Genomic DNA, 112,145 nt, shown 5'->3' with positions numbered 1-112,145 from the left:
CCCGCGGGGATCTCGACCGGTGTCCATTGTGGAACCGGGGAGCCGTCGACGGCCACCGGTGACGGCGATCCCGTGACGCAAACGATTGCGTCCTCGGTGAACCTCAGTGAGACACCGTCCACAGTGCACTCCAGGCCCGCCGCGCCTTCGGGATTGCCGAGGGCGCGGTTGCCCAGCCGCAGGGACAGATCGTCCATCGGCCCGTTCGGCGGGACACCCACGTGCCAGAACCCCAGCCGCCCCGGCCAGTCCTGGACGGTGGTCATCGTGCCGCCCCGCAGGACTTCGATCCGCGGTTCGGGGTCGGTGATCGTGTCGAGCGTCGCGGTGTCGTGCGTGACCTCGCGCAGCCGCAGGTCGGCGGCGACCGCGCGCAGCTGACCGAGATTCGTCCGGACACCGTCCACCCGGCACTCACCGAGCGCCTCGCCCAACGCCGTCAGTGCTTCGTCCCGGTCCGCGCCGACGGTGATCACCTTGGCGAGCAGCGGGTCGTAATGCGTCGTCACGTTCGCCCCGGCCTCGACCCAGGTGTCGACCCGGACACCGGCGGGGAAGTCGGCGCGGGTCAGCAGACCCGCGCTCGGCCGGTGCCCGGCGGCCGGATCCTCCGCGTAGACGCGGGCTTCGATCGCGTGCCCGCGTGGCGACGGCGTGGTGGCGAACATCCCGGTGTCGCCGTCGGCGAGCCGGAGCATCCACGAGACCAGGTCGACGCCGTACACCGCCTCGGTGACCGGATGTTCGACCTGCAGCCTCGTGTTGACTTCGAGGAAGGCCGCCTCTTCGCGGACCGGGTCGTAGATGAACTCGACCGTCCCGGCCGACCGGTAGCGCACCGAAGCGCAGAGGTCGACGGCCGCCGAGACCAGTTTCTCCCGCGCCGCTTCGGAAAGTCCCGGCGCGGGGCACTCTTCGAGCACCTTCTGATTGCGTCGCTGCAGGGTGCAATCCCGCGTGCCCAGCGCCAGCACCTCACCCGTACCGTCGCCGAACACCTGGACCTCGACGTGCCGCGCGTGCGTCACGAGCCGTTCGAGGAACACGCCCGAAGTCGAGAAACTCTTGGCCGCGATGCTCTGCACCGCCTCCCAGGCGTCGCGGAGTTCCGCGGCGGACGCGCAGGCCCGCATGCCGATCCCGCCGCCGCCGCCGGTGGCCTTGAGCATCACGGGGTAGCCGATCCCCTCCGCCGCCGCTTCGGCGTCGGCCAGGGTGTCCAGCAGTCCGGTGCCCGGCAGCAGCGGGACACCGGCTTCGACGGCCTTCTCCCGTGCGGTGTGCTTGCTGCCGAAGACTTCGAGGTGGTCCGCCGTGGGACCGGCGAACCGGAGCCCTGCCGCCTCCACCGCCCTGGCGAAGGCGGCGTCCTCGGACAGGAAACCGTAGCCGGGGTGGATCGTGTCGGCGCCGGTCTTCAGCGCGGCTTCGATGATGGCGTCGCCGAGGAGATAGCTCTCCCTCGCCGGCGCCGGGCCGAGCCGGACGGCTTCGTCGGAAAGCCGTACGTGCGCGGCCGTACGGTCGGCGTCGGAGTAGACGGCGACCGTCGGAATGCCCATCTCCCTTGCCGTCCGGATGATCCGGACCGCGATTTCCCCCCGGTTGGCGACGAGCAGCTTCACGCGCCACCGCCGGTGACGATCATCCGGACCGGCGTCGGGTCGAAGCCGTTGCACGGATTGTTGATCTGCGGGCAGTTCGACACCAGTACGAGCACGTCGGTCTCGGCGCGCAGCTTGACCTCGAGACCGGGCGCGGAGATGCCGTCGACGATGCCGAGCGTGCCGTCCTGTTCCACCGGCACGTTCATGTACCAGTTGACGTTGCTGACCAGATCCCGTTTGCCGAGGCCCCATTTCGCGCCCTCGGTCAGGAAATTCTCGACGCAGGCGTGCTGGTACCGCGTGTGCTGGCCGTAGCGGAGGCTGTTCGATTCCTTGCTGCAGGCGCCGCCGATCGTGTCGTGCCGCCCGCAGGTGTCCTCGACGACGGTCAGCAGCGGCGCGCCCTCGCCGGTGCGCAGCACGCTGCCGGTGGTGAGGAAGATGTTGCGCTGCGCGGCGATCGTGGCTGCCGCGCTGTACCTCTTCGCCGTGTCGGCGGCGTCGTAGCAGAGGAAGTCGACGGCCTGGTTGCCGCCGAGGTCGATGATCGCGAGCGTCTCGCCCTCGCGCAGCACGGTGGAGTACGGCGCCCGCGCGGCGACCTCGGTGTCGGAGATGATCGTCGTCATGCCAGGCCCCTAGCGGTGAGGTAGTCGGCGGTGTTCTCGAAGGCACGCTGTGCTTCGGGCGACGCTGTCCATTCAGGACTGTCCGGTGTGGACGGCGCGCTCCGCTGGGCGAGGACGCGCAGCGGGGTGACCGTGTGGTCCGGACGCGGGTCGAGCGGGTGCGCGACGTTGGCGATCAGGACGATCACCGGGAGTTCGGTGCGCAGGACCACGGATTTGCCGGGGCCCGCCGAACCGGTGAACGTCAGCCCGCCGTCGGTCTCCACGTGGACGCCCTGGAAGAAGGACAGGCTCGGCGGGAGATCCCGGGGGGTGAGGCCGTGTTTGGCGGCGGCGAGGGTGAACAGCCTGAGTCCGTCCACAGTGGACGTCCCGCAGAGAGCGTCGTGGTTCCCGCTCTCGTCGGTGACGACGGTCGCGAGCACCCGCGCCTGGTCCGAAAGCAGCGCGATCGCCTCGCCGAGATAGGCGTTCCACTGGACCTTCACCGTGTCCGCGACGTTCAGCCGCTCCCAAGGCTGGTCGGCGTTGTACAGCAGCACATGCGCGCAGGCGTCGCCTTCGACGTCGGTGAGCCGCAGTTCGGTGCCGCGGGCGAGGACCTTGTGGGTGTAGCCGCCGCCGGCGACGGTCTCGGCCCAGGTCAGCTTCGCCGGGTCGATCCCGGGCGGCGGGTCCGGCCAGGTGGACGCCGGGATGGCCGGCATCGCTTCGGTGACCGTGCCCGCTTGGGCGCGCGCGTGGTCGCGAGCGCCGTACGTGGTCGATGTCGTGCTCATGGAACCTTCCTTCAGGTCGCGGGGACGGGAACCGTGGTGAGCGCGGAGCGGCGGCGCCAGCAGAGATAGCCGGTGAGCAGCGCGGCGCCGACGAACTCGATCGGGAACAACAGGACCCAGACGGAACCGGTGCCCGCCAGGTCGTAGATTTCGGCTCGTGGCCAGGCGATGTCGACGATCATCATCGCGCCGTACCCTACTGCCGCGACGTTGACCGGAATAGCCCATCGCCCCAAGGAGAAATGGCCGGGTTCGGCGGTGAAACGGCCTTGACGGCGCCGGAGCAGCAGCGGTCCGGTCACCAGCAGATAGGCCAGATAGACCACGACCACCGAAGTGCCGGTGATGGTGCTGAAGATCGTCGGATTCCCCAGATTCAGCAGGAGCAGCCCGATGGCGAGCGTCCCGGAGAGCACCGCGGGCGCGATCGGCGTGCCGGTGCGGGCGTTCACCGCGGAAAGACGTTTGGCGCCGGGGAGCGCGCCGTCGCGGGCCATCGAGTAGATCAACCGGACCGTGCCGGTCTGGATGGTCAGGGTGCAGACGACGACCGCGATCGCGACGTCGGCGAGGAAGACCCGGCCGAGGGTGTCGCCGAAGACGGCCGTGATCACATACGGCAGGCCCTTCCCCGCGAGTTGCCCGTCGGTCAGGCTCGGCGCCGCCATCAGCGCGGTGAGGACGACGGCCAGCCCGCCGATCCCGGAGATCAGGAGGGCGCGGAGCACGGCACGTGGTGCGGTGCGGCGCGCGTCCTTCGTCTCCTCCGCGACGGAGGCGGCGGTATCGAAGCCGTACAGCACATACGCGGCCATCAAGGCCGAAGCGAGGACACCGCCGGCCCCCGGGCTCTCACCCGCGGGCTGGAGCACGACCTGCGGACCGCGGACGGCGAACAGCGCCAGCCCGACGATCAGCACGAGGACGCCGACGAGTTCGGCCGCGACCCCGACGTCGTTGATCCGCGCCATCAGCCGCACGCCGCCCGCGTTGATCACGGTCGTCAGGACGATCAGCAGAGTGCCGAGCAGGACGGCGTTGCTGGCGCCGGTCGGGGAGGTGATCGCCGGATCCCCGCCGACGAGCTGGAACCCGCTCCAGACCGACGGGAGGACGACCTGCAGCGCGATCGCGGCACCGGCGAGCGCCACGACGCAGCCCACCAGCATCATCCAGCCGGCGAGCCACCCCGCGAATCCGGGGGAGAGGTGTTTCGCCCACTGGTAAACCGATCCTGCCAGCGGGAATCGGGCCGCGAGTTCGGCGAAGTTGAGCGCGACGAGCAATTGCCCGGTGATCACCAGCGGCCATGTCCAGAAGAAGAGCGTGTCGCCGAAGGAATAGCCGAAGGCGAACAGCTGGAACACCGTCGTAAGGATGGAAACGAAGGAGAAACCGGCGGCGAAGGCGGAGAAACCGCCCAGTGTCCGGCGAAGTTCTTGGCGGTACCCGAAGGCGGAAAGGTCTTCGGAAGGCATTGCGGAGGCTCCTGTCTCAAGGGCCGAATTTCGATCGGCTGACCGAAATTAAGCGCGTGCGGGATCCTTCCGATCTCCGCCGGGTAAGCGCGGTGTTAACAGATACCGGATTCGGTAACCTGGGCCGACCGCCGGACGTAACAAAGATCTTCGCGGAGAAATGGCAGGATCGGATAGATGACGAAAACGACCGGGGTGGGCAGACCGAGAGCCAGCGGCGCCGCGGCGAGCAAGCGCGAGGCGCGGCTCGCCGTCTTGGACGCCGCGGGGGAGCTGTTCACCGGCGCCGGCTACGCGGCGACGACCACGAGGGCCATCGCCGAACGCGCCGGACTGCGCCAGGCGTCGCTCTACTACCACTTTCCGTCCAAAGAGGACATTCTCGCGGCGCTGCTGGAGGACACCGTCCGGCCGTCACTGGACGTCGCGGGCGGGCTGTCGGCCAAGCTCGCGCCGGTCGGCACACGGCTGTGGGCGCTGGCCTACGCGGACATCCACCTGCTCGGCAGCGCGCGGCAGAACCTCGGCGCCCTGTACCTCCTGCCCGAGATCTCGTCGCCGCGGCTGGCGCGGTTCCGGGCCGAACGGGCGGAGCTCAAACGCGTCTACGGCTCGCTCGTCGCGGCGGCGGGGGTCACGCCCGCCCTCCAGGGGATCCGGACCGACCTCGTGTTCGGGCTCGTCGAGAGCATCGCGATCGTCCGGCGCGACCAGCCGGATCTGGACGTCGAGGCACACGCCGTCGAAGGGGCCGACAGCGTGCTGAGGCTCGTCGGGCTCGGGGAGCCGGACGCCGTTCTGCGCGGCTCCGCGCGAGCGCTGCTGGAGGGCTGAACGCGGGTCAGGCGGCGGCGGAGTGGAGGGCCTTGCTCAGCGCCGCGACCGTCAGCTCGACCTGCCACGGCCGGGCGCCTGCGTCTAGCAGGACCTGGGCGACGGAATCCTCGCTCAGGTCCGACGGCGGACGCCAGCAGGTGCGGCGCACCAGTTCCGGCAGCAGCAGGTTCTCCACCGGCAGCCGCCGGTCCTCCGCGATGGCGGACAGCGCCGCGCGGGCGGCGGAAAGCCGGGCGGCGGCGTCGGGATCCTTGTCCGACCACCGGTTCACCGGCGGCGGTCCGTCGGTCTGCTGCGCGGGGGTGGGCAGTTCGTCGGCGGGGAGCGCGCGGGCGGCCTGCAGATGCCGCAACCAGCTCGCGGTGTACTTGCGCTGCACCCGGCCGCTGAACACCGGCAACGCCTGAAGCTGCTCGACGGTCTTCGGGTCGGCGGTGACGGCGTTGATGATCGCGCTGTCGGGCAGGATCCGGCTCGGCGCGCGGTCGCGTTTGCGGGCGAGCTCGTCGCGCGCCTGCCACAGTTCGCGCACGGCGGCGAGGCCGCGGGCGCTGCGGATCTTGTGCACCCCGGACGTCCGACGCCACGGCTCGGCCCGAGGGGCGGGCGGCGGCGCCGTGCGGACGGCCTCGAATTCCTGCTGGGCCCATTCGAGCTTGCCCTGGGCGGCCAGGTCGGCTTCGAGCTTCTCGCGCAGCTCGATGAGCAGCTCGACGTCGAGGGCGGCATAGTTCAGCCAGTCGACGGGAAGCGGGCGCTTCGACCAGTCGGCGGCGCTGTGCCCCTTCTCCAGCTGGTAGCCGAGGAGGAGTTCGACGAGGGTGCCGAGGGCGACGCGCTCGTACCCGGCGAGCCGTCCGGCGAGTTCGGTGTCGAACAGGCTCTTCGGGTGCAGGTCGAGTTCGGCGAGGCACGGCAGGTCCTGAGAGGCCGCGTGCAACACCCATTCGGCGTTGTTGAGCACTTCCGCGAGGGGTTCGAGCTGCCCTTCGAGCGGAATGGGGTCGATGAGGAAGGAGCCGGCACCTTCGCGGCGCAGCTGCACGAGATAGGCCTTGGGCCAGTATCGGTAGCCGGACGCGCGTTCGGTGTCCACGGCGATGGCCCCGCTGCCGCCCGCGATCTTCACGCAGGCTTCGGCGAGGGCGGTCGCGTCGGCGATCACCGGTGGAGTGCCCTCGGCGGGCTCACGCAGCAGGACCGGTCCACCGGTGTCGTCGGTGCCGGTCTTCGGGTCCGTCTGCGGTGCTCCGGGTCGGTCGCCTTCCATAGGTGAAGACCCTACGGGACGAGCGGACCGCGCCTGGTCCGCCCGCCCCGCAGGGCTGTTCGCCTTTGTCAGCGGATCACGCCGGCACGCATGGCCAGCGCCACCATCTGAGCCCGGTCACCCGTGCCGAGCTTGCGCCCGATGCGGGAGAGGTGAGACTTCACCGTGAGAGCGGAGAGGCTGAGTTCCTCGCCGATCTCCTTGTTGCTCTGGCCGTCGGCCACGAGCTGCAGCACCTCGACCTCGCGCGCGGAAAGCTCGCGCGGGGTGTTGTCGGTGCCGGCGACCCGGGTGCCGGTGGCCAAGACCGGTGCGACGCTCGGGTCCGCGTAGACGCCGCCCTCGAGCACCCTGCGGACGCCGTCGGTCACCACGACCGGCGAAGCCGACTTGAGCAGGTATGCCTGGGCGCCGGCCTGGAACGCCGACCTGACCGCGTACGGGTCGTCTGATGAAGCGAGCACCACTACCCGAGGCCAGCCGTGGCTACGGAGTTCCGTAACCAGCTCGATGCCGCTGCCATCCGGCAGTCCGAGATCGAGGATCGCCAGGTCACAAGGCCCGGTGGCCTGTGCTCGCGCCCTCGCCTCGGCCACCGTGGCGGCCTCGTGGACGGTGCCCGCACCCATCTGTGCGAGTCTTGCTGAGATTGCCTCCCTCAACAGCGGGTGGTCATCGACCACCAACACGGAAAAAAGCTCTTCCCGCGGGTGCGGAACCATGCTCGCCGGCAATGAACCGGCTGGCGTGGATCGGACGGCCTGAGAAATGCCGACGGTAGCCACGTCACTACCTCCCTGGAGTCGGTCGTGCCCCCCGACCGGCACCGGGACTTTCGGCCGTTTAGCCGCGCCAGCTTTAGACCGAAAGTGGTGTCGTCGATGGCACTGTAGCCGCCCTGAGGCCTTCGCGGGGGGATCGAATGGGTATCTATCTCAAACCAGTGGTCACTCAGGGAGTTCGTAGTAACACGATCGGGCTAGTACACAGCCGGTGGCTAACACATCGCCGAAAGAACACGATGCACTGGGGTTACCAGGGTCCAACCGACTGTGCAGATGAGCCGTGCACCTGCCGGTGCCTCTGCCCGGGAGCTTCACGGGGCGGCCGGAATGTGCCTCCGGCGTGGGGCTTGATCAACTTCGCGGAGAGTCATGATCGCTCCGCTCGGTGACCGTGATGGTAACGCTCCGGAAGCGTTTCGGCGTGTTCGTGAGCGGATTCGATCTTGTTGCGGACGGTGACAGCCGGGTTAGCACGAACGGGGTGGTCCAGACCTCTGAGCGACCGGCTTCGCGCTGGTGGGGGCTGGTCTAGTCCAGATGGCCCTGAAGCGACTTTCGGCGTCGTACAGACGGCCTGAGGGGCTCGCGAATGGGGTAAGCGAAGGCGCTTCGGCCCCTTCGTGGCTCGCGGCTGTCCGTGAAGGCCTCCTTGCCTACCTTGAGGGTAGTGAAGGAGGCCTTCACGGATCCGCGGAGGGGAGCAAGGGACCTTTGCTACCGCGCTAGTTTTCCTAGCGGCGCTAGATGGCCGGTGTTCGCAATATAACCCGAATGCCATGTCTCGATTGATGGGAATCCGGCGTGTCGGGACCGTGGCGGACTAGGGGAGGGCGGCTTAGGGACCGGCGCGCCCTGGACGTGAGTCGCTCGAGCCAAGTACATGAAGGCCCCCTTCACTGCGCTAGACGCAAGGAAGGGGGCCTTCATGTACTTGAGGAAGGTGTGATGGTCGAGTTTCCTCGGCTGAGCCGAGGAGGGAAGCCCCTCAGGAGGACTGACGCTGCTCGAACAGCGTCACGCCGACCGGCGGCAGCCCCACGACGCTCGCCATCACCTGACAGAAGGCCTGCCCGTGCGACCGCAACGCGGCGTCCGTCGGCGTCCACGACGCCCGAAGTTCCAGATCGTCGGTGCGCGCGGGCCCGGAGATGTCGCCGAAGCGGGCCGACGAGGTCTCGGTGACCGTGCCGCCCAGCGCCGTCCACTCCGCGCCGGAGGTCTCCAACGCGTCGGTCAGCCACGACCAGCCCACGGCGGGCAGGAAGGGATCGGTCGCCAATTCCCGGTCGAGTTCCGCGCGGACGTACATGACCAGCCGCAGAACCCCGTCCCAGCCCTCCTGGCCGTCCGGATCGTGCAGCAGCACCAGCCGCCCCGACGCCAGGACGTCCGCCGGCCCTTCCACCTCGCAGCTCACCGCGTAGGACCACGGCGCCAGACGCTGCGGCGGGCGCATCGTCTCCAGCTGGACTTCGGGACGGGGCCGGACCGATTGCAACGCCGCGACGGCTTCACGGAAGAGATCGGGTACTGACGTCATCGCGGTCACCAACCGACTGTAAGACGCGATCGTCCGGTTCGGGGCGCAGACGCGCCGAGAGTAAGGCCTCCGAGCGCACATGGCACCATGAACCGTGATGTCTCCTTCAGTTGCTTCTCCCGCGCAGACCGTCCCGGCGGCCCGACGCGCCCTGCCCGGGGCGCCGTTCCTGGCCGCCGCGCGCGGCGAACGCCCGGCTCACACCCCCGTGTGGTTCATGCGCCAGGCAGGCCGGTCGCTGCCCGAGTACCGGGCCCTGCGCGAGGGCACCTCGATGTTCGAGGCGTGCTTCGACCCCGAGATGCTCGCCGAGATCACGCTCCAGCCGATCCGCCGTCACGGCGTCGACGCGGCCATCCTCTTCAGCGACATCGTCGTCCCGCTCAAGGCGGCGGGCCTCGACATCGACATCGTCGCGGGTACCGGGCCGGTCGTCGCCGAGCCGATCCGCGACGCCGCGGGCGTGCGCGCGCTGCCGGTGCTGGAGCCGGAGCAGGTGGAGCGGGTCGCCGAGGGGGTCCGGCTGCTGGTCGGCTCGCTGGGCGAGACGCCGCTGATCGGGTTCGCCGGCGCGCCGTTCACGCTGGCCTCGTACCTCATCGAGGGCGGGCCGAGCCGCAACCACGAGCACACCAAGGCGCTCATGCACTCCGAGCCCGAGCTGTGGCACGAGCTGGCGGGGCGCCTGGCGGACATGGCGATCACCTTCCTCTCCGCGCAGCTCGACGCCGGGGCCGACGCGATCCAGCTGTTCGACTCGTGGGCGGGCGCGCTCTCGGAGCGGGACTACCGCGAGTTCGTCCTGCCGCATTCGGCGAAGGTGCTGTCCGCGGTCGCGGGCTACGGCGTGCCCCGGATCCACTTCGGCGTCGGAACCGGCGAGCTGCTGGTGGCCATGCGTGACGCGGGCGCCGACGTGGTCGGCGTCGACTGGCGCATCCCGCTCGACGAAGCCGTGCGGCGGCTCGGCGGCGGCGTGGTCCAGGGCAACCTCGACCCGGCGCTGCTGCACGCGTCCTGGCCGGTCATCGAGGCCGAAGTGCGGCGCATCCTCGCCGAGGGCCGCGCGGCCGACGGCCACATCTTCAACCTCGGCCACGGCGTGCTGCCCGGCGTCGACCCGGACGTACTGACGCGCGTGGTCGGGCTGGTGCACGAGCTCCGGCCGTGAAGACGGTCGCCGTCGTCGGTGGCGGTATCTCGGGACTGACCGCGGCGTACCGGCTGCGGACCCTGCTCGGCGAGGACGCCCGGATCGTCGTCTTCGAGGCGACCGGGTCGCTCGGCGGGAAACTCCGCACGATCGAACTCGCCGGTGAACGCTACGACGTCGGCGCCGAGGCCTTCCTCGCCCGCCGTCCCGAAGCGCTCGCCCTGGTCCGCGAGATCGGGCTGGGCGAAAGCCTCGTCCATCCCACCAAGGCCCGCGCCAAGATCCACGCGGGCGGCTCCGTGCTCGGCCTGCCGCCGGGCACGGTCATGGGCGTTCCCGCGTCCGCCGACGCGGTCGCCGGGGTGCTGTCGGAGAAGGGCCGTGCCCTGGTCGAGGCCGAGGCGTCGCTGTCTCCGCTGGAACTGCCCGCCGGCGACGTGCCGCTCGGCCCGCTGCTGCGCGAGCGGTTCGGTGACGAACTGGTCGACCGGCTCGTCGATCCGCTGCTCGGCGGGGTGTACGCCGGGGGAGCGGACGGGCTCGGCCTGCGCGCGACGATGCCCGGGCTCGCCTCCGCGGTGGACCGCGGCGCGCGTTCGCTCACCGAAGGCGCGGCGTCGCTCATGCCCGCGTCGCCCAGTACGGCGCCTGTCTTCGGCACCCTGCTGGGCGGCCTCGGGACGCTGATCGCGCGGCTCGCGGAGCTGTCCCGCGCCGAGATCCGCACCGGGACCACGGTGACGGCGCTCGAACGCACCGCCGACGGCTGGAAGGTCGACGACCTCGACGCCGACTCCGTTCTCCTGGCGGTTCCGGCGCCTTCGGCACGGCGGCTCCTCGACGGCGTTGCGGGCGTGGCATCTGCGGCGTTCGCCGAGGTCGAACTCGCGTCGATGGCCGTCGTCGCGCTCGCGCTCCCGCCGGGTACCGCGCTGCCGGAGTCGTCCGGCGTGCTGATCGGCGCCGGCGAGCGGGACGCCGCCGGAAAGCCGTTCGCCGCCAAGGCGTTCACCTTCTCGTCCCGCAAATGGGCGCAGTACGGCGAAGGCCCGGTGCTGGTGCGCGGCTCGGTCGGCCGCTTCGGCGAACCGGGCGCGCTGCACGCCGACGACGACGAACTCGTGCGCGTGGTCCGCGAAGACCTTGCCCGGCTGAGCGGAGTCACCGCCGAGCCGATCGACACCCTGGTGACCCGATGGGGTGGCGGGCTGCCGCAGTACGGCACCGGGCACCTCGAACTCGTCGAGCGGATCGAACGCGCCGTCGCCGACGTCCCGGGGCTCGCCGTGGCGGGGGCGACACTGCACGGCGTCGGGCTCCCGGCCTGCATCGCCACCGCCGACGCCGCCGCCCGCCGCATCGCCGGGATCACACCGCCCCACGAGGGCTCCTGAGCGCGGGCAGTGCCAAGATGGCGGTATGGCGCGGCTGAACTACAACGAGCTCAATGACACCATCCGCTACACCGCCTGGTCGGTCTTCCGGGCCGAGCAGGGCAAGCTCGGCGAAGACCGCACGAAGGCGACCGCGGAGACCACCGAGTACCTCGACGCGCTGGAGGCCAAGGGCGTCGTCGTCCGCGGTGTCTACGACCTCTCCGGGCTGCGCGCCGACGCCGACTACATGATCTGGTGGCACGCCGAGGAGATCGAGCAGGTCCAGGCGGCGTACAGCGGTTTCCGGCACACCCCGCTCGGCCGCGCGTCGGCGCCGGTGTGGAGCCAGGTCGCGCTGCACCGCCCGGCGGAGTTCAACAAGAGCCACATCCCGGCGTTCCTCGCCGGTGAAGAGGCCCGCAAGTTCATCTGCGTCTACCCGTTCGTGCGCTCCTACGAGTGGTACCTGCTGCCGGACGACGAGCGCCGCAAGATGCTCGCCGACCACGGCAAGGAGGCCCGCGACTACCCGGACGTCCGCGCCAACACGGTCGCGTCGTTCGCGCTGGGCGACTACGAGTGGATCCTGGCCTTCGAGGCCGACGAACTGCACCGCATCGTCGACCTGATGCGTCACCTGCGCGGCACCGAGGCCCGCCTCCACGTGCGTGAGGAGATCCCGTTCTACACCGGGACGAAGGTGGCGCCCGCCGAGCTGATCGCGCTCCTGCCCTAGTGAAGGCCTCCGTGGACACCCGCGTCTGGACCACGCTCACCGGCGACGCCCTCGCCGAAGACGCCGTCGAGATCACCGGCCCCGAGTCGGTGCTGCCCGGGACCTTCCGGGTCGAGGAGGCGGCCACGACGAGTATCGCCGCGGCGACGCTCGCGGCCGGGGAACTGTTGCGGCTGCGGGGAATCGAGCCGGGCAAGGTCTCGGTCGACACCCGGCACGCCGCCGCGTCGTTCCACAGCGAGCACTATGTCCGCGTCGACGGGGAGCCGGTGCCGTTCAGCGCGCCGCTGTCCGGCGACTACCGCGCGAACGACGGCTGGGTGCGGCTGCACTGCAACTACCCGCGCCACGTGTCCGCCGTGTGCTGGGGGCTCGGCGTTCCCGCGACCCGCGCGGCGTTCGAGAAGGTCGTGGCGGCCAAGTCGAAGTACGAGGTCGAGTCGGCCGTGGTCGGCGCGGGCGGTGCCGCGGCCGTGCTGCGCACGCGTGACGAGTGGCTGGCGCACAAGCAAGGGCAGGCGTCGAGCGCGTTGCCGGTCGCCGACATCCGGCCGCTCGGGACATCGGAACCCGTGCGGCTCTTCGAATCCGACCGGCCGCTGGGCGGGGTGCGGATCCTGGACCTGACCCACGTCATCGCCGGGCCGGTCGCGGGCCGCGTGCTCGCCGCGCACGGGGCGACCGTCATGCACATCGGTTCGGCGCAGCTGCCGACCGTGCCGCCGCTGGCCGTCGACACCGGGATGGGGAAGCTCTCGGCGTACGTCGACCTGGAGACCGAAGCCGGGCGCTCGCGGCTGCGCAAACTGATCGCCCGCGCCGACGTCGTGCTGCAGGGTTTCCGGCCGGGTTCGTTGACCGCCAAGGGTTTCTCCCCGGAAGCGATCGCCGAGCTGCGGCCGGGCATCGTGATCGCGGACCTGTCCGCCTACGGCTGGGAAGGGCCGTGGGCACGCAGGCGCGGGTTCGACAGCCTGGTTCAGATGGCGTCCGGGATCGCGGACGAGGGCGGCAAGGCGGCCGGGCTCGACGGTCCGGGACCGCTTCCGGTGCAGGCACTCGACCACGCGACCGGTTGGCTGACCGCGGCGGCGATCATGACCGCCGTCCGCCGGGCGGCCACCGAGGGGGGCAGCCAGCACGTCCGCACCTCGCTCGCCGGGACGGGGGAGTGGCTGAACTCGTTGGGGCGTAAGGAAGCCGGACCCGCCGGGTTCGACGGCGGCGAGTGGCTCGAAGACGTCGACGGCCAGCTCGGCCGGGTCACCCGGGTGAAGATGGCGGGCACGCTGCCGGGCTCGAATCCACAGTGGACGGAAGCGACGCACGTACCGGGGAGCGACCGCCCAGTCTGGTGAAACCGCATTCAGAGGACTAAATGCGGCGGAGCCAGCTTGTGAACCGGCCTCGGGGCTTCGGGACCTCACCGCGTTCGACGAGCCACGTGCCGAAGGTGTCCGCATAGGCCCGCGCCCGGATCGCGTCGGTCTTCGGATGGCTCGTCGCGTACTCGCGGAAGAGCGCGGCGAACCGGTCACCGAGGGCTTCGGCGAGGTCCGGGCGGAGGTAGGCGGCCAGCCTGCTTTGCTTGTTCCGCAAGACGTTCGCCTCGATGCGGAGCCGGTCCGCGTCGAAGCCCGCCGGGGCGTCGCCTCCGGCGAGAAGCGCCTTGAGCAGCTCCGCCTGCTGCCCGGCGAGCCGCTCCCGGGGCGACGTCACGGCGAGACCGCTTCCCGCAGCGCGGCCAGCTCCGCCGCCAGTTCGGTGTCGGACGGATAGTCGTCGTCGCGTTCCAGCAGGACGCCGGGCGGTTCGGTGCGCCGCCGCAGTTCGCGCAGCAGGTCCAGGACTTCCGGCACCACCGGATGGGCGTGCGTGTCGTGATAGACGCCGTCCCGTTCGACACCGCCCGCCATATGGGTGTACGCCAGGCGCTCCCACGGGATCTCGTCGAGGAACCGCTCGGGATCGGTGCCGAGGTTGCGGGCGTTGGCGTACAGATTGGCCACGTCGACGATCAGCAGGCAGCCGGTCCGGTCGGTGAGCTCCCGCAGGAACTCCGATTCGGTGAACTCGGCGTCCGGCCATTCCAGTACCGCCGCGATGTTCTCCAGCGCGAACGGGACTTCCACGATGGACTGCGTCAGTTTGACGTTGTCCACCAGGACGTCGAGCGCCTCCCGGGTGCGGGGGAGCGGCATCAGATGGCCCGAGTCGAGGCCGCCCGCGCGCACGAAGCACACGTGGTCGCTGGCCAGCGGCGCGCCGAGCTCGCGGGTGACCTCCGCGAGATGCTCGACGCGCGCGGTGTCCAGCGGTTCGGCTCCGCCCAGCGACAGCGAGACGGCGTGCGGAAGGACCGGCATTCCCTTGTCGCGCAAGGCGACCAGGGTCTCCGGCAGATGCCCGGCGTGCAGGTTCTCGGCGACGACCTCGACCCAGTCGACGCCCGGCAGCCGTGCGATCGACAGGTCGAGCTCGTGCCGCCAGCCGATGCCGATCCCGAGCCTGCCTGGCCCGTCAGCCGCCACAGCCGCCGCCTCCACCGCAGGAGCTGCCGCCGCTGCTGCACGAGCTCCCGCCGCTGCTGCAGGAGCTCCCGCCGCTGCTGCACGAAGAACCGCCGCCGGACGAACCGCCGCCGAAACCGCTGGAGACCTGCGGCGGGATCAGGGCCGCGCTCAGCTCCTCGTCGGGGTAGGAGGCGAGGCCGCCGAACGCGACCGCCGCCGCGGCACCACCCAGCACGGCGCCGCCGACGTAGCCCGGTCCGTTCGGGATGCCGCGTTTGCGCTCCCGCCCGTGGGCGGACCTGGCCTTGTGGAGGACACGGTTGCCTTCGGCGGTCGGTCGCGGGCCCGGCCGCTTGTTCTTGAGCGCACGGGCGATCAGTGTCGCGCCCCCGGCCGCGATCAGCATCGGGATCAGGAATCCGACCGGGCGGTCGCCGGCGAGCCCGGCGATCAGGCGCACCACACCGAAGACCAGCACGGCGAGGTACAGGAAGTACACGACCCGGCGGATCCGTGGCCCCTGATCGACGACGACCAGCCCGCGTCCCTCCAGGTCCTTGGCGAGCGCCTGCATCGGCCCCGACAGCCGCAGCCGGTCACGGATGCCGCGGGTCGTGGCGTTGTGCCCCGGCCGCGCGCTCTTGGCGACGGCCTTCTCGATCGGGTCGGCGGGCTCGGGACCGGTGAGCTGGAGCTGCTTCGCGCTGCTGACCCGCAAGGTCCCGCGGTCGACCAGCGCCGCGATGGCCGTGTCGACCACCCGGTCCGAGCCGCCGGCGAGATAGGCGAACTCGTACACCGTCGGCTGCGGCCCGCTCACCTCGGCGCTCGGGGTTCTGGTGCCCAGCTTGGCCGCGATCGTCCACACGAGACCGGCGACCACCGGGAACACCAGCAGGATGGCGTAGATCGTCAGGAACGTGGGTCCGGGGATGCCCCAGGTGTATTCCATCGCACGGGCCTTTCACGAGCAGGTGCACTTACCGTAGTCGGACGCCGCGCGGTCCGATCGTGGTTCCGTGATTCGAGCATCCGGCGCGGAGTCCGGCGACGGCAGTTGGGCCGTCAGCCGCCGCAGCCGCCTCCACCGCCGCCGCAGGAAGAACCTCCACTGCCGCACGAGGAGCCTCCGCCGCCGCACGAGGAACCGGCGACGTACATGCCGCCTCCGCCGCACGTGCTCGCCGTACCGGCGAAGAGCCTGGCCTTCGTGCCGCCGGTCCTGATCAGCGTCAGCGCGACGACCTTGTCCGGGAAGGCCTGCCAGCCGTTGAGCGCCACCCGCCCGGCCGCGGTGCGGGCCAGGCCGCGGTCCCAGTCGCCGTACCGGAGCGCCAGTGTGCCCGCGGCGGTCGCCCGGCCGGATCCGTCCGGCCATTGCCGCCACGCGGCCAGGCCGATCGCGCCGATCACCCCGACGATCAGGACCACGAGGGCGCCGACCGGCCGGTGCAGCGGTACGGCGTTCGCCAGCCGCACGATCCCCAAGGCCAAGACGGCCACGGACAAGGCGATCGCGTACTGCCAGCCCATCCGGCGGTGTTTCTCCGCGACCAGCAGACCCCGTTGCTCGAGATCGGCGCGCAACGCCCGGACGACCTCGTGCCGAACCATCTCCGAGCGCAGCTCACGCAGGCCGGTCCCGTTGCCGTGGACGAGCGAGACGACCGCGCGCTCGAAGGGGTCGGCGGGCGCCGGCTCGACCGGGTGCAGGAGGCCGCGTCCGTCCGGCCGCAGGGAGTGCCTCGCGATCAGGCCCGCGACGGCGGTGTCGGTGACCCGCTCCGCGCCGTCCGCCAACGCGGCCAGGTGATAGAGACCGGGCACCGTCCTGGCACCGGTGTCACGGCGCAGCCACCACTCGTTCGCCACGGCGAGCGCGACCGGCAGTACGGCACAGACTCCGTACAACCACGCGAAAGCCGGTCCGGAGATCCCCCAAGGGTCGTTCATAGGACACCGCCCTCCCCGACGCTGTTCTTGTTCCTCGTGAACGCGTCGAGAAGGGCGGTGGTTCGCTTCGTTCGGTTACGACTCGGGAACGAGCTTCAGCGAGATCGAGTTGATGCAGTACCGCTGATCCGTCGGCGTGGCGTAACCCTCGCCTTCGAAGACGTGCCCGAGGTGGCTGTGGCACGACTTGCACAGCACCTCGATCCGGCGCATCCCCATGGTGGTGTCCTCGCGGAGGAGGACGGCGTCGGTGTCGGCCGGGTCGTAGAACGACGGCCAGCCGCAGTGGCTCTCGAATTTCGTGTCGCTGCGGAACAGCTCGGCGCCACAGGCTCGGCACTGGTAGACACCGGTGGTCTTCTCATCGGTGTACTCACCGGTGAAGGGGCGCTCGGTGCCCGCCTGGCGAAGGACGGCGTACTCGTCGGGGCTGAGCTGCTCCCGCCATTCCTGCTCGGACTTGACCACGCGCGGCGTGGCTCCGACAACGGGTTTCATGCCTTTCACCGGTTCCACGTTACCCCGCGAGCCACGCGATGGCCCGGCCGATGATGTCCCATGCGGTGACCATCACGCCGAGCACGATGAGGACCACGACCAGTGCCGAAACCCACCAGCGCAGGCCGCCGAGCCGGTTGCTGGAGTCGGCGAAATCGGAGACACCGTCGAGGCAGGCCTCCACGGTGAAGTTCGGCCCGCAGCGCTCGATGCGGTCCAGGTGCTCGGCGAAGGCCCGGGCCTCGGGGTCGTGCGGGTCGAGGCCTACCAGGTCTTCCTGGAAGCGAGGATTCTGGCGAGGTCCGAAAGGTCCGCTATCGGCCATACCGGCAACAGTAAGCCACGATCGGCGATTGGCCTACCACCAGCGAGGCGGGTCTCACCCCCGCCACGCTGCGTCAATTGCCGAGTACTCGCGTGTCGGCGTCGATGTAGTACTGCCCGCCGACCTGGACCACGCGCAGCGCCGGCCGCGGGCCGCCGTTGATCGTGATGTTCATGTCGATCGACCCGTCGGGGTTTCCGCCGCCGCTGTCGGCTCGTGCCTTTTCGGAGCCGGTGACCTTGTGCGCGGCCCAGTATTCGGCGAAAGCCTGCTCGGAGCCGTACACGGCCTTCGCCGCGTCAGTGAGCTTGTTCCAGCTCGCGGACGTGCCGATCTTGCCGGTGTCGAAGAAGTCCAGGAGGAAGCTGCCCACGCTGGAGTAGCTGGTGACCTTTTCGCTGGGGGTCTTCCCCAGGCCCGCAGGCGCGGGACGCGACGAGGACGGGGCGCTCGACTTGGGCGCCGAGGTGCCCGGCTGCGGGTTCGCCCCGGCGTTGTTCCCACCCGGGGTGTTGCCCCCGTTGCTCGAGTTCAGGATCAGGAACACGATCACGGCGATCACCACGACCGCGGCACCGGCGCCCGCGAACAGGACGGCCTTGCGCTTCGCGTCGGTCGGCTTGGCGGGCGACGGGCGCATCGGGGCGGCCGCGGACGGCGGCGGGCTCATCGCGGCGACCGGACGCGGCGGGGTGTTCGGCGGGGCGGACGGCGAGCGCATCGGGATGAACGCGGCGGTCGGCGTGTGGGTCTTGGTGGGTTGCGGAGGAGCCGCGGCGGAGGGGACCGGCTTGTCGGTCCGCTGCCACGGCGGGCGGTCTCCGCCGGGGATGCCGTGTCCGGGGGTCTCGGGCACGGCGGGCTGTCTACCGCCGCCCGCTCCGAAAAGCCGCGGCGAGGCGGCCGTACCCGCACCGGATTCGTTCGCCGCCAGCGCGGCGAGGCGCTCCCTGGCCTCGGCCATGGTCGGGCGCTCGGTCGGCTCGGTGCGCAGCAGGCTCATCAGCAGCGCCGTCGCGGCACCCGCCTGCTGCGGCGGGTTGATCTGGCCGTTCGCGGCCGCGTACAGCAGCGCGAGCTGGTTGGAGCTGTTCCCGTACGGCGTCTGGCCCTCGATCGCCTGGTAGAGCGTCGCGCCGAGCGCGAAGACGTCGGAGCTGGGCACCGGGTCCGAACCGCGCGCCAGCTCGGGTGCGAGGTACGCCGGGGTGCCGCCGATCAGGCCGGTCTGGGTGAGCGTCATGTCACCCGCCGCGCGGGAGATGCCGAAGTCGGTGATCTTCGCGGTGCCGGACTCGTCGATCAGGATGTTGCCCGGTTTGACGTCGCGGTGCACGATCCCGGCGCGGTGCGCGGCGACCAGCGCCGACGCGACCTGCTCGCCGATCTTCGCGACGCGCCCCAGCGGCAGCGTGCCTTCGTCGGAGATGATCGCCGAGAGGCTCGGGCCGTTCAGGTACTCCATCACCAGGCAGGGGTCGCCGCCGTGCTCGGCGATGTCGAACACCACGATCGCGTTCGGGTGCTGGAACCGGGCCGCGTTCTTCGCCTCGCGCATGGCGCGCTGGCGCATGTTGTCGCGTTCGGCCTCGGAGACACCCGGCTGCGGGAGGATCTGCTTGACCGCCACCGAGCGCTCGAGGCGGACATCGATGGCACGCCAGACCACCCCCATGGCACCGCTACCAATTTGCTCGACCAGGCGATAGTGCCCAGCGATCAGCTGACCGGTGTCGATGGCGACTGCTCCTGACACATTCTCCGGGTGATGGTGGCGTTACGCGGCCTGACAGGTCCCGCGCACCCGATCGAGTGTAGCGGGCGGCGGTTTCGGCTCCCCGTCAGCTCGCCGGTGCGGAGGCGGGCAATTCTTCCTCGCCGCTCGGTTCGGGTAGCGGAGGGGCCTTGCGCCGGAAGACCTTGACCAGCCCGATGGCCCCCGCGGCGGCGAAGACGGCGTAACAGATCAGCAGGGCGGGAGGTGTTTCCCCGGTCAGCGCGTCGCCGAGGACGACGACGGCGACCGTACCCGGCAGGCTGCCGAGCGCGGTCCCGATCAGATACGGGGCGAAACGAACAGATGACACTCCGCACAGGTAACTGAACGGAGCGAACGGCACCATCGGGATCAGCCGTAAGGAGGTGATCGCCAGGACTCCGCCGTCCGAAAGCCGGTCGTTGACGGCGCGGACCTTGGCCCGGTGCAGGTGCCGGGTGACCAGATCGCGGCCGAGTGCCCGCGAAAGAGCGAACGAGAGCCCCGAGGCGACCGTGGTCGCCAGGATGCCGACGACGATCCCCGTCGTGGCGCCGAGCAGCAGCCCGCCGGCCAGGTTGAACACGGTGCGCGGGATCGGCGCCACCGTCAGCACCGAATAGACCAGGAAGAACACCAGCGGGGTGGCCGGTCCGGTCTCGGCGGCCCAGGCCCGCAACCCGGCCGGACTCGGGATCGGCAGCAGCACCGCCGCCGCCACGAACAGGGCGAGTACGGCGAGCGCGAGGATTAATTTGGTACGCCCGGACACCGCGTCCACCGTACCGTGTCCGCCGTGATCGACACCGAGGCGCTGCGGGCACAGCCCGAACTCACCGGCGAGAACGTCGTGCTCACCCAGCTCGACGAGACCTATTTCGAACCCGCGTGGCAGGCGGTGCACGAACCGGAGGGCACCCGGTTCACCGGAACGCACGCGACGTTCACCGAGGAGCAGATCCGCACCTGGCTCTCGTCCCGGCCGGGCCTCGACGACCGGGCCGACTACGCGATCCTGCGCAAGGACGACCGCGTCTATCTAGGAGACGTCGTGCTCAACGACGTCGACGCGGACAACCGCTCGGCCTCGTTCCGGATCGCCCTGACCGGGCCCGACGTCTTCGGCAAGGGATACGGCACCGAGGCGACGAAGCTCATCCTGGACTTCGCGTTCGACGTCGTCGGCCTCCATCGTGTCTCGCTCGAGGTCTTCGACTTCAACCCCCGTGCGCAGCGGGTCTACGAGAAGTCCGGGTTCGTCCGCGAAGGTCTCCAACGCGACGCGTTGTGGTGGGACGGCGAATGGCACGACGCGATCAGCATGGCAATCCTGGAGACCGATCCCCGGCCCTGATCGGCGATACGGTGGGCGCATGCCCAAGAACGGTGAGCCGATCGAGGTCGAGGCAGGCGGACGCAAGGTCCGGGTGTCCAGCCCGGACAAGGTGTACTTCCCGGCCCGGGGGATCACGAAGCGCCAGGTCGTGGAGCACTACGTCGCGGTCGGAGTGCCGTTGCTGCGCGCGATCGGGGAGCGGCCGACGACGCTGAAGCGCTACGTCGACGGCGTCGAGGGCGAGTGGTTCTACGCCAAGCGCGTGCCGAAGGGCGCCCCGGACTGGGTGGAGACCGCGAAGATCACCTTCCCGTCGGGCCGGACGGCCGAGGAGGTCTGCCCGACCGAACCCGCCGTGTTCGCGTGGGCGGCGAATCTGGGCACCTTCGACTTCCACCCGTGGCCGGTGCGGCGGCCCGACGTCGACCATCCCGACGAACTCCGCATCGACGTGGATCCGCCGGACGAGGCCGGTTTCTCCGACGCGGTCGAGGTCGCGGGCGTGGTCCGCGAGGTCCTCGGCTCGGCGGGCCTGACCGGCTACCCGAAGACCTCGGGCGGCCGCGGGGTGCACGTCCTGGTGCGGATCCGGCCGGAATGGGACTTCATCGACGTCCGGCACGCGGTGATCGCGCTGGGCCGCGAGGTCGAGCGCCGGATCCCGGAGAAGGCCACCATCGCGTGGTGGAAGGAAGAACGCGGCGGCCGGGTCTTCATCGACTACAACCAGGCGGCGCGCGATCGCACGGTCGCGTCGTCCTGGTCGGTCCGCGGCACCCCGCGGGCGACGGTGTCGACGCCGCTGACCTGGGATCTGCTGACCGAAGTCGATCCCGACGACTTCGACGTCCTCACCGCGGGCGCCTTCTACGCCGAGCGCGGCGACCTCCACGCGCCGATGGACGAGCAGGCGTTCGGCATCGAGACGCTGCTGGACTGGTACGCGCGGGACGAACGCGACCACGGCCTCGGCGAGATGCCGTATCCGCCGGATTACCCGAAAATGCCCGGTGAGCCGAAGCGCGTTCAGCCGAGCAAGGCGCGCGACGACACTTAGGCCCGCGTGAACTCACACCCCGCGACCTGGACGTACTCGCCTTTGCGCGCGGTGAATCGCGCGGCGCCCGTGGTCAGCTGGTCGGCCACGATCTTCGACGCGCCTTCGGGCCGGAGCCGCGCCCAGTAGCAGTGCCCGTTTCCGCCCGGTGCCGGTCCGGGGGAGCGGTACGAGCCCGCTCGGATGTCCGTGCCGACCAGATAGGTCCCGTCGGCGAAGCGGTCCGCGAGGGGAGCGACGGCCGTGCGTCCCGAGGTGACCGGCGGTGCCGGGACGGTCACGGTCGGCGCGGGCGCGGCCTCCGCCGTGACGGTCACCGTCGCCGGGGTGGCCGGCGCGGCGACGGGCTCACCCGGCCGGGTGGCCGCCACCACACCGGTGCCGGCGCCCAAAGTGAGCGCGACGGCGAGGCCCGCCACGACGGGGAACGCATTTCGTGACGAGTTGTGCGGTATCGGTGACAAATTCGCGCCCGCCATCCGTGTCTTCTTCGTTTTGCTCGCGGAGTGATTGCGCTTTCGTGTCGATCTAGAAACCTGTTACCGCTCCACCCGTGACCGATACGAGACTGTGTGACGCGTGGGACTCAGCCGTAACGCAGGGCTTCCTGCCAGCGACATTTCCCTCCGAACACTAGGCTGGGGGAGACGAAGGAGTACCCGTGGACGACCTGATCGCCTTCCTCGCCGCGCGTGTGGGGCAACGCCAGGCGTTGATCATGCAGGCGGTCAAGAAAACCGAGATCAACGAATCGCTCAATCGTGGTGAGACCAAGGTCGTCATCGAAAAGAAGATCCGCTCGCTCAACGACATCGAACTCGACGCGGTCAACCAGATGATCAACGAGATCGAGGCGACCCGGCGGCTCCTGCAGGCGCATCGCACCACGGTTTCGGAGAAGGTCCCGGGATTCCCCTTGTACGGCAACGAGTACTGGTGCGAGACGTGCCATGTGCCCGCCGACGAGGCAGGCACGAACTGGTGCCTGACCCTGCGGCTGCTGGCGCTGCCGCACGCCGACCACCCGGACTACAGCGAGCGCTGGCGCCCCTGAGCGGGGAATGCCCGCCGGGCCCGGACGCGTTGACCCGAGGGTGATCACGCTTTCGGTACTGGACCGGTCCCCGACCCGCCGCGGCGGCGACGCGCCCCGCGCCTTGCGGGACACGGTCGCCTTCGCGCGGGACATCGAAGCCTTGGGCTATCACCGGTTCTGGGTGTCGGAACACCACAGCGTGCCCGGTGTCGCCGGTTCGGCGCCCACCGTCCTGGCCGCGGCGGTCGCCTCGGCGACCGAGCGGATCCGGGTCGGCACCGGCGGCGTGATGCTGCCCAACCACCGGCCGCTCGTGGTCGCGGAACAGTTCGGCGTGCTCGAATCGCTCTTCCCCGGCCGGATCGACATGGGGCTGGGGCGTTCCGTCGGGTTCACCGGCGGGGTGCGGCAGGCGCTCGGGCACGAGAAGGACGACGCCGACCGCTTCGGCGAGCAGGTCCGCGAACTGCTGGGCTTCCTCGCGGGCGATCAGACGACGTATCCGGGCGTGCACGCCATCCCGGCGGAAGGTCTGCGCGTGCCCGCGTTCCTGCTGGCCACCGGCGCCGGGGCGCGGCTGGCCGCGGAACTGGGGCTGCCGCTGGTGATCGCGCCGGTCCGGGGCGAGGGTCCGCTGCTCGAAGCGATCGAGGGGTATCGGTCCGGGTTCCGGCCTTCCCCTCAGGCTTCGCGGCCGTACGTCGTGGTGTCCACGGCCATCGCGGTCGCCGAGACGGCCGAACGGGCCCGGCGGTTGCTGATCCCCGAAGCGTGGTCGACCGTTTATTCGCGCACGCACGGCGTCTTCCCGCCCTTGTCACCGGTGGAGGAGATCCTCGCCGGGCCGCTGTCGGACCGCGACCGGGACCGGCTGGACCGGGCGCTCGACGGTCAGCTCGCCGGCACCCCGGACGAGGTGGGCGACCGGCTGGCGGACCTCGTCACCAAGACCGGCGCCGACGAGATCCTGGTGACCACCAGCACTTTCGACCAGGCGGAGCGGCTGGAGTCCTATCGCGCGCTGGCCGAGGTCGCCGACCTTCGCAGCCTGGCGGCCGTGTCGTGACCTTTGCTAGGGTCACGGCCATGACTGCCGGGTCGGCCTCGTGCCGTGAGCGGACGGGTTCCCCGGCCGCCGCTTGATCTCCGCGCGGGCCCGCAGCCCGCCTCCGCGTAGGTGTCCCCCCTGTGGACCATGCGCGGAAAGGAGGTGAATCGCATGTCTCCCACCGAGAATTGGCGCGAGTTCGTCGTCGCGCACGCCGACGGCGGCGTTCTGGACGGAGTCGTCACCCGGGTGCTGCCGTTCGGCGCGTTCGTCGAAGTGGCCCCCGGGATGGAGGGGCTGCTGCCGACCGTCGGCGGAACCGGCCCGTTCGCCGCCGGGGCGGCCGTCGCGGTGCGGCTGGACAAACTGGACGTCCAGAACCGCCGGTTCAGCCTGACCCTGGCCTGACCCCACGCGTTTCGTCCTCTGAATGCGGTACTTGCACACGCAAGGACCGCATCCAGAGGACTGAATGCGGGACGGGAAACCCTAGAGGCGCAAGAGGAGCTGGGTGAGCATGCGCTGAGCGGGGTCGTCCAGGTCGATCCCGGACACCTCGCCGGCGCGGCGCACCCGGTACCGGACCGTGTTCGGATGGATGTTCAGCTCGCGCGCCGCGCGCCGGACGTCCCCGAACGCGTCGAGGTACGCGAGCACGGCGGGCACCAGGATCCCGCCGTGCTCCGCGTCGTGCGCGATCAGTTCGGTCAGCCGAGGATCGCGGATCCTCGGCTGCTCGCCGAGGAACGCGAGTACCTCCGAGAGCAGGACTTCGGCGCGGACGTCGGCCAGCGAGGCGACGTCCGCGGTCTCGTGCCCGCGCGCCATCGTCGCCAGCACGCGGTCCGCGTCGCCGCGCGAGGCCGCCGCGTCCGAGAGCCGGGGCACGGCACCGCCGAGCGCCGCGCGCACCCGGACGTCGAGATGCCGTTGCGCGGTACCGACGATTTCCTTGGCCAGCGCCAGGATCCGCGCTTCCGCGTGCTCGGGGAGGTCGGGAAGGAGCGCGTAGACCCGGCCGCCGATCACGCTCACCAGCGCGCTCCGCCGGTACGCGGCGGTGTGCACGGTGATCAGGTGCACCAGCTCGGCGCGCCGCAGCTGCCGGTCGGTCGCGGCCCGGTCGCGGGGGAGCGAGAACGCCAGCACCATGGCGGGTTTCCCGGGATCCGCGCCGATGTCGTCGGCGACGGACTCGGCGTCGACGCGGCCGTCGAGCAGGCCCGCCAGCAGATCCTCGCGCAGCCGGAGTTCGGGGCTGGGCAGCGTCCGGTGGCGGATCAGCTGCGGCGCCAGCGCCCGGCTCGCCCCGAGCAACGCGACCTCCGCGCTTTCGGTGAGCGGATGCGCGCCCTCCTGGACCCAGATCGTTCCCAGCGGCTGCGATCCGGCGTGGATCCCGGCCGCGATCCGCCGCCGGATGCCGAGATCGGGCCGCTCGTCGATGCGGACGATGCCTTCACCGGCGCGAAGCCGCTGGTAGACGCCCCATTCACGCAACATCGCGAGATACCGTTCCGGGCCTTCGCGCCCGAGGATCGAAAGCCGGCGCAGTTCGTCCACCTCGTCGCCCGCCCGCGAATAGGCCAGCACACGGCTCGCGGTGTCCTCGATGCTGACCAGGCCGCCGGTCAGCGTCGCGATGGTCTGCGCGAGCGAGAACAGATCGCCCAGCACCTCGCCGCTGTCTGCCTCGCCACCCGCGCGCGCCGCGTCGACCACGCCCCTGGCCAGTGCTTCGACCTGCTCCCAGCGCGCCTCGTGACCGACCTCGATCAGCGCGATCCCCGCGTCGGCCGCGACGTTGACGACGGCCGAGCCGGTCTTGACCGCGACGGCGGCCGCGCCGGACCGCCCCGCCGCCCGGATCGCGCCGGAGGCCGAGCGTCCGCGAGCGCCGATCACCAGGACGAGGTCACCCGGATGGGCGTCGGGTGGATCCTCCGGATCGTGGATGACCACGTCCTCCACCTGGACGCCGAGCCCGGCGGGGGCCGCGAGCACTCTGACCAGCGGTTCCCCGAGCGTGGCGAGGACATGCCGGAGTGAGGCGCCTGTGGTCGTATCCGTGGTCAGGTCATCACCGAATTAAGCCGATCGGACAAGATGGTCACCCCGATTCTAGCCAGTCGAACAAGCCGCAGCGAAGCCGTCCGGTCTACCGTTCGGGGTGAGACCTCTATCCGGCGAAGTGAAGTCAGGAGCAGTCAGTGGACGCCGTGACCCAGACCCCCGCCCCGAAGAACGAGCCGGTGCTGAACTACGCGCCGGGCAGCGCTGAGCGCGCTGAACTCGAGGGCGCGCTCAAGTTGCTGGGCAACGCCGACCCCATCGACATCACCGCGACGATCGGTGGTGAGCAGCGCAAGGGCGGCGGCGAGAAGATCGAGGTCGTCCAGCCGCACAACCACAAGGCCGTGCTGGGCGTCATCCACAGTGCGACCGCGCAGGACACCCAGGACGCGATCGCCGCCGCCAAGGCCGCCGCTCCCGGCTGGCGCGCGCTGTCCTTCGACGACCGCGCCGCCATCATCCTGCGCGCCGCCGACTTGCTCGCCGGCCCGTGGCGCGCCAAGCTGAACGCCGCCACCATGCTCGGCCAGTCGAAGACCGCCTTCCAGGCCGAGATCGACTCCGCCTGCGAGCTCATCGACTTCTGGCGCTTCAACGTCGCGTTCGGCCGTCAGATCCTCGCCGAGCAGCCGGTCAGCTCGCCCGGCATCTGGAACCGGATGGAGCACCGCCCGCTCGAGGGCTTCGTGTACGCCATCACCCCGTTCAACTTCACCGCGATCTCCGGCAACCTGCCGACCGCGCCCGCGCTGATGGGCAACGTGGTGCTGTGGAAGCCGTCGCCTACGCAGAGCTACGCCGCGCACATGCTGATGCGGCTGCTCGAAGAAGCCGGTATGCCGCCGGGCGTGATCAACCTGCTGCCGGGTGACGGCAAGGCCGTCTCCGAGGTCGCCCTGACCCACCGCGACCTGGCCGGGATCCACTTCACCGGTTCGACCGCGACCTTCCAGCACCTGTGGGCCACCGTCGGCGCCAACATCTCCGGCTACCGCACGTACCCGCGCCTGGTCGGCGAGACCGGCGGCAAGGACTTCGTGCTCGCGCACGCCTCCGCCGACGTCGACATCCTGCGCACCGCGCTGATCCGCGGCGCCTTCGAGTACCAGGGCCAGAAGTGCTCGGCCGCGTCCCGCGCCTACGTCCCGCGGTCGCTCTGGGCGAGCCTGAAGGACGAGCTGGTCTCCGAGACCGAGGCCATCACCTACGGCGACGTCAACGACCTGACCAACTTCGGTGGCGCCGTGATCGACCGCCGCGCCTTCGACAAGCACGCCGCCGTACTGAAGAACGCGGCCGAGGACCCCGAGATCGAGGTCATCGCCGGTGGCACCGCCGATGACAGCGTCGGCTACTTCGTGCGCCCGACGATCCTGGTGTCGGACAACCCGGACCACGAGATCTTCCGTACCGAGTACTTCGGTCCGATCCTCGCGCTCCACGTGTACGAGGATGAGGACTTCGACAAGGTGCTGAAGCTGGTCGACGAGACCGCCGCCTACGCGCTCACCGGCGCGGTCATCGCGAACGACCGCACCGCCGTCGCGAAGGCGTCCGAGGCGCTGCGCTTCGCCGCCGGCAACTTCTACGTGAACGACAAGCCGACCGGCGCGGTCGTCGGCCAGCAGCCCTTCGGCGGCGGCCGCGCGTCCGGCACCAACGACAAGGCCGGTTCGGTGTTCAACCTGCTCCGCTGGACGAGCCCGCGCTCGGTCAAGGAGACCTTCGTCCCGCCCACCAGCGTCCGTTACCCCCACCAGGGCTGAGAACCAGGAGTTCGTGATGTTGCGTGCCCCGTTGCTCGCCGCCGCTCGATCCCAGCGGATGCGCAAGCTGGTCGAGGTCGTCCCCGCCACCCGATCGGTGGTCAGCCGGTTCGTCGCCGGCGCGAAGACGCCCGACGCCGCCCGGGTGGTCCGCGAACTGGCCGACGACGGCCTCCGGGTCACCCTCGACCACCTCGGCGAGGACACCACCGACGCCGAGCAGGCCGCGACGACCGTCCGCGCCTACGAGGAACTGCTGACCGCGCTGGCGGCCGACGGCCTCGCGTTCGGCGCGGACGTGTCGGTGAAGCTGTCCGCGGTGGGCCAGTTCCTGCCCGCCGACGGCGAGAAGGTCGCGCTGGAGAACGCCCGCAAGATCTGCGCGGCGGCCGAAGCGGTCGGTGCCACGGTGACCCTCGACATGGAGGACCACACCACCACCGACTCGACGCTGGGCATCCTCAGGGAACTGCGCACCGAGTACCCGTGGGTCGGCGCGGTGCTGCAGGCCTACCTGCGGCGCACCGAGCAGGACTGCCGGGACCTGGCTGTCGAAGGATCCCGTGTCCGGCTGTGCAAGGGCGCGTACGCCGAACCCGAGGAGGTCGCGTTCCAGGACAAGTCCGAAGTGGACAAGTCCTACGTGCGCTGCCTGAAGATCCTCATGCAGGGCAAGGGTTATCCGATGGTCGCCTCGCACGACCCGAGGATGATCGCGATCGCCGAGAAGCTCGCGGCGGACGCGGGCCGCAAAGCGGACGACCACGAATTCCAGATGCTGTACGGGATCCGTCCCGAAGAGCAGCGCCGGATCGCGGGCGACGGCGAGACGATGCGCGTCTACGTCCCCTACGGCGACGAATGGTACGGCTATTTCATGCGCAGGCTGGCGGAACGCCCGGCGAACCTGGCGTTCTTCCTGCGCGGACTCGCCACCAAGGGCTGACCCGGTCCCGAGTGGCACTGTTCCGCTGAAGTACAAAGGGGCCCTGTCCGGCGAAATCCGCCGGGCAGGGCCCCTTCTTCGTGCTCGTCAGGCCTCCTGGGCCTCTTCCTTGAGCTTGTCCATGTCGATGTCGCGCGCCTGCTGGATGAGGTCTTCGAGCGTCTTCTCCGGCAGCGCGCCCGGCTGGGCGTAGATCACCGTCTTGTCGCGGATGACCGCGAGGGTGGGGATCGAGCGCACGTCGAAGGCGGCGGCCAGCTGCTGCTCGGCCTCGGTGTCGACACTCGCGAACACGATGTCGTCGTGGTTCTCCGACACCTTCTCGTAGGTCGGCGCGAACTGACGGCACGGCATGCACCAGCCGGCCCAGAAGTCGATGATGACGAAGTCGTTGTCGGACACGACCTGGTCGAAGTTGGCGGCGGTCAGCTCCACAGTGCTCATGCCCGGCGTAACGAATCGGGCGGGACGCGCATTCCCGGGATTGCGCGTAGCGTCTCGGATGGAGCAACCCACGTTTCGCGGGAGGTGCGTATGGCCGACGGGGACATCCTCAGCCGGATCGACGAACTGGTCAGCGAGGAGCACGAACTCCGTTCGCGGGCGATCGGCACCGGGCTCAGCTCGGACGACCGGTCCCGCCTCGCGAGCGTGGAGCAGCAGCTGGACCAGTGCTGGGACCTGCTGCGGCAGCGGCGGGCGCGGGTCGAGTTCGACGAAGACCCGGATCAGGCTTCGGCGCGGCCGGTGTCGGAGGTGGAGTCGTACCGGCAGTAGCCGTTTCGGTCCCGGCTGACGCCATGAAAGGTCCTTTCCTTGCAAATTTTGCAAGGAAAGGACCTTTCATGGCACGCGGGTGGGGAGTGTGGGCGCGGGTGAGGTTGTGAAAGCCACTTTCGCAACCTTCAACGTTGCGAAAGTGGCTTTCGCAACGCGTCATGACACTTCAAGAGGCACGCGGGTGGGGAGTCAGGCCGGGCAGAGGGTCCCGTCGACGGGCACCTTCCCGTCGATCAGGAACGCCCGCGTCGCGTCCGCCACGCACGGCGAGAGGCTCAGCGCGCCGTGCCCGGCGCCCTGCCAGGTGATCGTGACCGCGCTCGGCATCTGGTCGGCGGCCCGGCCGGTGCCCTGTTCCGGGGTGACCGGGTCGGTCGCGGTGCCCGCGACGAGCATCGGCGGCGCACCCGGCGCGCCCGCGGGCGGGAGCGGTTCGCGGCGCACGGGCCACGGGCTGCACCAGGCCAGTTGCTGCGCGGCGAAGACGCCGAACTGCGGGTACTTGTCGCGCAGTGTCGTGGTCACGCGCGTGAGCTCCTCGGCCGAGAGCCGGGTCGCGCTGTCGTTGCACTTGGTCGCGAGCGTGCCGTCCAGCCGTGACGGCCGCGCCCGGGAGTCCTTCAGCACCGGTTCGGCGAACGCGGCCAGCGGGGTGACGTCGCCGGTCTGCGCGGTCTTGAGCGCCTCGGCGAGTTCCACCCAGCGCGAGCGCTGCGCGAGCCCGGAGTAGATGGCGTACAGCGCGATCCCCGGCGTGATCTCCGCACCGTCGGTGGTCGTCGCGGAAGCCGAGCGGAGCCGGTCCGCGACGGCGGACACGGCCGAGCGGGCATCGCCGATCGGGCAGCCTCGCGCGATGCAGTCGGCGCCGAAAGCGTCGAGGGTCGCCTGCGCGCTCGCGGCGACCTGTTCCTGTACCGCGGCCGCGTCCGGGGCGGGGTCGGGCAGTCCGTCGAGCATCACCCGGCCGACCTGCGCCGGGAACCGCACGGCGTATTCGGCGAGGACCTTCGAACCGTCGCCGCGCCCGAGCGCGTGCAGTTTGTCCATGCCCAGTTGCTCGCGGAGTTCTTCGAGGTCGCCCGCGGCCCGCCAGCTGTCCATCGCGACCTGCGAGTCGTCCAGTTCGATGGCGCACTGCTGACCGGCCTTGCGCGCCGCGTCGACGACGCCTTCGAGGTCGGCGGCCGTCGGATCGCCGCCCAGCAGATCGGTGCGGATCTCCGCCGGAATGCACTGCACCGGCGCGGACGCCCCGGTCCCGCGCCGGTCCACCCCGATCAGGGAGAACTTCTGCAGGAACTCGGGCGGTAGCGTCGCGGCCAGCCGCGCGGCGTACAGAGACCCCGGCTCACCGTCGACGTCGTTGACCACGACGAGCGGGATGGGCCCGCCGCCGGTCTTGACCACCGACAGCCGCGAGAGCCCGCGGCCGGGCAGGTCCGGCGCGTCGAGCGTGGTGGGCACCCTGGCGCAGGAGAACTTCAGCGTGTCCGGCACGGACGGCTGACCCAGCCGCTGCCGGGTCGCCTCGTCGCAGTCCTCCCATTTGATCGACGGCGACCGAGGTTCGGCGAGCGGCGGCAGCGGCACTTGCTGCGCAGTCGTCTGGCCGCCGGGATCCGGCTTGCCGTCGTTGTCGATCACCGCGGGCCGGACCGACGGCCCGGCGGTGCAGCCCGCGAGCACGGCCGCCACCACGGTGGTCGTCAGGATCAGCCGTGGCGTGCGGCGGGCGGTGCTCACGGGCTGGTCCTCACTTCCAAGGCATGACAAAGCTCGGAACAGAGCTTCGCAGGTCGGATGTCAGGACACGGTTAGCGGGTGCGTTTCACCTCGCCGCGCAGCACGGCGTCCAGGTCGTAGCGGGCGACCTCTTCGAGCTGGGCGTAGGTGCAGGAGTCCGGTTCGCGGTCGGGGCGCCAGCGTTTGAACTGGGCGGTGTGGCGGAACCGCGACGGATATCCGCCTTCCGTGTGTTCGTAGCCGACCTCGACCACCCTTTCCAGCTTCAGCGGCACCCACGGGGCTTCTTTGGACTTCCATCGGGTGATCCCGCCGGGGATCCGCTGGTGCTTCCGCACGTTGTCGCCCAGCCAGGGGTGATCGGCCCCGTCGGTGATCAGCGGCGCCAGCTCCTCGGCCAGTTCACGCCGCCGGGCGACCGGGAACGAGCCGACGACACCGGGATGGTGCAGCACGCCGTTCTCGTCGTAGAGCCCGAGCAGGAACGAACCGACCAGCTCGCCCGGTTCGCCGTCGACGTGCCAGCGCAGCCCCGCGAGCACGCAGTCGGCGGTGCGCGAGTGCTTGTACTTCAGGAACACGCGTTTACCCGGCGTGTACGGCTCGTCGAGCGGTTTGCCGATGACGCCGTCGAGCCCGGCGCCCTCGAACAGCTCGAACCAGTGCCGTGCGACCGCCGGATCCGCGGTCGCCGGGGTGAGGTGGATGCCGTCGGAGGCCAGTTTCTCCAGCCGTTCCCGCCGTTTCGACGTCGGTTCGTCCAGAAAGGACTCGTCGCCGAGCGCCAGCAGGTCGAACGCGACGAACTCGGCCGGGGTCTGTTCCGCCAGCAGCTTGATACGGCTTTCGGCGGGGTGGACCCGGTCGGTGAGCGCGTCGAAGTCCAGCTTGCCGTCCCGGGCGACCACCAGTTCGCCGTCCAGCACGATCCGCTCGGGCAGCGTCGCCTTCAACCGCTCGACGACCTCGGGGAAGTACCGGTTGAGCGGCTTCTCCGACCGTGACTGCAGGGTCAGCTCGTCGCCGTCGCGGAACACGAGGCAGCGGTAGCCGTCCCATTTGGGCTCGAACAGCAGCCCGCCGGAATCGGGGATCGCCTTCGCCGGTTTGGCGAGCATCGGTTTGATCGGCGACGTCAAGGGAAGCGACATGACGGCCATTCTTGCCGCACCGGCGCGCTCAGCGCACCCGTTGGGGTGCCGTCGTGTCGAGTTCGATCCGGACGGCGGTCGGCAGGACGTCCACCCCGAGCGATTCCCGCGCGCGGGCCAGCACGGTGTGGTCGAGCTGCTCCCAGACCCGTTTCAGGTCGGTGCCCTCGACGAGCCAGAGCGTGATCCGCAGCGCAGGGCTCTCCTTGTCCCCGACCGCGCGGACGCGAGCGCGCCCGACCCCGTCGACCGTCTCGGCGTCGAGGCGAACGGCCTCGGAGATGGCCGAGGAGGTGACCACGAGGTCGTCGTCGAGTTCGAGGTCCGGGCGGCCTTCCGGGCGCAGCGACCGGAAGAACCACCACAGGCCCAGCCACAGCAGGAGGACACCGAGCACGATCGCGCCGACGCGGCCGGCGAGAGCGTGCCGTGACAGCCAGTCGAGGGCGATCGGGTCCACGAGCGGCCGGTCGGCGCGGTACGTGCCGAGCCAGCCCGCGCCGACCACCAGCGCCGCGGCGCCGCCGAGCAGCGCGAGGAGTCCGATGAGGACGGTCAGCGTCCGTTCCGTGCCGGTGGACCGGCCGAGTGCCTTGGCGGAGACCGAACGGGTCATCGGCGATCCTTCGGGGAGTCGACGACGACCGACACCTTCGGCCGCCGCACCAACGGGACGTCGTCGAGCAGACCGGAGACCGTCTCCAGCAGCCGCGGCCGCAGCTCGCCTTCGGTTTCCAGCCTGCTCGTCGCGCGGACGCGGATCTTCTTGGCGGTGGCCGTGACCTTCGCGCCCGCGACGTTGTCCTGCGCGCGCACCGTCACCCCGACCAGCCTGGCCAGAGAACGCGGCGACGTGGTCACGCTGACCTCGTTCGCCGGATCGGTCAGCCGGATGGCGCGCCGCCCGGCCGAGGCGGCCGCCAGGATCAGCAGCAGCCCGGCGACCGCGACGGCGATCGAGACGTAGCGGACGGTCGGATCGCTCCAGGACAGCTCCGCGAGCCTGTCGCGCCAGTCGTCCCACGGGACGAACAGCGGCCCGCGCCCCGGCCGCCACCAGCCCCAGCCGACCTCCAGCGCCAGCAGGACCCCGGCGGCGGCCAGCGCCAGCCCGAGCAGGGCCGACAGCAGGCGGACGAACAAACGCATGCGGGTGCTCCTTCTAGCGGACGCGGGGCGCGATGTCGGGCAGGAGCGCGGAGACCGTCACCGAGATGTCCCGGACCTGGTACGAGGTGATCCGTTCGACCTCCTCGGTGACCCTGGCGCGCAGGTCGCCGACGATCCGCCGCACCGGCGCCGGGTAGTTCAGCGCCACGTCGAGCACGAGATCGACGTCGTTGCCCTCGCCGCCGACCTTCGCGCTCGCGCCGTGTGTCCCCAGCCCGAGCCCGGCGATCCGCCGCTCGGCGCGCGTGGTCCCGTCGACCTGGTCCGCGGCGTGCTGCGCGATCTTGCGGACCACGGACGGCGCGATGGTGAGGGTGCCGCGGTCCTCCGGTTCGGCCGGGAGGGTCATTTGTCGCGGCCCCGGCCGAACAGGTCGCCGAGGTCGAGTTCGCCGTCGAGCACGCGGCCGAGGACGAGGCCGATGACGCCGACGGCCAGCGTCACCAGGAACGCGGTGAAGCCCTGGGTCGCGGCGAGGCCGAGGATGAGGCCGGCGAGCAGGCCGGTCTGGGTCCCGTTCATCACTCCACCCGCGAGGTCTCGGTCTCGCCGCCGTTCTCGTCGGGCAGGTGGATGTCGTTGACCGCGATGTTGACCTCGATCACCTCGAGGCCGGTGATCTGCTCGACCTGGCCGATCACGTTGCGGCGCACCGCGCGCGCGACGTCGACGATGCGGGCGCCGTATTCGACGACCACGTCGAGGTCGATCGCGGCCTGCTTCTCGCCGACCTCGACCGAGACACCGGACGTGGTGACGGTGCCGGAGCCGGGGATGCGTTCGCGGATCGCGCCGAAGGCCCGCGAGACGCCGCCGCCCAGCGCGTGGATCCCGGTCACCTCGCGGGTGGCGAGACCGGCCACCTTCTGCACCACCACCGACGAGATCGTGGTCTTGCCGGCGGCTCCTTCCTCGTTGAGCGACGACCCCGCGACGGGGGTGTCGGGCTTGCTCGCGCTCGGCTGCGCCATGAAGTTCGCTCCTTCTCGGCCTGTACCGCGCGACCTGCGCGCGCGGCGGTCCCTACGCTCTCACCGACCAGGACACGCGCGCATGCCGAGCCGTCACGCGATGTCCCCCGGATGGGGTAATCAGTTGCGGGGGTTCAGTCCGGGTGGACGTCGACGACATGGACGTTGATCGTGGGCGGGGCCGAACCGAGCTGACCGGACAGCGCCGCGCCGACCCGGTGCCGCAACAGTTCCGCGACGCCGGCCTCGACGCCGAACCGGATCGTCACCAGCACCTGGAGCACGTCTTCTTCGAGCGCGACGGCCGAGACGTGGACTCCGCCGAGCTCGCGGCCGATCTCGGCGGCGAGGCTTCTGGTCATCAGCACCAGCGCCCGTTCCGACACCTGGGTCTTGCCGCCCGACGACGGTAAGTCGAGCGGCGCGGTGGTGTGCCCGCCGCGGACGCCGCCGACCGAACGGAGCACCCGTTCGACGAGTCCCGGCGGCGTCGGTACCGGACGGCTCGCGGCGGCGCGCACCTGCTGCCACCGGGGGTCGTCGCGCGGATCCTCGCTCATCACCGTTCCCCGGGTCGGAGGTTGTCGCCGAGTTTCGCCAGCAGCGCCACCCGCGCGCGGTGCAGGCGGGCGCGCAGAGCGGGCACGCTGACTTCCAGCACCTCGGCCACCTCGTCGTAGGTCAACCCTTCGAATTCTCGCAGAATCAGCGGGATCCGCTGGCCGACGTCGAGTTCGGCGATCGCGCGCAGCACCCTCCCGACCTGTTCGGCGCTCACCACGTACCCCTCCGGACCAGGCACGACGCCCGCGTCGCCCTCGTCGAGCGGCACCGTCGGTTTCCGTCGCCGGACCACGCCGAGCGCGCCGTTCGTCGTCACCCGGTAGAGCCAGGTCGACACCGCGGATTCGAACCGGAAGCCGGGCAAGGCGCGCCAGGCGGAGAGCCAGGCCTCCTGGACGACGTCCTCGGCCTCCGACGAACTGCCGGTGATCCGCAGCGCCACCCGGTACATCCTGGCCGTGTGCCGCCGGACCAGGATGTCGAAGGCACCGTGGTCCCCGGCGGCGGCCCGGGCCGCCAGTTCCTCGTCCGGAACCGGCGCGGCCTCGCTCACCCGCCCTCCCGGCGGCGATAACGCAACATGGTGAAGCCGTCTTCGAAGAGCACGGAAGCGAGGTCCATCCGCCGTGGTTCCGGGGACGGGCGGCCGTCGGCGATCCGGCGTTCGCCCGCGCCCGCCAGCAGCGGGGCGACGGTCAGGCACAGCTGGTCGACGAGGTCGGCCGCGATCAGGTCGGCGAACAGCGCCGGCCCGCCCTCGCAGTCGATCCGGCGCAGCCCGCGCTCGTCCAGCAGTGCGAGCGCGCGGTGCAGGTCGACGTCTTCGGTCCCCGCGACGAGCACCTCGGCGCCCGCGCGTTCCAGCGCCGCCCAGGGCGCCTTCTCGGTGGTGATGACGATCGGTGGGACCTTCGTGTCGGTGAACAACGGGCCTTCGGGGTCGAGCTCACCCGAACGGGTCACGACCGCGATCGGCGGTACTTCGGACAGGCCGAGGGAGACGCGGCGGGCGGCGCGTTCGGGAGTGATCCGCGCGCCGCGGTAGCCCTCGGCGCGCGCCGTGCCGGCGCCGACCAGGATCACGTCGGAAAGCAGCCGTCCCATCAGGAAGATCCGCTTGTCGGCGGGGGAGGAGAGCCCCTCGGACAGCTCGTCGACCGCCACCGCGCCGTCCGCGGAGCCGACGAAGTTGACCTGGACCCAGGGACTTGCCAGGTCTTCCGGATATCCGTAGAGCCGTTCGAGGTCGCCGTCGGAGACGGGTTCCGCCGGTGTCGTTGGCCACAAAAGCTGCACACCGCCATCCCAACACGCGCCCGACGGCACCGCTGAGCGGGGGATACGCCCGGTCAGGGAGAGTGAACCCGCGACGACGGTGCCGTTACCCTCGGCGAATGCCCGCCCGCCTGATCGATCGCCGTCCGGAGCTGTCCGCCGACGAGCTGATCACCGCGCTCGTCCCGCCGCCGAGGTTCGACGCGGTCCGGTTCTCCACCTACGTGCCCAATCCGGACGAGCCGAGCCAGGCACAGGCCGTCGTCGACTGCGGCGCGTTCGCGAAGCGCGTGGCGGAGGCCTCGAACCGGAAGCCGAAGCCGAAGTCGAAGCTGCGCGCGTTGTTCGGCGGCGGGGACGAGCCGCCGTCCGGGCCGATGGGGCTCTACCTCGACGGCGGATTCGGCGTCGGCAAGACGCACCTGCTCGCCTCGACGTGGCACGAGACGCCGTCGCCCAAGGCGTACGGGACGTTCGTGGAACTGACGCACCTCGTCGGCGCGCTGGGGTTCGCCGAGGCCGTGCGGCGGCTGTCGGAGCACCGGTTCCTGGCGATCGACGAGTTCGAACTCGACGACCCCGGCGACACCATGCTCGTCACGCGGCTGCTGCAGGAACTGATCTCGGCGGGGGTGTTCGTCGCGGCGACCTCCAACACGCTGCCGGACAAACTCGGCGAGGGCCGGTTCGCCGCCGCGGACTTCCTGCGCGAGATCCAGTCGTTGTCCGCCCGGTTCGGCGTCTGCCGCGTGGACGGTCCCGACTACCGCCACCGCGGCCTGCCGGACGCGCCGCCGCCCGCGAGCGCCGAGGAGCTGGAAGCCTCCGCCGCCGCGCATCCCGAGTCCACAGTGGACGATTTCGACGCGCTGTGCGACCACCTCGGCAAGCTGCACCCTTCGCGCTACGGCAGGCTTCTCGACGGCGTGACCCGGGTGCACCTGCGCGACATCCACCCGGTACCCGACCAGAACGTCGGACTGCGGCTGGTCGCCTTCGCCGACCGGCTTTACGACCGCGCGATCCCGCTGGTGGTCTCGGGCGAGCCGGTGCCTGAGCTGTTCACCGAGGAGATGGTGAACGGCGGCTACCGCAAGAAGTACCTGCGCGCCGTCAGCCGTCTGACGGCACTGGCGCGCGACGCCGTGCAGCCCAGGTGAGCAGGACCCACGTCGCGCACACGGTCGCGACGGCGAACAGCGTGCCGCCCACGACATCGGTCAGGTAGTGGTAGCCGAGGCCGATCATGCCGATCGTCACGCCGCACAGCACCACCGCGCCCACCGTCGCGATGACCGCCTTGGCGACGCCGGGGCGGGCGAGCAGGACGAGCACGGTCAGCACCGCGACCAGCGCGACCGTATGCCCGCTGGGATAGGCGAGGTAGGTGTACTTCCAGCGGTCGAAAAGCGGTTTGAGCACCCAGGTGTTCGCGAGGATCGCGACGAGCGGGCCCACGATGGTCAGCACCGCTTCGAGCCTCCGCCCGCCGATCAGGCACAGGACGGCGGCGAGTACCGCGACCGGGATCAGCACGTAGGCCTCGGTCGGCAGCACCAGTAGCCGCAGCAGGTCGGTGTCGGGGCCGAAGGCGCGCTCCACCCAGCGCACGGCGAGTTCGTCCGGACCGGCGACACCTCCGCCGGAGACCAGCACCCCGAGCACGACCATGATCACGGCACACGTCACCGCGACCAGCCCGTACGGCGCTCTTCCGCTCATCCGGCGAGATTACGTGACGGGCGATCAGTCACCATGCAAGGACGGCTCGCGAGGACGAAGGGGGCTTTCGATGCGGATCAGTGTGGTCGGCGGCGGGGTGATCGGGCTGAGCTGCGCGCACCGGCTGGCGGGGGCCGGGCACGACGTCACGGTGCTCACCGACGCCGGTCCGGGGGAGACGACGTCGGCGGTCGCGGGTGGCGTGCTGTTCCCGCCGCTGGCGGCGAACTCCGACCGGGTCGACCGCTGGACCTCGACGAGCGTCGAGGAGTACCGCACCCTCGGTGCCCCCGGCGTCCGCATGCTCCGGGGGACGTACGTCGTCCCGCGTGAGGCGGCGCTGCCGTCGTGGGCACTGTCCATGCCCGGCCTCGACCACGAACCCGGACGGCTCACCTTCACCACCGCGCTGGTCGACACCCCGGTGTATCTCGCCTGGCTCGCTGGCGAGGTCGCCGCGCTGGGCGTGCGGACCGAGTTCCGCACCGTGTCGCGTTTGGACGACCTCGACGCGGATCTCGTGGTGAACGCCGCCGGGCTCGGCGGGGGACGGCTGGCGGGCGACGGCACGGTGGTGCCGGTCGGCGGCCAGGTCGTCCACCTCGCCGATCCGGGGCTGACCGAATGGATCGTCGACGGCTCGACGGCGGTGCTGCGGCACGTGATCCCGCACGGCCGTCACGTCGTCTGCGGTGGCACGCAGGAGCCCGGCCGCGATTCGGTCGAACCGGACCCCGGCGTGACCGCCGACATCGTGCGCCGGTGCCGGGAACTCGTGCCCGCGCTGGCCGACGCGCCCGTGCTGGGCGCGAAGGTCGGCTTGCGGCCGTTCCGGCCCGAAGTGCGGCTGGAGCGGGACGGCCGCGTCGTGCACTGCTACGGACACGGCGGTGCGGGGATCACCGTCGCCTGGGGCTGCGCCGACGACGTCCTGGCCCTGGTCTAAGCCCCTGCTGGCACACAGAGCGCGGCGTGAGCGGAGGCGTGACTCGCGTGATCAGGGACGTGACTCGCGTGATTGGAGGCCGCACTCGGGTGTTCCGCCGCTGATCACGCGAGTTCCGGCTTCGATCACGCGAGTGCGGCCGATCGGTCCAGGTGGTCGTGAGTGGTAAAGAGGGTTAGAACGACAATCGCCACTCACGACCCCCCGGGCAATACTGCGCAAAGTGCCCAAATTGGACGTCTTGGTCTCGAAAGTGTCCTTTTTGGACAGTCGGATGGGCGTGCCAGGCCTCGGTGGCGAGCCCGCTCGCACCGCCGACTCCATCACGCCACCTTTGACTTACCCCTCAATAACCCGAACCGCCACACACGACCACCGCGAGGAGCTGCGCGAAGGTGCCGGATCGGGCTGCCCCCTTGCCGCATTTAGAGGACTAAACGCGGCAGGGGGGTCAGAGGGCGCGGAAGGCTTCGAAGTCCGCTTCGGTCTGGTCCGCGTACCGCATGGCGTAGGCACCGATGGCCTCGTCGAGGTCTTCGTCGTCCTCGAAGTAGCCTGCCAGCATCCGCGGATGCAGTGACCGCGCGTGCGCCCGCGCCAGCAACGCGCCGGCCAGGCGGCCGTAGTCGTCGAGGTGGTCCTTCTTCAGCTCCGCCGGATCGATGTCGCCCTTGAGGTTCCGGAACTGCCGGACGATGTACGGCACGCCGTCGATGGTCGTCCAGCCGAGCAGGATGTCCGTTTCGGCCTGCACGAGCCGCGCGCCTTCGACGATCCGGCGGCCCTCGTGCTCGGGAGCGGGCAGGCCGAGGAACGGCGCGAGGGCCGACGGGTTGGCCTGTTTCACCTGCAGGACAAGGTCTTCGCCGGAGTTCCCGTGCAGCAGTGCGACGTAACTGCGCAACCCGACACTGCCGGTGCCGACCACCCGGAACGCCACATCGGACACCCGGTACCGCGAGATCAGCGTCCGCCGCGACTCGCGCAGCGTGTCCACATAGGACACCAGCCCGGTCACGACGGCCTCGGCGGTCGCGTCGTCGACGTGCGTGAGCACCGGCGGGTCTTCGACGAAGCGGTGCCGTTCGAGCCCGGTCTCGTGGTCGTCGATCCGCCTGGTCCACTTCGCGGTGACCTTGGCGCTGGTGTTCTTCCGCGCCTTCTCGGCCGCTTCCTCGAAGTCGTCGATCAGGTCGTGCGCGCGCACCTTGCTCAGCACCGACGCGTCCGGCAACGCGTTCCACGACCGCAGGAACGGCAGCTCCGCCAGCCCCCGGATGGTGCGCCGGTACGACTTCACCGCGTCTTCGGCGGCTTCACGGCAGCCCGATTCGCCGATGCCGCCCTCGCGTCCGGCCAGGACGAGGCTCGCGGCGAGCCGTTTGAGATCCCACTCCCACGGGCCCGGCACCGATTCGTCGAAGTCGTTGATGTCCATGACGATCTGGCCTTCGGGCGTGCCGTAGAGCCCGAAGTTCGCGGCGTGCGCGTCGCCGCAGAGCTGCGCCGTCAGCCCGGACGCCGGCGAACCCGCCAGATCGGCGGCCATCAGCCCGGCGGCCCCGCGGTAGAAGGTGAACGGCGACGCGAGCATGCGCTCGCGCCGCAGTTCCACCAGCTCCGGCAGGCGGCCTTCGTTGCTCTGCGCGAAGAACTCCGCCACACTCGGCCGTCCTTCGCCCGCCGCCGCGTGATCGTGCGCGGACGTCGGCGCCTCGGCCCGCAGCGCCTTACCCCTCGCGGACCAGTCCTCCGGCGACACCGTCTCGGTGCCGACCAGTGGCCGCTCCACCCACTCCCGCTCTTCTCCCATGGACAGGCAACGTACAACCCGTCCGAAAGGTTCACCGCGTCTTGACGACCTCCGTGATCGCGTCGATACCGCGGTCGAGCTCTTCACGGCTGATCACCAGCGGCGGCGCGATCCGCAGCGTGTGGTCGTGCGTCTCCTTGCACAGCACGCCGCGTTCGGCGAGCGCCGTCGACGCCTCGCGGCCGGTCGGCCCGCCGGGCGCGATGTCGATGCCCGCCCAGAGCCCGCGCCCGCGGACCTCGGCGAGCCCGTTCCCGACCAGTTCGCCGAGCCGCGAGTGCAGGTGGGCGCCCAGTTCCCGCGAGCGCTCCTGGAACTCGCCGGTCTTCAGCAGGCCCACCACGGCGCGGCCGATCGCGCACGCGACCGGGTTCCCGCCGAAGGTGGAGCCGTGCTCACCCGGCCGCAGCACGCCGAGCACGTCCTTGCTCCCGACGACGGCCGAGACCGGCATGATGCCGCCGCCGAGCGCCTTGCCCAGCGTGTAGACGTCGGCGCGGACGCCCTCGTGGTCGAGCGCGAGGACGGTGCCGGTGCGGGCGAGACCGGACTGGATCTCGTCGGCGATCAGCAGGACGTTGTGCTCGTCGCACAGCCGCCGCGCCTCGGCGAAGTAGCCGGCGGGCGGCACGATCACGCCCGCCTCGCCCTGCACCGGCTCCAGCAGGACCGCGGCGGTGCGCTCGGTGATGGCGTCGCGGAGCGCTTCGGCGTCGCCGTACTTGACCGTGACGAAGCCCGGCGTGAACGGGCCGAAGTCGGCGCGCGCGGTCTCGTCGGTGGAGAAGGACACGATGGTCGTCGTGCGGCCGTGGAAGTTGGAGCCCGCGACGACGATCTCCGCGGTCCCGTCGGGGACGCCCTTGACCCGGTACGCCCATTTCCGGGCGATCTTCACCGCGGATTCGACGGCTTCGGCGCCGGAGTTCATCGGCAGGGTCATCTCGGTACCGGTCAGCTCGGCGAGCTCCCGGCAGAACAGCCCGAGCTGGTCGTGGTGGAAGGCGCGCGAGGTCAGCGTCACCCGGCCGAACTGCTCGACCGCGGCGGCGATGAGCCCGGGGTGGCGGTGCCCGAAGTTCAGCGCCGAGTAGCCGGAGAGGAAGTCGAGGTAGGTCTTGCCCTCGACGTCGGTGACCGAGGCGCCTTCGGCGGTGGCGATCACCACGGGCAGGGGGTGGTAGTTGTGCGTGCTCCACTGCTCGTCGAGCGCGATGAAGTCGGCGGTCGTCATGCGTTCAGGTTAGATGCCCATCCGGCTGCTTTCATCCGGGAAACGTTGCTTTGACCCGTTGTTCGTTGCGTATCGACTCCATCGGGTGGCGAAATCGTGCATGGCGGTACTCGATCACCGGAGGCGCGGGACCCGGACCGCGGTTATCGTCGCCGGATGGCGAAAAAGGACACCGTCTCCGTCCGGGACACGCTGAGGATCGGCAAGGGCGGCGAGCGGCATGATCCGGGCTCGTTCCCGATCGGGCCGACCAAGAAGCCCAAGGGGCTCAAAGACCTCGCGGACGCCGGAAGCAGGCTCGCCGAACTGCAGGAGGCGTTGTACGCGGAGGGCGTCGGCGGCGGGAACCGCAGCCTCCTGCTGGTCCTGCAGGGGATGGACACCTCCGGCAAGGGCGGCACCGTCGGCCACGTCCTCGGCCTCGTCAACCCGATGGGCGTGCGGTACGCCGGGTTCAAGAAGCCGACCGCGGCCGAGGCACGCCACCACTACCTGTGGCGGATCCGCAAACAGCTCCCCGTGCCGGGGCAGGTCGGCGTCTTCGACCGTTCGCACTATGAGGACATCCTGGTGCCGCGCGTCCAGAAGCTCGTCCCCGCCGCGGAGTGGCGCAAGCGCTACGCCGAGATCAACGCGTTCGAGAAGGAGCTGACCGAGGCCGGGACGACCATCGTGAAGGTCTTCCTCGACATCTCGCCGGAGGAGCAGCTGAAGCGGCTCAAGGCGAGGCTGGAGACCCCGGCGAAGTGGTGGAAGTACAACCCCGCCGATCTCGACGCGCGCGCCCAGTGGAACGACTACCAGAAGGCCTACGCCGACATCTTCGCCAAGACCTCCACGGCGGTCGCGCCCTGGTACGCCGTTCCGGCCGACCGCAAGTGGTACCGCAACTGGCTGGTCGCGCGGCTGCTGATCGAGACGATCGAGGAGATGGACCCGAAGTTCCCGCCCGCCGACTTCGACCCCGAGACCGAACTGAAGAAGCTCGAAGGCGTTGGCGTCCGCACTTGATCGTCTGAAAGAGTGCGGACGTGACCGACAACAGCCTCGAAGATCTCCCGTTCCTCCGCCGCCAGGCCCGCACCCAGCGCTTCACCCTCGGCGCGCCCAAAGAGTTCAAGGTCGCCCCGGACGGCTCCCGCATCCTGTTCCTGCGGACCGAGTCCGGGACCGACCCGCGGCACAGCCTGTGGTCGTTCGACGTCGCGTCGGGCGAGGAGACGAAGCTGGTCGACGCGGCCGAGCTGCTGCCCGGTGAAGAGGACCTGCCGCCGGAGGAGCGTGCCCGCCGCGAGCGCAGCCGGGAGACCGGCGGCGGCGTGGTCGGCTACGCGGTCGACGATGCCTTCACCGTCGCCGCGTTCTCGCTCTCGGGCAAGCTCCACACCCTCGACCTGGCCACCGGCGAGGTCGAGGTGCTGGTCGACGGCTCGGTCGTCGACCCGCGGCCCAGCCCGGACGGCACGCACGTCGCCTACGTCCGCGACCGGCGCCTGCGGGTGATCGACCGGGCCACCGGGGAAGACCGCCCGCTTGTCGACGAGGCGGGGGAGGACATCGCCTGGGGCCTCGCCGAGTTCATCGCGGCCGAGGAGATGGGCCGCACCCGCGGCTACTGGTGGTCGCCGGACGGGAAGAGCCTGCTCGCCGAGCGGTCCGACCGGGCGGCCGTGCCGCGCTGGACGATCGCCGACCCGGCCAACCCGCAGTCGGCCGCCAACGTCGTCGCGTATCCGGCCGCGGGCACCACGAACGCGGACGTGACGCTGGCGATCCTCGGCCTCGACGGCTCCCGCGTCGACGTCGAGAAGACCGATTGGGAGTACCTGGCCGCGGTGCATTGGTCCGCCGCGGGCAAGCCGTTGCTGTCGGTCCAGTCGCGTGACCAGCGGGAACTCCAGATCCAAGCGGTCGATCCGGCGACCGGTTCCGTCGAGGTGCTGCACACCGAAACCGACGAGCACTGGGTCGAGCTCGCTGCGGGTGTCCCGGCGTGGACCGCCGACGGCCGTCTGGTGCGCGAGAGCGCCGCCGACGGCGACCACCGGCTGATCGTCGACGGCGTGGCCGTCACCCCGCCGGGACTGCAGGTGCGCTCGATCCTGCACGTCGGCGACGAGGTGCTGTTCAGCGCCTCGGAGGCCGACCCGACGCAGATCCACGTCTTCCGCACCGAGGGCGGCGAGCTCCGTCGTCTGTCCACTGAGGACGGTGTGCACGTCGGTTCCGGCAACGCTTCGCTGACGGTGCTCTCGTCGTGGAGCCTGGAGCGCAGCGGCCCGGTGGTGACCGTGGTGTCCGCCGAGAAGACGGTGGCACGGATCGGTTCCTACACCGTCGACCCCGACGTCGTGCCGAACCTGACCTGGCTGACGCTGGGGGAGCGGGGCCTGCGCGCCGCGCTGGTGCTGCCGACCGGGTACGAGGAGAGCGAGGGCAGGCTCCCGGTGCTGCTCGACCCGTACGGCGGCCCGCACGCCCAGCGTGTCCTGCAGACCCGCAACGCGTTCCTGACCCCGCAGTGGCTGGCGGACCAGGGTTTCGCGGTGCTGGTCGCCGACGGACGCGGGACACCCGGCCGGGGTTCGGCCTGGGAGAAGGAGATCGCGGGCAAACTCGCCGACGTCACCCTCGCCGACCAGGTCGACGCGCTGCACGCGGCAGCCGCGCTCCATCCGGAACTGGACCTGGAGCGGGTCGCGATCCGCGGCTGGTCCTACGGCGGTTACCTGTCCGCGCTGGCCGTGCTGCGGCGTCCCGACGTCTTCCACGCCGGTGTCGCGGGCGCCCCGGTGACCGACTGGTCGCTGTACGACACGCACTACACCGAGCGTTATCTCGGGCTGCCGCAGGAAGAAACGGCTTCGTACGAGCACAACTCGCTGATCGCCGGCGCCGGTGACCTCTCGCGGGCGCTGCTGATCGTGCACGGGCTGGCCGACGACAACGTTTTCGTCGCCCACTCGTTGCGCCTGTCGTCGGCCTTGCTGGCCAAGGGACGCGCGCACGTGTTCCTGCCGCTGGCCGGCGCGACGCATATGACGCCGCAGGCCGAAGAGGTCGCGGAGAACCTGATGCGCACGCAGGTGGACTGGATCGTGCGTGAGCTGTCCGGTGCCGCGGTCAAGAGCGAGGAGAACGCATGAAACGGTGGGGCATCACCATTCCGCTGACCGGGGTGCCGCTCGCGGCGCACGAGGAGATGGTGCGGGAACTGCCGGATCTCGGCTACACCGACGCGTGGTCGGCCGAGACGGCGGGCCACGACGCCTTCACGCCGCTGGTGCTGGCTTCGCAGTGGGCGCCGCAGTTGCGGCTGGGCACCGCGATCGTGCCGGTGTACACGCGCGGGCCCGGGCTGCTGGCGATGAGCGCGGCGACCGTCGCGGAACTGGCGCCCGGCCGGTTCGTGCTCGGCATCGGCGCGTCGTCGCCGGTGATCGTGAAGAACTGGAACGCCGCCGAGTTCGAGGCGCCGTTCGCGCGCTCCCGGGACACCCTGCGGTTCCTGCGTTCCGCGCTGGCGGGGGAGAAGGTCACCGAGCAGTACGAGTCGTTCTCCGTCAGCAAGTTCCGGCTGGAGCGGCCCGCCGACCCGCCGCCGTCGATCATGCTCGCCGCGCTGCGGCCGGGCATGCTGCGGCTGGCGGCGAAGGAGGCCGACGGCGCCATCACCAACTGGCTCGCCGCCTCCGACGTGCCGAAGGTGCGCGCGGAAATCGGGCCGGACGTCGAACTGGCGGCGCGGATCTTCGTCTGCCCCACCGAAGACAAGAACGCCGCTCGCGGGCTCGGCCGGATGCTCATCTCGAGCTACCTGACCGTGCCGGTGTACGCGGCGTTCCACGAATGGCTCGGCCGCGGTGAGGCGCTCGCGCCGATGCACGAGGCGTGGGCGGCGGGCGACCGGCAGAAGGCGAACCAGGTCATCCCGGACGAGGTCGTCGACGACCTGATCGTCCACGGCAGCCTCGAATCCTGCCGCGAGCAGGTGCAGTCCTATGTGGACAACGGGCTGACGACGCCGATCATCGCGCTGTTGCCGACGGGTGAGGATCCGTTCGCGCACGTGCGGGGTCTCGCTCCGCGGTCCTGATCGCGTCACCGGATGCAATGAAGGACGCTTTCATCGCAAAATTTGCTATGAAAGCGTCCTTCATTGCGCGCGCGGGACGGCTCAGGCGACGTTGAACAGCTCGTCGTACCGCGACGCCATCATGTGCGCCCCCTTGATCTCCGACGTCGTCGCCGCGTCCAGGACGCCGACCTCCTCGGCGTAGGTCGCGCCCCCGGAAGGCCCGAGCGGCAACGAGATCATCGGCCCGCCCGGCGTGTGCGTGCGCAGTTCGCCGCCTTCGATCAGCGCCCGGATGTTGGCCACGACGACCTCCGCGTGGTCACCGGCCACCTTCGCCAGCTTCCCCTCCGGCAGCGCGGTGATGTCGCCGAGCGCGAACACGCGGGGCTGCCCCGGCAGACGCAGTTCGGACGTCACCTCGACCTGCCCGTTCGCCTGCCGCGCGGCGGCCAGTTCGCCGTCGAGGTACGCGGTGTGCGGCGCGCCGCCGTAGCACTGGAACCACAGGTCGGCGGTCACCTCGCCGCCGCCGCTGAGTCCCGAGGTGAACGTCTTGGCCTGCCCCGGTTCCGAGACGGGGGCCTCGGTCAGTGAAGTGCCGAGCAGGAGTTCGATGCCCAGATCGTCGAGCTGACGGCGGATCTCGGCGCGGAACTCGTCCGGGAAACCGGCCAGGATCTCCGTCGCCGGGTCGACGATCGTCACCGTCTTCTCCGGCCACACCGCCTTGATCTCGCCCGCCAGTTCGAGGCCCACCGGGCCCGCGCCGAGCAGCAGCACCTTCTCCGCTCCCGCGAGTTCCTCCCGGGTGGCGCGGATCTTCGCCTTCGCCGAAGCGCTGTCGTGGAAATCGATCTTCGCCGGGAACGGGTACGCCGAACCGGTCGCCAGCACGACGAAGTCCGGCACGAGCCGCTCACCCGACGCGAGCGTGACGCCGCCCTGGTCCACGCTCACCGCGCGGTCGCGCAGCACCCGTCCTCGCTCGAGAAGCCCGGAGTACGGGTAGAAGAGCCGATCCGTCCACTCGGGATCGACGAGCCCGCGCAACGCGGCGACGTGGTGGACGAAGTCCTCGCGCGGCTCGACGAGCACGACGTCGGCGAACGAGTCCAGCTCCTTGGCGACGGTCGTGCCGCCGTATCCCCCGCCGATGACGGCCACGGTCGTGGTCATGAGATCCCCTAGTTCGTAGTGCGTAATGTTGGTACTGCGAACTACAGTAGTTCGTACTCCGAACGATCGTCAAGTAGACTTCGGTCATGACCACGGCCGAAGACCTCGGATTCGCGACCGCGCTGGTGCGGCTTTCGCATCTCGTGCAGCGGGCTTTCATCGACGTCGGCCGGTCTCACGACCTCACGCCGCAGCAGGCGCAGCTGCTCTGCGTGCTGGCACAGGGGGAGACGGGGGTCGGGATGACCGACCTCGGCAAGATGCTGAATCTCGAGAAGTCCAGCGTCACCGGTCTGGTGGACCGCGTGCAGCGGCGCGCGCTCGTCGAGCGGGTCGCGGATTCCGGCGACCGCCGCGCGCTGAAGATCACGCTGACCGAAGAAGGGCTCCGGCTCGCGAACGCCGCCCACGAAGGCGTCGTCGAGAAGCTGGAGGAGATGGCCGCCGACCTCCCGGCCGAGCAGCGCGAGGCGATCGCCGCGGCCGCGTGGCGGATGGCGCCCGAAGACTGAGTCAGCGCCAGATCGCGGACGCGATCAGGAGCCCGATCGCCGCGGCGCCGATCCCGGCGGCCATCGTGACGCCGACGTACAGCACGGCGCGTGCTCGCCGCTTTCCGGTGAACAGCAGCAGGGTTTCGTACCCGAACGTCGAGAACGTCGTGAGCCCGCCGCAGAAACCGACGGCCAGCAGTGCGCGGACGGTGTCCGGCTGCCCGCCGTGCAGTGCCCAGCCGGTCAGCGCGCCGAGGATCGCCGAGCCGACGACGTTCACCGTGAGCGTGCCCCACGGGAACGCGGATTTCCGCCAGGCCTGGACGCGCCGGTCGGTCAGGAATCGCAGGATCGCGCCGAGGCCGCCGCCGAGCGCGACGAACAGAACGGTCATTTCCGCACCGCGCGGGTGATCTCGTGTCCGGCGTAGACGGCTACCAGTGCGGCGGCCACCGTGGCGAACGCGTACGCCAACCCGGTGAACGGACGTCCCGCCGTCACAAGATCGAGTGTGTCCGTCGCATAGGTCGAAAACGTGGTGTAGCCGCCCAGGATCCCGACCCCGAGGAACGGCCGTAGCAGTCTGTGCGGTTTCTTCGCCGCGGTCAGCAGCGCCGTCAGGACACCGATCAGCAGACAGCCGGAAACGTTGGTGGCAAAGGTGGAAAGCGGGAACCGGCCGGGAGAGTGGGGGACCGCGACGGAGAGGCCGTAGCGGGCGAGACTGCCGAGCGCGCCACCCGCTCCGATGGCCGCGAACGCGTCCCATCGCGGGCGGGGGACGGATGCCGGTTCAGCCATGAATGCCAGCTTAGAACCGCTGTCCGGGTGAACCGGCGCCACGGTGTCGAAGATCGCTCACAAGGCCGTTTTTCCCTGCTGGACAGTGAATTTTCCCGAAACGTGTCGTAGGCTTGGCGGCGCTCCAGGCCGATTTTCGGTCCGTCCGCTCGTCTAGAAAAAGGTGGCAGGATGGCACAGGAACAGTCAGGTACGCAGGCTCCCGACAGCGGTTTGCTGCTGGAGGTCGAGAAGATCCCGACCGCGGTCGACCGCGGGAAGGCCAACGGCGCGGCCGCCGACAACGACGGCAACGACGGCTGAGTGCCCGAAACGCCGACGCTGGCTGACCTCGTGGCTCCGCTCGGGGTCAGCCAGTTCTTCCAAGACGTCCAGGGCGAGACCTACCGCCGTTTCGAAGGCCGCGCGGGCCGGTTCGCCGACCTGCTGCCGTGGCCGGCGCTGAACGCGATCCTCCGGCAGCACCGCCTGGAGTTCCCGCGGCTGCGCCTCGCGCTCGATGGCACCCCGGTGCCCATGGAGAGCTACACCGATCTCGTCCCCACCCGCCGCAGTGGCACCGTCCCCCGCCTGCAGGCCGCTCCCTTCACGGAGCATCTCCGCGGCGGCGCGACGATGGTGCTCGACGCCATCCAGGAACTCAGCGACCCGATCGGCGATCTCGCCAGAAGCCTCGAACACGACCTCCGCGAGAGCGTCCAGGTCAACCTGTACGCCGGCTGGGGCGTGACCCACGGTTTCGACGTGCACTGGGACGACCACGACGCGTTCATCATCCAGGTCGCCGGCCGCAAACGCTGGCGGATGCACGGCCCGACCAGGCCCGCCCCGCTGCATCGCGACGTCGAACAGCCCGAGCGGCCGGGGGAGCCGATCGACGACTTCGTCCTCGAAGACGGCGACGTCCTCTACGTCCCGCGCGGGCACTGGCACGACGTCACCGCGGTGGGGGAGATGTCGCTGCATCTCACGCTCGGCTTCAGCCCGGCGACGGGGATCGACCTCGTCTCGTGGCTCGCCGACAAGCTGCGGGCGAGCACCGCGTTCCGGCAGGACCTCCCGCGGTTCGGGACGGCCGAGGAGCGTGCGGCCCGCGCCGCGGCCCTGCGCGCGGAACTGGAAGCCGCGCTGACCACCGACGTCGTCGACAGATTCCTCGCCGAACGCGACTCGGCGGCACCTGCGCATCCGCGTGTCGGCCTGCCCTGGGCGGCGACCCCCGGCCTGCTGCCGGACGGCGACGAGACCGAGGTCCGGTTCCTCGTCCCGAGGGCGGTGCTCGAAGAAGGTGACGGCCGGGTGACCCTGCTCGCGGACGGGAAACGGTTCGTCTTCGCGAGCGCCGCGACCCCGCTGCTGAAGGCGCTGCTCGACGGCTCGCCGCAGGCGGTCAAGCGACTCGCCGAGCTGTCCGAACTCGATCGGGGGACGGTGCGGGCCTTCCTCGGCGAGCTCACCACGCAGGGATTGCTCTCGATCGGCTGAAGGTCACAGGAGGCGAGAAGTGTGAAGGGAGCCCGGACGGGGTAAGCTAAGGCATGCCTAAGGTGAGGTCCGGAGGGGTCAGCCGATGACCGCTCAGCTCTCGGACACGGAAGCGCCGCCCGCCGCGTTGCCGGGCTGCGCGACCGTCGCGCGCATGCTCGGGGCGAGCCCTGCCGGCACCGCGGCGGACATGCGGTGCTGGCTGCTCATCGAACAGCCGGGCCCCTGGCCCGCGGACGCGCTGGAAAACGTCCTCGACGAGGCCTTCCCCGCCGAGCGGCGTGAGCTGCTCGAGAACTTGAGACGGTCGCACGGGCTCCGTCCGCTGCTCATCCGCCGTCCCGGCAAACATCAGCGTGACCCGGATCGCCCCCGTTCCGTGTACGTCGGCGGGGGCGAACCGGGCAACCGCTGGCTGGAACGCCTCGAAATCCACGACCTCGGTGAACTGGCCACGCTGGACCTCGAAGCCGTCGCGGAAGGCGCCGGCGGGCTCGGCACCCGCGTGGACGGGCCGCTGTTCCTGGTCTGCACCCACGGCACCAAGGACATGTGCTGCGCGGTGCTCGGCCGCCCGCTGGCCTCGGCGCTCAACACCAACCATCCCGGCCGGTCCTGGGAGGTCAGCCACGTCGGCGGCGATCGCTGGGCGGGCAACCTGCTGGTGGTCCCCGACGGTTTCCTGCACGGCCAGCTCAACCCGGCCGAAGCGGGGCTGGTCGCCAAGGCCGCGCTGCGCGGTCAGGTCGAACCGGAGCAGCTTCGCGGCCGGACGTCCGCCCGGACGGCGTGGGCGCAGTTCGCGGAGATCGCGCTCCGGCGGCGGCTGGATCTCCCCGGCCTGGACGACGTGCTCGCCGTCCAGGAGGAGCCGCTGCTCGAATCCGACGCGCGGGTCGTGACCGTGCGCGGCGGCGAGGACTTCTACTCGGTGACCGTGCGGCGGCGTTCGGCCGCGCCGCGCGGGGAAAGCCGGTGCGCGGGGTTGATCCAGCCCGCCGGATACGTGGCCGACGAGATCACGAAGCTCTAGCTCGCATTTAGTCCTCTGGATGCGGTCCTTGCGCGTGCAACTACCGCATCCAGAGGACGAAATGCCGCGAAGATCACCCTCGTTCGAACATACGTTTGACACCTGTCTAGAACATGTGTTCGACTGGCCGGGTGCGATGGGATCGACAGCGGGCGGACGGCGGCGAGCCGGTACTGCCCGGATTGGACGGGCTGCTGCGTTCGGTGCGCACGCCCGAGTTCGACAGCGTCACCTTTCACGAGGTGCACGCCAAATCCGTGCTGAACAAGGTGCCCGAGGGCTCGGGTGTCCCGTTCGGATGGACGGTGAACCCGTATCGCGGTTGTTCTCACGCGTGTACGTACTGCCTCGAGGGCGGCACGCCGGTCCTGATGGCCGACGGCCGGACGAAGCCGCTCGCGGAACTGGCGCCCGGCGACGCGATCTACGGGACGCGCGGGCGTGGCGCGGGGCGCCGTCTGGTGCCGACGAAGGTCCTCGCGCACTGGTCGACGCTGAAACCGGCGTACCGCCTGTCCCTCGACGACGGAACGTCCATCGTGGCCAGTGGCGATCACCGGTTCCTGACCGGTCGCGGCTGGAAACACGTCACCGGCACCCGGTTCGGCGCGGCGCAGCGGCCGCATCTGGTCGGCGGCACCGAACTCGTCGGCTTCGGGCGGCTCGCGCGCACCCCGGACGACACCCTCGGCTACCGCGCCGGATACCTGTGCGGAATGTTGCGCTCCGGCGGGTTCTCGGCCGAGAAGGACGCCGCGGGCCGCGCGCTTCGTTACCTGCCGGATTTCGGTGCGTCGGTCGGTTTCGTGCAGGTGCCGCCGTCGCCGGATTCCCATTGGCTGCGCGGATTCCTGGCCGGATTGTTCGATCTCGCCGGGAGCTACCGGCATGGCGCGTTGCGCGTCACCCATGACGAACAGGACATCGTCTCGACCTTCTGTTCCGCGCTGGGGAACTTCGGCTTCCGTTACGTCAGAAGTGAAAACGCCAAGTTTCGTCCGCTGTGGACGGTGCAGATCCTCGGCGGGCCTTCGGAGGAGGTGCGGTTCTTCCATCTCGCCGACCCCGCCGTCGGCTGGAAACGATCGCTCGACGGTCTCCCCATCGGCCGGACGAGACGGAAGGTGACGTCCATCGAGCCACTGGGCATCGAGTTGCCGTTGTTCGACATCACCACCGGCACCGGCGACTTCATCGCCGACGGCATGGTCACGCACAACTGTTTCGCCAGGAACACCCACACGTACCTCGACTTCGACGCCGGACGCGATTTCGACACGCAGGTGATCGTGAAGGTCAACGCGCCCGAGGTGCTGGCCGCGCAGCTGCGGCGGCCGAGCTGGACACGCGAGCACGTCGCGATGGGCACGAACACCGACCCCTACCAACGCGCCGAAGGCCGGTACAAGCTGATGCCGCGCATCATCACCGCGCTGGCCGATTCGGGCACGCCGCTGTCGATCCTGACCAAGGGGACCGTGCTGGCGAGGGATCTCCCATTGCTGGAATCGGTGTCGAAGGACGTGCCGGCCGGGCTGGCGATCTCGCTCGCGCTGCTGGACGAGGAGCTCCAACATCGTCTGGAGCCGGGGACGCCGAGCCCGCGGGCGAGGCTCGACCTGATCCGCAAAGCACGCGACGCCGGGTTGCCGTGTTCGGTGCTCGTCGCCCCCGTGCTCCCGTACCTGACCGACTCGGTGGCCGCGCTCGACGCCCTGTTCTCGCGGCTGGCCGAGGCGGGCGCCACGCGGGTCACCGTCCTTCCGTTGCATCTGCGGCCCGGCGCGCGGGAATGGTTCGCGCGCTGGCTCGGCCGGGAACATCCGGAGCTGGTGCCGAAATACCGCGAGCTGTACTCGCGCGGCGCGTATCTCCCGAAGTCCTATCGGGAGCGGCTCGGCGCCAGGGTCGGTCCGTTGTTGCGCCGTCACGGCTTCGGTTCCCGTGCGGACGACGGGGAACGGATGCAGGTGACGATGCCCGTGCAGCGGGCGGGGGAGGCGGTGGTGCCTCCGGCCGAGCAGCTCAAACTGCTGTAGCACCACTTTCGCCTCGGGTGGCCGAAAGTCTTACCGCACAACGGATTCGGCCGTTCGGCGCAGTGGCTTGGCGGAAATCCTTTTCGTGCCTAATCTCAAGGGGACGAAGGCGAGGAGGTGCCTGTTGACCACCCGTACTGATCGCACCGCCGCTGTCCGCATCGCCTGGGCCGCGACCAAGCTGACCAGAGCGGGCAGACACCCCATCGCCATCGGAAGACTCGCCGCCACCGTCGGCATGGACCCGGCCGAAGCCCACCGTTTGATGGACCTGATGGGCTTCGTCATCCGCGACGGGCTGGTCGTGATGGACCGGGGTTCGCGCCCGGCCGGACGGGCGGGCTCCGACCGGTACCGGGTCGACCTGTTCCTCCTGGCCGTCGCCACCGGTGAACCCGTGCACGCGGACGCGGTCTGCCCGGCGACCGGAGCGCGCGTCCGTGTCCACTTCACCCGCGAGAGGGTCTTGAGCGTCGACCCGCCGCACGCCGTGGTCGCCGCGTCACGTCTGTCCGGGATCGACCTCGCCCTCGGCCAGGACTACGTCGAGGCGCTGGTCTGCACGGAGTTCTTCGCGTCGCAGGAGGCGGCCTCGGGCTGGCTGCTGGAGAACATCGACGGCCGGGTCCTGTCCGTGCCCGGCTATCTGGCGCATACGCGGCGGATGGTCGCCGCGCTGGAGGCCTGGCCGACGATCTGAGGAACCGTCGGGTTTGTACCTGGTCGCGAGGCATTCGGGGTCTTTCGATAGCCTGTCGAGTCGTCGGCGATAGGCCGTCGAATCGCAGAATCGTGATGCCGAAGGAGAGCACCCGCAGTGCTTCGCACCCACAAAGCCGGCACCTTGCGTGCCGAGCACGCCGGTCAGACGGTCACCCTCACCGGATGGGTGGCCCGGCGGCGCGATCACGGCGGCGTCATCTTCATCGATCTGCGCGACGCCAGCGGCGTGAGCCAGGTCGTCTTCCGCGAGGGCGAGATGGCCGAGCGTGCCCACCAGCTGCGCTCCGAGTACTGCGTCCGCATCGTCGGCGAGGTCTCGAAGCGCCCGGAGGGCAACGCCAACGCCGAGATCCCCACCGGCGAGATCGAGGTGCTGGTCACCGAGCTCGAGGTGCTGTCCGAGGCCGCCGTGCTGCCGTTCCCGATCGACGACCGCGTCGACGTCGGCGAAGAGGTGCGTCTCAAGCACCGCTACCTCGACCTGCGCCGCAGCGGCCCCGCGGCCGCGATGCGCCTGCGCAGCGAGGTCAACCGCGCCGCCCGCGAGGTGCTGCACGCCCAGGAGTTCGTCGAGGTCGAGACCCCGACCATGACCCGCTCCACCCCCGAGGGCGCCCGCGACTTCGTCGTCCCGGCCCGCCTCAAGCCCGGCTCCTGGTACGCGCTCCCGCAGTCGCCGCAGCTGTTCAAGCAGCTGCTCATGGTCGGCGGCCTCGAGCGGTACTACCAGATCGCGCGCTGCTACCGGGACGAGGACTTCCGCGCCGACCGGCAGCCGGAGTTCACCCAGCTCGACATCGAGATGAGCTTCGTCGAGCAGGACGACGTCATCGCGCTCGGCGAGGACATCGTGACGGCGCTGTGGAAGCTGATCGGCGCCGAGATCCCGAAGCCCTTCCGCCGCATCAGCTACGCCGAGGCGATGGAGAAGTACGGCTCGGACAAGCCGGACCTGCGCTTCGACCTCGAACTCACCGACATGACGGCGTTCTTCGCCGACACCCCGTTCCGCGTGTTCCAGGCGCCGTACGTCGGCGCCGTCGTGATGGCGGGCGGGGCCGACCAGCCGCGCCGCACCCTCGACGCCTGGCAGGACTTCGCCAAGCAGCGCGGCCACCGCGGGCTCGCCTACATCCTGGTCAACGAGGACGGCACGCTCGGCGGGCCGGTCGCGAAGAACCTGTCGGAGAAGGAGCGCGAGACGGTCGCCGAGGCCGTCGGCGCCAAGCCCGGCGACTGCGTCTTCTTCGCCGCCGGCAAGCCCGCCGACGCGCGTGCGCTGCTGGGTGCCACCCGGCTGGAGATCGGCAGCCGTCTCGGCCTGATCGACGAGAACGCCTGGTCGTTCGTCTGGGTCGTCGACTTCCCGATGTTCATCTCGGCCGAGGAGTCCGACGACGTCGCCGTCGGCGGCGGCAAGTGGAAGGCACTGCACCACGCCTTCACCTCGCCGACCCCGGAGTGGATCGGCAAACTCGCCGACGACCCCGGCAACGCGCTGGCCTACGCCTACGACATCGTCTGCAACGGCAACGAGATCGGCGGCGGCTCGATCCGTATCCACCAGCAGGAGCTGCAGAAGCAGGTCTTCGAGCTGATGGGCCTGTCCGAGGAGGAGGCGCAGGAGAAGTTCGGCTTCCTGCTCGACGCTTTCGCCTTCGGCCCGCCGCCGCACGGCGGGATCGCGTTCGGCTGGGACCGGATCGTCATGCTGCTGGCCAAGGCCGAGTCGCTGCGTGACGTGATCGCGTTCCCGAAGACCGGTGGCGGGTTCGACCCGCTGACCGCCGCTCCCGCGCCGATCACCGCGGAGCAGCGCAAGGAGGCGGGCATCGACGCCAAGCCCGCGCCGCCCGTCAAGAACTGATGCTCCACCTCAGGGCCGTGTGCCCGCCGGACCGGACCGACGAAGCGATCCGGATCCTGCGGGCGCACACCGGGACCGCGCACCTCGTGGTACATCACGGGGTGGCGGTCGCGCCCGAGGGCGACCTGATCGAGGCGGACATCGCCCGTGAGGCGGCCGACGAGATCATCGAGTCGCTGTGCGGGCTCGACCTCGACCACACCGGCGGCATCACGTTGGAAGCGCTGGACACCGCGGTGTCCGACGCCGCCGACAAGGCCGAGGAGGCCGCGCCGGGCGAAGGCGCCGACGCGGTGGTGTGGCAGGAACTCGTCGGCCGTTCCGGCGAGGAGTCCCGGCTCACCTGGACATTTCAGGCATTCCTGACCATCGCGTGCCTGCTGGCGGCGGTCGGTGTCATCACGAACTCGGCCGTCACCATCGTCGGCGCCATGGTCGTAGGGCCGGAATTCGGGCCGCTGGCCGCGATGGCGGTCGGCCTGGTGCTGCGCCGCGGCGATCTCGTGCGGCAGGGCGGGGTCGCGCTGCTCGGCGGTTTCCCGATCGCGATGGTGATCACCCTCGGCGTGGTGCTGGTCGGCAACGCCACCGGCGTGCTCGAGGTCAGCAAGCTCGCGGACAACCACGAGGTCGATTTCGTTTACCAGGTGGGAATCGCGTCGCTGATCGTCGCGCTCCTCGCCGGCGCCGCGGGCATGCTTTCCATGACGTCGGCCAAATCCGCCGCGCTCGTGGGCGTCTTCATCTCGGTGACGACGGTGCCCGCCGCCGGTTACGCGGTGGTCGCGGCCGTTGCCGGTCAGTGGGAACGGTGCCTTTATTCGGCCGGTCAGCTGCTGGTCAATCTCATCGGAATCGTTGCAGCTGCGGCCATTGTGCTGACATTGCGCCGTCGTGGGCAACGATCGAGGGTGACGGAACGTCCGCTTTCACGCGGATGAGTCCTCGATCGCGCCAGTGCGCGCGATTGCCCGGATCTCAGTGGTCATGGTTGCTCAGTCACGAGTAGGGTCGGTGGCAATGACAGTCGATACCTCCTCTGCCGACGATTCGACCGTCGGAGCTGGAGCCGAAACCCTCGCCGTGGCGGCCGCGGTCGCCGCCGGCGAGTCGGTCCTCACGCGCCGATTCGGCAGCGCGATCACCCTCGTCGCCCCCGAAGACCTCGCCGGCAGCGGCCCGGCCACGGTCGTGCGGGCGCGGGTGGCGTCGTCGCCGTTCGCGCTGCCGCGCACCCTGGTCATCAAGCACTACCCCGATCCACCCGAACCGGGACGGCCCGATCCGTTCGCGCAGGAGGCGGTCAGCTACCAGCTGTTCACCGCGCTCGCGCCGGAGGACCGGATGTGCCCGGAGCTGCTGGCGCACGACGGCCGGGACCGTGTCCTGGTGATCGAAGACCTCGGCGGCGTCCCGACACTGCACGACAAGCTCCACGCCCGTGACGCCCGCGGCGCCGAACGTGCCTTGCTGTCCTGGGCCCGGTCGCTGGGCAGGTTGCACGCGACCACGGCGAGCCGTGAGCCCGATTTCAACGCGCTGCTGCGCCGTCTGGGCGGCCCGGTCAAGAACGAGGACGCTCCGCTGCCCGCGGTCTGCGCGCAACTGCCGGGCCTGCTGGAGGAACTGCTCGACGTCGAGACGCCGGAGCCGGTGCAACAGCGGGTCATGGAGGTCGCCGAGCGGGCGGGCGCGCCGTCGTACCGCGCGTTCAGCCCCGTCGATCTCAGCCCGGACAACAACCTCGTGACCAGCGGCGGAGTGCGGTTCCTCGACTTCGAACGCGGCCGGGTGCGCAGCACCCTGATGGACGTGGCGTACCTGCGGCTCCCGTTCGCGTCGAGCGCGGACGCGCTGGCCCTGCCGCCGGGTATGAGCGAGGCGATGATCGCGGCCTGGCGGTCCGAGGTCGTCTCGGTCTGGCCCGGGCTCGCGGATGAGGACGCGCTGGCCGAGCATCTGATGGACGGTCAGCTGCTCCTGCTGTGGGTCCTCACCTGGGAGATCCTCCCGGAGCTGGACCTGGACCGGCACGCGACGCCGATCAGCCGGGAGGCCGCGCTCGTCACCTGGTGGCGGGAGCTGGCCAAACACTCGCTGCGTGCGCGGCTGACGCATATCTCCGAGCACGCCACCAGGGTCGCCGCGGCCCTCGGCGCCCGGCTCGGGCCGCACGCCGATCTCGCGTTCTATCCCGCGTTCCGGTGACCGCCGCACGGACTTTTCGCTCGACCGTCCTCGCCGCGTTACCCAGGCATCACCACGGGTGAGTCTGCGTGGCCGATGGTGGCTACCGTGACCGTGATCAGTGTCGAAGTCACTCCGAGTCCCGAACCCCTTCTTCCTCCCGCAACGGCGGTCCCGCGGTCCGCTCGCAGACTGGTCGTGCTCGGCGATTCCACGGCCGTGGGCCTGGGCGACCCGCTGCCGGGCCGAGGTGGCTGGCGCGGGGTCGGCCCGCTCGTCGCCGACGCGCTCGGCGTCGAGCCGGACGGCTACCTGAACCCGTCGTTCACCGGGGCGCGCATGGGCTGCGTGCTGACCGAGCAGCTTCCGGAGGCCGTCGCGCATCGGCCGGACGTCGCGCTGGTGGTGGCGGGCATGAACGACACGCTGCGTCCCGATTTCAGCGCCGAGAAGATCGCCGCGGACCTCACCGAGGTGATCCGTTCGCTGGCCGCCGTCGGCACCGTCGTGATCCCGGTGCGCTACCACGACCACGGGAAGGTGTTCCGCCTCCCACGGTCGCTGCGGCGCGCGTTGAGCGAGCGGGTGGCCGAGCTGAACGCCGCCATCGACGGGGTCGTCGAGCGCGAGGGCGTGCCGTGTCTCGACCTCGAACTGCTGCCCGGCGCCTACGACCTCACCGCGTGGAGCGTCGACCGGCTGCACCCGTCGGAACTCGGGCACCGGATGCTGGCGACCGGGTTCACCGAACGGCTCGCCGAGGCCGGGTTCGCGGTGCCGCGGCCGGTGAGCCTGACCTGCTCGGGAGGCGTGGAGCCGAGTACCGCCGGGCACGTCGGCTGGCTGGTGCTCAAGGGCATCCCGTGGGTGTGGCGGCGGGGGCGTGAGTTCGTGCCGTACGCGGCCGTGATCATGTGGCAGGCGTTCCGGGAGCGGCTGCGCTGACCTGTGGCCGGAACCGTCGGTGGGTACGGCTACCGTCGACACCGTGGCACAGGACGAACTCTTCACCGTGAACCCCGACCTCGGTCCGCCGCCGGAGCCGGCCGAGCCGAGGGAGGTCGCCGTTCCGGCGGGCTCGCCGCTGGCGGTGCGGATGCGGCCGCGGTCGCTCGACGAGGTCGTCGGCCAGCAGCATCTGCTGCGTGAGGGTGCGCCGCTGCGGCGGCTCGTCGAAGGCGCGGCCCCCGCTTCCGTGCTGCTCTACGGCCCGCCGGGTACCGGCAAGACCACCCTGGCGAATCTCGTCTCCGCGGCGACCGGCCGCCGGTTCGTGGCGATGTCTGCGCTGTCGGCCGGGGTGAAGGAGGTGCGCGGGGTCATCGAAGAAGCGCGCCGCCGCCGGAACTACAACGCCGAGAACACGGTGCTGTTCATCGACGAGGTCCACCGGTTCTCCAAGACCCAGCAGGACGCCCTGCTCGGCGCGGTGGAGGACCGGACGGTGCTGCTGGTGGCCGCCACCACGGAGAACCCGTCGTTCTCGGTGGTCTCGCCGCTGCTGTCGCGGTCTTTGGTGCTGCAGCTGCGGCCACTGACCGACGCCGACATCGTCGCGCTGATCGAGCGCGCGCTGGCCGACGAACGCGGTCTCGGCGGCGAACTCACCCTGACCGAGGACTCGCGAGACCATCTGGTGCGGCTGGCCTCCGGCGACGCGCGGCGCGCGCTCACCGCGCTCGAAGCGGCCGCCGACGCGGCGAGCGCGACCGAGGCCAAGACGATCGATCTCGCCATCGTCGAGTCCACAGTGGACAAGGCGGCGGTGCGTTACGACCGCGACGGCGACCAGCACTACGACGTCATCAGCGCGTTCATCAAATCGATCCGAGGGTCGGACGTGGACGCCGCGTTGCACTATCTGGCGCGGATGATCGAGGCGGGGGAGGACCCGCGGTTCCTGGCCCGGCGCCTGGTCGTGCACGCGAGCGAGGACATCGGCATGGCCGACCCGACGGCACTGCAATCGGCCGTCGCGGCTGCGCACGCCGTGCAGTTCATCGGTATGCCGGAAGGCCGTCTCGCGCTGGCGCAGGCGACCGTGCACCTGGCGACGGCGCCGAAGTCGAACGCCGTCATCACCGGCATCGACGCCGCGCTGAGCGATGTCCGGTCCGGGCGCATCGGGACGGTGCCGCCGCATCTGCGCGACGGGCATTACGCGGGCGCGGAGAAACTCGGCAACGCGAAGGGCTACCGGTATCCGCACAACGTGCCGGAAGGTGTTCTGGCGCAACAGTATCCGCCGGACGAGCTGGTGGGGCGGGACTACTACGAGCCGACGCAGCGCGGGGCGGAGCGGACGTTGCACGAGCGGGTGCCGAAGCTGCGGCGGACCATTCGGGGGGAGCGTTAGCCCGCGTTCGGCGGGGTTGTCGGCGGTGAGGAGCGCCGTGAGCCAGGGTATGCGCTGGGAGCGGTTGTGATCGGTCCGGTGACGACGGACTGTGTGGATTTTGGGGCGTTGGATGACCCGAAATCCACACAGTCGTGCGTGATAGGACCGGTCACGGTGGTCGTCCGTTAGGGCGTGCTTCGGTCACCGGCGCTGGGCATGACGAGAGGCCCGTCGACGGCGTGGCCGACGGGCTCCTCGGGGTTCAGACGTGATGCAGGGTGTTACGCCGGGGTTTTCGGAGCGGATCTCGGTATTGGGGTGGGATGAACTCCGGTAGGCCGTCGGCCGCCATGCGTACTTCCCAGTCACCGTGGTGGATCAGGCGATGGTGGAAACCGCACAATAGGACCAGATTCCGGAGATCGGTGGGCCCGCCGTCTGCCCAGTGATGAATGTGATGGGCGTGGCAATTCTTGGGTTTCCGATGACACCCGGGGAACGCACAGCCACCGTCTCGAATGTTCAACGCCCGTCGCTGCCCTGGGGTGACGAACCGTCTCAGCCGCCCCATATCCAGTGGTTCACCCGAGGAACCCATGACCACCGGCAGCATCAGGCAGTCGCAGGCGGCGAGCCGGGCTTCCCGTGCCGTCATCGTCCCCACGAAGTCGAGACACGCGGTGCCGAGTCCGGACTTCAGTTCCTCGAGTCCGATGGTGACATGCACCAAGGTGCGGTAACCACTGGTCCCCGGTTGGTCCGGGCACGCGATGGCCAGATCGAGCAGCTCGGCCCAGGCATCTCCCATGCGCTCGCACTTCATCCGCAGATCCGCCTGCCCGAACTCATCCACCGGCCGCGGCTGGGCGTGTGCTTCCAGGGCGACGGCCGTGCGTGCGCCGGTCTCGTCGTCGAGGAGGCCGGTGAGTTTCCAGAAGCCGTCTTTGCGGCGTTCCAGGGTGATCTCGCGGCGTGGTTCTTTGGGTTCGGGGTCTTTGGGTTCGTTGCCGTTGGGGTTGAGCAAGCCCTGCAGGTTCGCTTCGGCCTTGGCGAGTTGGCGGGGTCCGGCGTTCGGGGCGAGGTTGGCGAGGATCTGCTCCGCACCGGCCCGCTCCTCGGCCGAAATGTCGGTGGGGAGGTTTTTCAGGATCTCCAGGATCTGATCGATCCGTTCGTCCCCGACCAGTCCCTGAGCGGCGACCGCGGCGGTCGCGGGCGCGACCGGCGGGACTTCGGTGCCGTCCAACGCGCGGGTGGGGTTCAAGGCGATCGCGCGCTTCACGATCGCACCGGCCTCACCCCGTGACAACCCCGCGATCTCGGCGAGCCAGCTGGCCGTGCTGCCATGCCCGTACAAGTCTTTGACGCCACGAGACTCGATCTCCGCCAGAAACCGCCCCAGACAGGCGGTCGCGATCCGGATCACCTGCAAAGCGTGCTGCACACCATGGGCAAGCTCCAGCTTGCCGGCACGCCACAGCTCCTGCGGCAACTCGGGGAAGAAGGTCTCGGACACCCCTTCATAATACCCGAAGAAATCGAACACGTGTTCGTAATTTTAAGCAACGAAGGATACCGCGCAAACAACACTGAAGAGTGATGCAGCCTCGTGTAAAGGTCGCGCAAGGAGAACGTGCCGCATTTAGTCGACTAAATGCGGAACAAAGGTAAAGCCCGCTTGAAAACCCCTTGATCCCACCCTGGGCAGCTAGACCACTCCCGTTGGTCTCGACGTCGCGAGCCGAACATGTCCGTCGGCGAGTATCCGCGCATGGAAATCCCCAGGGTCGGTGTTCCCGACGCGCTGGCCTCGCGTCTCACGATGGCCGAACAGCACGAATTCCTCAGCCGCCGCACGATTCTGAAGGGCGCCGTCCTCGCGGCCGGTCCGCTTCTGTTGCAGGGCACCGCGTACGCCGATGGCGACAAGGTCGTCCCGGCGGGGCGGCATCTCGCGTTCGGCCGGAATCCGCGGACGTCGATGCGGGTCGCGTGGCAGGTGCCGGCGCCGGTGCGCAAGCCGTTCCTGCGTATCGCCGACGGCGACGGCGGCTGGAGTCATCGCATCCCGGCCGAGGTCCGCGCGCTGCATTCCGAGGTCGCCGGGGTCATCGCGCCGTACGACCAGTATTACCTCCACGCCGAGGCCGACCATCTCTGGCCCGGCCACACTTATCGGTACGCCGTCGGGCACGAGGGTTTCGACCCGGCTTCGGGGGACGGCGGGCCCGCCGCAATCTCAACGTTCACGACCGCGCCCGCGCGGGGGATCCCGGCGGGCAAGTTCACCTTCACCGCGTTCGGCGACCAAGGCGTCTCGACAACGGCGCTTGCACAGGACGGTGCCGTCGCGCGCCAGAACCCGCGTTTCCACCTGCTGGCGGGCGACATCGCGTACGCCGACCCGAGTGGCGCGGGCAAACCGCCCGGGTCCAAGCCCGACGCGGACCACGATCTCTTCGACCCCAAGGTCTGGGATGCCTACTACCGCCAGATCGAGGGCGTCGCGGCCTCGGTGCCGTGGATGGTCACCACCGGCAACCACGACATGGAGGCCCTCTACTCGCCCGACGGGTACGGCGGCCAGGTCAAACGCTGGGACTTCCCCGGTACCGGCCCGCACGACTGCCCCAGCGTCTACTCCTTCATCTACGGCAACGTCGGCGTGATCTCGCTCGACGCCAACGACGTCTCCTACGAGATCCCCGCCAACCTCGGCTATTCGCACGGCTCCCAGACGGCGTGGCTCAAGCGGCGCCTGCGGTATCTGCGGTCGCAGCCGGACGTCGACTTCATCGTGGTCTTCTTCCACCATTGCGCCTATTCGACGACCAATCAGCACGCGTCGGAGGGTGGCGTCCGCGAGCAGTGGGTCCCGTTGTTCGACGAGTACCGGGTCGACCTCGTCATCAACGGGCACAACCACATCTACGAACGCACCGACGCCCTGCGCGGCGGCAAGGTGACCCGCGAGGTCGAGATCGGCGACACCGTCGAGCCGGATCGCGACGGCACCGTGTACGCGACCTGTGGCGGCGGCGGGAAGAGTCTCTACAGCTTCCCGGTGCCCGACACGTTCGCGGGCGAGTTCCAGTCGTATCACTGGGTCAAGGGCGGTGAGAAGGTGACCGAAACCGTCTCGTGGTCCCGCGTGCGCTACACCGGGTACTCGTTCCTCGCGATCGACGTCGAGCCCGCCTGGCCCGGCCGCCGGACGACGCTGACCGTGCGGACCCTGCGCAACGACGGCGCCGAGATCGACCGGTTCACCCTGCGCCGCACCGCCGGTCTCCCTCGGTCACGGCACGCTGTCCTCGGCGCCGACCCGGGGGACGTATAACGTCCTACACGGTTCCGCATGGTGGGACTCGGTGCCATATCGTGGACCGGAGACATACAGTCCGGGACATGTCGCCGAGAACCCTCCTGCGGGCCGTCATGGCCGTTTCCGCCGTCACGCTCCTCGCCGCGTGCAACGCCTCGGCCAAGGATCCGGCCGCGCAGAACGCCGCCGGACCCGCGCTGGTCCTGATCACGCCGAGCCCGGTCGGCGTCAACGACTTCCTCAAGCTCGCCGTCCAGGGCATCGAGGACTCGGCCAAGAAGCACAACGGGACGCAGAAGGTCTACCAGAGCACCGATCCGGCCTCGATCCAGCAGAACCTCGCGGCCGCGGTGCGGGAGAAGCCCGCCGTGATCGTCGCCGTCGGCTTCAACTTCGCCGACGCGATCGCGGCCGAGGCCGAACGCAACCCCGGGCAGAAGTTCCTGTTCGTGGACTCCTGCACCACCAAACCGTTCCCGAACGTGACCTGCGCGGTGTTCCGCGAGCACGAGGGCAGCTATCTCGCCGGCGCCGAAGCCGGCCTGCTGAGCAAGAGCGGCAAGGTCGGCGCGGTCGTCGTCCTCGACGCGCCCCAGTTCCGCCGGTACTCGATCCCGTTCGGGCAGGGCGCCGAGAAGGCCAAGCCCGGCACCACGCTCGCCCCGCTGTTCATCGGCGGCGCGAACCCGTTCAACGATCCCGCCCGGGCGAAGGCGCTGGCCACCACGCTCGCCGGTCAGGGCGTCGACCACGTCATGGGCGCGGCCTCCGCGGCGGGCAACCTCGGCGTGTTCGAGGCGGCCAAACAGGGTGGTTTCTTCGCGTTCGGCGTCGACGCCAACCAGTGCCCGGCCAGCCCGGGCCAGGTCGTGGACAACGTCATCAAGCGCACCAACGTCGTCATCGGCGACGGGGTCGACGCGATCCTCGGCGGCAAGACCGGCGAGACGAAGTCCTACGGTGTCAAGGAGAAGGGCATCTCCCTGACCGGGCTGGAGCCCGACGCCGCGACGTCGCAGTGCGTCGTCGCGACCCACCCCGACGTGCTGGCCAAGGTCGGCGAACTGCGGGACCAGATCATCTCGGGCGCGATCGTCGTCGATGACCCCGCCAAATCCTGACGCCGTCTCACTCCGGGGGATCGTCAAGCGGTTCCCCGGAGTGCTCGCGAACGACCACGTCGACCTCGACGTCGGCAGAGGCGAAATCCACGCCCTGATGGGCGAGAACGGCGCGGGCAAGTCGACGCTCATGTCCGTGCTCTACGGCCTTCATCGGCCCGACGAGGGCACGATCTCCTTGCACGGCAAGGAAGTCTCCTTCGGTTCGCCCGCGCAGGCCATCGACGCCGGTGTCGGCATGGTGCAGCAGGGATTCGCGTTGTTCGGCGAACTCACCGTCACCGAGAACGTCGTGTTCGGCAGCGAACCGACCCGCCGCGGCCTGCTGGACCGCAAGGCGGCGACGGCCCGCGTCACCGAACTGATCGAACGGCACGAACTGCGGCTGCGGCCCGGTGACCGGGTCCGTGACCTGCCGGTCGGGCTCCGTCAGCGCGTCGAGATCCTCAAGCTGCTGTACCGCGACGCCGGTGTGCTGATCCTCGACGAACCCACCGCCGTGCTGACCCCGCCCGAGACCGAGCGGCTCTTCGGCGTGCTGCGCGCCCTCGCCGCCGAGGACCGCACGATCCTGCTGGTGTCGCACAAACTCCAGGAGGTCCTCGCCGTCAGCGACCATGTCACGGTGCTGCGCGACGGCCGCGTCAGCGCCCGCGGGCGCACGGCGGACCAGACCGCCGCCGGGCTCGCCGCGGCGATGACCGGACGCGAGGTCGACCTCGATCGCGTCCACCCGCCTGGGACGCCTGGCGACATCGTCCTCGAAGCCCGTTCCCTGATCGTTCCCGGCGTGGAAGGAAAACCGTTGCTGGACGACGTTTCCCTGACCGTGCGTGCCGGGGAGATCGTCGGCGTCGCCGGGGTCGCGGGCAACGGGCAGGCCGAGCTTTCCGGCGCCATCACCGGCCTCTTGAAGACCGGTGGCTCCATCGTCCTCAATGGACAGAATCTCGATGGACTGTCGGTACGTGCGCGAAGGGATGTCGGGATCGCCCATGTCCCGGAAGACCGCGCCGAGGTCGGCTCGGCGCCCACGGCGGGACTCCGGGAGAACCTGGCCGTCGGCTTCCACCGCAAACGACCGTTGGTGCGCAAGGGATTCCTGCGCCGCAAGGCGATCGACGACCACGCGGCGGCGATCATCGAGGACTACGACGTCCGCGCGTCCGGGCCCGCCGCAGCGATGGGCACCTTGTCCGGCGGCAACCAGCAGAAAGCGATCTTCGGCCGCGAACTCACCCACGACGCGCCGTTCCTGCTGGTAGAGCAACCCACCCGCGGCGTCGACGTCGGCGCGATCGAGAACATCCACGCGAGGCTCGTCGCCCATCGCGACGCCGGGCACGCCGTCCTGCTGATCTCCGCCGAGCTCAGCGAGATCCTCGCGTTGTCGGACCGGGTGCTGGTGCTGTTCGAAGGCCGGATCGTCGCGGAGTTCACCAAGGACGAGGCCGATCAGCACACGGTGGGTCTCGCGATGGCGGGAGGCGCCGGATGAGCCGCGTCCGTCTCATCGCCGTCCCGGTCGCCGCGGCGCTCGTCCTCGGCGCGATCCTGTTGCTGGCCACCGGAACCGACCCGCTGGCGGCCTATGGCGCGATCGTCTCCGGCGCCTTCGGCCCCGACGGTATCGGCGACACTCTCGCCTACGCCGTCCCCGTCGCGGGGATGGCCACGGCGCTCGCGATCCCGTTGCGCGCGGGCATGGTGAACCTCGGCGGTGAGGGCCAGCTGGTGCTCGGCGCGATCAGCGCGCTCGCCGTCGGCCTGTACGTACCCGGACCCGGACCGGTGAAGGTGATCCTCGCGCTGCTCGCGGGAGTGATCGCCGGAGCCGCGTACGCCGCGCTGGCCGCGGTCTGCGAGAACCGGCTCGGTGTCCCGTTGCTGATCAGCACGCTGCTGCTGAGCTATCCGGCGATGTCACTCGCCGGGTACCTGGTGCGGTTCCCGTTGAAGGACGCCGGTTCCAGCCTGCCGCAGAGCCCGCAACTGACCGAAGGCGCGCGGTTGCCCGAAATCGACGGCGTGACGACCGGGATCTTCCTGGTGGTGGCGGTGATCGCGGTCTACACGGTGATCGACGCCCGCACTCCCGCCGGTTTCGAGACGAAGGTGACCGGCTGGGCGCCGCGGTTCGCCGCCTACGCCGGGATCGACCGGCCGAAACTCACGCTGCGGCTGCTGGCCGCTTCGGGCGGGACGGCGGGACTGGTCGGCGCGATCGCCGTCCTCGGCTTCCCGTACCGGTTCATCGACGGCGCGCTGATCACGCCGCAGTACACCTGGATCGGTCTGCTCGCGGCGTTGCTCGCCGGGGCCAGCCCGCTCGGGACGCTGCTCGCGGCGGTCTTCTTCGCGGCGCTGACCAGCGGCGGGTTCGCGATGGAACGCGCCACCCAGGTCCCGCGCGAACTCACCGCGGTCCTGCAGGCGGTGCTGATCATCTTCCTGGCGGCGACGTCGGGCGTCTTCAAGCGGAAGGCGAAGCGCGCATGATCGACGCGAGCCTGTTCTCCTCGGCGCTCACCGCGTTGACGCCGATCCTGTTCGCCGCGCTCGCGGGCGCGCTGTGCCAGCGGGCCGGGGTCTTCAACATCTCCCTCGAAGGCTCGCTTCTGGTCGGCTGCTTCGGCGCGGTCGCGGGCAGCTGGTACACCGGCAGCGCGTGGATCGGTGTCGTCGTGGCGGTGCTCGCGGCGACGGCGTATTCGCTGATCCTCGCGATCGGCTCGATCACCTTCGACGGGGACCCGATCGTGCTGGGCGTCGCGAGCAACCTGCTCGCGGTCGGACTGACGAGCTTCCTCATCCGCACCGTCTTCGGCACCGAAGGCTCGTTCAGCGACCCGTCGCTGCGAGGGCTGGGCCAGTTCGGCCCGATTCCGGGGCAGTCGCTGCTGGTCTACCTGTCCTGGCTGGCCGTGCCCGCGCTCGCGGTGCTGCTCTACCGGCATCCGTGGGGACTGCGGCTGCGCGGGGTCGGGGAGCGTCCGGAGGCCGCGTCCAGCCTCGGTGTCGATGTGACCAAATATCGCTATGGCGTGATCCTCGCCGGCGGAGCGCTGTGCGGTCTCGGCGGCGCGCAACTGGCGCTGGGCTCGGTGACGCTCTTCGCCGAGAACATGACCGCCGGCCGCGGCTGGATCGCCGTCGTGGCCGTGATGCTGGGCCGCGCGCATCCGCTCGGGGTGCTGCTCGCGGCGCTGTTGTTCGGCCTGGCCGAGGCGTTCGGCTTCCGGCTCCAGGGCATCGGGTTGCCGCAGCAGGCCACCGACGCCGCCCCGTATGTCGTCACGCTCGTGGCGTTGTTCTTGTCCAACCTCAAACGCAAGAAGGGACAGCCCGCGTGAGCGACGTCCTGCCCATCACCAAGATCCCCCGGCACGGACTGCCACCGCGCGCTCTCGTCGTGGGCGATCCCGACCGTGCGACCGCGGTGGCCGGGTCGCTGACCGACGCCGTCCTCGTCGGCCAGAACCGTGAATACCGCAGCTACACCGGCACCTGGAAAGGCGTCCCGGTCGTCGTGTCGTCACACGGCGTCGGCGGGCCCGGCGCGTTGTGCCAGTTCGGCGAACTGGCCGAAGCGGGGGTCCGCACGTTCCTGCGCCTCGGCACCGCCGGTTCGCTGGCCGACGGGATCACCGATGGCGACCTCGTCATCGCGGAGGCGGCGGTCCGCGACGACGGCGTCACCCAGCAGCTCATCCATCCGGAGTACCCGGCGTTCGCCACTCCGGAGCTCGTCGTGGCGCTGAGCCGCGCGGCACCCGAGGCGCACCGGGGCGTGGTGTGGACTCGGGCCGCGTTCAGCCCGCTGGTGCTCACCCTCCCGATGGCCGAATACCTGGCCGCGCGGGTGATCGCCATTGAGATGGAACTCTCCACGTTGCTGGTGTTCGCGGCATTGCGCGGCCTGCGGGCCGGTGGTGTGCTCGTGATCGACGGCGACGCGCGGCCCGACCACCCCGACCCGTCGGCCTACGACCCGCATCGCGACGTCGTGGCCGAGGGAGTGGCGAGGGCTACGCGCGTGGCGCTCGACGCGCTCATCGATGTGGAAGGGGCGGAATGACCGAAGTGTGGCGAAAAGCGGCTCACGAGCTGGCGAGCACGCTGGCGGCGGACGCTGCCGAGCGTGATCTGGCCGGACATCTCCCCGTCCACGAAGTCGGCCTGCTGCGCGAGTCCGGGCTGCTGTCCTTGCTCGACACCGCCGGCTGGGCGGCCGCGAACGAGGCCACCCGCGTCGTCTCCGCCGCGGACGCGTCGGTCGGCCATCTGCTCGGCTACCACTACCTGCAACTGTGGCGCACCGGCCTGTTCGGGCCGCGTGCGGCGAGCGAGCCCGGCTGGTTCTGGGCGGGCGTGAGCAATCCGCTCGACGCCGCCCTGCTCCTGACCCCGGCCGACGGCGGGTTCACCGTCGAGGGCACCAAGACCTTCGCGACCGGCGCGGCCGTCGCCGACCGCCTCGTGGTCAGCGCGACCAGGACCGACAACGGCGAGAAGCTGACCTTCGTCGTCGACGCGCGGACCGACGGGATCACCTTCCCCGGTGACTGGGACAACATCGGCCAGCGGCTCACCGCGAGCGGCGCGGTGCGGTTCGAAGCCGTCCGCGTCGCGCACGACGACGTGCTCGGTGCCCAGCCGGAGGACCAGTCCGATCCGAAGGTGCCCCGGATCTCCCTGGCGGCGATCGGGTTCCAGCTCATGCTGGCGCAGGTGTACGTCGGGCTCGCGTTCGGCGCGCTCGACGCGGCGGCCGTCTACACGCGGGAGAGCGCCCGGCCGTGGACACTGTCCGATGTGGACAAAGCGACGCAGGATCCGTACACCCTGGCGGGCTACGGCGAGCTGGTCGCGACGGCGCGAGCGGCCGGATTCGCCGTCGACGCGGCGGTTTCCGCGCTCGGCGAGGCCGACGAGCGCGGCTTCGACCTGACCCCGGCCGAGCGTGCCGAAGCGGCGATCGCCATTTCGTCGGCGAAGATCGTGGCGAGCCGGGTGGCCGTCGAAACCACGAGCAAGGTCTTCGAGTTCACCGGCGCGCGGGCCACGGCGACCAAGTACGGCTTCGACCGCTTCTGGCGCAACGCCCGCACGCTGACCCTGCACGATCCCGTGACGTACAAGGCACGCGAGGTCGGCGACCACTTCCTCAACGGCATCCCGCCGTGCCTCTCGGGGTACAGCTGATGACGCTGCCGATCCTCGCCGACAGCGTCCGCCTCGACGACGAAGGCGTGCACATCCTCGACCGCCGGGTCTTCCCGTTCGAGCGGGAATGGGTGCTCTGCCGGACCTCGGAAGAGGTCGCGGTCGCCATCGAAGACATGGTCACGCAGTCGTCCGGGCCGTATTTCGCCGCGCTGGGCGCGATGGTGCTCGCCGCGCGCGAGGCGTCCGGGCTCCCGGATCCCCGGGCCTACCTGCGGCGGGCGGGGCAGCGGATCGTCGCGACCCGCAAGACCAACAACCATCTGCGCAAGGCCGTCGCCGCCGTTCTGTCCGAAGTGGACAAAGCGACGGGCGACCTCGTCGAGGCCGCGGCGGCCGGGGCACGAGCGGGTGACGAGTTGTACCGGTCGCGCAGCCGCGCGCTCGGCGAACACACCGCCGCGTTGGTGCCGGACGGGGCGACCGTGCTGACCCACTGCTGGGCGGATCTGTACCTCGTCGACTTCGTGCTCGCCGCACGACGGCGGAGCAAGGAGTTCTCCTTCTTCTGCACGGAAACCCGGCCGTACCTGCAGGGCGCGCGGCTGACCGCCGAGACGCTCACCGAGATGGGCGCAGACACTCGGCTGATCACCGACGGCATGGGTGCCGCGGTGCTGGCCTCAGGTGAGGTCGGAGCGCTGGTGACCGCGGCCGACCGCGTCACCATGGACGGCCACGTCGTCAACAAGATCGGCACGCTGGGGCTCGCGGTGGCGGCGGAGGCGTTCGGCGTGCCGTTCCACGCCATGGTCCAAGCGCCCGACCAGGCCGCGCCGACCGGCGCCGACGTGCCGATCGAATACCGCGACGGCGACGAGGTGCTGAGCGCGCTCGGCCACCGCGTCGCCGGTGAACGCGCCCGGGGGCACTATCCGGCTTTCGACGTGACACCACCGCGTTTCGTGACCACGGTGGTGACCGACCGCGGGGCCTTCGAACCAGGACTGCTCCGCGAGTACTACGCAGAAGGGGAAGCGAACCAGTGACCGCAACGCTGACCGCCCGTTGGGTGGTCCTCGACATCGAGGGCACGCTGACCGCGACCAGCTACGTGCACGTGACCCTCTACGACTACGCGCGCCCGCGGCTGGGCCCGTGGATCGACGAGCACCCGGAAGATCCGGAGGTCGCCGCCGCCGTCGCCGAGATCAAGGAACTCGGCGGGCTCCCGGCGGACGCGTCCACTGTGGACGTCGTGCGGGTGCTGCACGGCTGGATGGACGCGGATCGGAAGATCGCGCCGCTGAAGACGTTGCAGGGCCTCATCTGGCAGCGCGGGTACGCCGAGGGCGACCTCACGACGGAGTTCTTCGGCGACGTCGCCCCGGCGCTGCGGTCGTGGCACGAGTCCGGGCTGCGGCTAGCGGTGTTCTCGTCCGGTTCGGTCGCGGGGCAGATCGCGTCGTTCTCGCGGACCACCGACGGCGACGTCACCGGCTTGTTCGAGCGGCATTTCGACACCGTCAACGCCGGGCCGAAACGCGAGGCGCCGTCGTACCGCGCGATCGCCTCCGCGCTGGAGGCCGAACCGGGTGACATCGTGTTCTTCTCCGACGTCCCGGCCGAACTCGACGGGGCTGCCGCCGACGGCTGGCAGACCGTCGGGCTCGCCCGCGAGGGTGAACCGTTCGGCGACGCGGATTTCGGGACACACCGGACGATCCGGACGTTCGACGAGATCAAGGTCGTCCCTCGATGAGTGTGCTGGAACTCGCGGGACGCGCGCTCGCCGAGGAGTCCGCCCGGTTCGCCGGGCTGGGCTGGATGCGGGGCACGTCCGGCAACCTCTCGGTGGTGCTCGGCCGTGACCCGCTGCGAGTCGCGGTCACCGTCAGCGGACGGGACAAAGGCGAGCTGACCAGCGACGACGTCGTGTTGGTCGGGGAGGACGGGCTGGCCGTCGCGGACCAGCCGCATCCGGACAAGGTGCCCTCGGCCGAGGCGGGACTGCACGCCCGGATCGCGGCCGTGTCGGGCGCGGGCGCGGTGATCCACGTGCACGCGCTCGCGCCGGTGGTGGCCGCCGAGCACTGGCCGGACGGCGTGGAACTGCGCGATCTGGAGATGCTCAAGGGTTTCGGCCGCGCCGCGCACGACGATCTGGTGACCATCCCGGTGATCGCCAACGGCCAGGACATGCGCGTCCTCGGCGACGCGTTCGAGGCCGGGTTCCGGGCGGACACGCCGGCGGTGATCGTCGCGCGGCACGGGATCTACGTCTGGGGCGATGACCTGCGCCACGCGCGTCATCGCCTGGAATGTTTGGAGTGGTTGCTCCGGTTCCGGGTAGAGACAAGACTCGTGGGAGAGGAAAGGGGAGTGCGATGACCCTGCTGACCGTATGGCCGGACGACCGGCCCGGCGAGATCGCGCTCAGGACCGAGGATCCGGCCGTGATCACCGGGGAACTGGGGCGGCTCGGCGTCCGGTTCGAACGGTGGGACCTCGTCGAGGACCTGCCGCGCGAAGTGACGCCCGAGCAGGTGCTGGCCGCCTACGAGGAGCCGATCGCCAAGGTCTCGGCGGCCGAGGGCTACACGTTCGTGGACGCCGTCCGCATGACCCCGTCCGACGAACCCGGCTGGGCGGACACAGCCGCCGAAGCCCGGCAGAAGTTCCTCGCCGAGCACACCCACGACGACGACGAAGACCGCTTCTTCGCGCGCGGGTCCGGGGTGTTCTATCTGCACGTCGGGGGCAAGGTGTACGCGGTGCTGTGCGAGGCGGGGGACCTGCTGAGCGTGCCCGCGAACACCACGCACTGGTTCGACATGGGGACGCGGCCCGACTACGTGTCCATCCGGTTCTTCCACGACGACGGCGGGTGGGTCGGTGACTTCACCGGCGCGACGCTGGCGGGGGACTTCCCGGGGTTCGACGAGCTGACCGCCGGGCGTTACTGAGGACCGCGTGTCATGAAAGGGTCGTTCAGGACGTTTTGTGTCCTGAACGACCCTTTCATGACATATCCGGATGCCAGGAACGGTCCTTTCCTGGCAAAATTCGCAAGGAAAGGACCGTTCCTAGCGCGCGCCGCCGGGGTCGATCAGGCCGGTGCCCAGAGGGCGGGCACGTTCGGCGGCTCCCAGCCGGCCAGCGACCGGTGGCCCTGCCGGCACACGTACGCCGTGCCGTTGTAGGTCACCCTGGCGCCGGTGGCGTAGTCGACACCGGGCTTCCAGGCGTCCGACGGCACCGAGGTGGTCGTCGTCGGCGTGGTGGTGGTCGTCCGGGTCGTGGTCGTCGGACTGGTGGTCGTGGTCGTGGTTCCCGTCGTCGGTGTGGTCGTGGTCGTCGGCGGGGTGCCACCGCCACGTGGGTTGTCCGACGCGATCGCGTACGTCGTCCCGCCGAAGGTGAAGGTGAAGTTCGACGGCGACGCGATCGGCATGTAGTAGTTCAGCCGGATCTCGATCGTGGCGCCCGGGGCGATGGTCTGCCAGCTGGGCACGGTCACCGCGACGTGCTGGAAGTCTCCCTTCATTCCGCCGACGTTGGGCCCGCTGTGGCCCTTGCTCGTGACCGTCAGGCCGAAGCCGGACTGGTCGGACATGCTGCCGGGCGCGCTCGTGCCGTAGTCGAACTCGATCTTCGTCCCACCGGGGATGGTGGTGGTCGAATTGTTGGTGATGCGCATCCGCGGGGTGATCGGGTAGTTCGCGTCGCCCAGTGCGAATCCGGTCAGGTTGATGTGCGCGTTCAGCACCGACGAGGGCGCGGGACGCGGCGACTTGGCGTTGCCGTACGGGGCGGCGCCGCGCAGGCCGTCGTTGATCTTGGTGATCAGCGTGTCGCCCATGAAGTACTGACCCTTGGCGCTGTCGAAGGCGTAGTCGCCCGCCAGCTCCCAGATCATGATGCCGCCGATACCCTTGTCGGCCACGTACTTGGCCTTCGTGGCGAGCGACTCTTCGTCCTCAGTGGACAGGAACACCTTCTTGTCGTTGTTCCACAGCCACGGCGTCACCATCGTGTTGTCGTAGAACCTGTTGTAGGAGCCGGAGAGCCGGTCCTTCGGGTTGTTCTTCGGGTCCAGCCCGTACTTCTCCAGGTAGTCCGGGGTGATCTCGTTCTCGAGGTTCTTCGCGTGCCACATGGGGTTCGCGCCCGCCGGCACCTCGGCGCCAGTCAGGCTCATGTCGTGCCAGAGGTTGTCGATGCCGATCGCGCCGTTGCCGCACGGCACCGTCGAGCCGACCTGGGATCCGGTTCCCGGTGGACACTGCTTCTGGTCCGGTAGTGGAGCGGTACCCCACAAACCGTTCGTCCCGCCGGAAACGCCTTGCCAGCCGCGGGTGTAGAACCCGACGCCGATGTTGATCCGGCCTGCCTGCATGGCACCGCGGAAGTAGTGATACGCCCAGTCGGTGTTGAGATAACCCTGCCCGTCGTACTGCGGGGTCGTGTACACCTGCCAGTGCGCGAGTTCCGCGTCCTTGCCGTTGTCGTAGAGCGCGGCGTTCGGCCCGGCGAACTGGTTCCACGCGCCGTGCAGGTCGTAGCTCATCATGTTGGCGTAGTCGAGATACTGCGTGACGCCGTAGACCTCCTGGCCGCGCAGCAGCCAGCCGGACGCGGGGACGGCCGCGGTCAGCAGGTAGTGCTTGCCGTCGGCGGCGCCGGCCTGGTCGATCTTCTGACGCAACGTGCGCATCAGGTTCTCGTAGCCCGCCCAGAGGGTGCCCCGGTTGGACTGCGCGATCCAGTAGTCGTCCGGGTTGCCGGCGTAGTTCGCCGACGTCGCGTACTCGTAGTCGATGTCCGCGCCGTTGAATCCGTAGTCGCGCAAGAACTTCACGACGGAATCCGCGAAGGTGTCGATGCTGGCCTGGCTTTGCGTCATCTTGTAGAACCCGCCCGACGCGTTACGCGTGCCGTCCGGGTTCAGGAAGCCGCCGGTCTCGGCCCAGCCGCCGATCGAAACGAGCGTCTTCACGTTCGGGTACTGCTTCTTGTACTTGTTCAGCAGATTGAAATGTCCCTTGTAGGGCAACGAGGGATCCATCTCGGCGCCGGGTACGCCCGGCCATTCCATGCCGATGGACTCGTTGTTCGGGCCCGGGGCGCCGACCGACACCTTGTTCTGCGCGTCGACATGCGCGAACGCGTAGTTGAGGTGGGTGACCTTGGTCCACGGGATGTTGTTCGCCAGATACGCGGGCGCGCCGTTCTTTCCGGTGCGCCAGCTGGTGAAGTAGCCGATCACGCGGCGGGAATGCCCTTCTCCCAGGGATTCCCGGCCGTTCGTGTCGTAGACGGTGCAGTAGGGGGTGTCGACGCCGGGTGTCCGGTACAGCCCGTCGGGACGACAGTCCTCGTGGCCTGCCGCGCTCGACGTGGACGGGGTGATGACGACGATCATGAGTCCGGCCAGCGTGATGAGCGACGCCAGCAGGGGGAGTAGTTTCCTGGTTCTCCTTGGCACGCCGAACCTCCGACAGTGGAAGATGGCCCTCGGTCACAGCAGCTTGAGCCGCGGACCTGGCGCGCGTCAATAGGTGTAGACCAATTTCCATCCTGTGCCGTACGGCGGAGCGTACCTGTGGTTCGTCAGGTCCGGCTTTGCCGGGACGGACCATAGTCCCGGCTACATCAGGATCGTGTTATGCCGCCGTTTCCCGTATCAGGAAGGAAAACTCGTTCCCGTCGGGATCCGCCATCTCCACCTGCCCGTCATCCCCGGCGCCGAGCCGGGCAGCGCCGAGCGAAACCAGCCGCTCCACTTCGGAAAGCGGTCCGGTCAGAACGAAACGCAGCCGGTTCGGTCCGGTCTTCGGGGTGAACGGCGGGCCGCCCCAGGTGATCTTCGGACCACCGTGCGGCGAGCGGATCGCGGTCTCCTGGTCCTGGTCCCACACCAGCGGCCAGCCGAGCGCCTTGCTCCAGAAGTATCCGACCTCCTGGGAACCGTCGCTCGCGATGGCGCCGACGAAACCGCATTCGGCGAGGAAGTCGTTGCCCGGCTCGATGACGCAGAACTCGTTGCCCTCGGGGTCGGCGAGCACGACGTGCGTCTCTTCCGGGAGCTGGCCGATGTCGATGTGCCGTCCGCCGAGTTCGAGCGCCTTCGCGACCGTCCGGCGTTGGTCTTCCAGCGACTCGCTCGTCAGGTCGAAATGCATCTGGTTCTGGCGGGTCTTCGGTTCGTCGCTGCGTACGAAACTCAGCCGGAAACCGGTGTCCTCGATCGCCGGGCCGAGCAGTCCGGTCCAGAACCGTTCGAGAGCGCGCGGATCGTGCGCGGCGATCCGGAGCGCGTGCAGGGTGGCGGCCATAAGCGACGCTAAGAGCGACGACGACCGGCACGCAACCCGATTAACGCGTGATCAGAGACGGAACTCGCGTGATCAGAGACGGAACGACTCCAATCACGCGAGTCACGCCTTCAATCACGCGAGTCACGTCTTCGGAACGGTCAGCAGGAGACGCCGGGCCGTCCGTTCTCCACCCGCGCGGTCAGCGTCCGCAGGAACGACGGATCCCCGTCCGCCGTCACGCGAACGTCGTACCAGCCGCCGGAAACCGGCCAGTCCACCGTGACCGAACGCCCCGCCCCGACGCGCACGACCCGCGTGAAGCGAGAAGACGACAGGCGCAGCGTCAGCGCCGAAGTGCCCGAGTTGGACAGCTTGAACTCGACGCCCGAACGCCACGTCAGGAACCGTGTCCGGACATCGACGCCGGCGGCGGCCCCGGACCGGCTCCCGCGCAGTTCCCACCACGCCCGGTTCGGCCCCTGGACGACGACGCGGTACTCGTCACCGGCGAGCTTCACGAGCTCCGGCGCCTCGCCGCGCACGTCGCGATGCGCGGGCTCGGCGAACTCGCCCTTGTACGGGTACAGCGCGAAATGCGCCGAAGACGAACCGCTGTTCGCCAGCGACAGTGCCAGATTCCCCGACTTGTCCACCGCGCCCGACACCGAAACCTGGTACGGCAGCGGACGGGACGGCCGGTTGCCGGGTTCGGCCACGGGCAGGCTCTGCTCCGCCGGGGCGGACGGCCGCCAGCGGCTGATCGGCGCGGGCACCGGGCCGGGCCGGTTCACCCGCGGCTGACGTCCGGCGCGCGAGAAGTCGAAGGCGCCGGTGAGGTCGCCCGCGACGGTCCGCCGCCACTTGCTGATGTTCGGCTCGGCGATCCCGGTCCAGCGCTCGAGGAACCGCAGCACCGAGGTGTGGTCGTACACGGTGGAATCGACGTGGCCGCCGATCGACCACGGCGAGACGACCGTCATCGGCACCCGCGGGCCGAAGCCGAGCGGCTGGCCGTTGAAGTGGTCCGCGTCGTTCGCCGCGTTCCCGGGCGGCATCGGTGGCGGGACGTGGTCGAAATACCCGTCGTTCTCGTCGAAGTTGATCAGCAGCACCGTTTTCGACCATGTCTCGCGGTCGGACGCCAGCGCGTCGAGCACGCGGTAGATCAGGTTCGCGCTGCCGACCGGAGTGGACGCGCCAGGGTGCTCGGAGTCCTTCGCGGACGGCACCAGCCAGCTCACCGCGGGCAGGCGCCGCGCCTGGATGTCCGCCTTGAGGCGGGTCACCAGTGTCTCCGGCTCGCTGCGGTACATGGCCTTCTCGAACAGATTCCGCTCGGCGGGCGTCAGCGTGGCGACTCCGGCGTCGAACTGCGCCAGCAGTTTCGCGCGCTCCTCGGCGGTCTTCTTGGGCAGCGCGTCGTAGAACTCCTCGGTGGTGCGGAACTTCTCTTCGACCGAGGCGAGGATCTTCGTGCCGACCTTCTTGAACGGCACGAAGTACTCGACCGCGTTGTCGGTGAAGTTGTCCCACTCCTGGTAGATCTGCCACGGCACCCCGGCGGCTTCGAGGCGCTCCGGGTACGTCGTCCAGTCGTAGCCCTTGTGGTCGTAGGAGTACGCCGCGTTCGTGACCGCGCGGTTGGTCGTGCTGCCCGGTTCGAAGCCCGTCGTCCCCGTCCACAGGAAGTTCCGGTTCGGGTTCGTGGAGCCGAAGATCGAGCAGTGGTAGGCGTCGCAGATGGTGAACGTGTCCGCGAGTTCGTACTGCAGCGCGATGTCGCGGCGCTCGTAGTAGGTCATCGTGGCGGGCGTCTTCGCCGCGATCCAGCCGTTGTTCCAGCCGCGCGCCCACGCCTTGCCGCTGCCGTTCCAGCTGTGGTCGAGGTCGCCGAGGTACTGGATGTCGTCCGCGTTCCGGCCGGCGAGTTCGGCCGCCTTGCGCACCGAGAACGGCAGCACCGTGCCGCCGGCGGGATTCGGCTGCTCGAACACCGATCTCCCCGACGGCAGTTCGAGCGGACGCGGGTCGGAGAAGCCGCGGACACCGCGCAGGCTGCCGTAGTAGTGATCGAACGACCGGTTCTCCTGCATGAGCACGATCACGTGCTCGATGGCGTCGAGCCCGCCCCGCCGCATGGGTTCGGCCATGGCGGCGTGCACGGACGGCGGGAGAAGCGTGGTGGCGGCCGCGGCGCCGGTGGCGCCCAGCAACGTACGGCGTGACAGTTCAGGCATGCCGGAACCTTGTCCCAGGAACATGAACGTCACAAGAACCGAACAGGTCGACTCGGCGTCGTAGCCGGGTGGTGACACCGCGTCGATCCGCCGTTCCGGGCTTGGTCCCGGGCCGTCACTGTGTTTAGAGTATGCCGCCCGTACGAACCCCTGGATGGCCGTGTTTCCTGATCATCACAACGAAAACGAGAGTGGGGGAGACCCCGCCAGACCGGTGTTCGTCGACCCCAGCGGCCGTCGCCGCACCGTCATCCGGCGGATCGCGATCGGTGCCTGCGCGGTCGTCGTCGGTTATGGGATCCTTCTCACGGCGGCGCTTTTCGGGGCGCCGACCCTGCCTTCCGCGTTGATCCCCGCTCCGCCGCCCGCGCCGTCGGCGACCACCGAGGCGCCGTCCGAGACGACTTCGTCCGGCCCCAGGCCCACGTCTTCGCGAACCGGATCGACCGATTCGCCCGCCACCGAGCGTGCGCCGGCGGACACGAGCGCCGGCCGGACCCCGCCGGTGAACCCGGTCTCGACCGGGGCGACGCCGCCGGGGCTCACGAGCACCTCCTCGCCGGGGATCGACCGCCGCAACAGCCGCGCGCCCGACGTCCCGCCAGGACAGACGAAGACCGCGCCTCCCGGCAACGGGCACTGACCCCGGAGGAAACCCCTTGTCCCACCATCGGCGGTTGCCGCCGCCCAAGGCGCATTGGGCGCTGCTGGCGACCCTGCTGTTCGCCGTCACCGTCCTGCTGGGATTGACCGCCCTGGTCGGCGGCGGGTTCGCCGCCGACGGGACACCCAGGACCGTGGCCGCGACGCAGGTCCCGGCCGCGGTACGCGACGGCGGCCCGATCATCGACCCTCGTGGAGCCGAGCCCGTCACCTCCCGGCTCCAGCCCAAGACCGTGGCGCTCACCTTCGACGACGGTCCCGATCCGGAATGGACGCCGCGGGTCCTCGACGTCCTCGCGCGGCACGGGATCCACGCCACGTTCTTCGTGACGGGCGGACAGGTGACGCGTCATCCCGGGCTGACCGCGGACATCGTCCACCGTGGTCACGAACTCGGGAACCACACCGCCACCCACACCGACCTCGGCGCGGCGGGCGACGTCCGGGCGCAGATCGAACTCCGGGCCACCGACCTCGCCATCGCCGGTGCCGCCGGGACGGGGACCTCCCTGGTCCGGCCGCCCTATTCCTCGACCGCCGACGCCGTCGACGACGCGGGCTGGCGCGCGGCGAGCCGCCTCGGCGGCGAGGGCAGGCTGATCGTGCTGTCCGAACTCGACTCCCAGGACTGGCGGCGGCCCGGTGTCGACGCCATCTCCGCCGCGATCACCCCTCGGACGGACGACGGCGCCGTCGTCCTCCTGCACGACGCGGGCGGAGACCGTTCGGAGACCCTCGCCGCACTCGACCGCGTGATCCCCGAGCTCAAGGCCAAGGGCTGGCGGTTCGACACCGTCAGCGGGGCCGCCGGGCTCACCGGGACCACGGCCGGAGTGGACGGGCTCACCCGCTTCGGCGGCTGGCTCCTGATCGCCGCCGTCCAGACGGGCGAAGCCCTCTCGACGGCACTGGGCTGGCTGCTCGTCGCGGCGAGTGTGCTCGCCCTCCTGCGCACCGTCCTGGTCCTTCTCACCACGGCGATCCACGTCAGACGGGGCAGGGCCGCGCCCTCGCGCCCGCCGGTGCGGGAGCCGGTGACCGTGATCGTCCCCGCCTACAACGAAGAGGCCGGGATCGAGGCGACCATCCGCTCGATCCTCGCCTCCGACCACCATCCGACCTGGGTGATCGTGGTCGACGACGGGTCCACCGACGGCACCGCCGACGTCGTCGAGCGGCTCGCCCTGCGCCGCGTCACGCTGATCCGGCAACAGAACGCGGGCAAACCGGCCGCGCTCAACACCGGTCTCGCCGCCGCCCGCACCGAACTGGTGGTCATGGTCGACGGCGACACCGTGCTCGAACCCGGCACCGTGGGCGCGGTGATCCAGCCGTTCGCTGACCCTTCCGTCGGCGCGGTCTCGGGCAACGCCAAGGTCGCCAACCGCGGCGGCCTGCTCGGCCGCTGGCAGCACATCGAATACGTCATCGGCTTCAACCTCGACCGGCGGATGTACGACGTCGGCGAGTGCATGCCGACGGTGCCCGGCGCGGTCGGGGCCTTCCGCCGGTCGGCGGTGCTCGCGCTAGGCGGCGTCCCCGAGGACACCCTCGCCGAGGACACCGACCTCACGATGGCGCTGGAACGCGACGGCTGGCGGGTGGTCTACGAACAGGAGGCCCGCGCCTGGACCGAAGCACCAGCGACGCTGGGGCAGCTGTGGAAACAGCGCTACCGCTGGTGCTACGGCACGCTGCAGGCGATCTGGAAGCACCGGGGCGCGGTCGTCGCCAAGGGCGCGGCGGGCAGGCTCGGCCGCCGTGGCATCCCTTATCTGCTGCTGTTCCAGGTGGCGTTGCCCGTGCTCGCGCCGTTCGTCGACGTGGCCGCCCTTTTCGGCGTGCTGACCGGGGACTGGAAGACGGCCTTGCTGTACTGGTCGGTGTTCCTGCTGCTGCAACTCGTCCCGGGCGTGATCGCCTTCCGGCTCGACCGGGAATCGCTGCGCCCGCTGCTTTTCCTTCCGCTGCAACAGTTCGTCTACCGCCAGCTGATGTACCTCGTGGTCATCCAGTCGGTGATGACGGCGCTGGCCGGCGCCCGGCTGCCGTGGCACAAACTCGATCGCCTCGGCCAGAGCGCTCCACCGAGGTCACTTGTGGACGCTGAGTGACCGTCCGGCGGGGTGGCACCGCCGGAAGGCCGCCTGCGCGGTAACCTCACGAGCACCAAGACCGCAGACCCTTGAGGAGGGCCCGTGTCGGCAGGGCAGATCGCCGCGCTGATCGCCGCAGGAGCATTCGTCGTACTCGTCGTGCTGCTGGCGATCGTGCTGTTCAAGCTCGGCCGGACCCTGGACGAGGCCACGATCGCCATCCGCAAGGCGCACGAGAACACCGACCCGCTGCTGATCGGCGCGAACGAGACGATCACGCACGTCAACACGCAGCTGGAGCGGGTCGACGGCATCACGGCCAACGCGCAGGCCGTCTCCGGCAACGTGTCCGCGCTGTCGTCGGTGTTCACCGCGACGCTCGGTGGTCCGCTGGTGAAGACGGCCGCGCTGTCCTACGGCCTCAGCAAGGCCATCAAGGCCCGCCGGAAGAAGGCGGAAGCGAAAGCCTCCCGTCCGGCGAGGAAGCGGGGCCGCAAATGAAGCGCCTGTTCTGGCTCGGCGTCGGCGTGGTCGCCGGGGTCGCCCTGTCACGCAAAGCGACGGAAACCGCTCGCCAGGCCACGCCCGCGGGGTTAGCCTCGAACCTGGGCGACGCCGTGCGGGAACTCGCGGGCGCCGTCGGTTCGTTCGGCGCGGAGGTCCGCGCCGGGATGAGCGAGCGGGAACAGGAGTTGCACGACATGGTGTCCGAACGGACCGGCTTGAGCACGGCCCCCGTGACCGAGGGCAGGCACGCGGCACAGTCGCGGCGCCCGGTCCGGCGAGCTCGCCGGGCGGAGGGCTGATCGGGTCGCGCCCGCGACCGGAAGATCCCCAGCCCTTCGCCGTTCCCGCCTGTCCGCATTCCCAGCGCCTTCGCGCGAGCCCGTATACAAGGACGATCCCGTGGAAACACACGAAATCACGAAGCGTTTTCTGAGCCATTTCGAGAACAAGGGACATACGCGCGTCCCGAGCGCGCCGCTGATCCTCGACGACCCGAACCTGCTCTTCGTCAACGCCGGCATGGTCCAGTTCAAGCCGTACTTCCTCGGCGAGGCCCCGCCGCCGTACCCGCGCGCGACCAGCGTCCAGAAATGCGTCCGCACGCCGGACATCGACGAGGTCGGCAAGACGACCCGGCACAACACCTTCTTCCAGATGGCCGGGAACTTCTCCTTCGGCGACTACTTCAAGGAAGGCGCCATCGAGGCGGCCTGGGAGCTGATCACCAAGCCCCAGAGCGAAGGCGGCTACGGCCTCGACCCGGCGCGCATCTGGGCGACCGTCTACGAGGACGACGCCGAGGCGGCGGGTCTGTGGAAGAAGCTCACCGGCCTGCCCGGCGAGCGCATCCAGTCCCGTGACGGCAAGGACAACTACTGGGACATGGGCGTGCCCGGTCCCGGCGGTCCGTGCTCGGAGATCTACTACGACCGCGGCCCGGACTACGGCCGCGAGGGCGGCCCGGTCGCCGACGAGGACCGCTACATCGAGATCTGGAACCTCGTCTTCATGCAGGACGTGCGGGGCGACAAGAGCCCGAAGCACGGCCACAAGCCGATCGGTGAGCTGCCGAAGAAGAACATCGACACCGGGATGGGTGTCGAGCGGGTCGCGACGATCCTGCAGGGCGTCGAGAACGTCTACGAGACCGACCTCGTCCGCCCGGTGATCGGCCGCGCCGAGGAGTTCTCCGGCCGCCGTTACGGCTCCGACCACACCGACGACGTCCGCTTCCGCGTCATCGCCGATCACGCCCGCACCGGTGTGCTGCTCATCGGCGACGGCGTCACCCCGGGCAACGACGGCCGCGGCTACGTGCTGCGCCGTCTGCTGCGCCGCATCATCCGTTCCGCGCGCCTGCTCGGCGTGCACGAGCCGGTGCTGCCCGCCTTCGCCGCGGTCGTCCGCGACACGATGGGCCCGACGTACCCCGAGCTGGTGTCCGGTTTCGACCGCATCGAGGACGTCGTGCGCGTCGAGGAGGAGGCCTTCCTCTCCACGCTCACCAGCGGTTCGCGCATCTTCGACCTCGCGGCCGAGGAGACCAAGCGCTCCGGTGGCTCGCTGCTGGCCGGCGACAAGGCGTTCCAGCTGCACGACACCTACGGCTTCCCGATCGACCTGACCCTGGAGATGGCGTCCGAGCAGGGCCTGACCGTCGACGAAGAGGGCTTCCGCACGCTCATGAACGAGCAGCGGCAGCGCGCGAAGGCCGACGCGGCGTCGCGCAAGACCGGTCACGGCGACCTGTCCGAGTACCGCAAGGTGCTGGAGCAGCACGGCGAGACCGAATTCCTCGGTTACACCGACCTGCAGGCCGAGGCGAAGGTCGTCGCGCTGCTGGAAGACGGCGTGCCGGTCTCCCGCGTCGGCGCGGGCAAGAAGGCGGAGCTGGTCCTGGACCGCACGCCGTTCTACGCCGAGAGCGGTGGCCAGGTCGCCGACACCGGGGTGCTGCTCGGCGACGGCGTCGAGCTCAAGGTCCACGACGTGCAGAAGATCGTGCCGGGCCTGTTCGTGCACCGGGTCGAGGTGCTCGACGGCGAGATCGGCATCGGCGGCGCGCTGACCGGTTCGGTCGACCAGCACCGACGCCTGTCGATCGAGCGGTCGCACTCCGCGACGCACCTGGTGCACGCCGCCGTGCGCGGCGCGTACGGCAAGCGCGCGGCGCAGGCCGGTTCGCTGAACTCGCCGGGCCGGATGCGCTTCGACTTCACCACCTCCGGCGGGGTGTCGGCCGACGTGCTGACCGAGGTCGAGGAGGAGGTCAACGACTACCTCCAGACCAACGTCGAGGTGAACACCTTCGTCACCACGAAGGACAAGGCCCTCGAACTGGGCGCGGTCGCGCTGTTCGGTGAGAAGTACGGCAACGACGTCCGCGTCGTCGACATGGGCGAATACTCCCGCGAACTCTGCGGTGGCACCCACGTCGACCGCATCGGGCAGCTCGGCCTGGTGAAGCTCGTGGGCGACTCGTCCATCGGTTCCGGCGTGCACCGCGTCGAGGCGCTCGTCGGCACGGACGCGCTCAAGTACGTCCGCAAGGAGCAGCTGCTCGTCTCGCAGCTCGCGAGCACCTTCAAGGTGCCCTCGGAGCAGCTGCCGTCGCGGATCGACGACGTGCTCACCCGCCTCAAGAACGCCGAGAAGGAGATCGAGCAGCTGCGCACCCAGCAGGTGCTCGGCTCGGCGGGATCGCTCGCGGACAAGGCCGAGGACATCGGCGGGATCGCGGTCGTCGCGGAGAAGCTCGGCGAAGGCGTCGACTCGAACGGTCTGCGTGCGCTGGCTTCGGACATCCGCGGCAGGCTCGGCGACCGGCCCGGCATCGTCGCGCTGTTCGCCCCGCAAGGCGAGAAGGTCGCCTTCGTCGTCGCCACCACGAAGGCGGCGCAGGCGAAGGGCGTCGCGGCGGGCAAGCTCGTCCCGTCGTTCGCCGAGGCGATCGGCGGCCGTGGCGGCGGCAAGCCGGACATGGCCCAAGGCGGGGGTACCAACCCGGCCGGGGCCGACCAGGCCATCGCCTCCCTCCGCGCGGCGGTCGCCCAAGTTGGCTGACGACGCCCCTCAGCGGCGCCCGGATCGGCCTGGGGAGTCCGATCCGGGGCGCGGCAGGCGGCTCGGGGTGGATGTCGGATCCGTCCGGGTCGGGATCGCGCTCAGCGATCCCGACCCCATCCTCGCGAGCCCGCTCGTTACCCTCACTCGCGACGCTGCGGCCGACAAGGACGTCGACCAGCTCGTCGAACTCGTCACGGAACACGACGTGGTCGAAGTCGTCGTCGGCCTGCCGAGGACGCTCAAGGACCGTCACGGCCCGGCGGCCGAAGCGGCACTCGACTACGCCGGAAAGCTCGCCGCCAGGATCGCCCCGGTACCGGTGCGACTGGCCGACGAGCGGTTGACCACGGTGACGGCATCCAGGATGCTGTCGCAGCGTGGGGTGAAGGGACGTAAGCAACGTGCCGTCGTCGATCAGGCGGCCGCGGTCGAGATCCTGCAGGCGTGGATCGACGCGGTAGCGGCACATCGCGCACGGAAGGGCGACACATGACCGAGCCCCACGGCCGGCCCGAACGCCGTCAGGGCGGAAGACGACGGTTGCGGGAGCCTGAAGAGGCCATCCAGCCACCGGCCCCGCCACGTCGACGGCCCGAGCCCCAGCCGACGGGACGACGGCACATCCGCGAGGAGCCGCCCGTACGGCGTCCGGCGGAAGAACCGCCGCGGGCCCGCCGGTCACCGGAAGAGCCACCGCCGCGGGCCCGGCGCGCCGCCGACGAGCCGCCGCCCCGGGCACCGCGTCCGGCCCCGGCCAGGCGGGCTCCGGAACAGGCGGTCCCTCCGCCGCCTCCCGCGCCGCAGCGGCGGTCCCCCCAGCCGGGTGACCGGGGTATCGGCATGCCCGCCTACGCCGAGGACGAGACCCCCCGCCCCGGCCGCCGCAGGCGCCGCGAGGACGACGGTCCGCTCCCGGACGAGCGGCCGACCGACATCCTCCCCGCGATCCAGGAGGCGCCGCTGGCCCGGCGCCCCGGCGCGGCTCCTTCTTCGCCGCCTCAAGGCAGCGAAGAGGAATACAACGAGATCTTCGGCGACGACGCGTACGACGACTATGACGAGTACGACGACTACGAGGATTACGAGGAATACGACGACGAGGACCGTGCCGAACCGGAACGCATCGAGGACGAGCGCCCGGAACGTCAGGGGCCGCCGCCCAAGAAGCGCAAGAAGAAGCGCGCGCTGGGCTGGATCGCCGCGCTGACGGTGCTCGTCCTGCTCGCCGGCGGCGCCTACTACGGCTTCACCGAGATCTTCGGCTACGACGACTACGAGGGCGCCGGCGAGAGCGACGTCCTCGTCCAGGTGGAGAAGGGCGACTCGACGTCGGCGATCGGCAACCGGCTGCAGGCGGCCGGTGTGGTCGCCAGCGGCAAGGCGTTCGTGAAGGCGGGCGAGGACAACACCGCCGTCTCGCGGCTCCAGCAGGGCTACTACGTCATGAAGACGAAGATGTCCGGGGCCAGCGCGGTCGAGAAGATGATCGCCCCCGCGTCGAAGGTCGGCCAGGTCGAAATCCGGCCGTACACCCAGTTCCACGACATCACCCAGCCCGACGGCAAGGTGACGCCCGGGGTGTACACGTTGCTGTCCAAGGCTTCCTGCGCCGACCTGAACGGCACGAGCACCTGTGTGCCGGTCGAGGAACTGCGCAAGACGATCGAGACCGCGGATCTGGCGAAACTGGGCGTCCCGGCGTGGGCCATCGAGCCCGCGACGAAGGCCGAGCACAAGGACCGCCGCCTCGAAGGACTGATCGCCCCGGGTATCTACGACATCAAGCCCGGCTGGACGGCCGAAGAACTGCTCACCTACGTCGTGAAGACGTCGGCGGACCGCATCCTCAACGCCGGGCTGAGCGAGCAGTCGAAGGGCGAGGGGAAAACGCCGTACGAGACGCTCGTCATCGCGTCGATCATCGAACGCGAGGCGGTGAAGGCCGACTTCGGGAAGATCTCGCGGGTCATCTACAACCGGATCGACGAGAAGATGCGGCTCGAAATGGACTCGACGGTCAACTACGTCCTCGACCGGCCGACCCTGCTCACCAAACCCGAAGAACGGGAAAAAGCGGGCGCCTACAACACCTACAAGTCGGTCGGCCTGACCCCGACACCGATCGCGGTCCCGAGTGCGGAGGCCATCCAAGCCGCGCTGAAGCCGACGGCGGGGGAGTGGCTGTTCTTCGTCAAATGCGAGAAGAACGGGCTTTCCTGCTTCGCGGTGACCTTCGACGACCACCGGAAGAACCGGGATGACGCGGTGAGGCGCGGTGTCATCTGACCGCAAGGCCGCGATCCTCGGGAAACCGGTCGAACACTCGCTCTCGCCCGTGCTGCACGGTGCCGCGTTCCGCGCGCTGGGCCTGGACGGCTGGACCTATGAGCGGGTCGAGATGGACGGTCCCGGGCTGCCCGCGTTCGTCGACGGCCTCGGTCCGGAGTGGACCGGGCTCTCGGTGACGATGCCCGGGAAACGGGCCGCACTGGACCACGCCGACGAGGTCACGCCACGCGCGGCGGCGGTCGGCGCGGCGAACACGCTGGTGCGCCGGGAATCCGGCTGGCTGGCGGACTGCACCGACGTCGACGGCGTCACCGAGGCGCTGCGGATCGCGGGGGAGTACTCGCCCGGCCCGGACGACGCCGCCGTCGTTCTCGGTGCGGGCGGGACGGCAGCCGCGGCCGTCGTCGGGCTGGCCTCGCTCGGCGTGCGGACGGTCCGGCTCGTCGTGCGGGATCCGGCGCGGGCGACGGAAACGGTCGAGGCGGCTCAGCGGGCCGGGCTCGACGTCGAGGTCCTGCGCTGGGCCGAGGCCGACTTCGCGAAGCTCGCGGCGGATTCGGCGGTGCTGGTGAACACCGTGCCCCCGGACGCCGTGCGGTCGCATCTGGCGGAGCTGTCCGGGATCGGATGCGTCCTCGACGTCATCTACCACCCGTGGCCGACCGCGCTCGCCGAAGCCGTCGCCGAGCGGGGCGGGCGGCTCGCGACCGGGCTGGACATGTTGCTGCATCAGGCTTTCGGGCAGTCCGAGTACTTCACCGGGCAGCCGGCGCCGCGGGCGGAGATGCGGGACGCGCTGCGTGAGGCGACCGGCGGGATCCTTTCCCTGCCGATCGGCTGAGGTACATGAAGGCCCCCTTCCTTGCGTCTAGCGCAAGGAAGGGGGCCTTCATGTACCCAGAACAGGACCGGTGAGCGGAACCTTCTTCGGTGAAAGCGCCTGACAAGATCGCCTGGGTTCGATAATCTGGCCGACTGCCTTGAGGAAGGAACAAGGGGTCGATGCCTAAACCAGATCGAGACCACTACACCGAAGAAGACATCAACAACTCGTGGGTCGATGAGGCTCCGGTCATGAATTCCACCGTCACCCTGGCCGAATACGACCCGGCGTGGCCTGAGCTGTTCGACCGGGAAGCCAAGCGCATCAGGGGGATCCTGGGGGAACGCGCGCTGGTCCTGGAGCATGTCGGCTCCACGTCGGTGCCGGGACTGTGCGCGAAACCGATCATCGACATCATGCTGATCGTCGCGGATTCGGACGACGAGGACACCTACGTGCCGCAGCTGGAGGCCGAGGGCTACAAACTCGTCATCCGCGAGCCGGAGTGGGAGAAGCACCGCTGCTTCAAAGGGCCGGACACGAACATCAACCTGCATGTCTACTCGCCGGACAACGGCCAGACCGAGCGCTACCGCCTCTTCCGCGACCGGCTCATCGCGCACGAGGACGAGCGGAAGCTCTACGAGGCCAAGAAACGCGAACTGGCGTCGCGCACCTGGAAGTACATCCAGCATTACGCCGACGCCAAGAACGACGTGGTCGACGAGATCATCGAGCGGGCGCGCGCGGCCCAGTACGACGGGTTCGCGCGGCTCTACGCGGCGCACGCCGAGACCAGTAGCACCAACGCCCACTACGACCGTCCCGCCATCGTGGAACTGGCCGGGGACGTGGCGGGCAAGCGGGTGCTGGACGTCGGCAGCGCGGCGGGACATCTCAGCGCCCTGCTCGCCGAGAAGGGTGCGGACGTCCTCGGTGTCGACGCCAGCTCGGGCATGGTCGCCGTCGCCAGGGAGAAGTTCGGGCACGTCGCGAAATTCGAGGTGGCGGACGTTTCGCGGCCGATGCCCTTCGTGGAGGACGCCTCGATCGACGTCATCACGGCGTCGCTGGTGCTGCACTACCTGAAGGAGTGGGCGCCGGCGCTGGCGGAGTTCCGGCGGGTGCTCAAACCGGGCGGGCTCCTGGTGTTCTCGGTGCATCATCCGGGCGAGGACTGGCGGTGGTTCGAAAAGCGGAACTACTTCCAGCTCGAACTCCTGGAGGACGAGTTCCCGCCGGGGCAACAAGTCCGCTTCTACCGGCGGCCGTTGAGCTGGACGTTCGGCGCGGTGCGGGACGCCGGGTTCGCCGTCGACAGGCTCGTCGAGCCGATGCCGGACGAGGCGATCGCCGAATCGGACCCGCGGTGGTACGCGAAACTGCGGACCGAACCGCGGTTCCTGTACTTCCGGACCGTCCGGGAGCCCTGACCCCACGCCGCGTTTAGTCCTCTGGATGCGGTTTTTCCCTATCGCATTCAGAGGACTAAATGCGTGTCAGGCGACGTCGTCCCGCTTCGACAGGTCCCGGATCAGCGAAACGATCTCCCGGCTGACCGGCCGCAGCACCCGCAACCGTGAAAGCCCCACCAGCCGCGCGATCAGCGGCACCGTCCGTTCCACCAGGATCCGGCTGCGTTTCTGCCCGGCGGACCGGTCGTGGACCCAGAACAGCACGACCCCCATCTGGTACAGCCACAGCAGATCGGGCAGGTCGTCGCGCAGATCCGGGTCGAGTTTGACGTCGGAGTCGGCGATGACGTCGCGCATCAGGCCGACGGAGGCGTCCCGCGCCGGCGAAGACTCCTCGCTGAACGGGCTCAGCGGCGAGTCCGGGTCGGCGGCGTTGACGAAGAACTGGGTGCCGAAGCGGTGGTACGGCTCGGCGACGTCGAGCCAGGTGAGCAGGACGGTCTTGAGGCGGGCGCTGAAGTCCCGCTCACCTTCGATCGCCTGGCGCGCGTCCGTCAGGTGCGCCTTCGCGATCTCGTCGTAGAAACCCTGGATCAGCTGGTCTTTCGAGGCGAAGTAGTAGTAGGCGTTCCCGACCGACACGCCCGCTTCGGCGGCGATGGCCCGCATGGTCGTGCGGTCGTAGCCGTTCTCCGCGAACAGCCGCAACGCGGTCGCCACGATCAGTGACCTGGTTTCCTCACTCTTCGCCACCACTGCACGTTATCCGGTCAGGGCGCGGGGTGCGGAGCGGGCGCCGGGTAGCCGGGGTAGGGCGGCGGCACCGGCGCGGGCCGTTCGGTGGCGTGGCTGAGGTGCTTGCGCCGGATCCCGTTGAACACCAGCACGTTCCCGACGTGCATCACGCCGAGCACGAGTGCCACGGTGCCGACCTTGACCGACAGCATCTCGAAGACGTCGCGTGCGTCGAGGACGGTGTCGTCGCTGGTCAGGAACAGGGTCACGAAACCCAGGCTGACCAGGTAGAACCCGACGACGAGCAGCTGGTTCACCGAATGCGCCAGCGCTTGTTTGTCCTGGAAGACGTCTTCCAGGAACGTCTTGCCGTGCCTGCTCAGCGTACGCGCGACCAGCACGGTCAACGGCACGGTGATGACCAGGTAGAGCGCGTAGGCCATGACTACGGGTTGCATGGGGACCTCCTTTTGAACGTGTTCAAGAAGAACCGTAGCCCAGATTTTGAACGCGTTCAAGAGATGCTGTTCACCTGAACCTCACCCCAGCGGCTACGAGGGATGCGTAAGGTCGCCTCGAACTCTGGGAGGTAAGGAACGTGAAACGCATCGCCGCCGTGCTCACTTCGGGCGCCTTGCTCGCCGGGACGCTGCTGGCCGCCACACCGGCGGAAGCCGCCGCCGGGCGGAACGTCCGCTTCGCGACGTACAACGCTTCGCTCAACCGCGGGGCCGCCGGTCAGCTCGTGACCGACCTGTCGCAGCCGGGCAACGCGCAGGCGAACGAGGTCGCCGAGGTGATCCAGCGCAACCGGCCCGACGTGCTGCTGATCAACGAATTCGACTACGTGCCCGGCAACCGCGCCGCGGACCTGTTCCGCGAGAACTACCTGAAGCGCGGCCAGAACGGCGCCGCCCCGATCGATTACCCGTACGCCTTCACAGCGCCCTCGAACACCGGCGTCGTGACCGGTTTCGACCTCGACCGCGACGGCAAGGTCGGCGGCGGCAACGACGCGCACGGCTTCGGCCTCTTCGAGGGCCAGTACGGCATGCTCGTGCTGTCGAAGTACCCGATCGACACCAAGGGTGTGCGGACCTTCCAGAAGTTCCTCTGGAAGGACATGCCGGGCGCTCTGCTGCCCGACGACCCGGCCACCCCCGCGCCGAACGACTGGTACTCGCCGCAGGCGCTCGACGTGCTGCGCCTGTCGTCGAAGTCCCATTGGGACGTTCCGATCCGGGTCGGCCGCTCGACCGTGCACTTCCTTGCCGCGCATCCGACGCCGCCCACCTTCGACGGTCCCGAAGACCGCAACGGCACCCGCAACAACGACGAGATCCGCTTCTGGGCGGACTACGTGACCCCGGGCAAGGGCCGCTACATCCACGACGACCGCGGCCGCCGCGGCGGGCTCGGCGCGCACGAGAAGTTCGTCATCGCCGGCGACCACAACTCCGACCCGCTCGACGGCGACAGCGTCCCAGGCGCCATCTCACGCCTGCTGAACGCGCCGCGCGTCATCGAGACCCGGCCGGGGAGCGAAGGCGGCGTACGGGCCGCTCAGGACCAGGCGGGCGCCAACATCGGGCAGAAGGGCGACCCGTACTTCGACACCGGCGACTTCAACGACAAGGCGCCGGGGAATCTGCGGATCGACTACGTCCTGCCGTCGAAGGGCCTGTTCCCCTGGCACGCCGAGGTCTTCTGGCCGCTGCCCGATTCGCCGCTGGCCCGGCTCAACGACGCCTCGGACCACCACCTGGTGCGCGTCGACGTGTTCGTCCCGCGCCGGTAGGGCTCAGCGGGCGCCGAGCAGCGCCGCGCCCGGGCCGGTCAAGGTGGCCAGCCCGGTGCTCCGGCCGCTCACGGACAGGAGCAGGTCGACGAGCGGGCCCCGGACTTCCTCGGGGCCCGTTCCGCCGGTCCAGTCGGCGTCCGTGGCGATCAGCCGGAGATCCTTGCAACGTTTCTTCGCGCCCCAGAACGGGCTGACGAGCAGGTGCTCCAGCGCCGCGATGGCGGGCTTCTCCGGCATCGGGCGCGCGATACCGAGCGGGCGGGCGACGTCCTGGCCGTGGATGAGCACGTCGGCGAGCGGGTCGATCGGTTTGGCGCCGGGCGAACGGCGGGCCGATCCGGCGTCCTCGCGGATCTGGGCGACGAGTTCGGCGGGGGAGAACCGGGCGGCGTAGGCGATGGCCTGGTCGGTGTTCATCCGGTCCCAGTTCCCCTTGGCCTTCACGATGCCGGTGAGAGTGTCCTTGAGCCGGTTCCTGGTGGTCTGCGCGAGATGTCCCGCCATCGCGTGGACAGTCCACTCCGGACAGAGTGTCTTGGTGGACCAGTCCTCGTCCTCGAGCCCCTCCAGCAGTTCGGCGAAGCTCAGCCGCTCCGCTTCGGTCCAGGCCAGGATCCCGCCCTCGTGCATCCCGTTCCTCCGGTCACCGTTGTCCGAGCGCCTTGACCGCCTCTTCGGAGGCCTCCATGACGATCGTGTGGTAGCTCTCGATCCGCGAGACGATCGCCTCGCGCGGGCCCGTCAGCCAGGCCTCACTGCCATAGAACTCGCGTTCCTGCCGTTCGTGTTCTTCGAGAGAGCCGAATGCGCGGATCAGGTAGGCCTCTTCGTGTCCGTCCTCGGCGACCAGCGACCGTCCGAAGTCGACGACCCGCAGCCCCGCGCGCTCCAGCAGGGGAACGGACTCTTCGCGCATCACGCGGAGGAATTCCCCGCTCGTCCCGGGTTTCAACCGGTAGGTGCGGACTTCCAGGATCATGGTGGCCTCCCCGGGCATGGTTCCGGCGCCGACTCTAGCCTGGGGAGCATGAAGATCGCGATTCTCGACGACTACCAGGAAGTGGCGCTCGGTTTCGGGGACTGGGACTCCCTCGGTGCCGAGATCGAGGTGTTCACGAAGCCGTTCGCGGATCCCGCCGACGTGGTGGGCCGTCTGCGTGACTTCGAGGTCGTGGTGGCGATGCGCGAACGCACCCGCTTCCCCGCCGAAGTCCTCGACCGGCTGCCCGCGCTCAGGCTGCTGGTGAGCACCGGTCACCGCAACGCCGCGATCGACGTGGCCGCCGCCCGGCGCAACGGCGTGGTCGTCTCGTCCACCGGGTATATCGCGGCCCCCGCGGCCGAGCACACCTGGGCGCTGATCCTCGCCGCCGCGCGGAACGTGCCGGTGGAGTCGCGGAACATGCGCGACGGCGGCTGGCAGACCACCGTCGGCACGATCCTGGCCGGCAAGACGCTCGGGCTGCTCGGGCTCGGCAGGCTCGGCGCCGGCGCGGCCAAGATCGGCCAGGCGTTCGGCATGGAGACCATCGCGTGGAGCCAGAACCTCACCCAGGAGAAGGCCGACCCGCACGGGGTGACCGCGGTGTCGAAGGACGAACTGTTCGCCCGCGCGGACGTCCTGTCGGTCCATCTGGTGCTCAGCGGCCGCAGCCGCGGGCTGGTCGGCGCGCCCGAACTCGCCGCCATGAAGCCGACGGCGATGCTGGTCAACACCTCGCGCGGACCGATCGTGGACGAGGCCGCACTGGTGGACGCCTTGCGCCGCAAGGAGATCGCGGTCGCCGCGCTGGACGTCTACGACGTGGAGCCGTTGCCGTCGGAGCATCCGTTGCGGACGCTGGACAACGTCGTGCTCACCCCGCACATCGGCTACGTCACCCGGGAGGCCTACGAGATCTTCTACCGCGACGCGGTCGAGGACATCGCGGCCTTCCAGGCGGGTTCGCCGATCCGTGTCATGGAGTAGAGCCGCGCAGCTCCGCCAGCACGGCGTCGGTGTAGGGCGGCCAGACCTCGGCCGCCCACGGGCCGAAGGCGCGGTCGGTGAGCGCGACGCAGGCGGCGCCGGCGTCGGGGTCGACCCAGAGGAAGGTGCCGGACTGCCCGAAGTGGCCGAAGGTCCGCGGCGAGCTCGACGAACCGGTCCAATGTGGACTCTTGTGGTCGCGGATCTCGAAGCCGAGGCCCCAGTCGTTCGGCTTCTGGTGGCCGAAGCCGGGCAGGACACCGGAAAGGCCGGGGAAGACCACGGAAGTCGCCTCGCGCGCCGTTTCGGCGGCGATGAGCTTCGGGGCCTGCAGTTCGGCGGCGAACGCGACCAGGTCGTCCACAGTGGACTCCGCGCCCGAAGCGGGGGAGCCGGTCAGCTTGGTCGCCTTCATGCCCAGCGGCTGGAAGAGCGCCTCCGCCTGATAGTCGGCGAAGGGGATGCCGGAATGCTCGGTGAGCGCGTCGGCGAGCTGTTCGAAGCCGGCGTTGGAGTACAGGCGCCGGTTGCCGGGCGCGGCCATCGCCTTGTGCTCGTTGAAGGCCAGGCCCGAGGTGTGCGCGAGCAGATGCCGGATCGTGGAGCCCTCCGGCCCCGCGGGGGTGTCGAGTTCGACGACGCCCTCTTCGATGGCGATCAGCGCGGCGTAGGCCGTGAGCGGTTTGGTCACCGACGCCAGCCGGTACACCTTCGTCGGGTCGCCGTGCGTGCCCAGCACGTCACCGGCGGCGGTCACCACGGCCGTGGCGGCGTTGTCCACCGGCCACTGTTCGATCCTGCGCACGCTTTCCATGCCAACACCCTACGAAGCCCGGGCCGGTCGGGGCGGCCCGGGCTTCGCAGGGATGGGGATCAGGCGTCGAGGTCGGTCGCCACCAGCTCGGCGATGGCGTCGACGGCCGCCTCGGCCCCCTCACCCTCGGCACTGATGATGACCTCGTCGCCGTAACCGGCGGCGAGCGTCATCAGGTTCAGCACGCTGCCGGCCGCGACCGGGTCACCGCCCGCCTTGGCGATGTGCACCGCGACGGGCTGCGCCGCGGCCGCCTTGGCGACCGTCGCCGCGGGCCTGGCGTGCAGGCCCACCTTGCTGGCCACGGTGACGCGTTTCTCCGGCATGTTCTTTCCCTTTCGTGCCTTTGGTTCTGCTGAGCTGAAACTACTTGACGGGCTTCGCCGCGGTGGCTTCGAGATCCGCCTCGATGGCGTCGTCCTCGCGGCCGGGGGTCCGCAGGTTCCACTTCTTGATCACGAACCGGAAGATCACGTAGTAGACGACCGCGTAGGCGAGACCGATCGGGATGAGCAGCCAGACGTTGCCGCTCGCCGCCGGGAGGCCGCTGTTGAGCGCGAAGTCGATCGCACCGGCCGAGAAACCGAAGCCGAGGTGGATGTCGAGCGCGTTCACCAGTGCCAGCGACGTACCGGTCAGGACCGCGTGGATCAGGTACAGCGGCCACGCGACGAACATGAACGAGAACTCGATCGGCTCGGTGATACCGGTCAGGAACGAGGTCAGCGCACCGGCGATCATCACACCGCCGACGATCTTCTTCTGGCTGGGCTTGGCGCTCTGCCAGATCGCCAGCGCCGCGGCGGGGATGGCGAACATGAAGATCGGGAAGAACCCGGTCATGAAGGTGCCGCGGGTCGGGTCGCCCTCGAAGAACTTCGTGAGGTCACCGCCGTCGAAGATGAACCACACCGGCACGTTCAGCAGCTGGTGCAGACCGACCGGGATCAGCAGGCGGTTGAGCACACCGTAGATACCGCCACCGACCACCGGGGCGCCGGTGACCGCTTCGCCCGCGGCCTGGATGCCGTCGTTGACCCAGTGGAAGACCAGGCCCAGCGGCACCGCGAGGACCATCAGGGTCACCGCCGTGATGATCGGAACGAACCGGCGGCCGCCGAAGAAGGCCAGGTACGGCGGCAGCTTGATGCGGTAGAACTTCTGCCACAGCAGGGCGGTGACCAGGCCGACGATCACACCGGCCAGCACGCTGTAAGGCCACTTCATCGGGTTGAGCATCAGGCCTGCGGGCTTCTCGGGGTTCCAGCCGGGCAGCTCGGAGAACGGCGCGAAGACCTGGAGGACGCTGGTGAACACGAAGAAGCCGACCACGGCGGCCAGCCCGGTCGCGCCGTCGCTCTTCCGGGCGAAGCCGACGGCGATACCCACCGCGAACAGGAGCGGGAGCCAGCTGAACAGCGAGTTGCCCGCCGCGCCGAGCACTTCGGCGACCTTGTCCCAGCCGAGGCCGTCCTTGCCGAGGAGGTCGGGTTGGCCGAACCTGTTGAGGAGCGCGGCGGCGGGCAGGGCGGCGATGGGGAGCATGAGGCTACGGCCGAAGCGCTGAAGCCCGGCCAGTCCCTTGCCTTTGCCCTTCGCCCCCTCCGCGGTGGTGGAGCTCATCGGGTACCTCCGTAGTGAGGATGTTGACCGGAATCCGGGGTGTTCCGGTCCAGCTGCATGGTGACCTGGTAGTGATCGCCCCGGTACCAGGAAGTCATGTCTTCGATCGGTTCCCCGTTGACGCTGGAGACCCGGCGGAAGACAAGAAGCGGACTGCCGGCGCGCATGCCGAGCAGGCGTGCCGTTTCGCGGTCCGCGGATTCGGCCCAGACCGTCTGCCACGCGTGATCCGGGCGCAGGTCGTACGACTGGGCGAGTTGGACGTACAACGATCGGGTGAGATCGAGGTCGAGCAGACCGGGCATCCGGCCCGCGTGATACCAGCCGCGTTCGACCGCCAGCGGCACCCCGTCGGCACGGCGGAGCCGGACCAGGTGGTGCGCCGGGGTCCCGGCGGCCAGGCCGAGGGCGTGCGCCGAGGGGGCGGGCGGGACCTCGGTGGCGGTCTTGACGACCTCCGTGGTCGGCGTCATCCCGCGACGGCGCATGTCCTCGGTGAAGGACATCAGGTAGAGCTGCAGTTCCATCCGCCTCGCGGCGGTGAACGTCCCCTTGCCGCGCACCCGCGACAAGAGCCCTTCTTCGACCAGCTTGCCGATCGCCGAACGGACCGTGAGCCTCGACACCTGATAGGTCTCGGCGAGGTCACGTTCCGAGGGGATCGGCGAGCCGGGGGGTAGCTCACGCTCCACCGTGCGGCGCAGAATCTCCCGCAGCTGGGCGTGCTTGGGCGTCGGTCCGTTGATCACACGGTCGGACGGCGGCAGCTGCGCCGAAGCGCTCATGACGGTCACCGTCCTTTCGGGCCGGTCTGTTCGGGTAACCCGTACTCGCATCTGGTCCGGAAGATTGGTACGTTCCGGTCTAGACCAATGATCCGATGGGGCAGGATGCTCCGTCGCACGAGCGGGTGTCAACCACCGTTACGCGTTCGTGGCCAGGGATCGGGTGCGAGTCGGCGAACGGCGTAGTACAGCTGGTTCGCATGTGGGAAACCGACAGGGAACAGGGAGACCGCGATGGCGGATGACAGGGCGGAAAAGATCCTCGCGGGGCTCGGCGGTGCCGAGAACGTCATCGAGGTCGAGGGGTGCATCACCCGGCTCCGGTGTGAGCTCGAAGACATGAGCCTGCTCGACGAAGCGGCGCTGAAGGCCGCCGGCGCGATGGGCGTCGTGCGCATGGGGGCCGGTGTCCAGGTCATCGTGGGCCCCGAGGCCGACAACATCGCCAGTGAGATCGAGGATCTGCTGTGAGTCTCGAGATCCTCAGCCCGGTGAGCGGCAAGACGACCGCTATGACCGAAGTGCCCGATCCGGTCTTCGCGCAGGCGATGGTCGGCCCCGGCATCGCGGTCCTGCCCTCGGGCGGGCGCCAGGACGCGGTCGCCCCGGTGGACGGGACGGTCGTCACGCTGCATCCGCACGCGTTCGTGGTGGCCACCGAGGACGGCCGCGGCGTGCTGGTCCACCTGGGGATCGACACGGTGAAGCAGAAGGGCGAGGGGTTCACCCTCCACGTCGTCAAGGGTGAGGTCGTCCGCGCCGGGCAGCCGGTCGTCGGCTGGGACCCCGACGCGGTCAAGGCCGCGGGCTACTCGCCGATCGTGCCCGTGGTGGCGCTCGACGCGAAGGCGGAAGTCCTTTCCGGACTGCTCACCGGCGGCGACGTCGAGGCGGGTGACCCGATTTTCACCTGGGACAGCTGAAAGCTCACGAAAAGGGTCCCTTTAGGACGGTGACAACGTCCTAAAGGGACCCTTTTCTTGTTTAGGCCGTGTCCTGTAAGTCTGTTCGATGGGCTTCGTGATCCAGGTGGTTCCTGGCGGTGCGGGCGGATCGGCCTCGTACCGGGTTGTACTCGGCCGCATCCGCCCGTGCCGTCAGGGGCCGCCTGGGCGCGAAGACCGCGAACAAGACTTGCAGGACACGGCCTAGGCCGTGACGACCTGGCCGTTGGTGACCTTGACCGCGATCGAGGGCAGCGGCTGGTCCGCAGGTCCCTTTTTGACCGCGCCGGTCGCGGCGTCGAAGATCGAGTTGTGGCAGGGACATTTCAGCTCCGCGCCCTCGGGGACGACCGCGCACCCCTGGTGCGTGCAGATCGCGCTGAACGCGGCCGCCGTGCCTTCGGCGGTCCTGGTGACGATGACGTCCTTGCCGTCGGCGGTCTTGGCGGCCTTCGCCTGGCCGACCTGGATGTCGGAGAGCGCGGTCAAGGTCTCGCCCGGCGCCGCGGCGGGCGGGGCGGCGGTCGAACCGGACGGCGTGCTGTCGCTTCCGCAGGCCGTGAGGACCACGGCCCCGGCGGCGGCACCGGCGACGGCGGCGCCGGTGGTCAGGACCTTGCGGCGGGAGTGGAGTTCGGCAGTCATGCCCATACACACGGTCCGGGCACCCATCCGGTTCAATTTCGTCGGCCATCGGGTGCCGGATTGAACCGCGAGGCCCTCTTTTCCGTGTTCAAAGGCATAGGGGAACCGAACACGCGGGAAAGAGATACGGACATGATCCGGTGGTTGTTACGGGCGGTGGTGGCGGCCGGCCTCCTCGGCTCGGCGTGGGTGCATTACGTCGTATGGCAGGACTGGGCCTCGGAAACGGCTGTGGTCGGCCCGCTCTTCCTGGTGAACGTCGTGGCGGGCGTGGTCATCGCGATCGCCGTCCTGGTCTGGCACCACTGGCTTCCCGCGCTCGCGGCGGTCGGCTTCGGCCTGGCCACGCTGGGCGCGTACGTGCTCTCGCTGACCACAGGGTTCTTCGGCGTCTCGGAACGCTTCACCACCCAGGCCGAGCTCTGGGGCCTGATCACCGAAGTGGCTTGTGTGGTCTTCGCCCTCCCGCTGCTCCTCAACCGCGAAAGCACGGATCGGTGAAGGAATTCGCGGAGGACCGGCTGATGCGGGCTCTGCACGACGAGCACGCGGCGGCACTCTGGTCCTACGCGCTGCACCTCACCAGCGGCGACCGGGTCCGCGCGGAGGACGTCGTCCAGGAGACCCTGCTGCGGGCCTGGCGCAACGCCAAGGTGCTCGACCAGACCGAGGGCTCGGCGCGAGGCTGGCTGTTCACCGTGGCGAGACGGATCGCCATCGACGACTGGCGGGCCGCCGAGGCGCATCCGGAGGTGGTGACCGGTCAGCCGCCCGAAACGGCGGTCACGGACGGCACGGAACGGGCGGTCCAGGGCTGGCTGGTCGCCGAAGCGCTCGGTGAGCTCTCGCCGAGGCACCGGGACGTCCTGGTCCTGTGCTATTTCCAGGGTTACTCCGTCGCCGACGCTGCGAAGCGGCTGGGTGTGGCCGAAGGGACGATCAAGTCGCGGACGCATTACGCGTTGCGGGCGCTGCGGCTGATATTGGAGGAAAGAGGGGTGACTCAATGACCGACCCCTTCGCCACCTACGACGCGGCCTACGTGCTCGGTGCGTTGTCCCCGGAAGACCGGTTCGCCTACGAGAAACACCTTCGCGTCTGTGACCGGTGCGCGGCGTCCGTGCGCGACCTGGCCGGGATCCCCGGGCTACTCGCCCAGGCGGGCGCTCCCGCCCTGCTGGAGGACGAACCGGCGCCCTCGCCGGAGCTGCTGCCGACCGTGCTCAAACGGGTCCGCCGGGGAAGGCGGATCCAACGGGCGATCACCACCACCGCGGCCGGGTTGGCCGTGGCCGCCGGCGTCGCGCTCGTGGTCGTCCTGACCGGGCCGATGGCGGCGGCGGGCGACCCGATGACCCCGCTCGGCGACTATCCGGTGACCGCCGAAGTCGCCATGTCTGCCACGGACACCGGCACGAAGGTCGACATGACGTGCAGCTACGGCGGCAACCGCACCGGGGACTACATCCTGGTCGCCGTCGGCGCCGACGGCGGTACCAGCGAACTCGCGTCCTGGCGCGCGATGCCCAAGGACACCGCGCATATCGTCGTCGGCACCGCGATGCGGACCGGGGACATCAAGGCGCTCGAGATCCGCACGCCCTCGGGGCTCCCGCTGCTGCGGATGAACCCCTGATCCCGGTGTCATGACAGGTCTTCGGTGCCGGGGGCGAGGCGGATTGCCGCTCGCGCGGAAACTTCGGGCGCCCGGTACCGCTTCGGTCTCCCAAGTACATGAAGGCCCCCATCCTTGCGCCTGGGTACATGAAGGGGGCCTTCACGTACCCAGGCGAACGGCCGCTCCGCGCGCTGCCGTCGGCCGGGCTGAAGGACGCTTCCCCGCATCCCATGCGACGAAAGCTCCCTTCACCGCGTGAGACGCCGTGAAAGCTCCCTTCGGCCCACCACCCCCTGTATCCGTGCGTGAACGGTCCGTTCACGACTTCCGCACCCTCGCCCCACCTGCCGAAAGTGCGTGAAAGTCCCTGTCACGAAAAGAAAGTCTTGCCGCCCGGCCGCCACCGGACGCACTCTTGATCTCGTGTTCACGCCGATCGCCTTCGCGGTGGCGGGCGCCGGATCGGCGCTCGCCACACGCTCCTGCCTGCGCCGGGCCGGAGCGCCGATCACGGCGTGGGCCGCCGCCCTCACCGCGGCGGCGCTCGTCGCGGTCTGCCTCAGGTACCAGTCGGGAGCCTGGCCGTCGTGGTGGCTCACGGTCCCCGCCGTGCTGACCGTCTTCGCGGTCCCGCTCGCGCTCGCCGACCTCAAGTACCGCCGCCTGCCCGACATCCTCACCCTGCCCGCGTACCCGGCGCTGGCCGTCGCGCTGGCGATCGCCGCGTACGGGGGAGGGGCCGCCATCGCGTGGCGGGCGGTGCTGGGCGCGCTGGTCTTCGGCGGGGCGCACGCGCTCGTGCACGCGGTGTCGCCGCGCTCGCTCGGCGCCGGGGATGTGAAGCTAGCCGGCAGTCTCGGCGCGGTCCTCGCCGCGACGGGCTGGCCGTCGATCGTGCTCGGCGCCGTCGCCGCTGCGTTACTGAGCGTGGCGCTCGCGGTGGGCGGACCCCGGCATCCCACGGTGCCGCACGGGCCCGGTCTCCTGGTCGCGGCGTGGGCGCTCGCCGTCTTCGCCGGACCCGGTCCTGGATAGCCCGGCCTGTACCGGGACTTCAGAGGAGGTTGTGACAGGATCTGTCAGGTGTTGCGCTGGATAACCGCAGGGGAATCGCACGGACCCGCCCTCGCCGCCATCCTGGAAGGGATGCCCGCCGGGGTCGAGGTCACCACCGCCGAAGTGGGCGAGCAGCTCGCGCGCCGGAGGCTCGGCTTCGGCCGCAGCCCCCGGATGGGCTTCGAGACCGACCACATCGAGTTCACCGGCGGCGTCCGGCACGGGCTCACCCAGGGCGGCCCCGTCGCGGTCCAGATCGAGAACGCCGAGTGGCCCAAATGGGAAAAGGTCATGTCGGCCGATCCCGTGCCCGCCGAGGAGCTGGAAGGCCTCGCGCGCAACGAGCCGCTGACGCGTCCCCGGCCCGGCCACGCCGATCTGCCCGGCATGCAGAAGTACGGTTTCCCCGAGGCCCGTCCGGTGCTGGAGCGCGCGAGCGCCCGCGAGACGGCGTCCCGCACGGCGCTCGGCACGGTGGCCCGCGCGTACCTCAAGCAGCTGCTCGGGGTCGAGATCCTCAGCCACGTCGTGTCCATCGGCGGCGCCTCGGCGCCCGAGGGGCCGCTCCCGGTGCCGTCGGACCTCCCGGCCATCGACGAGAGCCCGGTCCGCGCCTTCGGCCAGGAGGGGACCGACGCGATGGTCGCCGAGGTCGACGCCGTGCGGAAGGCGGGTGACACCGTCGGCGGCGTGATCGAGGTGATCGCCTACGGTCTGCCGCCGGGCCTCGGCTCGCACGTCCACTGGGACCGCAGGCTCGACGCCCGCCTCGCCGGCGCGCTCATGGGCGTCCAGGCGATGAAGGGCGTGGAGGTCGGCGACGGCTTCACCACGGCCAAGCGCTGGGGTAGCCAGGCCCACGACGAGATCGACCGCGGCACCGGCCCGGTCGGGGTGACCCGCCGGTCCAACCGCGCGGGCGGGCTCGAAGGCGGCATCACCAACGGCGAGCCGCTGCGCGTGCGGGTCGCCATGAAGCCGATCTCGACCGTCCCCAAAGCACTGTCCACTGTGGATGTCACCACCGGCGAACCCGCGGTGGCCATCCACCAGCGTTCCGACGTCTGCGCGGTACCCCGCGCCGGGGTCGTGCTGGAGTCGGTGGTCGCGCTCGTGCTCGCGGACGCCGCGCTGGAGAAGTTCGGCGGCGACTCGCTGATCGAGGGCAAGCGCAACGTCGAGGCCTACCTGAAGGCGCTCGAGGAGCGCTGGTGACCCCTCGCGCGGTGATCATCGGGCCGCCGGGCTCAGGCAAGAGCACGGTCGGCCCGGCGCTCGCCGCCCGGCTCGGTCTCGCCTTCCGCGACAGCGACGACGACATCGTCGCGAGCGCGGGCAAGCCCATCACCGACATCTTCGCCGAGGAGGGCGAGCCCGCCTTCCGCGCGCTGGAGGAGGAGATGGTCGCGAAAGCGCTGGCCGAACACGAAGGCGTCCTCTCCCTGGGCGGGGGAGCACCGATCACGCCGGGCACCCGCGAACGGCTGGCCGGGCACACCGTGATCTTCCTGAACGTCGGGATGGCCGCGGGTGTCCAGCGCGCCGGGCTTTCGACCGCGCGCCCGCTGCTGGCCGGGGTGAACCCCCGCGCCACCTACAAGGCGCTCCTCGACGCGCGCCTGCCGGTGTACCGCGAGGTGGCCACGTTCGAGATCGAGACCGACCGGCTGACCGCCGACGAGGTCGTCGAGGCCGCCCTCATCGGGTTGACCGAGATCAGCAAGGAACGAGCATGAAACGCACCACCGCCGGCGTCCTTCTCGCCGTCATGGCCTTGAGCCTGACCGCGTGCGGCGAGGAGAAGCAGCCTCCCGGCGCGGACGTCGTCCAGACCGGTGCGGCCACCAGCCCCGCGCCGGAGGCCGATGTCGCCGCCGACGTCAAGGTCACCAAATGCGACAGTGACAGCTACACCCCGAAGATCACCATCGAGGTCACCAACAGCACGGGTGAGGACGCGCGGTACGCCGTCACCATTGCGATCAAGGACGCCGAGGGCAAGGCCGCCGGTGAGGCGCTGTTCGCGAAGAACCGGATGACGCCCGGCCAGAAGGTGACCGAAGAGATCCCGGGGGACACCCCGGTCAAGGGCAAGATCACCTGCGAGGTCGCGAGGGCCAAGCGGCTTCCGCCGAAGTGAGGGGAACGATGACCGAGCCGGTCCGCATCACCGTCAACACCGCCAAGCCCTACGACGTCGTCATCGGCCGCGGCCTGCTCGGCGAGCTCACCGAGCAGCTCGCCGACGCCTCCAAGGTCGCGCTGATCCACCCGCCGACGCTGACGACCACCGCCGAGGCCATCCGCGACGAACTGGCCGAGGCCGGGATCGACGCGCACCGGGTCGAGATCCCCGACGCCGAGGACGGCAAGGCGCTCACCGTCGCCAGCTTCTGCTGGGAGGTCCTCGGCCGCATCGGCCTCGACCGCCAGGGCGTGGTCGTCGGGCTCGGCGGCGGCGCCGTGACCGACCTGGCCGGATTCGTCGCCGCCACCTGGATGCGCGGCGTCCGGCTGGTCAACGTGCCCACCACGCTGCTGGGCATGGTCGACGCGTCCCTCGGCGGGAAGACCGGCATCAACACCGAGGCAGGCAAGAACCTGGTCGGCGTCTTCCACGAGCCGAGCGCGGTCCTCGTCGACCTCGCGACGCTGGAAACGTTGCCCCCCAACGAACTCGTCGCCGGAATGGCCGAGGTGGTCAAGGCAGGGTTCATCGCCGACCCGCGGATCGTCGAACTCGTCGAGCAGGATCCCGCCGCGGCGCTGGACACCACCGGCGAGGTCCTCGGCGAGCTGGTCCGCCGCTCGATCCAGGTCAAGGCCGACGTCGTCGCCGCGGATCTGCGCGAATCGGATCTGCGCGAGATCCTGAACTACGGTCACACGCTCGCCCACGCCATCGAACGCCGTGAGCGGTACCGGTGGCGTCACGGCGCGGCGGTCAGCGTCGGCCTGGTGTTCGCCGCCGAGCTCGCGCGACTGGCCGGCCGTCTCGACGACGCCACCGCCGAGCGGCACTCCAGGGTGCTCAAGCTGCTGGGCCTGCCGACCACCTACGACCCCGACGCGCTCCCTCAGCTGCTGGAGACGATGAAGGGCGACAAGAAGACCCGTTCGGGCGTGCTGCGGTTCGTCGTCCTCGACGGGCTCGCGAAGCCCGGCAGGCTGGAAGGCCCGGACCCGTCGCTGCTCGCCGCGGCGTACTCGGTGGTGGCGGGCGACGCCCCCAAGCCCGGCGGGAGTGTGCTGCTGTGAAGGTGCTCGTCCTCAACGGCCCCAACCTCGGCAGGCTCGGCCTGCGCGAACCCGGCATCTACGGTTCGGCCACGCACGCGGATCTGGCCGCCACCTGCGTCGAAACCGGCAAGGAACTGGGGATCGACGTCGAGGTCCGGCAGACCGACCACGAGGGCGAGATGGTCGGCTGGCTGCACGAAGCCGCCGACGCTGGCTGGCCGGTGGTGCTCAACGCCGCCGCGTGGACGCACTACTCGATCGCCGTCCGCGACGCCGCCGCTCAGCTGAAGGCGCCGCTGATCGAACTGCACATCTCCAACGTGCACAAACGCGAGGCGTTCCGGCACCACAGCGTGCTGTCGGACATCGCCACCGCGGTGATCGCCGGGCTCGGGGTCGACGGCTACCCGCTGGCCCTGCGCTGGATGGCCGCGAACGCGGCGTGAACAACCCTCCCGAGCTCAAGACCACGAGGCTGCGGCTGCGCGCGCTGACCGAGGCCGACACCGGCGCGATCATCGGGCTTTTCGCCGACCCGGCGATGAGCGCGCATTTCGCGGTGCCGCTCACCGAGCCGGACCGCGTTCGCGAAATGGTCGGCCGCAGGCTGTCCTACGACGGCCCGGCGGGCATGGGGCACTGGGCGATCGAACGCGACGGCGAAGTGATCGGGCTCGCGCATCTGCGGCCGTCGCAAGAGCTTCCCGGCGACGTTCCGGAGCTCGGCTACTACCTGTCGCGGGCGCACGGCGGGCAAGGTCTGGCGACCGAGGCCGCCAAGGCGCTGCTGGAGCACGGACTCGTCGGGCTCGGCCTGTCGTCGGTGTGGGCGCTGGTCGGCGAGTCCAATGTGGCCAGTCAGAACCTGGTGCGGCGTTTGGGTTTCCTCGATGTCGGCGGCGGTGACCACTACGGCAGCGGGCCGCATCGCGTCTTCGTCGCGCTGCCTTCGGACCACGGCCGCGCGCACCACATCGAGCTTTGGGTACCCGATCTCGGCCGCGCGGAGGAGAGCTGGGGCTGGCTGCTGGGCGAACTCGGCTGGCGGGAGTTCCAGCGCTGGCCCGCCGGGGTCAGCTGGAAGCACGGCGCGACCTACCTCGTCGTCGAGCGTTCTCCGGCCCTCAGCGGGGAAAAGCACGACCGCACCGCGCCGGGTCTGAACCACCTCGCCCTGCATGTCGAGTCACGCGATCGGGTGGATGAACTGGCTTCGAAAGCCGTCGAACACGGCTGGTCGCCGATGTTCGCGGACCGCTATCCGAATGCGGGCGGTGACCATCACTACGCCGCCTACCTCGAAAACGCCGACGGCTTCGAAGTGGAATTGGTCGCCCTCCCGGGTACTGACGTCACCCGGCTGGGTTAAGCCTCGCTACACTCGGCCATCATGCGCCTTTTTCGTGGGGGTCGGCGACCCGCCCGTGCCGTGGTGGCCGTCGTCGCGGCGGGCGCGGTCCTCGCGGCGTGCAGCGACGGGAACGTGCAGTCCCAGGCCGACGGCAAGGGCGGCGGGATCGGCGGAGCCCAGCAGGCGCCCCAGGAGAAGCCGCGGCCGATGGACGTCGTACTCGCGACGAGCGATCCCCGGGCCAGCGGAGGCGTGGTCGCCGCGGGCGATCAGGACGCGGTCTACAACTACAGCCCGACCGTGATGCGGGACGGCGGCAAGCTCAAGATGTGGTGGTGCAGCCAGTACGGCAGCGCCCAGCCGCCCGGTGACGACGTCCTCTACGCGCAGTCGCCCTCGCTCGACGGCCCCTTCACCGGCCCGTCCGGCGGCGGCCCGGCGGCGGTGTTCTCCGGCGCGCCCGGCGGTTTCGACGGCATGCACACCTGCGACCCGTCGGTGATCAAGGTCGGCTCGACCTACTACATGTATTACACCGGCGCGGCGGGCGATCACGCCCTCGGCAACTCGATCGGCCTCGCGACCAGCCCCGACGGGCTCACCTGGACCCGTGCCGCGGGCGGGCGGCCGATCATCGGACCGGCGCACGACGTCCACCGCGCCAACGTCTACGGCGCGGGCCAGCCCTCGGCGGTGTACCTCGACGGCTGGTTCTACGTGCTCTTCACCGACACCACGGCGAAGGCCGCCGGGTGGAACGGCGCCGGGCAGTTCCTGCTCCGCGCCAAGGACGCGGCGTTCACCCGGGGCGTGGAGACGCTGGGGGAGCAGGGCTTCGTCGCCAAGCCCACCACGATCTCGCCGCGCACCCGCTCGCTGGTCGACGGATTCAGCACCGACCTCATGTGGGTCGGTTCGCTCGACGCCTTCGTGATCGCGCACGAGACCGACGCCGGCACCACGCTCACCTTCTGGACCAGGGACTTCACCGCGCAGCCGTACCGGCCGGCGCTCATCCCTGGCGCCTGGAAGGAGGGTCCCGGCCTGGTCCGGCGGCCCGACGGGCACGCGCCGCTCACGTCGGGCGACGTCTGCGACCGGGTGCCCTTCGACGTCGTCCGCGCCACGATCATCGGCGGCGCGGGGGCGCCGACCGACCTCAAGCATTTCGGCCTGGACGTCCGCGGCTCGCGGGCGTGCGACGGCGACGCCCGGCTCCGGACCTCGTTCGAAGGCGTCGCGATGCCGTCACCGCAGCGGACCATCGACCTGGTCGCCGACGGCAAGCTGGTGCGGGTCGACCGGCGCTCGGTGGCGGCCGCGCTCGCGGGTGAAGTGCTGGACCAACGCCTCAAGGTCGTCGACAGGTTCCCGCAGGCCGCGCGGCTGAGCGCCGGGGCGAAGACGGTGCACGCGCCCGGTCGCGGGTACGGCGTGGTGCTCGACGGCAAGTTGTACGCGGTGCCTGACGCGGGGACGGCGGCGCTGAACGACTCGGCCGTCGAAGAGATCGGCGATCAGGCTTGGGATGGCTTCCCGGCCGGTTTCTCGCTCGCCGGCTGATCCTCGTCGTCGCCGGTCCTGGTGATGCGGCCGCCGACGAACAGGCCGATCCCGGCCGGGATGAGCACCAGCAGGGCCGAGAAGGCGGCGCCGCCGGTGAGCGCGCCGCCGAGCTCCGAAGCGCCGGTCTGGTCGACGAACACCGCGCGGCCGATCACGTACAGCACGCCCGAGACCGGGCCGGCGATGAGCGCCGCGATGAACCAGTTCTTGCCGCGTTCGGGTTTGCCCTGCCAGGCGTCCACGGCGCCCCAGCCCGCCGCCGCGCCGACCAGGACGGCGAGGGCGAGGGAGGTGACGAGGGTCTTGTCGGTGGGGTTGAAGACCTCGTACTTGGCCAGCACGGTGACGGCCGCGCCGTGCAGCAGCGCCATCACGAGTCCACGAGTCAGCCACGGTGCCATTGGAGAAGCTTAACTCGCCAGTAGCGACCTACGCGCCCACGTGCCGGTGGGTGTTCGGTCCTCCGGTCTGTGAAGGCCTCCTTGCCTACCCTGAAGGTAGTGAAGGAGGCCTTCACGCGGCGATGCTGTGACTGGTGGGGTTGTTGGGGCGAACGGCGTTTTCCCGGTCCGTGAAGGCCTCCTTGAGGGACCCAGAGTCCCTCAAGGAGGCCTTCACGGACCACCCCACCCCACAGTGAACGCAAGCAGCAGGCGAAACGCGTGCCACCGGCGGCCCACCCCCTAAACTCCATGACGTGCGTGAATACTTCTCTCGCCGCCGCGCGGCGCTGCGTTCCCTGCTGGCCGACTCCGGAGTGGACGCGCTGCTGGTCACGGACCTGCTCAACATCAGGTACCTGACCGGCTTCACCGGGTCCAACGCCGCTCTCCTCGTCCACGGGAGCGGCGACGACAAGACGATCTTCTGCACCGACGGCCGCTACCAGGTCCAGTCGGCGACGGAGGTGCCCGACCTCGAACGGGTGCTGGACCGCGCGAGCGCGGCGAAGCTGGCCGATCTGGCGGCCGAGAAGAAGCTCGGCAAGACCGGCTTCGAGAGCCAGCACGTGAGCGTCGAGCAGCACGAGGACCTCAAGGTCCGCTTCGACCGTGTCGAGCTGGTCCGGACGCCGGGGCTCGTCGAGCAGTTGCGGCTGGTCAAGGACGAGCAGGAGATCGAGGCGCTGCGCCAGGCGTGCGCGGCGGCCGACCGGGCGCTCGAGGACCTGGTGTCCGCCGGCGGGCTCCGCCCGGGCCGCACCGAGCTCGACGTCGCCCGCGACCTCGAGAATCGCATGCTCGGCCACGGGTCGACCGGGCCTTCGTTCGACACGATCGTCGCGGCGGGCGCGAACTCCGCGATCCCGCACCACCGGCCGACCTCGGCCGTGCTCGCGACCGGCGGGTTCGTCAAGATCGACTTCGGGGCCACGGTCGACGGCTACCACTCCGACATGACGCGCACGTTCGTCATCGGCAAGCCCGCGGCGTGGCAGGAGGAGATCTACGAGCTGGTCCAGCGCGCGCAGGCGGCGGGCTGCGACGCCGTCCTGCCCGGCGCCGAAGTGTCCGAAGTGGACAAAGCGGCCCGTGGCGTGATCGTCGAGGCGGGGCGCGGCGAGGAGTTCGGCCACGGCCTCGGGCACGGCGTCGGACTGCAGGTGCACGAGGCGCCCAGCCTCGCCACCACCGGCGTCGGTACACTGTCCGCCGGTATGGCCGTCACCGTCGAGCCTGGTGTGTATCTGCCCGGACGCGGAGGCGTGCGCATCGAGGACACGCTGGTCGTGCGGGAAGGTACGCCCGAACTCCTCACGCTGAGCACCAAGGAACTCGTGGTCGTCTGACGACGGCCCGGAAGATCGACACAGGAGACTGCACACTCGTGGCCACCACCAACGACCTGAAGAACGGGCTCGTCCTCAACCTCGACGGCCAGCTCTGGACCGTCACCGCGTTCCAGCACGTCAAGCCGGGCAAGGGCGGCGCGTTCGTCCGCACCACGCTCAAGCACGTGCTCACCGGCAAGGTCGTCGACAAGACCTTCAACGCGGGGACGAAGGTCGACACGGCCACCGTCGACCGCCGCAACATGACGTACCTGTACAAGGACGGCGCGGACTTCGTGTTCATGGACGCGGAGACCTACGACCAGATCACCGTCCTGGCCGAGACCGTCGGCGACAACGCGAACTACCTGCTCGAGAACTTCGAGGTCCAGGTCGCGGTGCACGAGGGCACGCCGCTGTACATCGAGCTGCCGACCTCGGTCGAGCTCATCGTCCAGCACACCGACCCCGGCCTGCAGGGCGACCGCTCCACCGGTGGCACCAAGCCCGCCACCCTGGAGACCGGCGCCGAGATCCAGGTGCCGCTGTTCCTCACCACCGGCGAGAAGATCAAGGTCGACACCCGCGACGGCCGCTACCTGGGCCGCGTTTCCAGCTGATGGCCGACTCAGCCAAATCGGGCAAGTCGCCGAACCGCGGCGGGCCGATCAGCCGTCGTCAGGCCCGCAAGCGCGCGGTCGAGATGATGTACGAGGCCGCCCAGCGGGGTGCCGACGCGGTGACGCTGCTGGCGGACCGGGTCGGTTCGGTCGAGGTCGACCCGATCGCGGACTACACGATCTCGCTGGTCGAGGGCGTCACCGGCCGCAAGACCCAGATCGACGAGCTGCTCGCGGAGCACGCTCAGGGCTGGACGCTGGACCGGATGCCGCCGGTGGACCTGGCGGTGCTGCGGGTCGGCGTCTACGAGCTGCTGTGGGCCGAGGACGTGCCGGACCCGGTCGCCATCGACGAGGCCGTCGGGCTGGCGAAGGAACTGTCGACCGACGATTCGCCGCGTTTCGTCAACGGCGTGCTCGGCCGGATCGGCACGATCGCCGACAGGCTCCGCGCGGTCCTCTAGAAGACGTACGACAACGGGCCGTGTCCTCTGCCGAGGGCACGGCCCGTTCTCGTGCTCGGTGGTGCCGGTTGGCGTTTCCGGTCCCCCCGGACCGAAAACGTCGCCATCTCTAGTCCTCTTTGGACGGTCGAGCCTCGGGCGGCAGCACACCCCAGTCGATCAGCTGCTCGGTGAGCTCACCGGGGGTCATGTCGTAGATGATCGCCAGCGAACGCAGGTCCTCGGTGCGGATGGAGAGCACCTTGCCGTTGTAGTCGCCGCGCTGGCTCTGGATGGTGGCGGCGTAGCGGGCGAGCGGCCCGACCTTCTCCGCCGGGAGCTGTTGGAGCCGCTCCAGGTTGATGACGATCTTCGTGGCGGGCTCGGCGCCCGACGGCACCCGGCCCTCCGGCAGCAGCTCGACCACCGGGACGCCGTAGAAATCGGCGAGCTCGGCGAGCTTCTGCACGGTGACGGCGCGGTCGCCGCGCTCGTACGAACCGACGACGACGGCCTTCCAGCGGCCTCCGGACTTCTGCTCGACCCCGTGCAGGGACAGGCCCTGCTGCTGGCGGATCCCGCGGAGCTTGGCCCCGAGCGCCTTGGCGTAATCGCCCATCTGGTGGTTCTCCGTTTCCTCACCCCCAACCGGTCGGGGTGACCGGTCCAGGGGACTCCTAGAGTCGAATACTCAGAGTAATGGTTACGCATAGTTGTCACCAGGTCAAGCGGGTGCTTTCGAGAGGCCTTCGTCACCTGGGGCGCGCCACTCGTAAGAATGAGCCATCGCTCCTGCTAGTGTCGGGGAGATTTCCTCGCTACGCAGGAAGTCGACGTCCTTTAAGGACCCGTCCAGAGAGGCGGGGAAGGAGGTCCGCCTTGTCGTCACGCCCGCGTGGCGCGGCGGAACCGGCGGGAGAGCGCGAGCTGCTCTCGTCCGGCGATGTCGCGCGCACGATCGCCCGAATGGCCCACCAGGTCATCGAGAAGACCGCTCTCGGTGCCGGTGGCTCGACTCCGCCCGTGTTGCTGGGCATCCCCACCAGGGGAACGCCGCTCGCTCTGCGGCTCGCGGACAAGATCGCCGAGTTCTCCGGCATCCGTCCGCCGACCGGCGCGCTGGACATCACGCTCTACCGTGATGATCTCCGCCGTCGCCCGCCCCGCGCGCTCGAACATTCGCAGCTGCCGCCGACCGGTATCGACGACGCGGTGGTGATCCTGGTCGACGACGTGCTGTTCTCCGGCCGCACCATCCGCGCCGCCCTCGACGCCCTGCGCGACCACGGCCGCCCGCGCGCGGTCCAGCTGGCCGTGCTGGTCGACCGCGGTCACCGCGAACTGCCGATCCGCGCCGACTACGTGGGCAAGAACGTGCCCACCTCGCGCGCCGAGGGGATCGAGGTCCTGCTGTCCGAAGTGGACGGACGGGACACGGTTCTGCTTCGCGCGCAACCAGAAGGAGATCGATCGTGAAGCACCTGCTCGCCACCGACGGGCTCGACCCGGCGTTCGCGACAGCCGTGCTGGACACCGCCGAAGAGCTCAAGCACACCTTGCTGGGCCGCGAGGTCCGCAAACTGCCGACGTTGCGCGGCCGCACCGTCATCACGCTGTTCTACGAGAACTCCACCCGCACCCGCGTCTCGTTCGAGATCGCGGGGAAGTGGATGAGCGCCGACGTGATCAACGTCTCCGCGTCCAGTTCCTCGGTCAACAAGGGCGAATCGCTGCGGGACACCGCGCTGACGCTGGCCGCGGCCGGTGCCGACTGCGTGATCATCCGGCACCCCGCCTCCGGTGCGGCGCAGCGGCTTTCGGGCTGGCTCGCCGAAGCGGGGACGGCGGTCGTCAACGCCGGGGACGGCACCCACGAACACCCGACGCAGGCGCTGCTCGACGCGGCCACGTTGCGGGAGCGCCTCGGTTCGTTCGAGGGCCGCCGCATCGGGATCGTCGGCGACGTCCTGCACAGCCGGGTCGCGCGGTCGAACATCCACCTGCTGTCGGCGCTGGGCGCGGAGGTGGTGCTCGTCGCGCCGCCGA

117 protein-coding genes and 1 pseudogene (2 of these 118 running past the window's edge) are annotated in these 112,145 nt (G+C 70.0%); 69 read left to right on the top strand and 49 right to left on the bottom strand.

The genetic code is table 11. The annotated features are described in order from the left end of the window. The 4 genes in view from uca to AJAP_RS25360 are tightly spaced (at most 11 nt apart) and all read right to left on the bottom strand, a layout consistent with a single transcriptional unit that may run on beyond the window. Positions 1-1,625 carry the beginning of an urea carboxylase gene (uca, locus tag AJAP_RS25375; RefSeq protein WP_038515747.1) on the bottom strand. 1,942 nt of this gene lie to the left of the window's left edge, so the window shows 1,625 of its 3,567 coding nt (coding positions 1-1,625); it begins with the start codon at positions 1,623-1,625; the stop codon falls past the left edge of the window. After that, positions 1,622-2,236 (bottom strand): urea amidolyase associated protein UAAP2, encoded by a 615-nt coding sequence (locus tag AJAP_RS25370; RefSeq protein ID WP_038515746.1) that lies wholly within the window; start codon positions 2,234-2,236, stop codon positions 1,622-1,624. The genes uca and AJAP_RS25370 overlap by 4 nt, the downstream gene beginning before the upstream one ends. Then, positions 2,233-3,015: a DUF1989 domain-containing protein gene (locus AJAP_RS25365; RefSeq protein WP_038515744.1), complete on the bottom strand. Its 783-nt coding sequence runs from the start codon at positions 3,013-3,015 to the stop codon at positions 2,233-2,235. Before AJAP_RS25365 ends, AJAP_RS25370 begins: the two co-directional genes overlap by 4 nt. Before the next feature lie 11 nt (positions 3,016-3,026). Then, positions 3,027-4,493 (bottom strand): amino acid permease, encoded by a 1,467-nt coding sequence (locus AJAP_RS25360; RefSeq protein WP_038515742.1) that lies wholly within the window; start codon positions 4,491-4,493, stop codon positions 3,027-3,029. Positions 4,494-4,670: 177 nt separating this feature from the next. On the opposite strand from AJAP_RS25360, the gene AJAP_RS25355 reads away from it, so the two are divergent. Further along, entirely contained in the window at positions 4,671-5,327 is a 657-nt protein-coding gene (locus tag AJAP_RS25355; protein WP_038515740.1) for a TetR/AcrR family transcriptional regulator, read from the top strand. A gap of 7 nt (positions 5,328-5,334) precedes the next feature. Here the strand turns inward: AJAP_RS25355 and AJAP_RS25350 are convergent, their stop codons facing one another. The 3 genes from AJAP_RS25350 to AJAP_RS25340 form a co-directional block, all read right to left on the bottom strand. Next, positions 5,335-6,600, bottom strand: coding sequence for a ribonuclease D (locus tag AJAP_RS25350; RefSeq protein ID WP_038515738.1), 1,266 nt, complete (start codon positions 6,598-6,600; stop codon positions 5,335-5,337). A gap of 68 nt (positions 6,601-6,668) precedes the next feature. Beyond that, positions 6,669-7,385, bottom strand: coding sequence for a response regulator transcription factor (locus AJAP_RS25345; RefSeq protein ID WP_034318331.1), 717 nt, complete (start codon positions 7,383-7,385; stop codon positions 6,669-6,671). A 985-nt stretch (positions 7,386-8,370) separates the two neighbouring features. Continuing rightward, positions 8,371-8,934, bottom strand: a complete 564-nt coding sequence (locus tag AJAP_RS25340; protein ID WP_038523861.1) for a DUF3000 domain-containing protein — start codon at positions 8,932-8,934, stop codon at positions 8,371-8,373. 88 nt (positions 8,935-9,022) lie between these two features. Between AJAP_RS25340 and hemE the strand changes: the two genes are divergently transcribed. Genes hemE through AJAP_RS25320 form a run of 4 tightly spaced genes read left to right on the top strand, consistent with a single transcriptional unit; the run spans position 9,023 to position 13,548 of the window. Beyond that, the gene (gene hemE / locus AJAP_RS25335) at positions 9,023-10,096 is read left to right on the top strand and encodes a uroporphyrinogen decarboxylase (RefSeq protein WP_038515736.1); all 1,074 of its coding nucleotides are present in this window, start codon (positions 9,023-9,025) and stop codon (positions 10,094-10,096) included. After that, on the top strand, positions 10,093-11,472 hold the full coding sequence (gene hemG / locus AJAP_RS25330) for a protoporphyrinogen oxidase (protein ID WP_038515734.1): 1,380 nt from the start codon (positions 10,093-10,095) through the stop codon (positions 11,470-11,472). Before hemE ends, hemG begins: the two co-directional genes overlap by 4 nt. A gap of 25 nt (positions 11,473-11,497) precedes the next feature. Beyond that, positions 11,498-12,190, top strand: a complete 693-nt coding sequence (gene hemQ, locus AJAP_RS25325) for a hydrogen peroxide-dependent heme synthase (RefSeq protein ID WP_038515732.1) — start codon at positions 11,498-11,500, stop codon at positions 12,188-12,190. Positions 12,191-12,201: 11 nt separating this feature from the next. Next, the gene (locus tag AJAP_RS25320; RefSeq protein ID WP_038523858.1) at positions 12,202-13,548 is read left to right on the top strand and encodes a CoA transferase; all 1,347 of its coding nucleotides are present in this window, start codon (positions 12,202-12,204) and stop codon (positions 13,546-13,548) included. 16 nt (positions 13,549-13,564) lie between these two features. On the opposite strand, the gene AJAP_RS25315 is transcribed toward AJAP_RS25320, so the two are convergent. The 8 genes from AJAP_RS25315 to AJAP_RS25280 form a co-directional block, all read right to left on the bottom strand. Continuing rightward, complete coding sequence (locus AJAP_RS25315; RefSeq protein WP_038515730.1) at positions 13,565-13,909, bottom strand: hypothetical protein; 345 nt, start codon at positions 13,907-13,909, stop codon at positions 13,565-13,567. Continuing rightward, positions 13,906-14,721: a DUF692 domain-containing protein gene (locus AJAP_RS25310; protein WP_038515728.1), complete on the bottom strand. Its 816-nt coding sequence runs from the start codon at positions 14,719-14,721 to the stop codon at positions 13,906-13,908. The genes AJAP_RS25315 and AJAP_RS25310 overlap by 4 nt, the downstream gene beginning before the upstream one ends. Continuing rightward, positions 14,711-15,655 (bottom strand): TIGR04222 domain-containing membrane protein, encoded by a 945-nt coding sequence (locus AJAP_RS25305; protein ID WP_038515726.1) that lies wholly within the window; start codon positions 15,653-15,655, stop codon positions 14,711-14,713. The genes AJAP_RS25310 and AJAP_RS25305 overlap by 11 nt, the downstream gene beginning before the upstream one ends. 113 nt (positions 15,656-15,768) lie before the next feature. Next, complete coding sequence (locus AJAP_RS25300) at positions 15,769-16,656, bottom strand: TIGR04222 domain-containing membrane protein (RefSeq protein WP_038515724.1); 888 nt, start codon at positions 16,654-16,656, stop codon at positions 15,769-15,771. 75 nt (positions 16,657-16,731) lie between these two features. Further along, the gene (gene msrB / locus AJAP_RS25295) at positions 16,732-17,154 is read right to left on the bottom strand and encodes a peptide-methionine (R)-S-oxide reductase MsrB (RefSeq protein WP_034318341.1); all 423 of its coding nucleotides are present in this window, start codon (positions 17,152-17,154) and stop codon (positions 16,732-16,734) included. Positions 17,155-17,173: 19 nt separating this feature from the next. Continuing rightward, on the bottom strand, positions 17,174-17,479 hold the full coding sequence (locus AJAP_RS25290; protein WP_038515722.1) for a hypothetical protein: 306 nt from the start codon (positions 17,477-17,479) through the stop codon (positions 17,174-17,176). Positions 17,480-17,552: 73 nt separating this feature from the next. Continuing rightward, complete coding sequence (locus AJAP_RS25285; RefSeq protein WP_038515720.1) at positions 17,553-19,154, bottom strand: serine/threonine-protein kinase; 1,602 nt, start codon at positions 19,152-19,154, stop codon at positions 17,553-17,555. A gap of 166 nt (positions 19,155-19,320) precedes the next feature. Then, a complete protein-coding gene (locus AJAP_RS25280) occupies positions 19,321-20,007 on the bottom strand; it encodes a TVP38/TMEM64 family protein (protein ID WP_038523855.1) in 687 nt (228 codons plus the stop codon). 24 nt (positions 20,008-20,031) lie between these two features. On the opposite strand from AJAP_RS25280, the gene AJAP_RS25275 reads away from it, so the two are divergent. Next, entirely contained in the window at positions 20,032-20,589 is a 558-nt protein-coding gene (locus AJAP_RS25275) for a GNAT family N-acetyltransferase (protein WP_084098715.1), read from the top strand. A gap of 19 nt (positions 20,590-20,608) precedes the next feature. Beyond that, entirely contained in the window at positions 20,609-21,628 is a 1,020-nt protein-coding gene (locus AJAP_RS25270; RefSeq protein WP_038515716.1) for a DNA polymerase domain-containing protein, read from the top strand. On the opposite strand, the gene AJAP_RS25265 is transcribed toward AJAP_RS25270, so the two are convergent. Next, complete coding sequence (locus AJAP_RS25265; RefSeq protein WP_228694578.1) at positions 21,625-22,107, bottom strand: hypothetical protein; 483 nt, start codon at positions 22,105-22,107, stop codon at positions 21,625-21,627. The two genes, AJAP_RS25270 and AJAP_RS25265, sit on opposite strands and share 4 nt — an antisense overlap. A gap of 182 nt (positions 22,108-22,289) precedes the next feature. On the opposite strand from AJAP_RS25265, the gene AJAP_RS25260 reads away from it, so the two are divergent. The 3 genes from AJAP_RS25260 to AJAP_RS25250 all read left to right on the top strand — a co-directional run bounded on the left by AJAP_RS25260 (position 22,290) and on the right by AJAP_RS25250 (position 24,120). Beyond that, positions 22,290-22,682: a DUF6221 family protein gene (locus AJAP_RS25260; protein ID WP_016333007.1), complete on the top strand. Its 393-nt coding sequence runs from the start codon at positions 22,290-22,292 to the stop codon at positions 22,680-22,682. Positions 22,683-22,689: 7 nt separating this feature from the next. After that, positions 22,690-23,730: an LLM class flavin-dependent oxidoreductase gene (locus tag AJAP_RS25255; protein WP_051972590.1), complete on the top strand. Its 1,041-nt coding sequence runs from the start codon at positions 22,690-22,692 to the stop codon at positions 23,728-23,730. Positions 23,731-23,883: 153 nt separating this feature from the next. Next, on the top strand, positions 23,884-24,120 hold the full coding sequence (locus AJAP_RS25250; protein WP_038515710.1) for a S1 RNA-binding domain-containing protein: 237 nt from the start codon (positions 23,884-23,886) through the stop codon (positions 24,118-24,120). 81 nt (positions 24,121-24,201) lie between these two features. On the opposite strand, the gene AJAP_RS25245 is transcribed toward AJAP_RS25250, so the two are convergent. After that, on the bottom strand, positions 24,202-25,716 hold the full coding sequence (locus tag AJAP_RS25245; RefSeq protein ID WP_038515708.1) for a PucR family transcriptional regulator: 1,515 nt from the start codon (positions 25,714-25,716) through the stop codon (positions 24,202-24,204). A 206-nt stretch (positions 25,717-25,922) separates the two neighbouring features. Here AJAP_RS25245 and pruA point away from each other — a divergent pair, with 206 nt between their 5' ends. Both pruA and AJAP_RS25235 read left to right on the top strand, forming a co-directional pair. After that, positions 25,923-27,551 (top strand): L-glutamate gamma-semialdehyde dehydrogenase, encoded by a 1,629-nt coding sequence (gene pruA, locus AJAP_RS25240; protein ID WP_038515706.1) that lies wholly within the window; start codon positions 25,923-25,925, stop codon positions 27,549-27,551. A 16-nt stretch (positions 27,552-27,567) separates the two neighbouring features. Continuing rightward, positions 27,568-28,497, top strand: a complete 930-nt coding sequence (locus AJAP_RS25235) for a proline dehydrogenase family protein (RefSeq protein WP_038515704.1) — start codon at positions 27,568-27,570, stop codon at positions 28,495-28,497. 87 nt (positions 28,498-28,584) lie between these two features. Here the strand turns inward: AJAP_RS25235 and AJAP_RS25230 are convergent, their stop codons facing one another. Further along, complete coding sequence (locus AJAP_RS25230; protein ID WP_038515702.1) at positions 28,585-28,941, bottom strand: thioredoxin family protein; 357 nt, start codon at positions 28,939-28,941, stop codon at positions 28,585-28,587. 90 nt (positions 28,942-29,031) lie between these two features. On the opposite strand from AJAP_RS25230, the gene AJAP_RS25225 reads away from it, so the two are divergent. Beyond that, entirely contained in the window at positions 29,032-29,274 is a 243-nt protein-coding gene (locus tag AJAP_RS25225; protein WP_037343824.1) for a DUF2630 family protein, read from the top strand. Between the two features lie 192 nt (positions 29,275-29,466). Here the strand turns inward: AJAP_RS25225 and AJAP_RS25220 are convergent, their stop codons facing one another. The 10 genes from AJAP_RS25220 to AJAP_RS25175 all read right to left on the bottom strand — a co-directional run bounded on the left by AJAP_RS25220 (position 29,467) and on the right by AJAP_RS25175 (position 36,175). Next, positions 29,467-31,023, bottom strand: coding sequence for an alpha/beta hydrolase (locus AJAP_RS25220; protein ID WP_038515700.1), 1,557 nt, complete (start codon positions 31,021-31,023; stop codon positions 29,467-29,469). Positions 31,024-31,094: 71 nt separating this feature from the next. Then, positions 31,095-32,174, bottom strand: a complete 1,080-nt coding sequence (locus AJAP_RS25215; RefSeq protein ID WP_038523853.1) for an ATP-dependent DNA ligase — start codon at positions 32,172-32,174, stop codon at positions 31,095-31,097. Between the two features lie 28 nt (positions 32,175-32,202). Next, positions 32,203-32,790 carry a hypothetical protein gene (locus AJAP_RS25210; protein ID WP_038515698.1) on the bottom strand — a complete coding sequence of 196 codons (588 nt, stop codon included), beginning with the start codon at positions 32,788-32,790 and terminating at the stop codon, positions 32,203-32,205. Beyond that, positions 32,787-33,323, bottom strand: a complete 537-nt coding sequence (locus AJAP_RS25205) for a DUF6286 domain-containing protein (RefSeq protein ID WP_038515696.1) — start codon at positions 33,321-33,323, stop codon at positions 32,787-32,789. The genes AJAP_RS25210 and AJAP_RS25205 overlap by 4 nt, the downstream gene beginning before the upstream one ends. A gap of 13 nt (positions 33,324-33,336) precedes the next feature. Beyond that, positions 33,337-33,693, bottom strand: coding sequence for an Asp23/Gls24 family envelope stress response protein (locus AJAP_RS25200; protein ID WP_038515694.1), 357 nt, complete (start codon positions 33,691-33,693; stop codon positions 33,337-33,339). Further along, the gene (locus AJAP_RS44400) at positions 33,690-33,866 is read right to left on the bottom strand and encodes a hypothetical protein (RefSeq protein WP_005157087.1); all 177 of its coding nucleotides are present in this window, start codon (positions 33,864-33,866) and stop codon (positions 33,690-33,692) included. The genes AJAP_RS25200 and AJAP_RS44400 overlap by 4 nt, the downstream gene beginning before the upstream one ends. After that, positions 33,866-34,315: an Asp23/Gls24 family envelope stress response protein gene (locus AJAP_RS25190; protein WP_037343835.1), complete on the bottom strand. Its 450-nt coding sequence runs from the start codon at positions 34,313-34,315 to the stop codon at positions 33,866-33,868. Before AJAP_RS25190 ends, AJAP_RS44400 begins: the two co-directional genes overlap by 1 nt. Positions 34,316-34,449: 134 nt before the next feature. Beyond that, the gene (locus AJAP_RS25185; protein WP_038515692.1) at positions 34,450-34,875 is read right to left on the bottom strand and encodes a hypothetical protein; all 426 of its coding nucleotides are present in this window, start codon (positions 34,873-34,875) and stop codon (positions 34,450-34,452) included. Continuing rightward, positions 34,875-35,432 (bottom strand): RNA polymerase sigma factor, encoded by a 558-nt coding sequence (locus AJAP_RS25180; protein WP_038515690.1) that lies wholly within the window; start codon positions 35,430-35,432, stop codon positions 34,875-34,877. The genes AJAP_RS25185 and AJAP_RS25180 overlap by 1 nt, the downstream gene beginning before the upstream one ends. Next, positions 35,429-36,175 (bottom strand): pyrimidine reductase family protein, encoded by a 747-nt coding sequence (locus AJAP_RS25175; protein ID WP_038515688.1) that lies wholly within the window; start codon positions 36,173-36,175, stop codon positions 35,429-35,431. Before AJAP_RS25175 ends, AJAP_RS25180 begins: the two co-directional genes overlap by 4 nt. Before the next feature lie 98 nt (positions 36,176-36,273). On the opposite strand from AJAP_RS25175, the gene zapE reads away from it, so the two are divergent. After that, entirely contained in the window at positions 36,274-37,314 is a 1,041-nt protein-coding gene (zapE, locus tag AJAP_RS25170; RefSeq protein WP_038515687.1) for a cell division protein ZapE, read from the top strand. Here the strand turns inward: zapE and AJAP_RS25165 are convergent. Then, positions 37,268-37,876 carry a phosphatase PAP2 family protein gene (locus tag AJAP_RS25165; protein ID WP_038515686.1) on the bottom strand — a complete coding sequence of 203 codons (609 nt, stop codon included), beginning with the start codon at positions 37,874-37,876 and terminating at the stop codon, positions 37,268-37,270. The genes zapE and AJAP_RS25165 overlap by 47 nt on opposite strands. A gap of 70 nt (positions 37,877-37,946) precedes the next feature. Between AJAP_RS25165 and AJAP_RS25160 the strand changes: the two genes are divergently transcribed. Further along, positions 37,947-38,822: an FAD-dependent oxidoreductase gene (locus tag AJAP_RS25160; RefSeq protein WP_038515684.1), complete on the top strand. Its 876-nt coding sequence runs from the start codon at positions 37,947-37,949 to the stop codon at positions 38,820-38,822. 451 nt (positions 38,823-39,273) lie between these two features. On the opposite strand, the gene AJAP_RS25155 is transcribed toward AJAP_RS25160, so the two are convergent. Both AJAP_RS25155 and rocD read right to left on the bottom strand, forming a co-directional pair. After that, positions 39,274-40,635, bottom strand: a complete 1,362-nt coding sequence (locus AJAP_RS25155) for a DUF2252 domain-containing protein (protein WP_038515682.1) — start codon at positions 40,633-40,635, stop codon at positions 39,274-39,276. A gap of 31 nt (positions 40,636-40,666) precedes the next feature. Further along, a complete protein-coding gene (gene rocD / locus AJAP_RS25150; protein ID WP_037343845.1) occupies positions 40,667-41,869 on the bottom strand; it encodes an ornithine--oxo-acid transaminase in 1,203 nt (400 codons plus the stop codon). A 156-nt stretch (positions 41,870-42,025) separates the two neighbouring features. Between rocD and AJAP_RS25145 the strand changes: the two genes are divergently transcribed. Genes AJAP_RS25145 through AJAP_RS25135 form a run of 3 tightly spaced genes read left to right on the top strand, consistent with a single transcriptional unit; the run spans position 42,026 to position 45,965 of the window. Further along, positions 42,026-42,880 carry a PPK2 family polyphosphate kinase gene (locus AJAP_RS25145; RefSeq protein WP_038515680.1) on the top strand — a complete coding sequence of 285 codons (855 nt, stop codon included), beginning with the start codon at positions 42,026-42,028 and terminating at the stop codon, positions 42,878-42,880. Positions 42,881-42,900: 20 nt separating this feature from the next. Further along, positions 42,901-45,015, top strand: a complete 2,115-nt coding sequence (locus AJAP_RS25140; protein ID WP_038515679.1) for a S9 family peptidase — start codon at positions 42,901-42,903, stop codon at positions 45,013-45,015. Beyond that, complete coding sequence (locus tag AJAP_RS25135) at positions 45,012-45,965, top strand: LLM class F420-dependent oxidoreductase (RefSeq protein ID WP_038515677.1); 954 nt, start codon at positions 45,012-45,014, stop codon at positions 45,963-45,965. The genes AJAP_RS25140 and AJAP_RS25135 overlap by 4 nt, the downstream gene beginning before the upstream one ends. A gap of 81 nt (positions 45,966-46,046) precedes the next feature. Here the strand turns inward: AJAP_RS25135 and AJAP_RS25130 are convergent, their stop codons facing one another. Then, positions 46,047-47,123: an NAD(P)/FAD-dependent oxidoreductase gene (locus AJAP_RS25130; protein WP_038515675.1), complete on the bottom strand. Its 1,077-nt coding sequence runs from the start codon at positions 47,121-47,123 to the stop codon at positions 46,047-46,049. Between the two features lie 86 nt (positions 47,124-47,209). Here AJAP_RS25130 and AJAP_RS25125 point away from each other — a divergent pair, with 86 nt between their 5' ends. Then, entirely contained in the window at positions 47,210-47,635 is a 426-nt protein-coding gene (locus AJAP_RS25125; RefSeq protein ID WP_038515673.1) for a MarR family winged helix-turn-helix transcriptional regulator, read from the top strand. A 1-nt stretch (position 47,636) separates the two neighbouring features. Here the strand turns inward: AJAP_RS25125 and crcB (AJAP_RS25120) are convergent, their stop codons facing one another. Both crcB (AJAP_RS25120) and crcB (AJAP_RS25115) read right to left on the bottom strand, forming a co-directional pair. Further along, entirely contained in the window at positions 47,637-48,011 is a 375-nt protein-coding gene (gene crcB / locus AJAP_RS25120; protein WP_038515671.1) for a fluoride efflux transporter CrcB, read from the bottom strand. Continuing rightward, complete coding sequence (crcB, locus tag AJAP_RS25115; protein ID WP_038515669.1) at positions 48,008-48,418, bottom strand: fluoride efflux transporter CrcB; 411 nt, start codon at positions 48,416-48,418, stop codon at positions 48,008-48,010. Before crcB (AJAP_RS25115) ends, crcB (AJAP_RS25120) begins: the two co-directional genes overlap by 4 nt. 171 nt (positions 48,419-48,589) lie before the next feature. Here crcB (AJAP_RS25115) and AJAP_RS45110 point away from each other — a divergent pair, with 171 nt between their 5' ends. From AJAP_RS45110 to AJAP_RS25070, 10 genes are all read left to right on the top strand, one after another. Next, the gene (locus AJAP_RS45110; protein WP_005157133.1) at positions 48,590-48,721 is read left to right on the top strand and encodes a hypothetical protein; all 132 of its coding nucleotides are present in this window, start codon (positions 48,590-48,592) and stop codon (positions 48,719-48,721) included. Further along, positions 48,722-49,903: a cupin domain-containing protein gene (locus tag AJAP_RS25110; protein WP_038515667.1), complete on the top strand. Its 1,182-nt coding sequence runs from the start codon at positions 48,722-48,724 to the stop codon at positions 49,901-49,903. An 85-nt stretch (positions 49,904-49,988) separates the two neighbouring features. Next, positions 49,989-50,936 (top strand): sucrase ferredoxin, encoded by a 948-nt coding sequence (locus tag AJAP_RS25105; RefSeq protein ID WP_038515666.1) that lies wholly within the window; start codon positions 49,989-49,991, stop codon positions 50,934-50,936. Positions 50,937-51,067: 131 nt separating this feature from the next. Continuing rightward, positions 51,068-52,975, top strand: coding sequence for an intein-containing Rv2578c family radical SAM protein (locus tag AJAP_RS25100; protein ID WP_174492044.1), 1,908 nt, complete (start codon positions 51,068-51,070; stop codon positions 52,973-52,975). A gap of 124 nt (positions 52,976-53,099) precedes the next feature. Continuing rightward, complete coding sequence (gene merB / locus AJAP_RS25095; RefSeq protein WP_038515664.1) at positions 53,100-53,675, top strand: organomercurial lyase; 576 nt, start codon at positions 53,100-53,102, stop codon at positions 53,673-53,675. A gap of 117 nt (positions 53,676-53,792) precedes the next feature. Beyond that, positions 53,793-55,565 carry an aspartate--tRNA ligase gene (gene aspS, locus AJAP_RS25090; RefSeq protein ID WP_038515663.1) on the top strand — a complete coding sequence of 591 codons (1,773 nt, stop codon included), beginning with the start codon at positions 53,793-53,795 and terminating at the stop codon, positions 55,563-55,565. Further along, complete coding sequence (locus AJAP_RS25085; protein ID WP_038515661.1) at positions 55,565-56,506, top strand: DUF389 domain-containing protein; 942 nt, start codon at positions 55,565-55,567, stop codon at positions 56,504-56,506. Before aspS ends, AJAP_RS25085 begins: the two co-directional genes overlap by 1 nt. Before the next feature lie 79 nt (positions 56,507-56,585). Next, positions 56,586-57,773 (top strand): phosphotransferase, encoded by a 1,188-nt coding sequence (locus AJAP_RS25080; RefSeq protein WP_037343865.1) that lies wholly within the window; start codon positions 56,586-56,588, stop codon positions 57,771-57,773. Positions 57,774-57,848: 75 nt separating this feature from the next. Further along, positions 57,849-58,697, top strand: coding sequence for an SGNH/GDSL hydrolase family protein (locus tag AJAP_RS25075; RefSeq protein WP_038515659.1), 849 nt, complete (start codon positions 57,849-57,851; stop codon positions 58,695-58,697). 43 nt (positions 58,698-58,740) lie between these two features. Next, positions 58,741-60,108 carry a replication-associated recombination protein A gene (locus AJAP_RS25070; RefSeq protein WP_038523847.1) on the top strand — a complete coding sequence of 456 codons (1,368 nt, stop codon included), beginning with the start codon at positions 58,741-58,743 and terminating at the stop codon, positions 60,106-60,108. A gap of 244 nt (positions 60,109-60,352) precedes the next feature. Here AJAP_RS25070 and AJAP_RS25065 read toward each other — a convergent pair whose 3' ends face one another. Further along, positions 60,353-61,606, bottom strand: coding sequence for an HNH endonuclease signature motif containing protein (locus AJAP_RS25065; protein WP_038523844.1), 1,254 nt, complete (start codon positions 61,604-61,606; stop codon positions 60,353-60,355). A gap of 255 nt (positions 61,607-61,861) precedes the next feature. Between AJAP_RS25065 and AJAP_RS25060 the strand changes: the two genes are divergently transcribed. From AJAP_RS25060 to AJAP_RS25010, 11 genes are all read left to right on the top strand, one after another. Continuing rightward, positions 61,862-63,430 carry a purple acid phosphatase family protein gene (locus AJAP_RS25060; protein WP_038523842.1) on the top strand — a complete coding sequence of 523 codons (1,569 nt, stop codon included), beginning with the start codon at positions 61,862-61,864 and terminating at the stop codon, positions 63,428-63,430. A gap of 68 nt (positions 63,431-63,498) precedes the next feature. After that, a complete protein-coding gene (locus AJAP_RS25055; protein WP_051972589.1) occupies positions 63,499-64,536 on the top strand; it encodes a BMP family ABC transporter substrate-binding protein in 1,038 nt (345 codons plus the stop codon). After that, positions 64,517-66,034 carry an ABC transporter ATP-binding protein gene (locus tag AJAP_RS25050; RefSeq protein WP_174492043.1) on the top strand — a complete coding sequence of 506 codons (1,518 nt, stop codon included), beginning with the start codon at positions 64,517-64,519 and terminating at the stop codon, positions 66,032-66,034. Before AJAP_RS25055 ends, AJAP_RS25050 begins: the two co-directional genes overlap by 20 nt. After that, positions 66,031-67,035: an ABC transporter permease gene (locus AJAP_RS25045; protein WP_038515656.1), complete on the top strand. Its 1,005-nt coding sequence runs from the start codon at positions 66,031-66,033 to the stop codon at positions 67,033-67,035. The genes AJAP_RS25050 and AJAP_RS25045 overlap by 4 nt, the downstream gene beginning before the upstream one ends. After that, a complete protein-coding gene (locus AJAP_RS25040; protein ID WP_038515654.1) occupies positions 67,032-67,889 on the top strand; it encodes an ABC transporter permease in 858 nt (285 codons plus the stop codon). The genes AJAP_RS25045 and AJAP_RS25040 overlap by 4 nt, the downstream gene beginning before the upstream one ends. Continuing rightward, complete coding sequence (locus tag AJAP_RS25035) at positions 67,886-68,614, top strand: nucleoside phosphorylase (protein WP_038515653.1); 729 nt, start codon at positions 67,886-67,888, stop codon at positions 68,612-68,614. Before AJAP_RS25040 ends, AJAP_RS25035 begins: the two co-directional genes overlap by 4 nt. Then, the gene (locus AJAP_RS25030) at positions 68,611-69,741 is read left to right on the top strand and encodes an acyl-CoA dehydrogenase family protein (RefSeq protein ID WP_038515651.1); all 1,131 of its coding nucleotides are present in this window, start codon (positions 68,611-68,613) and stop codon (positions 69,739-69,741) included. Before AJAP_RS25035 ends, AJAP_RS25030 begins: the two co-directional genes overlap by 4 nt. Further along, positions 69,741-70,751: a translation initiation factor eIF-2B alpha/beta/delta subunit family protein gene (locus AJAP_RS25025; RefSeq protein WP_038515649.1), complete on the top strand. Its 1,011-nt coding sequence runs from the start codon at positions 69,741-69,743 to the stop codon at positions 70,749-70,751. The genes AJAP_RS25030 and AJAP_RS25025 overlap by 1 nt, the downstream gene beginning before the upstream one ends. Next, entirely contained in the window at positions 70,748-71,464 is a 717-nt protein-coding gene (gene mtnC / locus AJAP_RS25020; protein ID WP_038515647.1) for an acireductone synthase, read from the top strand. Before AJAP_RS25025 ends, mtnC begins: the two co-directional genes overlap by 4 nt. Beyond that, positions 71,461-72,093 carry a methylthioribulose 1-phosphate dehydratase gene (gene mtnB, locus AJAP_RS25015; RefSeq protein ID WP_038515646.1) on the top strand — a complete coding sequence of 211 codons (633 nt, stop codon included), beginning with the start codon at positions 71,461-71,463 and terminating at the stop codon, positions 72,091-72,093. Before mtnC ends, mtnB begins: the two co-directional genes overlap by 4 nt. Continuing rightward, the gene (locus AJAP_RS25010; protein ID WP_038515644.1) at positions 72,090-72,668 is read left to right on the top strand and encodes a 1,2-dihydroxy-3-keto-5-methylthiopentene dioxygenase; all 579 of its coding nucleotides are present in this window, start codon (positions 72,090-72,092) and stop codon (positions 72,666-72,668) included. Before mtnB ends, AJAP_RS25010 begins: the two co-directional genes overlap by 4 nt. 143 nt (positions 72,669-72,811) lie before the next feature. On the opposite strand, the gene AJAP_RS25005 is transcribed toward AJAP_RS25010, so the two are convergent. The 3 genes from AJAP_RS25005 to AJAP_RS24995 form a co-directional block, all read right to left on the bottom strand. Next, the gene (locus tag AJAP_RS25005) at positions 72,812-75,190 is read right to left on the bottom strand and encodes a chitinase C-terminal domain-containing protein (RefSeq protein ID WP_038515642.1); all 2,379 of its coding nucleotides are present in this window, start codon (positions 75,188-75,190) and stop codon (positions 72,812-72,814) included. Between the two features lie 178 nt (positions 75,191-75,368). Beyond that, positions 75,369-76,040, bottom strand: coding sequence for a VOC family protein (locus tag AJAP_RS25000; RefSeq protein WP_038515640.1), 672 nt, complete (start codon positions 76,038-76,040; stop codon positions 75,369-75,371). Between the two features lie 140 nt (positions 76,041-76,180). Continuing rightward, positions 76,181-78,259, bottom strand: coding sequence for a phosphocholine-specific phospholipase C (locus AJAP_RS24995; RefSeq protein WP_038523839.1), 2,079 nt, complete (start codon positions 78,257-78,259; stop codon positions 76,181-76,183). Between the two features lie 214 nt (positions 78,260-78,473). Between AJAP_RS24995 and AJAP_RS44130 the strand changes: the two genes are divergently transcribed. The 9 genes from AJAP_RS44130 (at position 78,474) to AJAP_RS24950 (ending at position 89,136) form a co-directional block, all read left to right on the top strand. Further along, positions 78,474-78,902, top strand: coding sequence for a hypothetical protein (locus AJAP_RS44130; protein ID WP_158509803.1), 429 nt, complete (start codon positions 78,474-78,476; stop codon positions 78,900-78,902). 16 nt (positions 78,903-78,918) lie between these two features. Continuing rightward, positions 78,919-81,036, top strand: coding sequence for a bifunctional polysaccharide deacetylase/glycosyltransferase family 2 protein (locus AJAP_RS24985; protein ID WP_038515637.1), 2,118 nt, complete (start codon positions 78,919-78,921; stop codon positions 81,034-81,036). Positions 81,037-81,120: 84 nt separating this feature from the next. After that, positions 81,121-81,519, top strand: a complete 399-nt coding sequence (locus tag AJAP_RS24980; RefSeq protein WP_037343892.1) for a DUF948 domain-containing protein — start codon at positions 81,121-81,123, stop codon at positions 81,517-81,519. Beyond that, positions 81,516-81,824 (top strand): hypothetical protein, encoded by a 309-nt coding sequence (locus tag AJAP_RS24975; RefSeq protein WP_037343894.1) that lies wholly within the window; start codon positions 81,516-81,518, stop codon positions 81,822-81,824. The genes AJAP_RS24980 and AJAP_RS24975 overlap by 4 nt, the downstream gene beginning before the upstream one ends. Before the next feature lie 100 nt (positions 81,825-81,924). Further along, complete coding sequence (gene alaS / locus AJAP_RS24970) at positions 81,925-84,588, top strand: alanine--tRNA ligase (RefSeq protein WP_038515636.1); 2,664 nt, start codon at positions 81,925-81,927, stop codon at positions 84,586-84,588. Continuing rightward, positions 84,581-85,084, top strand: coding sequence for a Holliday junction resolvase RuvX (gene ruvX, locus AJAP_RS24965; protein ID WP_038515635.1), 504 nt, complete (start codon positions 84,581-84,583; stop codon positions 85,082-85,084). The genes alaS and ruvX overlap by 8 nt, the downstream gene beginning before the upstream one ends. 347 nt (positions 85,085-85,431) lie before the next feature. Then, positions 85,432-86,877: an endolytic transglycosylase MltG gene (mltG, locus tag AJAP_RS24960; RefSeq protein WP_038515633.1), complete on the top strand. Its 1,446-nt coding sequence runs from the start codon at positions 85,432-85,434 to the stop codon at positions 86,875-86,877. 13 nt (positions 86,878-86,890) lie between these two features. Further along, positions 86,891-87,721, top strand: coding sequence for a shikimate dehydrogenase (locus tag AJAP_RS24955; RefSeq protein ID WP_038523836.1), 831 nt, complete (start codon positions 86,891-86,893; stop codon positions 87,719-87,721). A 161-nt stretch (positions 87,722-87,882) separates the two neighbouring features. Next, on the top strand, positions 87,883-89,136 hold the full coding sequence (locus tag AJAP_RS24950) for a GrpB family protein (protein WP_038515632.1): 1,254 nt from the start codon (positions 87,883-87,885) through the stop codon (positions 89,134-89,136). Between the two features lie 66 nt (positions 89,137-89,202). Here the strand turns inward: AJAP_RS24950 and AJAP_RS24945 are convergent, their stop codons facing one another. Together AJAP_RS24945 and AJAP_RS24940 are read right to left on the bottom strand one after the other, a co-directional pair. After that, positions 89,203-89,871, bottom strand: coding sequence for a TetR/AcrR family transcriptional regulator (locus tag AJAP_RS24945; protein ID WP_038523833.1), 669 nt, complete (start codon positions 89,869-89,871; stop codon positions 89,203-89,205). A gap of 17 nt (positions 89,872-89,888) precedes the next feature. Beyond that, positions 89,889-90,311 carry a hypothetical protein gene (locus AJAP_RS24940; RefSeq protein WP_038515630.1) on the bottom strand — a complete coding sequence of 141 codons (423 nt, stop codon included), beginning with the start codon at positions 90,309-90,311 and terminating at the stop codon, positions 89,889-89,891. A gap of 140 nt (positions 90,312-90,451) precedes the next feature. Between AJAP_RS24940 and AJAP_RS24935 the strand changes: the two genes are divergently transcribed. After that, on the top strand, positions 90,452-91,651 hold the full coding sequence (locus AJAP_RS24935) for an endonuclease/exonuclease/phosphatase family protein (protein WP_038515628.1): 1,200 nt from the start codon (positions 90,452-90,454) through the stop codon (positions 91,649-91,651). A 3-nt stretch (positions 91,652-91,654) separates the two neighbouring features. Here the strand turns inward: AJAP_RS24935 and AJAP_RS24930 are convergent, their stop codons facing one another. Then, a complete protein-coding gene (locus tag AJAP_RS24930) occupies positions 91,655-92,284 on the bottom strand; it encodes a maleylpyruvate isomerase family mycothiol-dependent enzyme (RefSeq protein WP_038515626.1) in 630 nt (209 codons plus the stop codon). Between the two features lie 13 nt (positions 92,285-92,297). Next, positions 92,298-92,633: an NIPSNAP family protein gene (locus tag AJAP_RS24925; protein WP_038523830.1), complete on the bottom strand. Its 336-nt coding sequence runs from the start codon at positions 92,631-92,633 to the stop codon at positions 92,298-92,300. 48 nt (positions 92,634-92,681) lie between these two features. Here AJAP_RS24925 and AJAP_RS24920 point away from each other — a divergent pair, with 48 nt between their 5' ends. Beyond that, on the top strand, positions 92,682-93,623 hold the full coding sequence (locus AJAP_RS24920) for a D-2-hydroxyacid dehydrogenase family protein (RefSeq protein ID WP_038515624.1): 942 nt from the start codon (positions 92,682-92,684) through the stop codon (positions 93,621-93,623). On the opposite strand, the gene AJAP_RS24915 is transcribed toward AJAP_RS24920, so the two are convergent. The 4 genes from AJAP_RS24915 to AJAP_RS24900 are packed head-to-tail and all read right to left on the bottom strand — an operon-like array spanning position 93,613 to position 96,845. Next, the gene (locus AJAP_RS24915) at positions 93,613-94,437 is read right to left on the bottom strand and encodes a serine hydrolase domain-containing protein (RefSeq protein ID WP_038515622.1); all 825 of its coding nucleotides are present in this window, start codon (positions 94,435-94,437) and stop codon (positions 93,613-93,615) included. The genes AJAP_RS24920 and AJAP_RS24915 overlap by 11 nt on opposite strands. A gap of 59 nt (positions 94,438-94,496) precedes the next feature. Beyond that, positions 94,497-94,763: an HPr family phosphocarrier protein gene (locus tag AJAP_RS24910; protein ID WP_007031200.1), complete on the bottom strand. Its 267-nt coding sequence runs from the start codon at positions 94,761-94,763 to the stop codon at positions 94,497-94,499. A gap of 40 nt (positions 94,764-94,803) precedes the next feature. Next, positions 94,804-96,060 carry a PTS transporter subunit EIIC gene (locus AJAP_RS24905; RefSeq protein ID WP_037343920.1) on the bottom strand — a complete coding sequence of 419 codons (1,257 nt, stop codon included), beginning with the start codon at positions 96,058-96,060 and terminating at the stop codon, positions 94,804-94,806. Further along, positions 96,057-96,845 carry a GntR family transcriptional regulator gene (locus AJAP_RS24900; protein WP_038515621.1) on the bottom strand — a complete coding sequence of 263 codons (789 nt, stop codon included), beginning with the start codon at positions 96,843-96,845 and terminating at the stop codon, positions 96,057-96,059. The genes AJAP_RS24905 and AJAP_RS24900 overlap by 4 nt, the downstream gene beginning before the upstream one ends. A 225-nt stretch (positions 96,846-97,070) precedes the next feature. Between AJAP_RS24900 and AJAP_RS24895 the strand changes: the two are divergent. Then, positions 97,071-97,316 (top strand): annotated as a pseudogene (locus AJAP_RS24895) (glucose PTS transporter subunit EIIB); the annotation flags it as partial. Continuing rightward, entirely contained in the window at positions 97,313-97,768 is a 456-nt protein-coding gene (locus AJAP_RS24890; protein WP_038515617.1) for a PTS sugar transporter subunit IIA, read from the top strand. The pseudogene AJAP_RS24895 and the gene AJAP_RS24890, both read left to right, overlap by 4 nt. Before the next feature lie 225 nt (positions 97,769-97,993). Here the strand turns inward: AJAP_RS24890 and AJAP_RS24885 are convergent, their stop codons facing one another. After that, complete coding sequence (locus tag AJAP_RS24885; protein WP_038523827.1) at positions 97,994-98,434, bottom strand: QcrA and Rieske domain-containing protein; 441 nt, start codon at positions 98,432-98,434, stop codon at positions 97,994-97,996. A gap of 132 nt (positions 98,435-98,566) precedes the next feature. Between AJAP_RS24885 and AJAP_RS24880 the strand changes: the two genes are divergently transcribed. From AJAP_RS24880 to AJAP_RS24830, 11 genes are all read left to right on the top strand, one after another. Beyond that, positions 98,567-98,935: a hypothetical protein gene (locus AJAP_RS24880; RefSeq protein WP_038515616.1), complete on the top strand. Its 369-nt coding sequence runs from the start codon at positions 98,567-98,569 to the stop codon at positions 98,933-98,935. Further along, positions 98,932-99,444, top strand: a complete 513-nt coding sequence (locus AJAP_RS24875; RefSeq protein ID WP_073846967.1) for a sigma-70 family RNA polymerase sigma factor — start codon at positions 98,932-98,934, stop codon at positions 99,442-99,444. Before AJAP_RS24880 ends, AJAP_RS24875 begins: the two co-directional genes overlap by 4 nt. Then, on the top strand, positions 99,441-100,070 hold the full coding sequence (locus AJAP_RS24870) for an anti-sigma factor family protein (RefSeq protein ID WP_038515614.1): 630 nt from the start codon (positions 99,441-99,443) through the stop codon (positions 100,068-100,070). Before AJAP_RS24875 ends, AJAP_RS24870 begins: the two co-directional genes overlap by 4 nt. 405 nt (positions 100,071-100,475) lie before the next feature. Further along, positions 100,476-101,087 (top strand): prepilin peptidase, encoded by a 612-nt coding sequence (locus AJAP_RS24865; protein WP_038515612.1) that lies wholly within the window; start codon positions 100,476-100,478, stop codon positions 101,085-101,087. Positions 101,088-101,135: 48 nt separating this feature from the next. Beyond that, positions 101,136-102,323, top strand: a complete 1,188-nt coding sequence (gene aroC, locus AJAP_RS24860; protein WP_037343929.1) for a chorismate synthase — start codon at positions 101,136-101,138, stop codon at positions 102,321-102,323. Next, positions 102,320-102,844, top strand: coding sequence for a shikimate kinase (locus AJAP_RS24855; protein ID WP_084098334.1), 525 nt, complete (start codon positions 102,320-102,322; stop codon positions 102,842-102,844). Before aroC ends, AJAP_RS24855 begins: the two co-directional genes overlap by 4 nt. Further along, positions 102,841-103,248 carry a hypothetical protein gene (locus AJAP_RS24850; protein WP_038515610.1) on the top strand — a complete coding sequence of 136 codons (408 nt, stop codon included), beginning with the start codon at positions 102,841-102,843 and terminating at the stop codon, positions 103,246-103,248. Before AJAP_RS24855 ends, AJAP_RS24850 begins: the two co-directional genes overlap by 4 nt. A gap of 8 nt (positions 103,249-103,256) precedes the next feature. Continuing rightward, entirely contained in the window at positions 103,257-104,366 is a 1,110-nt protein-coding gene (aroB, locus tag AJAP_RS24845; protein ID WP_038515608.1) for a 3-dehydroquinate synthase, read from the top strand. After that, entirely contained in the window at positions 104,363-104,794 is a 432-nt protein-coding gene (aroQ, locus tag AJAP_RS24840) for a type II 3-dehydroquinate dehydratase (RefSeq protein ID WP_038515606.1), read from the top strand. The genes aroB and aroQ overlap by 4 nt, the downstream gene beginning before the upstream one ends. Beyond that, the gene (locus AJAP_RS24835) at positions 104,791-105,717 is read left to right on the top strand and encodes a GNAT family N-acetyltransferase (protein ID WP_038515604.1); all 927 of its coding nucleotides are present in this window, start codon (positions 104,791-104,793) and stop codon (positions 105,715-105,717) included. Before aroQ ends, AJAP_RS24835 begins: the two co-directional genes overlap by 4 nt. A gap of 60 nt (positions 105,718-105,777) precedes the next feature. Next, positions 105,778-107,262, top strand: coding sequence for a glycoside hydrolase family protein (locus AJAP_RS24830; protein ID WP_038515602.1), 1,485 nt, complete (start codon positions 105,778-105,780; stop codon positions 107,260-107,262). Here AJAP_RS24830 and AJAP_RS24825 read toward each other — a convergent pair. Next, positions 107,217-107,636, bottom strand: a complete 420-nt coding sequence (locus AJAP_RS24825; RefSeq protein WP_038515600.1) for a B-4DMT family transporter — start codon at positions 107,634-107,636, stop codon at positions 107,217-107,219. The two genes, AJAP_RS24830 and AJAP_RS24825, sit on opposite strands and share 46 nt — an antisense overlap. Before the next feature lie 326 nt (positions 107,637-107,962). On the opposite strand from AJAP_RS24825, the gene AJAP_RS24820 reads away from it, so the two are divergent. The 3 genes from AJAP_RS24820 to nusB are packed head-to-tail and all read left to right on the top strand — an operon-like array spanning position 107,963 to position 110,120. Further along, entirely contained in the window at positions 107,963-109,054 is a 1,092-nt protein-coding gene (locus AJAP_RS24820; RefSeq protein WP_038515599.1) for a M24 family metallopeptidase, read from the top strand. A gap of 38 nt (positions 109,055-109,092) precedes the next feature. Continuing rightward, positions 109,093-109,656 (top strand): elongation factor P, encoded by a 564-nt coding sequence (gene efp / locus AJAP_RS24815; RefSeq protein ID WP_038515597.1) that lies wholly within the window; start codon positions 109,093-109,095, stop codon positions 109,654-109,656. Continuing rightward, complete coding sequence (gene nusB, locus AJAP_RS24810; protein WP_016333098.1) at positions 109,656-110,120, top strand: transcription antitermination factor NusB; 465 nt, start codon at positions 109,656-109,658, stop codon at positions 110,118-110,120. The genes efp and nusB overlap by 1 nt, the downstream gene beginning before the upstream one ends. A gap of 109 nt (positions 110,121-110,229) precedes the next feature. On the opposite strand, the gene bldD is transcribed toward nusB, so the two are convergent. Then, complete coding sequence (gene bldD, locus AJAP_RS24805; RefSeq protein ID WP_003096372.1) at positions 110,230-110,718, bottom strand: transcriptional regulator BldD; 489 nt, start codon at positions 110,716-110,718, stop codon at positions 110,230-110,232. Positions 110,719-110,978: 260 nt separating this feature from the next. Between bldD and pyrR the strand changes: the two genes are divergently transcribed. After that, positions 110,979-111,575 (top strand): bifunctional pyr operon transcriptional regulator/uracil phosphoribosyltransferase PyrR, encoded by a 597-nt coding sequence (gene pyrR, locus AJAP_RS24800; RefSeq protein WP_016333099.1) that lies wholly within the window; start codon positions 110,979-110,981, stop codon positions 111,573-111,575. Beyond that, positions 111,572-112,145 carry the 5' portion of an aspartate carbamoyltransferase catalytic subunit gene (locus AJAP_RS24795; protein WP_038515595.1) on the top strand. 359 nt of this gene lie beyond the right edge of the window, so the window shows 574 of its 933 coding nt (coding positions 1-574); its start codon is at positions 111,572-111,574; the stop codon falls past the right edge of the window. The genes pyrR and AJAP_RS24795 overlap by 4 nt, the downstream gene beginning before the upstream one ends.

The sequence above is a fragment of the Amycolatopsis japonica genome (assembly GCF_000732925.1).
Taxonomy (GTDB): domain Bacteria; phylum Actinomycetota; class Actinomycetes; order Mycobacteriales; family Pseudonocardiaceae; genus Amycolatopsis; species Amycolatopsis japonica.
Note: the sequence above shows the minus strand (reverse complement) of the source record. Positions and strands in the feature narration are given on the sequence as shown.

Bases quoted from the DNA above. Each gene is read 5' to 3' on its own strand.
- AJAP_RS25370 (WP_038515746.1), bottom strand. From the start codon at position 2,236: ATGACGACGATCATCTCCGACACCGAGGTCGCCGCGCGGGCGCCGTAC.
- AJAP_RS25365 (WP_038515744.1), bottom strand. From the start codon at position 3,015: ATGAGCACGACATCGACCACGTACGGCGCTCGCGACCACGCGCGCGCC.
- AJAP_RS25360 (WP_038515742.1), bottom strand. From the start codon at position 4,493: ATGCCTTCCGAAGACCTTTCCGCCTTCGGGTACCGCCAAGAACTTCGC.
- AJAP_RS25355 (WP_038515740.1), top strand. From the start codon at position 4,671: ATGACGAAAACGACCGGGGTGGGCAGACCGAGAGCCAGCGGCGCCGCG.
- AJAP_RS25350 (WP_038515738.1), bottom strand. From the start codon at position 6,600: ATGGAAGGCGACCGACCCGGAGCACCGCAGACGGACCCGAAGACCGGC.
- hemE (WP_038515736.1), top strand. From the start codon at position 9,023: ATGTCTCCTTCAGTTGCTTCTCCCGCGCAGACCGTCCCGGCGGCCCGA.
- hemQ (WP_038515732.1), top strand. From the start codon at position 11,498: ATGGCGCGGCTGAACTACAACGAGCTCAATGACACCATCCGCTACACC.
- AJAP_RS25305 (WP_038515726.1), bottom strand. From the start codon at position 15,655: ATGGAATACACCTGGGGCATCCCCGGACCCACGTTCCTGACGATCTAC.
- AJAP_RS25300 (WP_038515724.1), bottom strand. From the start codon at position 16,656: ATGAACGACCCTTGGGGGATCTCCGGACCGGCTTTCGCGTGGTTGTAC.
- msrB (WP_034318341.1), bottom strand. From the start codon at position 17,154: ATGAAACCCGTTGTCGGAGCCACGCCGCGCGTGGTCAAGTCCGAGCAG.
- AJAP_RS25290 (WP_038515722.1), bottom strand. From the start codon at position 17,479: ATGGCCGATAGCGGACCTTTCGGACCTCGCCAGAATCCTCGCTTCCAG.
- AJAP_RS25285 (WP_038515720.1), bottom strand. From the start codon at position 19,154: ATGGGGGTGGTCTGGCGTGCCATCGATGTCCGCCTCGAGCGCTCGGTG.
- AJAP_RS25270 (WP_038515716.1), top strand. From the start codon at position 20,609: ATGCCCAAGAACGGTGAGCCGATCGAGGTCGAGGCAGGCGGACGCAAG.
- AJAP_RS25265 (WP_228694578.1), bottom strand. From the start codon at position 22,107: ATGGCGGGCGCGAATTTGTCACCGATACCGCACAACTCGTCACGAAAT.
- AJAP_RS25255 (WP_051972590.1), top strand. From the start codon at position 22,690: ATGCCCGCCGGGCCCGGACGCGTTGACCCGAGGGTGATCACGCTTTCG.
- AJAP_RS25250 (WP_038515710.1), top strand. From the start codon at position 23,884: ATGTCTCCCACCGAGAATTGGCGCGAGTTCGTCGTCGCGCACGCCGAC.
- AJAP_RS25235 (WP_038515704.1), top strand. From the start codon at position 27,568: ATGTTGCGTGCCCCGTTGCTCGCCGCCGCTCGATCCCAGCGGATGCGC.
- AJAP_RS25230 (WP_038515702.1), bottom strand. From the start codon at position 28,941: ATGAGCACTGTGGAGCTGACCGCCGCCAACTTCGACCAGGTCGTGTCC.
- AJAP_RS25225 (WP_037343824.1), top strand. From the start codon at position 29,032: ATGGCCGACGGGGACATCCTCAGCCGGATCGACGAACTGGTCAGCGAG.
- AJAP_RS25215 (WP_038523853.1), bottom strand. From the start codon at position 32,174: ATGTCGCTTCCCTTGACGTCGCCGATCAAACCGATGCTCGCCAAACCG.
- AJAP_RS25210 (WP_038515698.1), bottom strand. From the start codon at position 32,790: ATGACCCGTTCGGTCTCCGCCAAGGCACTCGGCCGGTCCACCGGCACG.
- AJAP_RS25205 (WP_038515696.1), bottom strand. From the start codon at position 33,323: ATGCGTTTGTTCGTCCGCCTGCTGTCGGCCCTGCTCGGGCTGGCGCTG.
- AJAP_RS25200 (WP_038515694.1), bottom strand. From the start codon at position 33,693: ATGACCCTCCCGGCCGAACCGGAGGACCGCGGCACCCTCACCATCGCG.
- AJAP_RS44400 (WP_005157087.1), bottom strand. From the start codon at position 33,866: ATGAACGGGACCCAGACCGGCCTGCTCGCCGGCCTCATCCTCGGCCTC.
- AJAP_RS25190 (WP_037343835.1), bottom strand. From the start codon at position 34,315: ATGGCGCAGCCGAGCGCGAGCAAGCCCGACACCCCCGTCGCGGGGTCG.
- AJAP_RS25185 (WP_038515692.1), bottom strand. From the start codon at position 34,875: ATGAGCGAGGATCCGCGCGACGACCCCCGGTGGCAGCAGGTGCGCGCC.
- zapE (WP_038515687.1), top strand. From the start codon at position 36,274: ATGCCCGCCCGCCTGATCGATCGCCGTCCGGAGCTGTCCGCCGACGAG.
- AJAP_RS25165 (WP_038515686.1), bottom strand. From the start codon at position 37,876: ATGAGCGGAAGAGCGCCGTACGGGCTGGTCGCGGTGACGTGTGCCGTG.
- AJAP_RS25160 (WP_038515684.1), top strand. From the start codon at position 37,947: ATGCGGATCAGTGTGGTCGGCGGCGGGGTGATCGGGCTGAGCTGCGCG.
- AJAP_RS25155 (WP_038515682.1), bottom strand. From the start codon at position 40,635: ATGGGAGAAGAGCGGGAGTGGGTGGAGCGGCCACTGGTCGGCACCGAG.
- rocD (WP_037343845.1), bottom strand. From the start codon at position 41,869: ATGACGACCGCCGACTTCATCGCGCTCGACGAGCAGTGGAGCACGCAC.
- AJAP_RS25145 (WP_038515680.1), top strand. From the start codon at position 42,026: ATGGCGAAAAAGGACACCGTCTCCGTCCGGGACACGCTGAGGATCGGC.
- AJAP_RS25135 (WP_038515677.1), top strand. From the start codon at position 45,012: ATGAAACGGTGGGGCATCACCATTCCGCTGACCGGGGTGCCGCTCGCG.
- AJAP_RS25130 (WP_038515675.1), bottom strand. From the start codon at position 47,123: ATGACCACGACCGTGGCCGTCATCGGCGGGGGATACGGCGGCACGACC.
- AJAP_RS25125 (WP_038515673.1), top strand. From the start codon at position 47,210: ATGACCACGGCCGAAGACCTCGGATTCGCGACCGCGCTGGTGCGGCTT.
- crcB (WP_038515671.1), bottom strand. From the start codon at position 48,011: ATGACCGTTCTGTTCGTCGCGCTCGGCGGCGGCCTCGGCGCGATCCTG.
- crcB (WP_038515669.1), bottom strand. From the start codon at position 48,418: ATGGCTGAACCGGCATCCGTCCCCCGCCCGCGATGGGACGCGTTCGCG.
- AJAP_RS45110 (WP_005157133.1), top strand. From the start codon at position 48,590: ATGGCACAGGAACAGTCAGGTACGCAGGCTCCCGACAGCGGTTTGCTG.
- AJAP_RS25105 (WP_038515666.1), top strand. From the start codon at position 49,989: ATGACCGCTCAGCTCTCGGACACGGAAGCGCCGCCCGCCGCGTTGCCG.
- AJAP_RS25085 (WP_038515661.1), top strand. From the start codon at position 55,565: ATGCTCCACCTCAGGGCCGTGTGCCCGCCGGACCGGACCGACGAAGCG.
- AJAP_RS25080 (WP_037343865.1), top strand. From the start codon at position 56,586: ATGACAGTCGATACCTCCTCTGCCGACGATTCGACCGTCGGAGCTGGA.
- AJAP_RS25075 (WP_038515659.1), top strand. From the start codon at position 57,849: ATGGTGGCTACCGTGACCGTGATCAGTGTCGAAGTCACTCCGAGTCCC.
- AJAP_RS25060 (WP_038523842.1), top strand. From the start codon at position 61,862: ATGGAAATCCCCAGGGTCGGTGTTCCCGACGCGCTGGCCTCGCGTCTC.
- AJAP_RS25055 (WP_051972589.1), top strand. From the start codon at position 63,499: ATGTCGCCGAGAACCCTCCTGCGGGCCGTCATGGCCGTTTCCGCCGTC.
- AJAP_RS25050 (WP_174492043.1), top strand. From the start codon at position 64,517: ATGACCCCGCCAAATCCTGACGCCGTCTCACTCCGGGGGATCGTCAAG.
- AJAP_RS25045 (WP_038515656.1), top strand. From the start codon at position 66,031: ATGAGCCGCGTCCGTCTCATCGCCGTCCCGGTCGCCGCGGCGCTCGTC.
- AJAP_RS25040 (WP_038515654.1), top strand. From the start codon at position 67,032: ATGATCGACGCGAGCCTGTTCTCCTCGGCGCTCACCGCGTTGACGCCG.
- AJAP_RS25030 (WP_038515651.1), top strand. From the start codon at position 68,611: ATGACCGAAGTGTGGCGAAAAGCGGCTCACGAGCTGGCGAGCACGCTG.
- AJAP_RS25025 (WP_038515649.1), top strand. From the start codon at position 69,741: ATGACGCTGCCGATCCTCGCCGACAGCGTCCGCCTCGACGACGAAGGC.
- mtnB (WP_038515646.1), top strand. From the start codon at position 71,461: ATGAGTGTGCTGGAACTCGCGGGACGCGCGCTCGCCGAGGAGTCCGCC.
- AJAP_RS25010 (WP_038515644.1), top strand. From the start codon at position 72,090: ATGACCCTGCTGACCGTATGGCCGGACGACCGGCCCGGCGAGATCGCG.
- AJAP_RS25000 (WP_038515640.1), bottom strand. From the start codon at position 76,040: ATGGCCGCCACCCTGCACGCGCTCCGGATCGCCGCGCACGATCCGCGC.
- AJAP_RS24995 (WP_038523839.1), bottom strand. From the start codon at position 78,259: ATGCCTGAACTGTCACGCCGTACGTTGCTGGGCGCCACCGGCGCCGCG.
- AJAP_RS24975 (WP_037343894.1), top strand. From the start codon at position 81,516: ATGAAGCGCCTGTTCTGGCTCGGCGTCGGCGTGGTCGCCGGGGTCGCC.
- mltG (WP_038515633.1), top strand. From the start codon at position 85,432: ATGCCCGCCTACGCCGAGGACGAGACCCCCCGCCCCGGCCGCCGCAGG.
- AJAP_RS24950 (WP_038515632.1), top strand. From the start codon at position 87,883: ATGCCTAAACCAGATCGAGACCACTACACCGAAGAAGACATCAACAAC.
- AJAP_RS24940 (WP_038515630.1), bottom strand. From the start codon at position 90,311: ATGCAACCCGTAGTCATGGCCTACGCGCTCTACCTGGTCATCACCGTG.
- AJAP_RS24930 (WP_038515626.1), bottom strand. From the start codon at position 92,284: ATGCACGAGGGCGGGATCCTGGCCTGGACCGAAGCGGAGCGGCTGAGC.
- AJAP_RS24925 (WP_038523830.1), bottom strand. From the start codon at position 92,633: ATGATCCTGGAAGTCCGCACCTACCGGTTGAAACCCGGGACGAGCGGG.
- AJAP_RS24920 (WP_038515624.1), top strand. From the start codon at position 92,682: ATGAAGATCGCGATTCTCGACGACTACCAGGAAGTGGCGCTCGGTTTC.
- AJAP_RS24915 (WP_038515622.1), bottom strand. From the start codon at position 94,437: ATGGAAAGCGTGCGCAGGATCGAACAGTGGCCGGTGGACAACGCCGCC.
- AJAP_RS24910 (WP_007031200.1), bottom strand. From the start codon at position 94,763: ATGCCGGAGAAACGCGTCACCGTGGCCAGCAAGGTGGGCCTGCACGCC.
- AJAP_RS24905 (WP_037343920.1), bottom strand. From the start codon at position 96,060: ATGAGCTCCACCACCGCGGAGGGGGCGAAGGGCAAAGGCAAGGGACTG.
- AJAP_RS24900 (WP_038515621.1), bottom strand. From the start codon at position 96,845: ATGAGCGCTTCGGCGCAGCTGCCGCCGTCCGACCGTGTGATCAACGGA.
- AJAP_RS24885 (WP_038523827.1), bottom strand. From the start codon at position 98,434: ATGACTGCCGAACTCCACTCCCGCCGCAAGGTCCTGACCACCGGCGCC.
- AJAP_RS24880 (WP_038515616.1), top strand. From the start codon at position 98,567: ATGATCCGGTGGTTGTTACGGGCGGTGGTGGCGGCCGGCCTCCTCGGC.
- AJAP_RS24870 (WP_038515614.1), top strand. From the start codon at position 99,441: ATGACCGACCCCTTCGCCACCTACGACGCGGCCTACGTGCTCGGTGCG.
- AJAP_RS24850 (WP_038515610.1), top strand. From the start codon at position 102,841: ATGAAACGCACCACCGCCGGCGTCCTTCTCGCCGTCATGGCCTTGAGC.
- aroB (WP_038515608.1), top strand. From the start codon at position 103,257: ATGACCGAGCCGGTCCGCATCACCGTCAACACCGCCAAGCCCTACGAC.
- AJAP_RS24825 (WP_038515600.1), bottom strand. From the start codon at position 107,636: ATGGCGCTGCTGCACGGCGCGGCCGTCACCGTGCTGGCCAAGTACGAG.
- nusB (WP_016333098.1), top strand. From the start codon at position 109,656: ATGGCCGACTCAGCCAAATCGGGCAAGTCGCCGAACCGCGGCGGGCCG.
- bldD (WP_003096372.1), bottom strand. From the start codon at position 110,718: ATGGGCGATTACGCCAAGGCGCTCGGGGCCAAGCTCCGCGGGATCCGC.